The sequence below is a fragment of the Vreelandella sp. H-I2 genome (assembly GCF_052959335.1).
On the sequence record NZ_JBRAMC010000002.1, the window covers coordinates 456322 to 569868 of the forward strand.

Sequence of the window (113547 nt, forward strand, 5' to 3'; positions counted from 1 at the left end):
CTCATTAGAACCTTCTTGCGATGGGTGTATGCTTTCAACATTGATGTCACTTTACGTTTGGCTAGGAGTGCAGTGCCAGGATGATGGCATGGCGTAAAGGCTAATGCAAAGCATTACCAAATGAGAGCCGCGACCTCTACCGCCCCAAACACGGCGACTCCCGCAGCGACTGGCCAGCCTAGTGAGCGTAAACGCCACCATACCAACAACGTAATGGATAATCCGATAGCTGTTGCGACCCAGGAAACGGCATTTGGGTTAACAGGCACAATGGACACCCCCAGCACAGCGGCAATCATCAGTGGGCCGAGAATGCCTAGCCACTGAGGCATATTGTTGATGCCGGTCGTACTGTTTAAACGGCTCTGCATCCATAAGAATGGCAAGACCCGCAGCAATAGCGTGCCCAATGCTGACGCCACCACGGCTAGCCACAGTGCACTGCTCATGGGAGACACCTCCGGCTTTGAAATTTGACTGTATAGAAACAGAGCGCGCCGCAGGCGGCGGCGAGTGGAATGGCCACATTGCCCCAGCCGTACAGGGTAAACAGCAGTGCGGCGCAAATGGTGCAACTCAGCGCCAGCGCCCAGCGTTTGTCGGTAAAGCGCGGCGCCACCATGGTTAGAAACAGCGCGGGTAGGGCGAAGGGCATCACTTCACCGAGCAGCGGCCAGCGGTTGGTTAATGTTTCACCCGCCGTTGCACCCACCATCGTACCGATAATCCATACCCCCCAGGCTAGCAGTGACGCGCCGACAAACCAGCCAAATCGCTCGGGTGCAGCGAGCTGTGGAAGCCGTGTCAGTGCTAAAGCAAACACTTGGTCGGTTAAGCCATGCATCAGCCAGGGCCAGTGACGACTGCTTGGTAATAAGGACGCCAGGTTAGGGCCGTACACCACATGGCGCACATTAATCAGCAACGTCATTGCGACCACTAGCCAAAGTGGAGAGCCAGCCGCCACCATGCCTACGAAAAGAAACTGCGAGGCACCGGCGTAAATCAGCGCTGAGATGGCGGCGGCTTCCCACATGCTGAAACCTGCCTGAGTGGCCACCAAGCCAAACGAAAGTGAGACCGGAATATAACCACCCAGCAGAGGAATGGCTTCTCTCACGCCCTTTAGTGCGTTGCGGAATGGGGAGTGGCTAGCAAGTTGGCTCATGGCGTTTCGCCTTTGGCACCATAGGTGATGGTCATCATCAAGGTGGCCACTGCTGCTTGGGTACGGTAAAGGTGTGGCTGATCGGCCGGAAAAGTGATTGTATCCCCAGGCTCAAGCTGTGTAGTGGCGCCTTCTGGCCCCGCTTCAAGCCACCCGCTAATCAGCGTTAGCGATTCGCGGGTGCCGGAAGTATGCGCTTCGGCATGGCGAAAGGTGTGAGGCGCGCAGCGCATCCAATAGGCATCCACTTGGGGGGAGCCTTTGCCTTGATCGATTAAGCGTACCTGCACGCCATCTTCGCCCAACGGCACGCTAATGGGAGCCACCAGCGTGCCGAAGGGCACATTGAGGCGCACCGCTAGTCGCCAGATGGTGTCCAGCGTTGGGTTGCCGTTGCCTTGTTCAAGGCGGCATAAATTAGATTTGGCGATGCCCGCTTCATTAGCTAATTGTGACAACGACAAGCCTCTCTCAACCCGGAGTGCTTGTAGATGCTGGCCCAGCGTGTTGAGTGAGAGTTTATCCATGGGGGCATTCCGCTATTACGACGACTGTTCTTTATATGGAACGTTCTATATAAAGAACGTTAGCGTGTCAACGGAAATCTTAATAGCTTCCTCTGACGCCCCTAGTTTTTATGAGGAACAAGAGCGTGAGCGGCAGCGAAGTGTTTTAACGTCATCAAAAGGTTGAAGAAATTTTATTTATTTACCCAAAATATTATAATGAGCGAATCGTGACCAATGCTCTAGCAATTCATTCGGTGGCGTTTGAGGCGCCATATCTGCGTGGTGGCGTCATTACACTAATGGAAAAGCTCTTTTCCAAAATAAAAAAGAAAAAGGAAACTGCCAATGCGTATTAGGACGCTTTTGGTTGCACTTGTGGCGTTAATCGCTTCATCGATGGTGGTAGCAGCAGACTACTATGTCGATATTACTAACCGTACTGGTTACACCATTTACTACATGTACGTGAGTCCAGGGAGTTCAAAAAGCTGGGAGGAGGATGTATTAGGCAGCGATATACTCATGAACGGCGATACCCAACGGGTTACCCTAACGGGATATACCAATCCTTATTTTGATATTCGCCTTGTTGATGAAGATGATGATAGCTACACCTTTTGGAACATAGATGTCTCAACACAAGATATTGTCGTCACGCTGGATCACCTAGATTGAGCCCTCGGTTTAGACATCAAAAATGCCCCGGCCGCATAAGCGGGCAGGGGCATTGATAGAGGGTACGTTTAAGTGCTGACGTTTTAGCCGAGCTTAATTAGCCGAACTTAATTAACTCGTGAGGATTAGCTGATCAGGCCGCAACGACTTTGAGTGTCGCTGGTGCCGCTTTTTGCGGCTTGCGTACTGCTTCCCCGTTATCGGAGGGTAGGTCATTACCCTTCACCATCTCCGCATACCCACGCTGCGTTAAGGCAAGTACTTCCGGAGAAGTGCCCCATTTAAGCAGCATCTCATCCAGCAGTTGCTCGGCTTTTTCAGACTGGCCCCAGCGGTGAAGCAGCTGAGCAATGGTGTAGTCGCAATCGGGAGTATCAAACAGTTCATCCCTGATGTCTTGAATGGCAATTTGAAGACCTGCCTGGGTAAGGTTGGTTAGCTTTTCGCTGTGCATATCACGGCTCCTTGTGAATGCGATTCTTAATGGTGGTGTGTTGTGTCCACCAACCTATTAATTGTACGAGTAGGGTACGAAATTGAGCTTAATATAGCCGCCAGTGAGAAGCAATGCGCAAACAGCCATAGTGGGAACATTGATTTCATGTGGTGCATTAACAAGGTTCCTCCTCGAAGACACGGGCCCGATCAAAGCAAATAACAGCAAAATAGCTGCGAGGACGGTCACTTAGGCATGCCCAGGCTTCCTCCACCCCGTCGCAAAGCTTTCGAGCAATCGGCCCTCCTTCTATTTACAGGACAATTTTATTTAGCAATTGCTAATTATTAAACTAAAGTCGTTATACTTTAGTGGTAATTGCGGACAAGTCGCTGGACTAATTGTCTATAGCAGTGAATAAAGGGCGCCAAAATAGGTCTAGTATTGATTTTAGTACGGCGCATTTATCGAAAAGCTGACCTGGACCTTTTCTTTTACCTCTGACCGCAATTGGCGTTAACGTTATGCATAAAATAGCCCTGATGACGGTATGGGATCAGCTATGGCACTCCCATTACCAAGCCAAAAATTTATTGATGTGTGCGCTACCAACGGGTGGCGCCGCAAAAGCGGCGGCTTCCAACGCCAAGCGCGAGCCTTCTCATCAACCTAAGCCACCCGCTTATACCACCCCGCAGAAAGTTGGGTTGTTGCTTGGCCCGCTATTGTTCGCTTTTATAGTGATGTTTTTTCACCCTGAAGATTTAAGTTTTGAAGGGCGTATGGTACTGGCCACTACGCTATGGGTGGCTGTGTGGTGGATCACCGAAGCTATCCCCATTCCCGCCACTTCGCTATTGCCGATTGTGCTACTGCCCATTACCGGCGCGCTGGATGGCAATACGGTGACGGCTGCCTACGGTAACCCGATTATTTTCCTGTTTCTGGGCGGTTTTATGATCGCATTAGCAATGGAAAAATGGGATTTGCACAAGCGTATCGCCTTATCGATTATTGCCGTGCTAGGTACCAGTATTAATAGCATCGTCTTTGGCTTTATGGCTGCAACCGGCTTCTTATCGATGTGGGTATCCAACACCGCGTCGGTCATGATGATGCTGCCCATTGGTACTGCTATTGTTTACCAAGTTAGCCAGGAGCTAGAAAAGGGTGACGGTGACCACAGTAGCGAAATCGAGAAATTCAGTAAGGCATTGATTTTTGGTATTGGCTATGGCGGTACCATTGGTGGTTTGGGTACGCTGATCGGCACGCCACCGAACATTATCCTCGCAGCCATTGTGAATGAGCTATTTGGTATTGAAATCTCTTTTGCCGGCTGGCTTATGTTTGCTTTTCCTGTCGTGGTCGCACTGCTGTTTATCGCTTGGCTGCTACTGACGCGGGTGTTTTTCAGAATCGAGTTTAGCCACTTGCCGGGTGGGCGAGCGCTTATTAACAAAGAAAAAGACGCGTTAGGTAAAACCAGCTTTGAAGAGAAGGCTGTGCTGGTGGTTTTTCTGTTTGCGGCCTTTATGTGGATTACCCGCTCGTTTTTGTGGCAGGGCCAGATCATCAATATCCCCGGTATCAATGACACCATGATCGCGATTGTCGCGGCATTGCTGCTGTTTCTGATTCCTTCAAAAAATAAGGGTGGCTGTCTGCTGGGCTGGGACGTAGCGAAAGATGTCCCTTGGGGGATTCTGCTGCTATTCGGAGGCGGTTTAGCAATTGCTGCAGGCTTTGGCTCTTCTGGCTTGGCCGAGTGGATTGGTGGGCAAATGAGCGTGCTGGAAGGCGTGAACTTCTTGCTGGTTATCCTCATAGCGACCGGTATGGTACTTTTCTTAACCGAAATTACCTCGAATACCGCCACGGCCACGATGATTTTGCCAGTTCTTGCGTCGTTGGCACTCGCGCTGGATATTCATCCCTTTGTACTGATGGTGCCTGCCGCCATGGCCGCCAACTGCGCCTTTATGCTCCCGGTGGGTACCCCACCCAACGCAATTATCTTTGCTACCGGCAAAATCAAAATTATTGAGATGGTGCGCACGGGCTTCTGGATCAATATTATTGCCATGCTGTTGATAGTAGCAGCGGTGTATTTCTTGCTGCCTGTGTTATGGAAAGTAGATTTAACCAACTACCCCGACGCCTTTCGCAACTAGTTATAAGGCTAACTCGAAGGCCCCTATTCTCAGGTAGGGGCTTTTTTTAGCCGTATTATTTAGGGGCCCCCTGATGAGTTAAATGGCGTAACTTAAGTTAATAGCCGTCAAGGATTTTAGACAAATCATAGCGCTTAGCTATAGTGCCTAAAGGAGTAATAACAGAATACGGTGTGATAGCGTCATTAGGAGAAAAGCAATGGAACTGCTTGAAAAAATTAGTGAGTATCTTAAAAAGCACGAACTGAAGATGGCCACGGCTGAGTCTTGTACTGCAGGTTTAATCGTATCCGAACTCGCCAGTATACCGGGCAGTGGCCAGTCAATAGATTGTGGCTTGGCGGTTTACTCACCAGAAGCCAAGAATCGCTACTTAGCCGTTAGCTTTGACACCATCGAGTCCTGCGGGCTTACCAGTGAAGCGACCTCCCGTGAAATGGCGCTAGGCGCGCTAGATAACAACGATGCCAATGTGGCCGTCGCCAATACCGGCATCGCTGGTCCTGAGCCACACGATGGCATCCCCGTGGGCACGGTGTGTTTTGCTTGGGCCTTTCGCCACAATCAAAAAACCTACCTGATGACTGAGACGCAGCGTTTTTCAGGTGACCGCAACCAGGTGCGGTTGGCCGCAGCACATTACGCCTTGGAGTTGATTCCTAAACACCATGGCGAGATGCTGGCAGGCACCGTACCTAGCGTCGACGAAGCATGATGTCGGCTACCAATAGTTCGCAAGGAGGCAGGTAAATCAATGAATAACCAAGCAACCCAACAGCAGCTTATTCAAGCAGACTTGCATGCCCAAGCTTCGATTGAGCCTCAACACGAAATCGATAAACGCGTCGATTTTCTATGTAACCAAATGCTTGAAACAGGCCAACATGCCCTTGTGTTAGGGATTAGTGGCGGCGTGGACTCGACCGTCGCTGGGCGCTTAGCACAGTTGGCCGTAGAAAAGGCCCGCAATAAAGGGAGTGACGCGCGCTTTTATGCCATGCGGCTGCCTTACGGCGAGCAAAAAGATGAGGATGATGCGCAACAGGCACTGACCTTTATTTCCCCCGATGAAGTGCTCAATGTGAATGTAAAGCCACCCAGCGATGCTCTGTTGGCTTCCTTGGAAGAGGGCGGTTTGACATTTCAAGACGCCGCTCAGCGCGACTTTGTATTGGGCAATATTAAGGCGCGCCAACGCATGGTGGCTCAGTATGCGGTCGCTGGTGCCAAGTCAGGTTTAGTGGTGGGGACTGATCAAGCCGCAGAGGCATTGATGGGCTTTTTCACCAAATATGGCGATGGCGCCTGCGACCTGGCACCGCTGACTGGGCTCACTAAAGGGCAGGTAAGAGAAATCGGGGCCGCTTTGAATGCACCTGCTTCATTAGTAGAAAAATTACCCACGGCCGACCTGGAGTCGCTTAAACCCCAGTTGGCGGACGAAGTGGCGCTGGGTGTCACCTACGCCGAAATTGATGCCTTCCTTACCGGCCAGCAGGTCAGCGAACAGGCCTATACAACCATTACCCGCACCTATCAACGCACCGATCACAAGCGTCAGCTACCCAGAACACCGTAGCGACACTTTTAGCAAGCTCAACGCAAGCGCTAAACGCAGCCCCATTAGGTTGTTATGATGGCGCTACACTATTGGCTGTTGAGCTTGTTATGCGTCTACTTCACACCGCTGATTGGCACCTAGGTCGGCTATTCCATAACCTTTCGTTATTGGAAGATCAGCGCCATGCACTCAACCAACTGATAGACATCGTTGACCGTGAAAAGGTCGATGCGGTGTTGATTGCGGGCGATATCTACGACCGCTCGGTGCCTCCTTCGGCGGCGGTAACGCTCTTGGATGACGTACTGCACGCGCTATGCGAGGTGCGCAAGCTGCCGGTCATTATGATCTCCGGCAACCACGATGGTGCCGAACGCCTGCGCTTTGGTGCGCGCCACCTGCGCCAAGCCGGGCTGCATATCCTCTCTGATTTGGCGGATTTCGCCACGCCCGTCACCCTGTCTGTGGGCGGCGTGGAAGTGGATGTATTCGGCATCCCTTACGCCGACCCGGAGCAGGTGCGCAGCCAGTTTAACGTTGAGGCGCGCGATTTCGATGCTGCCCATCGCTATCTGGTGGAGCAGATCAGCGAACAGCGGCATGCAACCCGCCCCTGCATACTGATGAGCCACTGCTTTGTGGATGGCGGTAGCGCCTCAGACTCGGAGCGCCCGCTAACGCTAGGGGGCGCCGAAAACGTCGCCTGGGAGCCCATGCAGCACTTCGATTACGTGGCGCTGGGTCATCTGCACGGCCCGCAGTATCGCGGTGGTGAGCATATTCGCTACAGCGGGTCGCTGCTCAAATACAGCTTTTCCGAAGCCAGCCAGCGTAAAGGCGTCACGCTGGTCGAGTTAGGCGTGAACGGCGTCACGAAAATTGACCAGATGACACTGATGCCCAGCCGTGAAGTGCGTGTCTTGGAAGGCGAGCTGGATGTGTTGATCGCCCAGGGCCGAACCGATAAGAACGCCGACGATTACCTGTTGGTGCGATTGACCGATCGGCACGCGATTCTTGATCCCATGGGCAAGCTGCGTGGGGTGTATCCGAATGTGCTGCATCTTGAGAAGCCCGGCATGCTAGAGGCGCGAGGCACCCAGCAGCTCGACCGGGAGCGGCTGCGCTTTGATGCGCTGGATATGTTTAGCGACTTCTTCAACCAGACCAGCGGCGAGGCCATGAGCGAGGGACAGGCCAGCGCAATGGCTGAATTGATTACCCAACTGCAGCGCGATGAGGCCCAGCAATGACGCCGTTAATGCTGACCATGCAGGCCTTTGGCCCGTTCGCGGGCACTGAAAGCATTGATTTCACCGCGCTGGGCAAAAGCCCCCTGTTTTTGATTAACGGGCCCACCGGGGCGGGTAAGAGCTCGATTCTCGATGCGCTGTGTTTTGCTCTTTACGGCCAGACGACGGGTAATGAACGCGACCCGACCCAGATGCGCTGCGATCAGGCAGATGCTGCGCTGTTAACGGAAGTTAGCCTCGATTTTCATCTTCGCGGCGCTGATTACCGGGTTCGGCGTGTTCCCCAGCAAGAGCGCCCTAAAGCGCGCGGCGAAGGTACCACTACGCATAATGCGGAAGCCCAGCTTTGGCGATTAAAGGCGGGTGGTGAGGTAGAAACCTGCTTGGTGGCGCGCAAAGTCAACGATGCCACCGCCGAATTGCAAACTCTGATTGGCCTGGATGCCAACCAGTTTCGCCAGGTCATGGTGTTGCCCCAGGGTAAGTTCCGCGAGCTGTTGATCGCCGATTCAAAAGAGCGCGAAAAAATCTTTTCGCAACTGTTTCAAACACAAATCTTTCAGCGTATCGAAGAGCAATTGCGCAACCAGGCCAATCAAATCGAGCGGGATGTGAAGGAGCATCGCCAACATATCAGCGGCATTCTAGCCGGGGGCGAGCTGGAGAATGAGGCCGCGTTAGATCAAGAGCTGGAGTCGCTAAAGCCACAGGTGGAAGGCGCACGACACCAGTTCGAGACCGCGCAGCAGCAGCGCCGCAAGGCCGAAATACAGCGCGATGAAGCGCTGGCGCTGCAGCGCCAATTTGAAGCCCGCGATACGCTAGCGGCGGACAAAGCTGGTCACCTTGGGCAGCACGATGAGATCGAAAGCAGCAAGGAGCGTCTAGCACAAAGCGCCCATGCACAGGCGCTGCAGGCGCCAAAGAGAGTCTTAGACCAAGCGCAGCAAGCAGTAACGACCGCTCAAGCCGAACAGCAAACGGCTGAAGCTGCGTTAACCGCCCAGCGTTCTAACGCCCAACAGGCGAAGCAGGCATTCGAAACGACACGCCAGCGACAGTCGGAACTGCCTGCGCTGCGCGAGCGTCATCGTCAGTTGGGCGAGTTTATTCAAAAAGGCCAACAGCTCAGCGAGCTGCAAACGCATTTTCAAACCGCGCAGGCCGCGTGGCAGCAAGCGGACAGTGCACTTAAACGCGACGAGGCCCAGTTAGACGCTATTCGCCAACAGGGTGAAGCGATAGGCGTCAATCTCGAACGTTTACAGGCCGAGCTTCAACAACTGGCCAGCGCCCCTGCTGAACTAAACCGCCACAATAACCTGCTAACCCAGCGCCAAGAGCTGGATGAACTCGGCCGCCAAGGGCGTGAGTTAACGGCTCAACAGCAGCAGGCAGCAGACGCACTCGAACGTCGAAAAAATGACGCAGCACAGGCGGATCGCAACGCCACGGAGCAGGAGATGCGCTGGCACCAGGGCCAAGCCGCGCTACTCGCACTGACGCTCGAGCAGGATGCCCCCTGCCCGGTGTGCGGCAGCTTGGCGCATCCCACCCCGGCGGTTAACAACGCCGAGGTCGTCACTCAGGCGCAGGTGGAAGCGGCCAGGTCGGCTCAAGACCAGGCCCGCCACGCTCTTCACGTCGCTGAGCGCCATTATCAGCAGCTTACCCAGCAAGTTAGCTATAACACACAGCAAGTGCAGCGACTCAATCAGCAGTTAGGCGAGTGGGCTAGCCAAGCGCTGAAGGCACTACAAAACACCTGTGATGAGTTAAATCGCCAGGTCGCTCGGCAGACAAGCGTTGAGCGAGAGGTTCAGCAACAAATCGCCGCCCGTGATGCGCTACGACGCGAGTGGGGCGTGTTGGATAAACAGCTGAAAGCCCAGCGGCCCGCGGTTGAAAGAGCCAAAGAAGACGCGTTGAGGCTAGAAAGCCAGCGCGATCAATTGAGTCAGTCGCTGCCTGAAAATGCCCGCAACCCTGTCGCTATGCGCCAGACGCTCACTGAGCTTGACCGCCAAATAACGCAAATTGAACAAGATTGGGAAAGCGCTCAGCAAGCGCTTTCAAACAGTCAAACCCAATTGGTGCGAGCAGAAGAGCAGCGACGCGGAGCGAACGCACGCATTGAACGCAGCGAGCAGTCGTTACAGCAGGCGCGAACAGAGTGGCAAGCCGCGCTACAGGCCAGCCCCTTTAGCGGTGAGGCGGCGTTTCAGGCGGCGCAGTTGGATGCTGCTCAGCGGCAAGCATTGACTCACCAAGTCGAGGCGTACCAGCGCCGCTTAGCCGAATTTGAAGGTGCGCTGCAGAATTATCAAACCCAGCTTGCCGACAAAACGCCGCCGGCTCTTACCGCGCTCACTACCTTGGCCGAGACTGCCCAAACGGCAGAGCACACCCAGTTAGAGGCATGGCGAAAGCTTGATGGCCGTTTAGCGACGCTACACGGTATTCGCCAAAAGCTGGCAACTGCGCATACGGCCCAAGCGGAGCTTGAAGCCCAATATCAACTGTGGGGCACGCTAAGCGAAGTCGCTAATGGCCGTACCGGGCATAGAATCAGCCTGCAACGCTTCGTGCTCGGCGTGCTGCTGGATGACGTTCTGATACAGGCTTCTGAGCGGCTGGTCCGTATGAGTCGGGGGCGCTACCAGTTAGTTCGTCGAGAAGACCCCTCTAAAGGCAACAAGGCGTCGGGGCTGGAGCTTGATGTCGCCGATACCTACACCGGCAAGAACCGTTCGGTAGCGACGCTTTCTGGCGGGGAGTCTTTCATGGCAGCGCTGTCGTTAGCGCTGGGGCTTTCGGATGTCGTGCAGGCGTACGCGGGCGGTATTCAGTTGGATACACTCTTTATCGACGAAGGCTTTGGCAGCCTCGACCAGGATGCGTTGGATCAAGCCATCGCCATGCTGAGCGAACTGCAAATGGGCGGGCGTATGATTGGGGTCATTTCCCACGTCAGCGAGCTCAAGGAGCAAATGCCCATCCGGATAGAAGTACGCGCTAGCCGGCACGGTAGCTCGGTAGCAGTGAAGGGCGCATAGCGGTAATGTGGAATTCGGTAGCGTTAATTCATGCTGCGTTCATACAACATGTTTTATAAAGAGCGTTAAATGTTAACGGCGCCGAAAAGACCACCCATGAGGAGTGCAAGGATGAACGCAAGCAAGATTTTACAGCAGCTGATGCAGCAAGCGGACAGTAGCCAGAAGGGCAGCGGCAGCGGAAGCAGCGGTGTCGATGTTCAAGGCATACTGAGCGGCCTTTCCCAGCAGTTGGGTGGCGGTAGCAACCAAGGAAGCAGTTCCACTGGTGGTTTTGATGTTAAAAGCCTGCTTGGTGGCGGTGCTATGGGCATGTTAGTAGGTTCAAAGCGTGGCCGCCGCATGGGGGGCAAGGCGCTTAAATATGGCGCGATTGCGGGTGTCGGTATGCTGGCGTGGAAAGCGTGGCAGAGTTCACAAGCCGCTAAGAACAGCAACGGCCAGCCTGGCAATGCGCAAGCCGCTGCCGCGGAAGGCGAGCGTGTCGAAGTGCTTAGCGGTGACGTTCAAGAACGGCGTAGCCTGGAGCTGCTACAAGCGATGATCATGGCGGCGCGCGCCGATGGGCATATTGACGAGCAAGAACAGGCATTGATCACTGAGCAAATCGACGCCCTAGGGGCTGATCAGGAAATGCATCACTGGGTAGAGCAGCAGCTAAAGGCACCATTGGATGCCCAGGCGCTTGCCCGTGAGGCAGACTCCCCGCAGGCCGCACGCGAGATGTATCTCATCAGCGTCGCGGTAACCGACGATCAAAATCCCATGGAGCGTGCATGGCTGGACCAGTTAGCCAGCGCACTGAACTTACCCAAAGAGATGACCATCGAACTTGAGCGCCAAGCTCAGCAGGCGGGTTAATGCTGGATACGGTTAACTTTTGGCTAGCCACCGGTTTTGGATTGGGCCTATCGCCGATTGCAGCGGGCGCTTTGGGTTCACTGATAGGCATTCCGTTGGCGTGGTGGCTACTGGGCCGCCCGATAGGTCAGCAAGGTATCGTTATCGCTTGTTTACTGGTGCTTGCGGTGCCCGTTTGTCACGTCGCCGCGAGACATTATGCCGGGTTGGATCATGGCAGTATCGTTGCCGATGAATATGTGGCGTTCCCGCTGACGGTAATAGGGTTAGCTGCCGCACGCCATCCTGCGGCAATAGCGCTAGCGTTTGGTGTATATCGCTTTTTTGACTCGGTAAAACCGCCACCCATTCAGCTAGCTGAGTATGTGCAGGGTGGTTTTGGAATTGTTTTAGATGATGTTATTGCCGCTTTGGTAACGTGGTTAATCATGGCAGTAGGGTTAACGCTTTGGCAGCGCAGAGCCGCCCGCCAACGCCTGGAGTGACTCATAAAAGCCCAGAGTGGCCCATAAAAACGCCGCAAGCCTACATAAGAGAAGGAGTTGCGGCGTATTTTAGTTAACGGCTAAATCCAACAAGATTTAACGCATTACTCTTGAACGACAATCACCGATTTTGCATTGACGAATTCATGCATGCCAAAGCCACCGTGCTCACGGCCATAGCCGGAATTTTTAACGCCGCCGAAGGGCATTTCCGGTGTGGCGACACCAAACCCGTTGATAAATACCATGCCGGTATCAAAGTACTTGCTGGCAAGTTCTGTCGCGCGCTTAACGTCTTTGGAGATAATGCCGCCGCCCAAGCCATAGCGGCTATCGTTGGCAATACGCATGGCATCTTCGTCATCTTTGGCACGAATCAGCGCGGCGACCGGGCCAAACAGCTCATCATCATAAGCGGGCTGACCGGGGGTTACATTATCGAGCACAGTGACCGGGTAAAACGCACCTTTGCCTGATGGCTTTTCGCCACCACAAAGAATTTTCGCGCCTTTACGAACGCTCTCTTCAACCTGCTCGTGGAGATCGTCACGCAGATCAACACGCGCCATGGGGCCAAGGTCGCTATCTTCCTGGGTGGGGTCACCCGCTTTAAGCGACTGCATACGAGCGACATAGCGCTCTTTGAACGCGTCATAGTTTTTCTCGGTCACTATAAAGCGCTTGGCAGCCACACAGGTTTGACCGCCGTTAAAGACACGTCCCGTTACGCAAGTGTCTACCGCTACGTCTAGGTCAGCGTCATCAAGTACTAAGAACGCATCGTTAGAACCCAGCTCAAGTACGGTCTTTTTCAGGTATTCAGCAGCCTTGGCGGCAACTTTGCGGCCTGCACCGTCGCTGCCTGTTAGGGTAACGCCACGCACAGCAGGATGTGCAATCACTTCGTCAGACACATCGTGAGATATCAGCAGCGTACGGAAAACATTTTCAGGCAGACCCGCTTCGCGATAAATTTTTTCCAGCAACAAACCGCTGCCGGTAACGTTTTCAGCATGTTTAAGCAGCACACCGTTACCTGCCATAAGATTGGCGATAGAGTAACGTACGACCTGATAGGCCGGGAAATTCCATGGCTGGATGCCGTAGATAACACCCATCGGAGAATAGCTAACAATGCCGCGTTCACCGTTGCTAGGTTGACGCTCTTCGTCAGCTAGTTTTTTCGGACCGTGTTCGGCGGTGTAGTCGCAGATGCCGGTACACAGATCAACTTCCTGACGGGCTTCGGAAGGCAGTTTGCCCATCTCCTTCACCATCAGGTCGACAAGCTCGTCTTTATGTTCCTGCAGCGCTTGGCCAATTGCTTTAACCGTTTTAGCACGGTTCTCCAGCGATTCTAGGCGCCAATCGAGAAATGCCTCGTAACAGGCATCGACTACCTGCTTCGCTTCATCGCTATTCATCAGCGTGTAGGTATCGAGTGTTTCGCCGTTAGTTGGATTAATCGTCGTAATGCTGTTGCTCATAAGATCTCCTATCTATAGATCAACGTTTGGGTCAAAACGCCCAGCTCCTGAGCGTTTAGCCGACCGGTCTATTTTATATGCAGCCACTCTAGTACACATTGAGCGTCTATGCATAATTAAGCGTTCACCGTCGGGCAGCGAATTAATCGATGAGTTCCTCCTTTGAGATGATTGGCCTAGTCCAGCCGATGCGGCCATACCTCATCCAACGTACTGAGGGCTGCGTTCACGGTCGGTTCGGCTGCGCTATCATGGCGCCAAATAAAGCTTAAAGCACAGGGCAGGCGGATGTTGTCGGCTACGGCCAGGCCGCTCTCCTGACGTTCAGCCATGGCCAGGGCATCGCGGGCCAAGCTTAAACCGACGCCTGCGCGCACCAGGTCGAGCATGCAGGCCTCCTGGTCAACCTGGGCCACACGATTAGGAATCGCGCCGCTCTTGGCAAGCGCCTGCTTTAGCAGCCGGTGGTGGGCTGAATCCTGTGGCGTAACAATCCAGGGCAGCGTGGCCAAGTGCTCCCATCGTGTATCCATAAGCCGCTTTTCCCAGCCCGCCGGGGCAATCACATGATAATCAAAATGCGTTAGCTCGCGCCAAGCCAACGTCTCATGCCCTTGTTCGCGTTCGAGCCCAGGTCCTTGGCCGGGTGACGACAAGTAAAAACCGACATCTAAATCGCCCTGTTCAATACGATTCAGCACACTGCCGCTCATCCCGTGGTGCAGTTCGGTTTCTAACTGCGGGGCGCGTGCCATCAGGCGACTTAAAAAGGCGCCTAGGCGGAGAAATTCGGGGTCGACGATGGTGCCAATGGCGAGCTTGCCGCGAAGTGTGCTGTGCAGCGCACCGGCGGTTTGTTCAAAGGCGTGAGCGCTGGCCAGGGCCTTTTCGGCGGCGGGCAACAGCGCATGGCCGTCGGCTGTCAGCGCGAGTCCCTGGGGGCGGCGACTAAACAGGCTCAGTCCCAGATTCGCTTGTAGCTGCTTCAACTTTAGGCTAATGGCAGGCTGTGTCAGATGTAACTGCTCTGCTGCGCGTGACACGCTCCCCGTCTTGGCAACGGCCACGAAAGCGCGCAGTGTGGCGTAGTCTTGCATGATGGGTCTCATAGCGTGGCTAAGATATTAGCAAAGCTTATAACTGGCTTTTAAATAACTCAATTGATCCGTTTGTAGAGCCCAGTAGGCTAGGTTAAACGTAGATACTCCTTAAAGGCCCTCACGCGCGTCCTCTACAAAAGGTAAACCCATGACAACAAAAGCGATTCAGCACTTTATCAATGGCCAGATCACCGCTGGTGAGTCTTCTCAATCTCAAGATGTCTACAATCCCGCCACTGGCCGCGTTACTGGCCGTGTCTCGCTCGCTTCTGCGATTGATGTGAATACCGCCGTTGAGGCGGCCCAGGCTGCCTTTCCCGCCTGGTCGGATACACCGCCGATCCGTCGTGCCCGGGTCATGTTTAAGTTTTTAGAGCTGTTAAACGCCCATAAAGACGAACTGGCCGAAGCGATTACCAAAGAGCACGGCAAGGTGTTTACCGATGCCCAGGGGGAAGTCGCGCGAGGTATTGATATTGTTGAATTCGCCTGTGGTATCCCGCAATTATTAAAAGGTGACTATACCGAGCAGGTCAGCACTGGGATCGATAACTGGACGGTGCGCCAGCCGCTAGGCGTCGTTGCTGGTATAACGCCATTTAATTTCCCGGCCATGGTGCCAATGTGGATGTTCCCGCTGGCAATTGCGGCGGGCAATACGTTTATTCTTAAACCTAGCCCGCTTGATCCCAGCGCATCGTTATTGATGGCCGACCTGCTTAAACAGGCGGGCCTGCCCGATGGCGTGTTCAATGTCGTGCAGGGGGATAAAGACTCGGTAGAAGCGTTGATTGACCATCCTCATGTTAGAGCGCTGTCGTTTGTCGGCTCTACACCGATTGCCAATCTGATCTACGAGCGCGGTGCACGTAACGGCAAACGTATCCAAGCACTGGGTGGGGCTAAAAACCATATGGTGGTGATGCCGGATGCCCACCTTGATAAAACCGTTGATGCGTTGATTGGTGCTGCCTACGGTTCCGCCGGGGAGCGCTGCATGGCGATTAGTGTGGCGGTATTAGTTGGCGATGTGGCCGATGACGTTGTCCCGGCGCTGGCTGAGCGTGCCAACGCGCTGAAAGTAAAAAATGGTATGCAACTGGATGCAGAAATGGGACCCATTGTGACCCGGCAGGCCCACCAACGGATTACCGGGTATATCGAAAAAGGTGTGGCTGAAGGCGCTGAATTAGTGGTTGATGGCCGCGATTTTGATGTCTCAGCGGCGGGGGATGACTGCACTGACGGGTTCTGGATGGGTGGCACGCTGTTCGACCATGTCACGCCTGACATGACGGTCTACAAAGAGGAAATTTTTGGCCCGGTGCTGGTTTGTGTGCGGGTGCCGGATATTGCCACGGCGATACAGCTGATTAACGACCATGAGTTCGGCAACGGTGTCAGCTGCTTTACCGAGAGCGGTACCGTGGCGCGTGAGTTTGGGCGGCGTATTCAGGTTGGTATGGTAGGGATTAACGTGCCCATACCCGTGCCGATGGCATGGCATGGCTTTGGCGGTTGGAAGCGTTCGCTATTTGGCGACACGCATGCTTACGGCGAAGAGGGTGTGCGTTTCTACACCAAACAGAAATCCATCATGCAGCGCTGGTCGGACTCGATTGATGACGGTGCTGAGTTTGTGATGCCCACGGCGAAGTAACGCCAATACGTTACGGGAACCAGCGCATGCAAGAACCAACGAACAACAATTTCGACTATATCGTTGTAGGAGCAGGCACCGCAGGGTGCCTAATGGCCAACCGACTAAGCGCCAATCCAAACAATAAGGTGCTATTGATAGAGGCGGGGCCGCGCGATAACTACCACTGGATACACATCCCAGTGGGGTATCTCTACTGCATTAATAATCCGCGTACCGACTGGCTGTTTCGTACTGAGCCCGACAAAGGGCTCAATGGCCGTTCATTGATCTATCCGCGGGGCAAAACACTGGGTGGTTGCTCCAGCATCAATGGCATGATTTATATGCGCGGCCAAGCGCGAGACTACGATCACTGGGCTGAGGTGACGGGCGACGATGCTTGGAAATGGGAAAACTGCTTGCCTGATTTTATCAAGCACGAAGATCATTACCGTCTGGATGAGGGGGGCGATGCCGACGCGAAGCACCGAGATTTCCACGGTCACGGGGGCGAATGGCGGATCGAAAAGCAGCGCCTCAAATGGCAGGTGTTGGATGACTTTGCCGAGGCGGCCGTTCAGGCGGGCATTCCGCGGACAGAGGACTTTAATCGCGGCTCTAATGAAGGCGTGGCCTACTTTGAAGTTAATCAGCGCTCCGGGTGGCGGTGGAACACCGCTAAGGCGTTTCTCCGACCTGCGCTCAAGCGCAACAACTTAACGTTATGGCACTCCACACAGGTCAATCGCCTGGTTTTTGCGGGGCAAGCAGGCGCACTGCGCTGCGCGGGGATAGAGGTAGAGCGCGATGGCGAAGTGCAGCGCGTTACCGTTAGCGGGGAAGTGGTGCTTTGCGCGGGTGCTATCGGCACACCGCATTTATTGCAACTTTCCGGGGTAGGGCCCGCTGAACTGCTGCGTGAACATGGTATTGAGTTAGTACATGACTTGCCCGGCGTGGGTGAAAATCTGCAAGATCACTTGCAGATCCGCTCGGTATACAAGATCACCAACGGCAAAACGTTAAATGCCATTGCCAGTACCTTATGGGGTAAAGCGGGTATTGGTTGGGAGTATCTAGTGAAACGCTCGGGGCCCATGAGTATGGCGCCTTCGCAATTGGGAGCTTTTACCCGCAGTACGGAAGAGCAAGTACACCCTAATATTCAATACCACGTGCAGCCGCTCAGTTTGGAAGCCTTTGGTCAGCCTTTACACCCGTACCCAGCAATTACTGCCAGCGTATGTAATTTGAACCCCACTAGCCGGGGTACCGTACGGCTTAAAAGCAGCAACCCGCGCCAGGCGCCAGCCATTTCGCCCAACTACCTGAGTTCACCTGAAGACCGAAAAGTGGCGGCAGATTCCCTTCGCGTCACCCGACGAATAGCCGAGCAGCCTGCATTTGCTAAGTATGCCCCTGAAGAAGTGAAACCGGGCGTTGAGTACCAAACGGACGACGAGCTCGCCCGGTTGGCGGGCGATATAGGGACAACTATTTTTCATCCCGTTGGGACTGCGAAAATGGGCCGCGAGGAGGATGCCATGGCGGTAGTCGATGGGCGGCTGCGAGTGCGTGGCATTGGCGGGCTAAGAGTGGCCGATGCGAGCATCATGCCGACAATAACCAGTGGTAATACTAACTCGCCCACGCTGATGATTGCGGAGAAGGCCGCCAGTTGGATACTCTCGGATCACTGAAAACGCTGGCTTTTTTATTGACATTAATAGTGGGTATTGACGAGAGGAGGGGGAATGCGCAAAATAGTCGCAGTTGGTTAGCAAGTCGAACGTTATCAGCAGGATAGAAGCGCCTCAAGCGTTAAATCTGGTGAAAGTTTCTTGTTCTACCCACTGCAATTCGGGTATTTCCCGGTTTTAATGAGCTACATTGAGGATTTCGATCATGGCAACTGGTACCGTTAAATGGTTTAACGACACTAAAGGCTTCGGCTTCATTTCTCCTGATGACAATGGCGACGACCTGTTCGCGCATTTCTCAGAAATTCAAGCGGAAGGCTTCAAAACTCTGCAAGACGGCCAGAAGGTTTCCTTCGACGTCACCCAGGGTAAGAAAGGCCTTCAGGCTTCTAACATCAAAGTAGAAGGCTAAGCTTTCTTCGGAAGCTTTGCTGCTGAGATGTTAGCCATCATCGCGTAGCGCTGATTGGCCAGAAAACCCCGCCACGTGCGGGGTTTTTTGTGCGCCTATGAATTGATAAGAAGGCCCGACAGCGAATTCTATATTCTATTTTGATCTTTAAGTGTTTCTAAAAATAACTTTTTAGAATATGAGATTGGCTTCACAATACCGTCATGCTTATTTATTAAGGATGTCGTGTTTATGTCGCTGGATGCTTGGATAGCGGTAGGGGTGGTGCTTACTGTCTTTCCGTTAATGGCCTTTTCACGGCTGGGGCCGGATATTATCCTGCTGGGCGCGGTTATTTTACTGATGACGCTGGGCGTGATTGACCCACAGCAGGCGCTAGGTGGATTTTCCAATAGCGGTCTCTTCACCGTTGCCTTTATGTATGTACTGGTAGCCGGTATCCGCGAAACCGGCGGTATCGATCTAATTATTCGCTATGTGCTGGGCCGCCCTAACAGCGAAAGAGGTGCGCTGGCGCGTCTGCTATTACCCGTGGCGTTGCTGAGTGGCTTCGTTAATAATACGCCGGTAGTCGCTACTTATATTCCTGCGGTAATGAGCTGGAGTCGGCGGCTGCGCTTGTCTCCCCAGCGGTTGCTGATGCCGCTTAGTTTTGCCTCTATTCTAGGTGGCACCATCACCCTGTTTGGTACCAGCACCAACTTGGTGGTTCATGGCTTACTGCTTGAGCGCTACCCTGCGCTGGGTATGGGCCTGCTGGATTTGGCCTGGGTAGGTATTCCCGTGGCGCTAGCTGGGCTCGGCTACCTTCTATTGCTAGGGCCGCGTCTACTGCCTGCCAGGAAAGGGGTGGCCAGTGCGTTTGCCAATCCCCGCGAGTTCACTATCGAAATGGAAGTCGATCCGACGGGTGTACTGGTAGACCGCACCGTAGAAGAAGCGGGCCTGCGTCACTTGCAGGAACTGTTTCTCGTTGAAATAGAGCGGGCGGGTAACGTGGTCAGTGTGGTGGGGCCTGGCGAGCAACTCAAAGGGGGCGACCGGTTGGTGTTCACGGGCACCAGCGATGCTGCCGTGGAGTTGCAGCAAATTCGCGGTTTGATTCCCTCTCGAGATGACACTTCCAGTTTAGAAAAAGAGTTTAAAGAGCGCCGCTTGGTCGAAGCGGTGGTGTCTAACCAATGCCAATTTATTGGCCAGCGAATACGGGACGGCCACTTCAGAACCTTGTATGGTGCAGCGGTGCTGGCGATCTGCCGTGGCGGCGAACGCGTCAAAGGAAATCTAGGCCAGGTGCGGCTACAACCCGCCGATGTACTTCTGCTCGAAGCTCGGCCACCGTTTATTGAGCGGCACCGCCAGTCGCGTGACTTCTTGTTGATTAGTGAGCTCAATGGCGCAGCCCGTCCGATCCATGAAAAAGCCCCGCTAGCATGGGGCCTGCTGTTTGGCGCCGTGTTACTCGCCGCCTTAGGCGTGCTGAGCATGCTTAACGCCGCTATGTTAGGGGCGGCGCTAGCGCTTTTAACGGGGTGTTGTTCGGTAGGTGCTGCTAAGCGTGGGCTGGATACCCAAGTGTTATTAACGATTGCGGCATCGTTTGGTGTGGGGGCTGCGCTGCAAAGCTCTGGCGCCGCTGAAGTGATGGGCAGCGGGGCGCTAACCTTCGTGGCGGGCAATCCGCTGCTGTTATTGATAGGCACCTACGGCGTGGTCGCGCTGCTCACAGAGTTAGTGACTAATAATGCCGCAGCCGTGATTATTTTTCCGATTGTAATGAGTGCTGCAGAAAGCTTGGGGGTAAGCCCGATGCCCTATGTCGTGGCGATAATGTTTGCTGCCTCAGCAAGCTTTTTAACCCCCATCGGCTATCAAACCAACTTAATGGTTTACGGCCCAGGAGGTTATCGCATGGGCGATTTTCTGCGCCTTGGCAGTGGCTTAAATATATTGACCGGTGCGATAGCGCTATTCTTGATTCCCCTGATCTGGCCTTTTTAAACGTACTATGGCCCTTTTAACCAGGTTATGGCCCTTTTAAATCGTGCTGCCCCTCGCTGTTAACACGTGTTTGCGCTAGGGTGACGCTTTTTGAATAAGGAATACGATGTCATGACTGCTCCTGGCGAACTGGTTATTGAGCCGAAAGATGGTCAACCCGCCGATGCGTGTGTGTTTATCATTCATGGCTTAGGTGCGGACGGACACGATTTTGAACCGCTGGTACCCGCGTTAGCGTTACCCAAAGAAGCGCATGTGCGCTTTATCATGCCCCATGCGCCACGCCTGCCAGTAACGATAAATGGCGGTATGGTCATGCCCGCTTGGTACGATATTTTAGCTATGGATTTAGGGCGTCGCGTTGATGAGAATCAACTTAAGAAATCTGCTGAGCGCATCCAAGCGCTGATTCAGGAACAGATTGATCAGGGCATTGATAGCCAGCGCATTATTGTGGCGGGCTTTTCGCAAGGTGGTGCTGTCGCCTATCAAGCAGCGCTCACGTTCCCTGCACCGTTGGGGGGCTTGTTGGCCATGTCGACGTACTTCGCCACGGCAGACAATATTGATCTCGCGGAAGCCAATCGCCAGATCCCGGTGGAAGTCCAGCACGGTAACTTTGACCCCATCGTGCCTGAGAGCCTGGGTCGCAGCGGCGCCGATCGTTTAAAAGCAATGGGCTACGCAGTCAATTATCGCCAATACCCAATGGCACATGCCCTTTGCCCGCAGCAGATTAACGATATTGGTAAGTGGCTAAGTACTCGCTTAAGCTAACGTGTGACCTTTGTACCACCTACAATGCAGGCTCCGTAAGCGCCTATTCGTGCCCGATGCAAGGATGTAGCGAAACGAATGATAGCTTCCTTTAATGCGATAGAAGTGCTGTTGGCGCTGTTCCTAACGGGGTCGGCGTTGGTTTGCCTGTTTGACCGTCACCTAGTCCGCGCCTGCTGCTTCTTCGTCGCGTTTGCTATTGCCATGTCGTTGGCATGGTGGCAACTGGGCGCGCCTTGGCTGGCAGCTGTTGAGCTGGTTCTAGGTGTCGGGCTGACAGGGCCCTGCTTTTTTTATGCCCTGGGGCATGTTTCGCCTGATACGTCAGCCCCGTTAAAACACGATAAATTTAGCGAGCATAGGTCGCGCGTGGCCATGCGTGTGTTATTGGCGATGGCTTGGTTTGTCATGGTCGGCGCGGCGATTCGCTATGTAATAGCCGACATGGTGTATTCACCTTCAGAGCATCCGCTGCTGCTTTCAGGCGTGGTGATTGCCGCGACTGCCTTGGCAGCGTTTGCGCTACACCGCCATCTGCTAAGACGCTTGTTAGCGTTTAATTTGCTTGGTTCAGCGGTGTTTATGCTATTGGCTGGCGTGGCGGGCACTTCGGCGTCTGCTCAAGCATTGATTAGCGTAGGGCTGCTCGTTGCCTGGTTAGGATCGCTATTGGGCGCTTTATTGATAAGGCAGCTTTTGCGTTTGGAGGGGGTAGAGGCGCTTGGGCGTGACGGCGAGCCCAAGGAGAAAGCAACATGACCTGGCGCTTTGGTCTCTTCGATAGCACCTTTGCGCCACTGGTCACTACCCACTGGGCGCTCGTGGCCGCACTTGTTTTACCTCTGTTACTGGGGTTGCTGGCGGCCCTGTTTCCACCGAAGCGTGCCTGGCCCGTCGTGCTCGCCAGCGTACCGATATTGGGCTCTGGTTGGCTGCTGCTATCGGCCTTTGGTGAGGCGGGCTTACTGCGTTGGCAGTGGGAGATAGCTGGGGTTCTCCTATCGCTACGCTTAAATGGGCTGAGTGTGCTGTTACTGCTGACGACGCAAGGGATCGGTGTTGCAGCAGCTCTTTACACACCTGGGCATTTGCGCTTAACCGACCCTGCACCACTAGCACGCTGGCTGTGGCCACTGATGGGTGTCGTGATCAGTGCGCTTTCACTAATTTGGCTAGCCACTGATCTGCTCACTCTTTACGCTGCGTTAGAGCTGATGGGGCTGGCAGCGGTAGGCATGCTAATGCTGTCGGGGAAAGTGCCTGCGCTAGTGGCGGGTATGCGTTACTTACTGTTGGCATTGGTGGGGTCGCTAACGTATTTACTGGGAGTCGCCCTGATTTTAGGCCATTGGGGCCGGTTGGATTTACAGGGCTTAGCGGAGGTAATAGAACCAGGGCCGGTGGCATGGTTTGCCGCCGCGATGATAGGCGCTGGTCTGGCTTTGAAAGCCGCGTTATTCCCCTTACATGCGTGGCTCACGCCGGTGCACGAGAACGCCTGGACGCCGGTAAGTGCACTGCATGCGGCGCTGGTCATCAAAGCGTCGCTGTTTATGCTGTTGCAGCTCTGGAGCATCCTACTGCCTGATACGTTCTATGCGCCACGCATCATTGCCTGGTTAGGGCTACTGGCGATTGTATGGGGTGGTCTATTGGCGTGGCGTACCGACTCGCTTAAAACCTTGGTCGCTTCGTCTACCGTGGCTCAGCTGGGTTATCTGATGGTGGCTTTCCCGCTGCTGCTGGGTCCAGATATCGCGCCGCTACCTCGCGCCTTAGCCTGGGAAGGATTTTGGCTACAGTTAATAGGCCACGCCTTTGCTAAAGCAGCGATGTTTATGGCGGCCGGTAACCTAATACTAGCAACGGGGGAGCACACCCTTAAGGGGTTGGCAGGGACCAGCCGACGCTTGCCCCTTTCGCTATTAGTCTTCGGCATTGCGTCCATTACCTTAATGGGTCTACCCCCAAGCTCTGGTTTTACTGCTAAGTGGCTGTTGCTTGAGGCGATGATTATCACTCAGCAGTGGTGGGCAGTGGCGGCGTTATTAATCGGCACGCTGTTAACAGCGGCCTATGTGTTTCGTATGTTTCGTTACTCCTTCGATGAAACGGCACCGCGCCATCGCCATCAACCCTTGATGCCAGGTATGGATTTCATCGCACTGGTTCTCGCCTTGACGGCCTTTGGGTTAGGTCTTTTAGCGCATTTCCCATTGGGGTTGATGCATGGAGGTGGCCCATGAATGCCGCGTGGTTACCGCTGACTGCCTTGGCCACCTCGGTAGTGGTCGCCGTGATTATTTTTGCGCTACCGGAAGAGTTCAGGCGGCTGCGCACGACTCTTAACATTGGGGCGGCGGTAGTTAAAGTTCTATTGGTCACCCTGATGGTCAGGCGAGTCGCTGCGGGTCATGAAGATATCTTTAGCTTCCAAGTCATTGGGGGGCTTGATTTTGTACTGCGCGTCGATGCACTCGGTGTGATGTTCGCCATGCTATCGTCACTGCTTTGGCTATGTACCACGATTTATGCCATTGGCTACTTGGAAGGCTCTGCCAACCGGAAGCGGTTTTTTGGTTTTTTTAGCCTGTGTGTAGCGAGCACCATCGGCATTGCGCTCGCAGATAACCTGTTCACTTTCCTGATTTTCTATGAAATGTTGACGCTCTCCACGTACCCGTTAGTGGTCCACCGAGGTACGGAGCAAGCTCTTAATGCAGGGCGTGTTTATTTACGCTACACGTTAAGTGCGGGAGTAGTACTGCTGCTGGGCGCGGTGCTGTTGTATAGCCTGACCGGTGATCAATCATTCTCGTCGGAAGAAGGCTTGGGCGACTATTTGAATGATCATCGTGGTCTGCTAACGCTGATTTTCGCCTTATTAGTGGGTGGGCTTGCGGTTAAGGCCGCCATGGTTCCGCTGCATGGCTGGTTGCCAAGAGCGATGGTGGCGCCTGCCCCGGTAAGCGCGTTACTGCATGCAGTGGCGGTGGTTAAAGCAGGGGCCTTTGGAATTCTGCGGGTCGTTTATGACCTTTATGGTATTGAGCTCAGTGTTGAACTGGGCGTTATTACTGGGCTAGCGGTGGCAGCCTCTATTACGATTATTTATGGTTCGCTAAGGGCCATTGCTCAGCAGGAATTGAAACCACTCCTGGCGTTTTCTACGGTCAGCCAAGTCGCCTACGTTATTCTTGGTATAGGTATCTTTGGCCCTTTTGGTACGGTCGGGGCGCTCGCGCATTTGCTGCATCAGGGCTTGATGAAAGTCACGTTGTTCTTCTGTGCAGGCAACTATGCTGAAGAGCTGGGCATTCATCGCATCGATGAAATGGATGGCGCCGGTAAACGCATGCCGTTGACCAGCATCGCGTTTACCATTGGTGCGTTAGGCATGATTGGCCTCCCTCCCGTGGCTGGATTTATTACCAAGTGGTATCTGGGGGTTGGCGCGATACAAGCTGAGATGTATTGGGTTGTCGTGGTATTGGTCGCGAGCAGTACGCTCAATGCTCTCTATTTTTTACCGATCCTACATCGATTGTGGTTCCGCTTAGGTCCCTCTCATGGCAAAGGGAAGTGGCCTGAAGAGCAGCGTCTTGGTCGTTTCGAAACGCATGCATGGCTGCTTTTGCCTATGGTATTTACCGCCTTGATAAGCTTGGGGGCAGGGCTCTTTGCCGGGCTGCCCTTTAGCCCCTTGGACTGGGCTGCCCGTGTAGCCAACGGGGAGTACCTGCCATGATGACACTGTTGCTTACACTGGCCCTGTTATGGCCGTTAGGTGTCATTGGCCATGCCGTTTGGTTCACCTGCCGGGCGCCCTCTAAACAGCGCGACTACTTTTCAGTGTGGTGGCTAAGCGCTGCTTGGCCAGCACTGTTGTTGGCCTACGGCGGTGAAGCGCAGTGGACAATCGATGCTTGGATGCTGGGCGGTGAATGGGCGTTAAATTCGCTCAGCCGCCCATGGCTTGCATTTACTGCATTGCTCTGGAGTTTAGCGGCGGTACATGCGAGAGGCTATTTTGCGGCGGAGCAGGCGCAAGCCCAGACGGGAGATCAAGATGCACAACGGCGCCTGCTGCGCTTATCTCTGCTGTGGCCGTTAACGCTGCTGGGCAATGTGCTGCTCATTATTGCCCAGGACATCGCCAGCTTCTATTTGGGTTTTGCGCTGATGACCTTCGCCGCTTATGCCTTGGTGGTGCACAGCGGGACACAAGAAGCTCGGCTAGGGGCCAAGGCCTATTTGGTGTTAGCCGTGGTGGGAGAAGGGCTCATTTTAGGCGGCTTTTTATGGTCTGCTGGTGAGGCCGACACGCTTACGTTGCAAGGTATACGTGAGGGGATTCTAAACGCTGAGCAGGGTGCGTGGATGGCTGCCTTGTTATTCATTGGATTTGGCGTAAAAGCAGGCGTTATCGGCGTACACGTATGGCTGCCGTTAGCGCACCCGGTGGCGCCTGCGCCTGCCAGCGCCGTGCTTAGCGGGGTGATGATCAAGGCGGGACTACTGGGCTGGATTAGTGTGCTGCCCTTAGGCCACGAAGATATTTCAGATACTTTAGTGCAATTTGGTAATTTCATGTTAGTGGCCGGGCTGGTGGCCGCTTTTGCCGCAGCGCTGTATGGCGTTTTTCAGCGCCATCCCAAAGCTGTTTTAGCTTACTCAAGTATCAGTCAGATGGGCATGATGACAGCGCTAGTGGCGATGGGATTAGTCGCACCGGACGTTTGGCCATTGCTCTGGCCGGGAATAGTATTGTTTGCGGCTCATCATGCACTGGCTAAAGGTTCCTTATTTATGGGCACCAGCATTAGTGAGCATCTGCCCCGTTGGCCGTTGCCAGTAATTTGGACACTACTGGCCCTGCCCGGTATATCGCTGGCGGGTGCCATCGGTGCAGGCATGGTCAGCAAGTGGGGTTTTAAAAGTCCGCTTTATGAGATGCATCATGAATCCCTGATCAAGTGGCTCAGTTGGGCGGCCATAGGGACGGCGGCATTGGTAAGCGTTGCTCTTTGGCGTCAGTGGCAGCAGCGACAACGAGGGGGGAGTAATCGTTGCCAGTCGGGTGCTTGGTTGGTTGGCATCTTGGCTGCCTTGTTGACACCACTTTGGCTTCCGCTTCCTGAGGGCAGTATTGCAATGCCACCTATCAAGGAGTGGGTGGGGCTTATTTGGCCGTTTCCCGCGGGTGTTGCTTTAGCCACATTCGGCTGGTTGTTACTTCGTCCCTTCGATACAAAAGCACCGCCTGCTGGTGAATTATGGTGGCTGTATGCAGGTTTAGTGGGCGCTACGTTGGTGCCTATTCGCATTTTTAGCCAGTATTGTGTCAAGCTGAAAGCGGCGAGCGTGGCCTCCGCGCGTAAGGCTGAAGGTGGTGTTATGGGCCATTTAACTCGGTTATTGTCCACTGAATTCTGGTTGCGCCACCATGCCAGTGGTTTGATGATGGTGCTTGCCATTTTGCTTGCAGCGCTACTTATGTGGGAAGGCTAGTGATGATACGACTACTTGCGAAGCAGTGGCCAGGCACGTACTTACCCGGCACGTACTTACCAGGACGGTATTATGCGTAAACCTACTCGAGGCCGCCATGCAGAGGCACCCGGCGAAATACCCAAGTGCGGCTGGAAGGATATTTCCTGGCGTGTGATACGTGCCGCCCGTCGTGACCGTATTACCATGCTGGCTGCTGGGGTAGCCTTCTATGCCTTGTTGGCACTGTTTCCTACCATAGCGGCGGTAATTTCACTCTGGGGGCTGCTGTTTGATCCCTATGAGGCGGGTCAGCAACTCTATGAAATCAGTCGCTTTATGCCCCCGGATGCCGCCCAATTGATTGATCAACAAGCTCAGCAAGTGGTTGAAAGCGCTAAGTCAGGTAGCTTTCTTGGTGCCCTGGCCGGGCTATTAATAGCCATGTATATTGCCTCAAAAGGCGTGGGGGTGTTGGTTATCGGCCTCAACGTGGTCTATGGCGAAAGCGAACAACGTAAGCTCCTTTACCGCACGATATTATTAACGGCACTGACCTTTGGCTTGATTTTTATGACCCTGGTCTCGTTAGGGTTCATTGCCATTGTGCCGGTATTGGTCGACATTTTGGCGATTACCTCACCGTTGGATCAAGTCCTTAAGTGGATGAGATGGCCTGCGCTGTTATTGTTGATGAGTGTTCTGATCGCGCTGCTTTACCGCTACGCGCCTTATCGGCGTTCGGCTCAGTGGAGTTGGTTAAGCTATGGCACGCTACTGGCAACGGTAATGTGGTTGTTAAGCTCCGGTGGGCTTTCGCTTTATGTGCGTTATTTCTCTAGTTTTAGCGAGCTCTACGGCTCATTGGGCGCCGTGGTTGCGCTCATGATCTGGTTTTGGCTTTCCGCCTTTGTGGTTCTGCTGGGAGCGGAAGTGAACTGCGAGATGGAGCGTCAAACCTACAACGATACCACCATTGGGGAAACGCGCCCATTAGGTGAGCGCGAAGCCTTTGCGGCAGATACCATAGGTGCTCCCCGCAATTGGAAAGGCGGAGCGGAAGACGCCGATAAAGAGTAATCCAACATCAGCTTTATACTTAATGGCGTTAGATTATCTCCCACCCTAAACCAGCGGTGAGAGATGATGGGGTTAAAGTAGTTCTTCCGCCGCTAACGCTAAGCGTGAGCGCTCTACGCTCTTCAGAGTGATATGCCCCGCGTGGGGCCAGTCACGAAAACGCTCGACCACTGCTGCCATGCCGCAGGTGTTTGCGGTTAGGTACGGCGTATCGATCTGACCAACGTTACCCAGACAGACAATTTTGGTATTGCGGCCCGCCCGGGTGACCAGCGATTTGAGCTGTTTGGGGGTGAAGTTTTGCGCCTCATCAATGATTAAGAAAGTGTCGTTTAGGGTGCGGCCACGCATAAAGCTCGGCGAGCGTATTTGTACCCGCGAACCAATCAATTGCCGCGTGGCGCCGTTATCCCAGCTTGATTCTCCCTCCTCGTTGCGCAGCAGGTTATCCATATTGTCGTGGAAGGCGCCCATCCACGGTGACATTTTCTCCTCCTCGGTGCCGGGTAAAAAGCCAATGTCTTCGCCCATGGGGATCGGCGCGCGGGTAAACACAATGCGCTCAAACAGCTTGGCGTCCAGCGTTTGCAGGAAGGCGGCGGCCAGTGTCATGAAGGTTTTACCCGTCCCTGCATTACCCGCAATGGTCACCAGATCAATATCAGGGTCCATGAGTAGATTTAAGGTAAAGTTTTGCCGGCTGTCGTGGGCGTGGACGCCCCAAACACCTGCATGATGACGATAGTTGGTTAGTAGTTGAAGGCGGGCCGAGGAAGGACCCAGCTCACGAACGATTGCCTCGAACTCGGCACCGTTTTCGCTATCCGAAACCAGCATGCCAACGTGCCATTGGCGGGGCATATTGCCTGTGAGTTGATAGAACGTGTGATGGCCAACGCGTTCAACTGTAACGTCAACATTCAGAGCCTCCCATAGCGACTTACCATCCTGGCCTGCAGTGGCGTAGACCTGGGCACCTTCAATCATTGCATCACTATCAGAGAAGGCGCGGTCGTTGAGGTAATCCTCGACCGGTACTTTAAGTGCGGCTGCTTTAACGCGAAGGTTAATATCTTTGGTGATTAGGATGACGGAGGCGTCGGGACGCTCTTCGCGAAGGCGGCAGGTCTCCGCCAGTATGCGGTTGTCAGGGCTGTCATCGAGGGCATCGAAAAGTTTTAAGTCGTTATAGCATAAGAAGTGCAGGCGTCCTGTTTCGCCACTGATACGGGGAATGGGAATACCGCGTTGGATTTCATCAAAGGTGACTTGGCTAGTAAGGTCAGAGAGTGTACGGCTTATTTGGCGGGCCGTGCGAGCGATTTCACGAACACCATTTTTGTGCTTATCAAGCTCCTCCAGCACCGTCATGGGGATAACAACATCGTGCTCATCAAAGTGATAAAGCGCGGCGGGGTCATGAATGAGGACGTTGGTGTCCAATACATACAGCCGAGTGGCTTTCTTATCGAGTCGTACCATCGTTGGAATCACTCCTTGGTTGACGGCAACTTCGACACTGGCAGGTGCATATGACGCCCAGATGACACTTGCCTGTGTTCCTTACGTGGCGTGTCCTGGCACCTCCTTATTTAGCACTTTTTAATAGCGTGGAAGGCTTTAGCGTTTTTTTCCAATAAAATGATTTCAACGTTATGACAGTTGCTCTGGGCCATTTAATGCAACACTGCCAAAAAGTGCGCTACCTTGTTCAACAGGGCAGTGGCCACCACGCCGCGGTTATCGCTCTCTACATATCGGTAATAGTGGCTGTCTAGCGCGAGGTCGTGATTTAGCGTGCATAAGGTGCCTGCTTCCAGAGCGCCTTTAACCAGCGGGTAAGGCAATAGCGCCCAGCCGGTTGCGTTAATCACGGCATCTCGAATCACTTCGAACATTGTCAGCCCCAGATAATTGCCTGAAAACAGCGCTTCACTAATCAGCTTGTCATCCTGCACATGGGTTAAACACACTTGGGTGTATTGGGCTAAGTCGTCACGGGTAACGCTGGGAAGTCGGCTAAGCGGGTGACGGGGCGCCGCTACTAAACGCATACTGACAGCGGCAAGATTAGCAGCGTTGGCGTCGATGCCTTCAGCAGTATAAAGACCAAAGGCAATATCCACCGTTTGACGCTGGACAAACTGACTGTGTTCCTGTGGTGGCACGAGGTAGACGGAAATAGCCGTTAACGGGAACTGCTGCTTTAAATCATGCATCACCTGTCGCCAAAACACTTCGGGCAAGGCGTCATCGCGGGCAACTCCAAGCTGGCTTTCAACACCTTGGAGGTGCTGGTGACAGTGCTTTTTGATACGGCTAACGCTAGTCAGCAGGCGATAGCAGTCCGGTAGTACGCTATCGCCTACGGCGGTGAGTGTCAGACTGTTGCCGGAGCGCTCAAATAATGCCACGCCCAGGCTATCTTCCAGTGCATTAACGGCGGCACTCAGAGTGCTCCGCTTAAGGCCGGTATGTCGTGCAGCGGCGGCAAAGGAGCCATGCTCGGTAACATCAATAAAGGCCTGAACCTGTTCGGCACGCATAGTCGTCTCAGTTTATTTTTTGAGCGCCAACTTATTCAGCGCTGAGCGATTCGAGGTTGTCATAACTCTCCACTATTATGGCGCATAATCAGTCTAATGTGATGGAGTTATCCGCGTGACCCCCTTTGTAGCCGAGCGCCGTGCGCTAAGATTTTCAGCCATTTCAGCCAGCCTGTTTGCGTTTACCGGGTTAGCGCTAGGGCTGACCAGCGGTTCCATAACGATTCTTTTTGACAGTGGTTATTCGCTGTTGAGCTTGGTACTGGCATCGTTATCCTTGTTTGCGCTTCAGCAGGCACGTAAACCTGCAGATGATCACTACCCCTTTGGGCGGCTGACAGTGGAACCGCTCGCGGTGCTGCTCAAAGGCGTAGTGATCGCTATGGTATGTGTTGTATCGCTGGTATCAGCGCTGTGGAGCCTGCTTGATGGTGGCCGTCTAGTGACGCTGGATTTGGCGCTAATGTTTGGTGTGGTGAATGTAACAGGCTGCCTGTTGACTTGGTGGTGGCTGGCTCGCTATGCCCGCGTAGCACGTTCCTCCCTATTGGCAGCCGAATTGCGTCAGTGGCAGATGGATACCTGGCTGAGTGCCGCTGTTATGTTGGGGTTTGGCTTGACCTGGTTGCTAACCCAGTCTCCCTGGGCAAGCTATGCGCGGTTTGCCGACCCGATAATGGTGCTAATAATCGCTGGCTATTTCCTGCCTATGCCTATTCGTATGGTGAAGGGCGCGCTGCGCGAGCTTATGTTTGGTGGGTCTTGCACTAGCGTGAGGCAAGATGTCGTTGAAGATGTTGCCGATTTTGATGTTACCGCTGACGATGTTCGCCTGGCCCAGGTGGGCAGTTTCCTGATGGTCGATATTCAGCTCGACAAGCAACAATTTAATGATGCGCAAGAAATTGTGGATAGTGTGGAGCAACGCTGTAAGCGGCTTAACCTTCGTCCTGTCACCAGCCTGACGCTCGTCGCTGGATGAAGCTTAAGAAAAAAGATTGGCGAGCTGTTCATTCCAGGCGTAATGCGTATTGACGGCAAGTGTCCAACCAATCGTAATGCAACGGTTGAAAGTACCGGCTTGTTCTGCCTCGAAGCCGCCGAGCGATAGAAAACCGCCAGCATATTGGAAGCTAGCGGTTTTGTTATCATAAAGGATAGTTAATCCTGTTTTTTTTCCGGCTTGCTTTTGCGCTTGGTACTCGCAAAGTCTTCTAACTCCTCCTCGCTCATCGAGTCATACATTTCTTTAGACGAACCATAAAGTTCACTGGGCTTGGTTTCGCCGCGCTTAGCGGAAAGTGCCGCACCCGCCGCTTTCTGTTGCGCTTTAGATTTTGCTGGCATCGCTGGACTCCTTTCGGTTAGCTTCCATTTATCGACTGCGCTATTGAGCATTGCGCTATTGAACATTGTACTGTTAAACATCGTACTATTTAGCGTAGTCGCTGGCGCACAGCTTTCCAGAAGCATCAATCAAACCTTCTACTCGTTGCAATCGGTTGACTTTCTTTTGCCTATCGCGCTATTAACCTAAAGGGCGCCGTGCGCCTCACAGGATAATCTTTAGTTACTATCTATAGTCACAATGCCATCAACCAAGAGAGCGACATGACACCGGCTATTAATAGCGCCAAACATGCAGGGATTGCCTTTCAGCTACATGAGTATGAACACGAAGCCGCCGCCCATTCCTATGGACTGGAAGCGGCGGAGAAACTGGGCGTAGCCGCCCCTCAGGTATTTAAAACCTTAGTGGTAAAGTTGGATGACAAGCAGTTGGTAGTAGGCATTGTACCGGTGAGCTGCCAGCTGGGTTTAAAGCAGATCGCCAAGGCTGCCGGCGCCAAGAAAGCAACGATGGCGGAACCATCGGAAGTAGAGCGCACCACCGGTTATGTGCTGGGCGGCGTTAGCCCGCTGGGGCAAAAGAGGCGTCTGGCGACCTTTATCGATAACTCAGCAGCAAGCTTTGCCAATATTTATGTCAGTGCCGGGCGGCGCGGGTTAGAGATCGAGCTCTCGCCTAGGGATCTAGCTACCCTGAGCCAAGCCACTTTTGTGCCGCTGGCAATGTGATCTTGCTGTGATGGCGGCGCAGGCAGAGGCACTTTCTGGTATGGTGCCGTAACGTTTGTGCGTCTCTTGCCCTCCAGGGGGCGCACGCTGTGTTTCCGATGGCCGTCCATCTGCGGCCCAAGCAAGGTAATATCGTGTCTGACTCCTCTTTCTCCTCGTTAGCGTTGCCGAACGTTCTGCTGAGCAACCTTGCGTCCCTTGGCTATCATGAAATGTCGCCAGTACAGGCGGAAAGCTTACCGCCCATGCTAGCCGGGCGCGATGTGCTGGCGCAGGCGAAAACTGGCTCAGGCAAAACGGCGGCGTTTGGTTTGGCGCTGTTGGCTAAATTGAAAGTAGAGAGCTTTGCGGTGCAAGGCTTGGTGCTTTGTCCCACCCGGGAGCTCGCTGACCAAGTGGCGGAAGAGCTGCGCCGTTTAGCCCGTGGCATGGCCAATGTCAAAATACTCACCCTTTGCGGCGGTGCTCCCTTTGGGCCGCAGCTTGGTTCTTTAGAGCACGGCGCGCACATTGTGGTAGGCACGCCAGGGCGTATTGATGAGCATTTGCGCAAAGGGTCGCTGACTCTGGAATCGCTTACGATGCTGGTGTTGGATGAAGCTGACCGCATGCTGGATATGGGCTTCCAGGCAACCATCGATGACATCATTGCCGAGACGCCGGCTAACCGCCAAACGCTGCTGTTCAGTGCGACTTTTCCCGATGAGCAAACGTCGGGCGGGCTAACCGAAATGACGCGGGGCGTGATGCGTGAGCCGGTGATGGTGAAAATTGCCGAGGTGCACGACGCTACTACGATTCAACAGCACTTTTATAACGTTGCCAATGAAGAGGCGCGTTTTGATGCATTGCGCCAGCTACTGCTGTTCTATCGACCCGCTACCAGCGTGGTGTTCTGTAACACCAAGCGCGAAACCCAGGCCGTGGCTGAGCAACTAACGGATGCTGGGTTTAGCGCCGTGGCACTCAATGGCGATTTAGAGCAGAAAGATCGCGATCGCATTCTGATTCTGTTTTCGAACCAGAGTGCTTCTATTCTGGTGGCCACAGACGTTGCCGCGCGCGGCTTGGATATCGCCCAGTTGGACGCGGTATTCAATTACCAAATTGCCCGCGAGCTTGATGTTCACGTACACCGGGTGGGGCGCACTGGGCGCGCCGGGGCCAGTGGTATAGCCTGCACGCTAGTGACCCCCAAGGAAAGTTATCGCCTGGAGCGGCTAGAAGGGTTGCTGGAGCAACCGATTGCCACTGAGCCTTTGCCTAAACCCAAGCAGTCAGCGCCGTTTGAGCCGCCGATGGCGACGCTGCAGTTAGCCGGTGGCAAGAAAGATAAACTGCGCCCCGGCGATATTCTTGGCGCGCTAACCAGCGAAGGTGGGTTGCGCGGTGAGCAAGTAGGTAAAATTAAAGTGCTGGCACGCAGTGCCTATGTGGCCATTGAGCGTGATGTGATTCAGCAGGCTCAGGCCAAGCTTGAGCGTGATAAATTAAAAGGACGAGCTTTCCGTGTTCGCCGTATCCGTTATTGAACGCGTACCAAAGAGGAGCCGACGCAGCTAACCATGAAAATCCCTAAACGATTACAGCCTCTTGTTGATGATGGAATGATCGACGAGGTGCTAGTGCAGCTAATGAGTGGTAAAGAGGCGCAGGTTTACGTGGTGCGCTGCGGGGAAGAAGTACGCTGTGCCAAGGTATTTAAAGAGGCCAAGCAGCGAAGCTTTAAACAGGCCGTTCAGTATCAAGAGGGTCGAAAAGAGCGCAATAGCCGTCGCGCCCGGGCGATGGCCAAGAAAACCCGCTACGGCCAAAAAGAGCAAGAGCAGGCGTGGCTCAATGCCGAAGTCGATGCGCTCTATCGTCTTGCTTCGGCCGGCGTGCGCGTGCCCGAGCCTCACGGCTTTGTCGATGGCGTACTGCTGATGGAAATGATCAGTGATGCTGAGGGCAATGTAGCGCCGCGTCTGGACGAAGTGACGTTAACGCCCGAACAAGCCGAGACTTACTACGCCAAAGTCATTCAAGATGTGGTACGCATGTTGTGCGCAGGGTTAATTCACGGCGATTTGTCGGAATTTAACGTGCTGGTAGATGCCTCCGGTCCAGTGATTATCGATTTACCCCAGGCCGTTGATGCCGCAGGCAACAACAGTGCTGCAGCGATGCTGTATCGAGATGTGGATAACATGCGCAACTACTTCGGACAGTTCGCGCCCAAGCTACTGAATACCGAATATGGCAGAGAGATGTGGGCGCTGTATGAAACTGGCGAACTGCATCCGGATAGCAAGCTTACCGGCCACTTCGATGCCGACACTCATATTGCTAACGTCGATGAACTGATGGAAGTCATCGACGATGCCAAAGAGGAAGAAGCCGAACGCCAGGCGCGACTGCGTGACGATGATGACGACGGCGAGATTCCGCAGCCTTACTGAGTAGGCCATACGATAGCCTTGCGCTGCGCAAATCGATATCCTTAGCAGGTTAATGGTCATGGGCAGCCGCCTATGGTCACGACTAAGGCGAGGAGCAAGCGTGAAGGGATGCCGTTCAGAAAGCATGGCTGGGAACACAAAAGCGTTGGCAACATCGCTGGGTGTTGGTGCGTTGGGCGGGGCGCTGTTCCAACTGACCGGTTTGCCGCTTGCCTGGATGCTTGGGCCCTTAATCGCCAACCTGTTGGTCTCGTCCCAAGGCGTGAAGGTCGCGATACCAGAGCCGCTGCGTAATGTGTTTTTAGCGGTAATGGGCATGGTGCTGGGTAGCCAAGTGACGCCGCAGTTGGCCCATCGCGTATTGGATTGGCCGGTTTCTGCAGCCCTGTTACTGGTAGGGGTAGCCGCCTCTACGGCTGCGGCAGCCGCTTGGTATCGCCGTTGCGGGTTTGACCCCGTTAGCGCTTGGTTTGGTGCTTCCCCCGGCGCAATGACGGCGATGATTCTGCTGGGCGAGAAATGCGGCGGTGACCCACAGCGAATCGCGGTGGCGCAATCGCTGCGCGTTATTTTGGTTATTCTCTTTCTTCCGCCACTATTTTGGGCCTATGAAGGCGGTGGCGGGGGTGCTGACCCTGTTCCTAGCGGCTTGGAACATGGCTGGATGCTATTGCTGATTCCGCTGATATTGCCATTAGGTCGCTGGCTACGGATTCCTAGTCCAGCTCTGCTGGCGCCACTGCTGATAGCTGCCCTATTATCTGGTTTTGATATGGCTAGTCTCGCTCTTCCTGGGTGGGGAATGAACGTGATGCTGTGGGTGTTGGGCAGTGCCATTGGTTCGCGCTTTCAAGGCATGACTCGCAGGCTGCTGGGTCGTTATTTGTGGCAGTCGGGGGTTGCGACGCTGTTAGCGCTGCTGGTATTGGCGCTGTTTGCCGAGCTCATTCATCACCTGTTGGGTGTCGGACGTGATGTGGCGCTACTGGCGTTGGCCCCCGGTGGTATTGGCGAGATGGCGATTCTGGCAGTGGCGCTCAACATTGATCCGGTATTTGTTGCCTTTCATCACCTGCTGCGTATGGTCACGCTGATGATTATTGCCCCGTTCTGGGCGCGTTGGCTGCTGCGCCACTCCACTTCTTAGTACATAAACAATTTAGTACATATAAATTAAGTACATAAAAATTTAGTAAGCAAATAAGTCAAAGACCGTTAACACCATCGCCAGTAACGCAAGGAAATCTCATGCTATCGCGTGTTTTACAGCCACTATTTCGTTACTTCGAAACGCGGGTTAATCCCTACCCTGAAGGCGATGTCAAAACACCGCCGAAAGGCTTAATGCCGTTTATTGTGCATTTCTCCCGCCCGATGTTGCCGCTACTGTTGCTGATGACGCTATTCACGGCACTGGTATCAGCAGCCGAAGTGCTATTTTTCAGCTACATGGGCCAGCTAGTTGATTGGTTGGGCAACGTTGAAAGGGCTGGCTTTTGGGCAGAAAACGGGTGGTGGCTTTCAGGCTTGGGGCTGTTGCTACTGATCGGTTTGCCGCTCTTGGTACTCCTGCAGTCATTGGTCACCCATCAAAGTATTTTCGGTAACTACCCCATGATCGGCCGCTGGTTATCGCATCGCCATATGCTGAGCCAAAGCCTGGCGTTTTATCAGGACGAGTTTGCCGGACGAGTGTCGCAGAAAGTGATGCAGACGGCGCTGGCGATTCGTGAAACCGTTACCAAGGTGATGGGGCTGCTGGTCTACGCCATTGTCTATTTTACGGGTGCGGCCTTTTTGTTGGGTCGGGCGGACCTATTGTTGCTTATTCCGTTGGGGCTGTGGTTAGTGGGGTATCTTGCGATTATGCGCTTCTTTGTGCCGCGCCTGCGGGATGTCTCCATGGCCCAGGCAGACGCCCGAGCACAAATGACGGGTCGCGTGGTCGATAGTTACAGCAATATCCAAACCATCAAGCTATTTGCCGACACCGAGCGTGAGCAGCGCTATGCCCGCGATGCGATGGAGGGCTTTATGGTCACTGTTCATCGCCAAATGCGGTTAGTGACCATCATGAGCGTGGGGCTGACACTATTGAACACAGCGCTATTGGTGGGTACAGCGGCCATGGCGATTAGCGCCTGGTACATGGAAGCTATTTCGTTGGGTGTTTTGGCGATCGCCATTGCGCTGGTCATGCGGATCCGCTTTATGTCCGATTGGATCTTATGGGAAGTGGCGGGCCTGTTTGAGAATATTGGTACCGTTCAGGATGGTATGAACACGATTGCCCAGGAGCCAACGGTGCGTGACGCCCCAGACGCACAACCGCTGCAAGTGCCCAAAGGGGAAATTCGTTTTGACGCCATGCGCTTTGGTTATGAACAGGCCAAAGGCGAAAGCAAAACCGTGTTTGATGGTTTAAACCTGACCATCGCACCCGGCGAGAAAATTGGTTTGATCGGGCGTTCCGGTGCAGGTAAATCGACCCTGGCCAATCTGTTGCTGCGTTTTTACGACGTACAAGGTGGGCGGATTTTGATTGATGGGCAGAACATTGCTGAGGTAACCCAGACCTCCTTGCGCCACCAAATCGGCATGGTGACCCAGGACACGTCGCTCCTCCATCGCTCGCTGCGTGACAATATTCGTTATGGTAGCCCCCACGCCAGCGACGAAGACGTTTGGAACGCGGTGTGCCGTGCGCATGCGGATACTTTTATCAATGAGTTAGTCGATCCGAAAGGACGCAGAGGGCTGGAGGCTCACGTGGGGGAGCGGGGCGTTAAGCTGTCTGGGGGGCAGCGTCAGCGGATCGCGATTGCCAGAGTCTTGCTCAAAAATGCCCCTATTTTGGTATTGGACGAGGCCACCTCGGCGTTGGATTCAGAGGTGGAGGCTGCCATTCAAGAGCAGTTAGATACACTGATGGAAGGCAAAACGGTCATTGCCATTGCGCATCGTCTATCCACCATTGCCATGCTTGACCGACTTATCGTGGTGGATGAAGGCCGCATTGTTGAAACCGGCACGCACCAGGAGCTCCTGGCAAAAGGGGGTATCTATGCGAGCCTATGGCAGCGGCAATCTGGTGGTTTCCTGGGGCTGGACGTGTCAGAAGAAGCCTCGTCTGCTAACGTGACGTTCACATCTATTCAGTAGCATTGACTGCTTAAAGGGAGGTATCCAATGCAAGTGATTACATTGCAGCAGCCGGGCGGGCTAGATAATCTCAAGGTGCAGCAGGCAGAGGGACCTGGTGAGCCAGGGGCGGGTGAGATTCGTGTACGCCTGCATGCCAGCTCGCTAAATTTCCACGACTACGCCGTGGTCGCTGGCATGATTCCCACTGAAGACCAGCGCATTCCCATGTCTGATGGTGCGGGTGTGGTTGAAGCGGTGGGTGAAGGCGTAAGCGAGTTCGCAGTGGGCGATCACGTCGTCTCAACCTTCTTTCCTCATTGGCTGGAAGGCCCTGCAAGGGTCGGTGATTTTCGTACTACCCCCGGTGACGGCGTGGATGGCTATGCGCGTGAGCAGGTCGTGCGTCCCGTCGAATGGTTTACCCATCAGCCTAAGGGGTACAGCCATGCTGAATCCGCAACGCTTACTACCGCGGGTTTAACCGCTTGGCGGGCTCTGGTCGTTGATGGTGGTATTAAAGCAGGCGATAGCGTGCTGGTGCTGGGCACTGGCGGGGTATCTATTTTTGCCCTACAGTTTGCCCGCCTAATGGGCGCGCGTGTGATTGCAACCTCTTCGTCGAATGAAAAGCTGGCGCGGCTGCGTGAAATGGGCGCCGAGCACACCATCAACTATAAAGAGACGCCTAATTGGGGTAAGCGAGTGAAAGAGCTTACCAATGGTGAAGGCGTTGATCATATCGTCGAAGTGGGCGGGCCAGGTACGCTGCCGCAATCCTTTGATGCGATAAAAATTGGTGGGCATATCGCGCTAATAGGCATCCTCACTGGTCGTGAGGGTGAAATACCGACGGCTAAGTTAATGGCCAAGCAGGCGAGTTTGAAAGGCTTGATCGTGGGCAGTCGCCGCCACCAGATCGAAATGATCCGTGCGCTGGAAACCCTCGATATGCACCCGGTGATTGACCGAGAGTTCCCGCTTGCCGACATCGCCGATGCTTTCCGCCATCAGGAGTCCGGCCAGCACTTTGGCAAGATATGCCTAACGTTCTAAGCCAACTGGCATAAAGGTTTCCAACTGAATCAGCGATAGTCAACTTGCACGCCTTGGTCTGCTCGCGGGGCGTGCAAGCGCAGAACGAGTCTCAGAACTATTCCGGCAATCGGCTATAGACCACACCTTTCACTTCAAGCTCCAGTATCTCCTTATAGGGGACTGTAACCCCTTCGACTTCACCCGGCGTGCGGTGGCTGTTTTTAATGTCTGTTTCTGGAATGACTTTCACACCAAACAAACCGACATGCTGAATTCGAGCGCTGAATCGATTACCCTCGTGCTCAATTAACAACCGCTCGCCAGCAATGCATTTTTCTAATTTGGCGTGCAGCTCTTCTTCACTGACATGAACAACACTCATCGCTTTCTCCTTTAGCTTTTGCCTGCTACAACCGTCCATTGAGTGCGTTAAATACTGCTTTTAATATTTTATTTTAGCTTATTAACAACTTTATTTTAGACCATAAGTTCGGTTGTGAGGTAAGCCGTTGGGAATGCCGTGCTAAAGTGTTTTTATTTCTAGACACAGGGATAGGTATATGGGGGAGCAGTCATCATCAGCCGACACGCCGTTGTGGTCGGTCGTCGAGCTTGATCAATTTCATACCCCCGAGCAGACCCAGGCAAGCCAGTGGCGGCGTTCGTTACGCTCTATTTCATCGTGGCTGGGGGGTAAAAATGACACTGAACAGCAGGTAAAAGATGAGAGCGAGCTGCGCAAGTTACCTGAAGTAAGGTTGGCGCATCTGGTGCCTCCTATCGATTGGGCGCCCGCGGCGAGCGCATTAACGCAACAGCTTGAAAGCCTGCAAGCACCAGTAACTTTCTTTATTACTACGCCTTACAGCGGTCATGATGCTGTGGTGTTCCATTGGGCTGAGAAGCAGAGTGTCGCCTGCTTACCGCCACCCACTCTAAGCGAACTGGCTGAGGGCGGGACTCAATGGGTAGAGCGTAGTGCCCATCATCGACAATGGGCAGTCCCTGCTTTGCAGCGCTACTTTTTACGCCATACGCAGGGTATCCAGGGCATTCGAGAGTTTCTTGAACGCGCGTTAAGCGGTCGCTTGGGTCAGGGTGTGATTGGTTGTGACAGCTGGACCTACGCCTACCTACAGCAGGTAATAGGTATCGACGGCGCGCCAGTGTTTACGCTGCAATCGATGGAGGGAGAGCAGCTGGCCCGCTATTTCGCAGAAATCGCGGCTCATGGAGGGCAGCCTCCGCCTATCTATAGCACTCGCACTGGCAAACAGGTGCTTGCTGACTCAACAGCCAAACGCGACAAGAACGAGAAACACCCTAATCAAGAATTGCAGCGCTTAGCCGCCCATTGCCGTGGTCATATCGGCATTGCTTGGCATTATTGGCGCGAGAGGCTTCGTGAGCCGACCGCTGGCGATAAAGAGGCATTATGGATGTTCGATGCCCATGCTGAAGCCGAGCTTTCCACCAATACTGGTGATAAAGCAACGTTGGTGCTGCATGCGTTATTGATTCATGGCGGGCTGGATGACCACTCGCTGGGGAAGGTGCTGCCGTTCTCACACCATGAAGCGCTTAATGCCAGGTTAGCTTTGCAGCGTAAAGGGATTATCTCAAGCTACGAAGGGCGGTGGCAGGTTGCGCCACTAAGCCACGCTAGCGTTCGCCAATTACTACAATCGCGCAATTATCTGGTAGATCCTCTTTAACTAGCCCGCTTTACGTGATTGGCCCACGGAGGCAACCATGGAAGAACAATCCAAATACGCCCGACTGTTTAACGAAATCGATAGCCAAGCGCTGATTACCTTAGGGATAGTGCTGGTCGGGACTATTGTGCTGATTATTGTCAGCCAGCGTGGGCTTAACTGGCTCGCTACTCGCTTGCACGGCCAACTACGCTTTCGCATATTTGCGTTGGTGCCACTGACGCGCTTACTGATTTTAATAACGGCGCTGGCCATCATTGTGCCGATTATTATCGAGCCGTCGCTGAGCAATATGGTCACCTTGCTGGGGGCGCTGGGCTTAGCCATTGGCTTTGCCATGAAAGATTACGTTAGCAGCCTGATTGCCGGCGTTGTCTCGGCGACAGAGCTGCCTTATCGCCCCGGCGATTGGGTTCAAATTGAAGAGACTTACGGTGAGGTCAAACACGTTGGCTTACGTACCGTCGATATTCAGACGCCTGATGATGATATGGTTTACGTGCCGCATTTAAAACTTTGGGATCACGCGGTCTACAACGCCAATAATGGCGGCACCAGCCTGCAGTGCGTAGCAAGTTTTTATCTACATCCTGAACATGAAGCAGGCTGGGTACGCAAAGCGCTGCGCGACGTTGCGCTGACCAGTGCCTATCTCAAGTTCGATCAACCGGTCATTGTCGTGGCCGAAGAGAAACCCTGGGGGACTCATTACCGAATACGCGCCTATCCGGTGGACCCCCGCCAGCAGTTTCTGTTTATTACCGACCTCACCGTGCGCGGTAAGGCCTTGCTGAGTGCGGCAGGGGTGCCGTCAGCCATGCTGCCACCGGATGCGGCGTTGGATGCCAACAAGGAGGCGGGAGCCTCATACTCCAGAAACAATGATTACTAGTGATCGCTGGTTTCCGGAAGTTCACCGCTGTGATAAACGTTTTGTACGTCGTCCAGCTCGTTAAGCATGGCGAGGAATTTTTCAAACATGGCTACGTCGTCGCCTTCCACCGGCGTGGTGGTTTGTGGCAAAAACTGAATCTCGTCAGCTTCAAAGTCTATCTCGCCGAATGCATCTAACAGCGCCTGTTTGGCTTTTGCGTAATCGGTATGCGGCGCAAAAACAGTGATGCGATCACCTTCCTGCTCAATGTCCGTGACATCGACATCGGCTTCCATTAACGCCTCGAGCACGGCATCTTCATCGCTCCCAGCGAAGGAGAAAATGGCGCAGTGGTCAAACATATGACTAACGCTGCCAGGGGTGCCGATTTTGCTCTTGGTTTTGGTAAAGCAGCCGCGAACGTCGCCAAAGGTACGGTTAGGGTTGTCGGTAAGACAATCGACAATCACCATGACATTGCCGGGGCCGAAGCCCTCGTAGCGCGCCGCTGAGAAATCTTCACCACCGGCGCCGCTGGCTTTGTCGAGTGCTTTATCAATAACGTGAGAAGGCACTTGGTCCTTCTTGGCCCGCTCCATTAAACCGCGTAGCGCCAGATTGCCATTAGGATCGGTGCCACCGGCCTTGGCGCAAACGTAAATTTCGCGTCCATATTTGCTGTAGACCTTGGTCTTTGCATCGGCCGTTTTGGCCATGGATTCCTTGCGGTTCTGAAAAGCCCTACCCATGTTGCCGTCCTGTAGTATCCAAACGCCCCTCGCAGTGAGTGGAGGTGGCGGAGATTTTGAAGAAGGTGAAAAGAGCATATTTTACCCAACAGCGTCCCATGCTAACAGCGTTATATAGACACTTGCCGACGTGTTGCCTGGCTTAACGTATACTCGCTGCCAGCCCCACATGTGATATTGACTCTTTAGGGAGAAACAGACATGCCGTTGACACTATGGCTATCACTCGCCGCAATCTGTGCCATGGGCGCTATGTCGCCGGGACCAAGCTTGGCACTGGTGCTGCGCCATACGCTAGGCGGTGGTCGCTTTAACGGTGTAACCGCAGCGATATTTCATACGCTGGGCGTAGGCTTTTACGCGCTACTGACCGTGTGGGGGCTGGGGGCGCTGATCACTGGTTTTCCGCTCCTGTTTCAACTGATCACCTGGAGCGGTGCCGCCTATTTGGCATGGCTGGGTGTAAAAGCACTGCGGGCCGGTAGAGCGGGTGCTTTTCAGCCTGATGCGATTGTTACTAACCGGGGGCAGGCTGCTAGAGAGGGAGTGCTGGTTGCGCTTGGTAATCCTAAGCTGATCCTGTTTTTTGTCGCGTTACTGAGCCAGTTTGTGACGCCGGATATGAGTGCGTTGGCCAAAGCTATTATTGTGTTAACAGCGATGATTATTGATGGTGGGTGGTACGTGCTGGTGGCCGTTGTGCTTTCCCACTCCCGTATTTTGCCCTGGCTGCAACAGCGTGCTCACTGGATCAACCGCATCACCGGTGTATTACTCATCGCGCTGGCGCTAAGGGTGGTCGCCGGGCCGCTGGTGTAAAAAGCTAAGGCGTGGCATGGTGATAGCTATGCCGTTTGGGTTTTTGTGGGGCCGAGTGATGCAAATTTACGACCAAGATTGTTATACCCACCAAGGACTGCCGTTTAACCTGCGCGTACTGCGTGGCCAAGTGCTGCTGGTGGTGAATGTTGCCAGCCAGTGCGGTTTTACCCCTCAGCTAAGCGAGTTAGAAGCGCTTTATCAGCGCTACAGGGATCGTGGTTTCACTGTGCTCGGTTTTCCGTGTAATCAGTTTGGCCGCCAATCTCCAGAAAGTGCTAAAGACTTCTGTCAATTTGGCGAGCAGCAATTTGGGGTGAGTTTTCCGCTGTTGGAGAAAGTTAACGTCAATGGCAGAGATGCCCATTCATTGTTTGTGTTACTCAAGCGTGAAGCACCTGGCCTGCTGGGCACACAACTCATTAAGTGGAATTTCACCAAGTTTTTAGTGGGCCGTGATGGCAAGGTCATTGCCCGTTTTGGGCCTCGTGACCATGGTCGACCACTGCGCATGGCGTTGGAAAAAGCCTTAGATCAAGCCTATCCATAACGTTAGTCTGTAGAACGCCCTAAACCTGTTCCCCACGTGTGACGGCAACACGGCTCATTAGCGCATTCCAGCGGTGGCGAACCATCATCGTGGTTAAGCCAGAAAACAGTGCCCAGGTTTTCCGTCGCCAGCCTTTTAAACGCAGGTTGTGATTGACCAACTGCTGCATCAGCTTCCGATCGTTAAATTGCCGCCACTCGCTGGCAATCGAAAGTTGATAGCGCGACATCACCGGAGCCATTTCAAGGCGAAACATCCACTCTAGCTCATGGAGGGTCATATCGTAGCGCTGCACGACCTCGACCATACGTGTGTAATCCCGCTCGCTGGGTTCACGATCGAGCCACAGCGGTGCTAGCGCTAGCCACAGATCGCCGCGTTCATCTACTAGCTGCTGTGCATTCATGGACGCCTCAAATGTGAAGTCGGTGCTTAAATCGCTATCGTGACGCGAAAGCCCCTGAAGCTCAAGGTCAGGTAATCGCTCATGGATGGACAAAAGCGAAGAGCGGGCGTGGCGCAAGAGCGGACAGGGCGCACCGAGACAGCTAGAATAGCCCCACTGAATACGACGCTGCTATGGCAAGACGATATCACTGGTTATGATGTCAAAAGCAAAATCAATCTGATAACGAGGTTCGATGTGATTATTAAACCCAAAGTGCGCGGCTTTATTTGTACCACCACTCATCCTGTCGGCTGCGAACAAAACGTGCGTGAGCAGATTGAAGCGACCCGCGCTCGCGGTTTGGATAAACAAGCTGGCCCAAAAAAAGTGCTCGTGATTGGGGCGTCGAGTGGTTATGGCTTGGCTGCGCGAATTACCGCGGCATTTGGCTACGGTGCCGACACTCTGGGTGTGTTCTTTGAAAAGCCTGCCACCGATAAAAAGCCCGGCACTGCCGGTTGGTATAACAGTGCTGCCTTCGATAAGTTTGCTAAGCAAGAGGGGCTTTATAGCAAGTCGATTAACGGCGATGCGTTCTCCCATGAAGCGCGTGAAAAAGCCATTGAGCTCATTAAGCAAGACATGGGCGAAATCGATCTAGTGGTCTACTCGCTAGCATCACCAGTGCGTAAACTGCCTGACAGCGGCGAACTAAAACGCTCCAGCCTGAAGCCAATTGGCGAAACCTACCGCGCCACCGCTATCGATACCAATAAAGACGCGATTATTGAAGCGGAAGTTGAGCCTGCCACCCAGCAAGAGATCGATGACACCATTACCGTCATGGGTGGCGAGGATTGGGAGCTGTGGATGGACGCGCTCGACCAAGCGGGCGTGCTGGCAAAAGGTGCGCGCAGCGTTGCATTTAGCTATATCGGTACCGAAATCACATGGCCAATCTATTGGCACGGCGCACTGGGCAAAGCCAAGGAAGACCTGGACCGTGCGGCGGCGGCTATCGACAGCAAATTAAAAGCCAGCGGCGGCGGTGCCAACGTGGCAGTACTGAAATCAGTCGTTACCCAGGCAAGTGCGGCAATCCCAGTGATGCCACTGTATATCGCCATGGTTTATCGCATCATGAAAGAGCAGGGCCTACATGAAGGCACCATTGATCAGTTGAATCGGCTGTTTGGTGAGCAGCTCTACTCAGCCCAAGGAAAACGGGGCGAATTAGCGACTGATGAAGCCGGGCGCCTGCGTTTAGATGACTGGGAACTGCGCGACGACGTTCAACAGGCGTGCCAGGATCTATGGCCAGAAGTGACAACCGATAACTTATTCGAAATTACCGACTATGCTGGTTATAAGCATGAATTCTTGAAACTGTTTGGGTTTGAGCGTGACGATGTTGATTACGATGCCGACGTCAATCCAGAGGTTAAGTTTGATGTCGTGAATCTTTAATTTACTCACAAGGCGGTTAGCACCGCCTTTATTCGACCGGAAAGCGGGAGGTGTTTATGGATACTAAGGAGAGCAAAACTCCGGAAGAACAGAAAGAGCACATCATCGGTGAGCGGGTGCCTGAGGATTTTGAAACGTCCAAGCCGCATCTTCAGCCCGAAGCCAAAAAATCACCCAGCAAGATGTATAAACTGCTCCCACTGGTCATCTTGATTCTCGGCGTGATTTTGGTGAGCTTTATCGTGTTGGGCATTATTAATCGAGGCAACTAACGATCATTATGCGTTATTTACTAATTGCCGGGCCTTAAGCCCGGCAATTTTTTTATAGGCAATTCTATGTAGACAAATACGCTTGCTTATAAATGTGAGCACGATGCCTGCAAATATCAATCGTTGTTAAATTGAACGTATGAACTCGTAAGAATACAAGGGTTCTGCTATTTGTTAGTGTTATATAAAGGGTATACGCTTTCATAGCAGGAGATAGAAGGAGGAAGTATGACACGGGTCGCACGCGTTGAGCCTATAAGTAAAAAGCAAGAAAATAAGCTTATTATTTCGGGATGGCGAGTTATCGATGTCACTGTTCCTGATGCGCCTCAGGAAATATCTCAACATGAAAGCGAACCTCAAGCAATTGAAGCTGCCCGACGCTTTGAAGCCCAAACATCCCAGGAACGTGGCTCAGACCCTGATGATACCCAGGATTATGATGCGTCGGACCCACAAGCGGGTAAGCGTTTCCTTTGATAAACGCATGGCAATTTGGCTAAGCCGCCTCAGTAATACGAAAGAAGCCTTGGTATCATGCTTAGCCGAATAGGCTTTAGTATTTTCCTTATACCTCGCCATCTAAATAGTAAACACGGTTATTATAGAGGCTGAGTAGTTGCTTTGATTCCATTAACACTAGCTGAGATTGGTAAGTGTTGATATTTTAATATTTATTAATCTTTTTCTAGGTCTCTGTTTTGACTTTGCTTTAGGGCGCCTAGGTGTACTAGCTTTTATGCGTAAGCCAAAAAAAGGAGAGATTGTATGAAACGGACAGCATTAGCGATTGCCATCGGTGCAATATGTGCAGGTTTGTCAGGCGGCGTTCTGGCGCAAGAAGAGAACCAGAGTGACACTGATCGCAATAATCAAATGACCCAGCAGCAAGGGGCACAATCTCAAGAGCAACAAAGTGGTAGCGACGAAACTAGGGATATAAACGTTGAACAAGAGCCTGCTGAAGTTGAGGTAGAGCAGGATAAGCCCGACATCACGGTGGAACAGTCCCAGCCTGAAGTAACCATTGAACAGCCCGAGCCAAACGTCACCGTTGAGGAAGCCGAGCCCAATGTGACCGTCAAGCAAACAGGCGAACCTGAGGTGACCGTTGAGCAGGCGGAAGATGCTCAGGTAGAAGTAAACCAAGATGACCAGGAGCAGGAACGCCAGCAGCGCGATCAAACTGAGCAAAATAACCAAGCCAATCAAAATAACCAGACTGATCAAAACGACCAGGAAAACTCACTGATGTCACGCCAAGTCAGCGACCTGGAAGGGATGACAGTGCTAAACCAGGAAGACGAAGAGATCGGTGATGTTCAGCATATCGCTAAGCATGATGAATCTGGTGATTTGTTTGCTATCGTTTCGGTAGGCGGCATTTGGGGATTTGGCGCAACGGACATTGCCTTACCCTTGAATAACATGCAACTTGAAAACGATCAGCTCGTTGTCAACACAAGCTATGGCGAAGATGAGATAGAAGATTCGTCTAATGATTATCAGGAAAATGAGTACAGCGAAGTGGATGGCAACATGACGCTCTCTGAAGCGCAGCAACAGTAACAGAACTGCGTTTGATTGAGCCGTTCTTTAGTGTTTGATGTGAAGGGCAAGGCGGATGCGCCTTGCCCTTTTTGGTGTTTGTTCGCTAACGCTATTAACGCTGCGACGTCTTTTTTTATGTATGGGTAACAAGCGCTGCCTTCATTCGCGCAATTCGGTAAGATGGGCGTTTACCTAAGCCGATGGCGGTTTTTCATGCAGTTCTTTCAGTAATTATGCAGCCCAACCACTTAACACCAAAAACAGCGAAACCCCGTCGGCGGGTAGCGTTTATGCTGTTGCCTGGGTTTTCCTTGCTGACGCACGCCAGCGCGTTAGAACCGCTGCAAATGGCTAACCAGCTGAGCGGGCAAATGCTTTACCACACCGTTACATTAAGCCTCAGCGATGAGCCTGTGCGCAGTGGCGCGCAGCTTTCATTGATTGCTCAGCATGCGCTAAGTACTGCGCTAGGCCCGCTTGATCTGTTATTAATATGCGCCCCTACGCCACTGCCTTACACGCTTCCAGCGAAGTTAAACGAATGGCTGCGAGGGCATCAGGGGCGTGGCGTGGCGTTGGGTGGTTTGGCAGGGGGCACGGAAGTATTGGCGCGCTGTGGCTTGCTGGAAGGCTATCGTGCCACGCTGCCGTGGCAGCGATTTGAGGCCTTTATCCAGGCCTATCCGCAAGTAACGCTTTCTCAGCAGCTATTTGAAATCGATCGTGACAGGCTGACCTGTGCAGGCGGTACCGCTGCGATGGATCTAATGCTCACATTAATCGGGCAGCATCATGGTGCACGCTTGGCGGAGCAGGTGTCTGAGCAGTTTGTGTGTGATCGCATTCGCCTAGCGGACGAACGTCAGCATGTGCCGCTGCGTACCCGCTTAGGCCATGCCCCGCAAAGCTTGGTGGATGCTGTCACATTAATGGAGGCGAATATTGAGGAGCCCCTCTCGACGCTGGAGTTGGCCGAGCACTTGGGAATTTCCCGGCGTCAGTTAGAGCGACTATTCAAAAAATACCTACAGGCAGTGCCAAGCCGCTACTATCTTGATTTACGCTTACAGGAAGCCCGCAAGCAGTTGCGCGATAGTGATCGACCGGTAGGCGATATTGCCTTTGCCACTGGCTTTTCGTCGGGCGCTCACTTTTCTACCGCCTACCGTAATCACTTTGGCATGACGCCAAGAGAAGAGCGCCTAAATTAGAAAGGTATGATTAGAAAGATAAGATTAGAGGGCTCAGGTTAAGGTATCGACAATACCGCCTTCTACACGCAATGCTGCGCCCGTTGTCGCGCTGGCTTGGGGAGAGGCAGCATACACACTCATGCTGGCCACTTCTTCAGGTGTGGCTAAACGCTGGATGATAGAGGAAGGGCGGTTCTCTTTGACGAAACGTGCTTCCATCTCCTGCTGTGAAATACCTTCTTTTTCAGCCATTTCACCAATCATACTCAGCACCCCTTCAGAGCGCGTCGGCCCTGGCAAAATAGCGTTAACGGTCACCTGGGTGCCGCTAAGTGCTTTAGCCAATCCCCGTGAAACAGACAGCAGCGCCGATTTGGTCATGCCGTAATGCACCATTTCAGTGGGGATGTTAATACCCGATTCGCTGGAGATAAACTGAATACGGCCCCAGTCGCGCTCGCGCATTCCCTGGGCATAATGGCGCGAAAGGCGCACTGCACTCATGATGTTAATATCAAAAAACTGCTGCCAAGTGGCGTCATCGACCTCGAAAAAGTCTTGAGGGCCAAAAATGCCGACGTTATTGATCAAGATATCCGCATTAGGTTGCTGTTCAATCAGTGTTTGACAACCCTCAGCGGTGCCGAGATCAACTGCCACGCCTTCTACGTTGACGTTGGGGGCCTCTTGCTTAATCGTGGCAATGGCCTTGTCAACTCGCGCCTGGGTGCGTCCGGTCACGACCACATCGCCGCCAGCATTGGCGAGTCCTTGTGCAATTGCAAAACCGATGCCGGCGGTTGAACCGGTAATAATGGCGTGTTTGCCGCTTAGATCAATCTGCATACGTTGTACTCCTCTCTTCCTAAGTGTCAGTACCTCGCGATTCTCTATGCAAGCATGACGTTATCGCTTGCTAATAACTATGGGGTGCTTATAGCGTTCTTCAAGGCATTAGCGCGGCGGCACAAGCGCCGCTATTCATAATTTGCCGTCTCATTGCTGAAAGCAGTTGACCACGTTGGCGTCTTATACTGTTTTCATTCCCTTCCTCCACTGGAGATAGCGTCCCATGAGCCATACCCCAAGCCGTCAAGATTACGACCACTACATGACGCCTAACTATTCCCCGCAGCAGGTTATTCCCGTGCGCGGCGAAGGTAGCCGCTTGTGGGATCAACAGGGCCGTGAATATATCGATTTTGCCGGGGGTATTGCCGTTAACTCCCTGGGTCACTGTCATCCGGTGCTGGTGAATGCACTAAAAGAGCAGGGCGAAAAGCTGTGGCACCTGTCTAACGTATTTACCAACGAGCCAGCGCTTAATCTGGCCAAGACGCTGGTTGAACGTACCTTTGCTGATAAGGTGTTTTTGTGCTCCTCCGGCGGTGAAGCCAACGAAGCCGCGCTAAAGCTGGCACGTCGTTGGGCGGTGGATAATCATGGCGAACAGAAAGATAAGATCATCTCGTTTTACCAATCCTTTCACGGCCGCACCTTTTTCACCGTGAGCGTCGGTGGTCAGCCGAAGTACTCTCAGGGCTTTGGTCCGGTGCCGGGCGGTATTCAGCACGCCAACTACAACGACCTGGAAAGTGTGCGCGCGCTAATAGGCGACGACACCTGCGCAATCATGGTCGAGCCCATGCAGGGCGAAGGCGGCATCGTGCCCGCGACACAAGAATTTCTCCAGGGCCTGCGCGATCTGTGTGACGAACATAACGCGCTGTTGATTTTTGACGAGGTGCAGACCGGCGTTGGTCGTAGCGGTGAACTCTACGCTTACAAGAACTACGGCATTACGCCGGATATCCTGACCAGCGCCAAGTCGCTGGGCGGTGGTTTCCCTATTGGCGCCATGTTGGCCACCGATACGGTTGCTAAGTCGTTGGTCGTCGGCACTCATGGTTCTACCTATGGTGGCAATGCGTTGGCTTCTGCCGTGGCGCTGGCGGCCGTCGAGTTTATCGATACCCCTAACGTGCTGGATGGCGTTAAAAAGCGTCACGACCTGTTCCGTGAACATTTAGAAACCATCAATCGCAAGCACAGCGTGTTTAAAGAAATCCGCGGTATGGGACTGCTGATAGGCGCTCAGATGTCCGATGCGTACGAGGGCCGCGCCAAAGATATTCTGCCGCTTGCTATTGAAGAAGGCTTGATGGCGCTAATTGCCGGGCCGAACGTGCTGCGCATGGTGCCTTCGCTGGTGATCCCCGAAGCGGATATCGCCGAGGGCATGGCCCGTCTAGAGCGCGCGATCGAGCGGTTAGTTACTCAAGCATGAATGAGCAACGTGCTGCATTAATAGAGGGGGCGCCGCCGATGTTGGTAGTTCGACCCGTTAGAGCGACTGATCTCAACGCACTAGAGCAATTAGCTGAGCATGCAGTGCCTAAGCTTACCAATTTGCCGGCAAATCGCGAACGGCTTCAGGAGCGCATCGCGCGCTCCCAAGAGGCTTTTAATGGCGAGGTTGAGTTTCCTGAAAACGAGCACTACACCTTTGTGTTAGCCGACGATAGCCGCGATGAAGTGCTGGGAACGGCCACTATCCGCGCCCAGGCCGGTGCCAATGAGGCTTATTACACTTATCGTCAGGAAACGCTGATTCACGCTTCACAGCAGTTGAATGTGCGTCGTGAGGTCCAGACATTGGCGCTTTCCCACGAAGTGTCGGACGCCACACTGCTGTGCGCTTTTTCGCTCAACCCCCGCTATAAGGGTACCAGTGCCGAAAACCTGCTGCGCCGTGCGCGATTGATGTTTATTGCCCAGTATCCGGAGCGCTTTTCGCGCATTCTAGCGGTAGCGTTTCCGGGCTATTTGGATACCCGTGGCGAATCGCCGTTCTGGGAGAGCGTCGGCAGACACTTTTTCGCCCGCAGCTTCCAGGACATCAACCACATTGCAGGCGTGCGCTCGAAAAGCTTTATCGCCGAAGTAATGCCCCAATTCCCACTCTACCTGCCGCTGTTAACGCCCCAAGCGAGGGCCGCGATTGGCCGTGAGCACCCCGCCCATGAAGAGGCGCTGGAAGAGATGTTGGCGGAAGGCTTTGTGCGTTCGCGCCATGTGGATATTTTTGACGCCGGGCCGATTGTTAAAGCTGAGCGCGACCGGCTGGAAACCTTTCGCCGGGCGGCTTGGCACCCGGTGCGCATTCGCCCCGAACACGCCTTGCCCGATGCCGAACCGGCGATGATTGCCAACCAGAAGCTGGGGGGTTTCCGCTGTATCGTCGCGCGTTATGCGTTGTCGCCGACGGGCCAGTTGATGCTCTCGGCGGAGCACGCCGAGCGGCTGGGCGTTTCGGAAGGGCGAGCGGTGCTGGCTGCGCCGTTAACGTTACCGACCGCGGTGGACGCGCTCGATGAAGGAGAAATGTAATGCGCATTCGACCCATTGCCCGCGATGATTTGGATGGGCTTCAGGCGCTTGCGCAGCAGGCCGGGGTAGGGTTTACCTCGCTGCCGGATAACCGCGAGTTTCTGGCCGGTAAGATAGAAGCCGCCGCCAGTGCCTTTGAAGAGCGCACTCCGGTGGATGACCGGCTCTACTTCTTTGTACTGGAAGATGAAGTCAGCGGTGAACTTGCCGGTTGCTGTGCCATTGAAGGCCAGGTGGGGCGAGAAGTGCCGTTTTACAATTATCGGCTGGGCACTTTGGCACACTCCTCCATCCAACTGGATTTACACCGCACCATCGATACGCTGTTTTTAAGTTCAGACCACACCGGCGACGCCGAAGTGTGCTCGCTATTTTTGCGCCCAGAGTATCGTGGTGAGGCCAATCGCCATTTGCGCAACGGCGCACTGCTCTCCAAAGCGCGCTGGCTGTTTATCGCCCAGTTTCGCGACCGTTTCCCCGACAAAGTGTTGGCGGAAATGCGCGGTGTGTTCGATGAAAGTAATACGAGCCCTTTCTGGGAGAGCCTGGGCAAGCACTTCTTCCCCATGGATTTCAATGAAGCCGACCGGTTAACCGGGCTGGGGCAGAAGAGCTTTATCGGCGAGTTAATGCCCAAGTTCCCCATCTACACTACGTTTATGGCTGAAGAGGCGCGCGCCTGCATTGGACAGGTGCATCGCCATACTCGTCCGGCCTTGGAAATGCTTAAGAAAGAAGGGCTGCGCTGGGAAGGCTATATCGATATTTTCGACGGCGGACCCACGGTGGAAGCCTACATTGACGATGTGCGCGCTATCCGTAATTCACGGCTCTGCCAGGTTGAAGTATCCGCCGCTGCCAGCGAGGAGAGCGTTAGCCGTTGGTTGGCCGCCACCACTGATATGCTCAGCTTTACCGCCAGTTGGATAGGCCGTGCCCCCACTGATGACAATACCATTGTGCTTAGCAACGCCGAAGCGCAGCGCTTGAATGTCACTACCGGCGATTATCTGCGGCTACTCGACACCTAGGCGACGTTTACAGGAGAGTTTTATGCACGCCCAACAGCAACAACTTATCAATGGCGCCTGGGTAGCAGGCGACGCAGCGTCGTTGAGCAAGCATGATCCCGTTTCCGGCCAGCCGTTATGGCAAGCAGCGACGGCCAGCGCGGAACAGGTAGGTGCGGCGGTAAAGGCCGCCCGGGGAGCCTTCCCAGGTTGGGCGCGTAAGCCCTTATCCGCGCGCCAAGCGCTCGTTGAGCGCTTTGTCGAGGTATTAAAAGAGCGCGGTGAAGAGCTAGCCGTGGCCATTGCCTCAGAAACTGGAAAACCGCTCTGGGAAGCGCGCACCGAAGCAGGCGCGATGGTAGGTAAAGTAGCGCTCTCACTCAAAGCTTATAACGAACGCACCGGGGAGCGGGAAAAAGCGGTGGGCAATGCAAAAGCCGTACTGCGCCACCGCCCCCATGGCGTGATGGCGGTCTTCGGCCCCTATAACTTTCCTGGCCACCTACCCAACGGTCATATGGTGCCCGCGTTATTGGCGGGTAACACCGTCGTTTTCAAGCCCAGCGATCAAACCCCACTGACCGCCGACTTAACCTTGCAGTGCTGGCTGGAGGCCGGGCTACCTGCTGGCGTAATCAATCTGGTGCAGGGTGGCGTGGAGGTCGGCCAAGCTCTGGCGGGTAACCCTGATATTGATGGACTGCTATTTACCGGCAGTGCCAAAGTGGGCGGAATGTTGCATCAGCAATTTGCTGGACAAATGAATAAAGTGCTAGCGCTTGAGTTGGGCGGTAATAATCCGCTGGTAGTGAAGGATGTTGACGATCAGCGCGCCGCCGTTCTGACTATTCTGCAGTCGGCGTTTCTATCCGGCGGCCAGCGCTGCACTTGCGCTCGCCGTTTGATGGTGCCGGAAGGCGCCGTGGGCGATCGATTGATTGATGCGCTTTCCGAAGCGATCACCAAACTGCACGTGGCGGGCCAGTTCGAAGAGAACCCAACGCCATTCTATGGTGGTTTGGTCAGCGTCGCGGCGGCGGATGGCTTGCTCAATGCACAAGAGGCGCTGGAGTCCATGGGGGGTACGGTGATCAATCGCATGCAGCGCCTGCAAGATAACACCAGCCTATTAAGCCCCGCGCTGATTGATGTGACGGGCCTGGACGTTCCCGACGAGGAGCACTTCGGACCGCTGCTGAAAATCCATCGCTATCGCGATTGGGATGAGGCACTAGCGCTTGCCAACAACACCCGCTACGGGCTCTCTGCCGGGTTGATTGGCGGCGAGCAAGCCGATTGGGACGACTTCCTGCTGCGCATTCGCGCAGGCATCGTCAACTGGAACCGCCAGACCACTGGCGCTTCCGGCGATGCACCCTTCGGTGGCGTGGGTGATAGCGGCAACCATCGCCCTAGCGCCTATTACGCGGCAGACTACTGCGCTTATCCGGTTGCTTCCATGGAAGCCGACACCTTGGAGATGCCTGAAACCCTGCCACCAGGAGTGAGTCTATGAACGGCAGTGCCTTCAGCCATATCAGGGAAGTCAACTTCGACGGTTTGGTTGGCCCTACCCATAATTACTCGGGGCTGGCAGTCGGTAACGTCGCTTCGATGAGCCACGGTGGCCTGCTCTCCAATCCCAAGGAGGGCGCGCTACAGGGGCTGGTCAAGATGAAGTCGCTGATGGACGCAGGCTACGCCCAGGGTGTGCTGCCACCCCAACAGCGCCCCGATATTGGCGCACTGCGCGATTTGGGCTTTAGCGGTAGCAACAGCGAAGTGCTGGCCCGCGCCGCCAAAGATGCCCCGCAGCTCCTGCGGGCGGTCTGCTCCGCGTCCAGTATGTGGACGGCGAATGCAGGCACCATCACGCCAAGCCTCGATGTACCTGATCGACGGGTACACTTCACGCCAGCGAATCTACAATCCAGCTTTCACCGCTATTTGGAACCGCAAACCACGGGGCGTGTGCTGCAAGCGATCTTCCGCGACGACCAGCACTTCGCCCACCACCCGGTGCTGCCCGCCACCCCAGCCTTTGCCGATGAGGGTGCGGCCAATCACACCCGCCTGTGCGGCGAATACGGTGAGCCGGGCGTGCACCTGTTCGTGTACGGCCGTCAGGCGTTTGGCGACGTGCGTAGTGGTGAGCGCGAACCCCAGCGCTACCCCGCCCGGCAAACGCTGGAAGCCAGCCAGGCGGTGGCCCGCCAGCACGGGTTAACAGAGGCGCAAACGGTGTTTGCCCAGCAACACCCGGATGCCATCGATGCTGGCGTGTTCCATAACGATGTCATCGCGGTGGGCAACGGCCCCGTGCTGCTCTACCACGCAATGGCTTTTCTGGATGAAGAGGGCACGCTCGATGAATTGCGTGCCAAAATGAACGCACCGCTGATTCCTGTGCGCGTGCCGGTCGAGGCTGTGAGCATGGAAGACGCGGTGGCCTCGTATCTCTTCAACTCCCAACTGCTCTCTAATCCGGACGGCACCATGACGCTGGTGGTGCCCGGCGAGTGCCAGGAGCGGGAAGCAGTCTGGCGGACGATTCAGGATCTCATCCTGGCGGGCAATAACCCCATCGGCGAGGTGATCGTTAAAGACGTCAAGCAGAGCATGCGCAACGGCGGCGGCCCTGCTTGTCTGCGTCTTCGTGTCGTTTTGTCTGAAGCAGAACGTGCTGCGCTCTCTGGCCGCGTGCTGCTCAACGATGGGCTTTATGATGACCTTACTGCCTGGGTGAATCGCCACTACCGCGACCGCCTAACCCCTGACGATCTCGCCGACCCACAGCTGGCGGAAGAGTCACTTGCCGCACTGGATGAGCTCACCCAGTTGCTCAAGATCGGGCCTGTTTACCCGTTTCAGTTGGGGTAGGGGATAAGTTAAGCAGTAAAATAAAATGCCAAGGCAATGCCTTGGCGTTTTGCATTAATTGGAGCGGTGATTTGAGAAAAGTATTAATGAGCGCCTGTCTCTTGGGTAAAAAGGTTCGCTATGATGGTGGCGCCCTTTCCGTGGATGATCAGATCGTTGAGCAATGGCGCTCTGAAGGCCGAATCGTTTCTGTTTGCCCCGAAGTTGAGGCGGGGATGAGTATTCCCAGGCCGCCCGCGGAGATTTTCAAGGGCAGTGGTAAGGGCGTTTTAAACGGTGAGGTCGATGTTATCGAAAACGATGGAGGCAAGGTGACCAATGAATTTTTAGCAGGTGCCTCTATCGCTTTGAACCTGTGCCGTAAATTCGATATTGATATCGCAGTGCTTGCTGAGTTCAGCCCCTCATGCGGAAGCACCGCTATTTATGACGGCAGTTTCTCTGGTAAACAAATACCGGGTATGGGAGTAACTGCCGCACTGCTCCGGGAACATGGTGTGCACGTGTTTAGTCAGTATGAAATAGCCCAAGCTAACACTGCACTTCTTGCTGCAAGCCCGTGAAAGCAGCACAAGGATTCGAGATATGACACCTATTATTCGGGCTACTAACGACAAGGCGTTCGCGGAACAATTAATTCGCCAAAATATGTCCGGCTACTATAAACAGTTAGATATGCGCTGGGATACAGCCCTGTTTGATAAACAATGGGATGAGTTAGACAGTTACGAATTAGTTATTAACGCTAGCCCAGTAGGGTTGTTATGCATAAATCACGATGAAGCCGCTTATTATATTCGAGAGTTACAAATTGATCAGAAGTGGCAGCGTCAAGGCTTAGGTACAGCGGCAATCCGCTACACGGAGGAAATCGTCCAACAGTCGGGCATCCGCTTACTTCGGCTGCGTGTGTTTTGTATCAACCCAGCCATCGCTTTATACCAGCGCATGGGGTTTAGGATATTGAAAACCGCAAAGGGAATGCACGCCATGGAACGTCGCATTCTGTAGCCGTACAAGCAGGTTCATATAAAGGCTCTTGTGATCTCCTCTCCGTGGCGTCCTGCCATGATCATCACCCACTCGCTTAGCTCCCCTCGATTAGGCTGCTTTATCAGGCGCCTGCTTCGCTTTACCAATATTGAGCAGGGTAATTCCTGCTCCAATTAATAGGGTGCCAAGCAGTAAGCCTTCGGGAGCAGTTTCTCCTTGCAACAATATGGCGACCGGAACGCCCACCACGGCACCGACGGAACCCAATAGGCTCAGAAACACCGGGCCGCCGCTTTTCTGTAGCAGGAAGAGCAGTAAGAACTGGCCTGCGAAGACCATCGCCTGGAGTGCAATCAGCAAGAACGGCAGGGAACGTTCTGCCGGAACGCTCAGTGAGAAGCCCGGCAGAAACCCCACGCTGAGTAGAATGATGGCCGCTGCGATAAGCATCCCCGGCGCCAACGCATCGCTGGATACGCCTTCTGGCCAGCGTAAGGTTCGGTAGAGGTTGCCGATAGCCAGCAGAACGGGACCAATTAAAGCGAGGAGAATCCAGAGGTAATTGGCATCAGGCGCAGACAGCTTATGGAAAGCCAGGGTGACGGCCCCCGCGAGGGCTGATATAACCCCCGTCGCACGCAACACCTGAAACCGCTCCATTTTTAATGCTAATGCGCCGATGTAGGTGAGTAGCGGTGGCAGAGTGATGATTAATGCCACGAACCCCGCACCCACATGGGGAATAGCTGAGAAAAAAAGCAGGTTGGCACCCGCTACGCCCAGCAGACCTGAAATAGCGTAATACTCAACGGTGCGAACGTTTACCGGCGGCAGATTGCCGCGGAAGGCCGCGAGTGCTAACAGAATAAGCGCCGCCCCTGAAATTGACCAAAATAGAAAGGCGAGCGCCGGTAACTGAATGTCACCAGCAAGTTTTGCCAAATTAGTCGATAGACCCAGCAAGGCACCACCGGATAACAGATACACCAGTGGGGCAAGCCAAGCTCTTTTGCGTGAGTGCGTGCAGGTAGTGCTTGATGATGTCATTAGCGATGTTCTCATTCATACCGTTTTTGAAAGTATCTTGATATCAAGTTATGTGTGATTAATCTTGACGTCAAGGTAATTAAGCGCAAAATACGCTTATGGATCATGTAGACAACATTCTCAAACAGTGGCGGCAGGAGCGGCCTGACCTCGATGTAGCACCGATGGGTACCATCGGGCGGGTCAAACGGCTTAATCACGCATTAATGCGCGCAATGGAGAAGACCTGGGCGAAATATGGTCTGACGGATGCGAGCTTTGATGTGCTAGCAACGTTACGCCGAGAGGGAGCGCCCTATGCGCTATCACCGAGCGATCTGATGGCATCCACCATGGTGACTTCAGGCACCATGACTCACCGCATCAACCTACTGGAAAAGGCAGGATTGATCGAACGAGTCAAAAACCCAGAAGACGGGCGTGGTTTTCTGATCTCTCTATCACAACGCGGCTTTGATTTGATCGATGAAGCGGTGGCTGCCCATGTAGAGACACAGGCGCAACTGGTAAGTGGGATAACTGAAGAACAACGTCAGCAACTGGATGAGTTGCTGAAGCAGTTTCTGTCGGGGTTTGAGCAAGAGTGGTAGCGCTTGCCACCGAACCGTGCTGTCACTAGATCCGCCGATCAGGCACTAGGCCTGGCGATTATTGTCCACGCAGACCCTCCGTGATCGCCTCCATAAACGCGCGCACTCTAGCTACATGACGCAAATCTGGATGGGTGATCAGCCAGAGCTGAATCATCAGCGCGTCGATAGGCTCGCTGAGCCTGAGTAGCGCTTCATCGGTATCGCCGAGATAGTAGAGTAGTACCGCAATGCCCGTCCCATGACGTGCCGCCAATTGAATCCCCAGCATGCTGTCCAGCCGGTAGGCCGCTTTTCTTGACGCCTTGATAAAGGCTCAGCACTCCAATCTTCTGTACACTTGGCGCTTAAAAAATAACGCCTTAAGTGGGAGTTAACCAGTATGACCTTACATTTTCGCTGGTCGCGGTTCGATGAGCTCAGCACGCGCGATTTTTATGAGGCTGTCAAAGCGCGAGAGTCTGTGTTTGTGGTGGAACAGCAGTGTGCTTATCAGGAAGTGGACGAGCTGGACACGCTCGCCTGGCACCTCCTGGCCACCGAAGACGGGCAATTGGCCGCTTATGTCCGTCTGGTGGGACCTGGCGACAAGTTTGCCGAGCCCTCGATTGGCCGGGTGATGACCCTCAAAGCCTTTCGTGAACGCCAGTATGGGCGTGCGTTAATGAATGAAGCGATTCGTTTCACTGAACAGACTTATCCTGGCCTGGGCATCAAGATTGGTGCGCAGGTTTATCTAACCGCCTTTTATGCGTCTTTCGGATTTGAAGCCGTCAGTGATACCTATGATGAAGATGGCATACCGCATATCGATATGTTGAAACCCGCTTTAGCGTCATGGCGTCAGTTGCAGGGCCGATCATGAAGGCACTTCTCGCTGTTCGGAGGGAAGTGCAGAATTGCCTAGTAGTGCTGGTAGATGAACTTGATAAGCGCCGTGCCTACCCACGAGGGAAGCTAAAGACCGTTTTTGTGATTGAGTTTTATCAATCATGCCGCTCTAGGGTATGTTGAAGTGCTTTGCCCGCCTGCCGGAAGCGACCCTGGCGGGCGTATCGATGCCCTCATAACAAGGCTTGGCTCATATATGAGTACCTGTAATAACGCTTTTACCGAGACGGAACGACGCGGCGTTTACCGCGCCATACACGAGCGGCGCGATGTGCGTTCGCAGTTTTTGCCCGACCGGATCCCCTCTGATGTGCTGGCCCGTCTTTTGGAGGCAGCACATCACGCGCCTTCTGTGGGATTTATGCAGCCCTGGGATTTCATCGTGATTGAAAGTCGTAGCGTCAGGGAGACGGTGTTGGCGATGTTCAAGCAGGAGAACCAGAAGGCCGCCGAGCGCTTTGAAGGCGAACGTAAAGAGCATTACCGCAGCCTTAAACTGCAAGGCATTCTGGAAAGCCCGCTCAATCTCTGCATTACCTGTGACCGAACCCGGGGCGGCCCCCATGTGCTGGGGCGCAATAGCATTGTCGATACCGACCTGTTTAGTACCTGCTTAGCAGTACAAAATCTTTGGCTGGCGGCGCGGGCGGAGGGTATTGGCGTTGGCTGGGTGAGTATTCTCGACCAAGAGCAGCTAAGCGCGGCGTTGAAATTGCCTGAACATGTGTATCCGCTGGCGTATCTTTGCCTTGGCTATGTGAATGAGTTTTTAGATCAGCCGGAGCTTGAAGCCAAAGGCTGGCGTTCCCGGCTGCCGTTGAAGGAGCTGGTGCATGGCGATAAATGGGGGCAACCGCTTGCCTGTGACTTGTAAGGAAACTGTTATAAGGGGGTCCAGCTTGCTGTACCTAGTTCATCTACCGCTGGCTTGCGGCGCCGGCTCTTGTCTTCGTACATGCGCTCGTCTGCCAAAGCAAATACCTGTAGGGCAGGCACTTCGCTGGAGCTGGCGCACCCTAAGCTCAAATGAAGCGCCAGTTCTTCACGTTCACCGGTAGCGGTATCAATGGTACAGCGCTGTTCAGGCAAATTTTCTCTGATCAAGTTGGCCATACGCTTGGCTGCCGTCAGGTCGGCAGAGGGAAACAGAATGACGAATTCATCGCCACCACAGCGTGCCAGTATGTCGCTGTCTCTGCAGTGAAGTTGCAGGTACTTGGCAACGCTAGAAATTAGTTGGTCGCCTGCGACGTGACCATAATGGTCATTCACTTCTTTGAGTCTGTCGACGTCCATCATCAGTACAGCAAAATCCAGGCTCGGCGTCTGTGCCTTGCCCTGAATGCTCATTTGCAACGCGGATTCCAAGAAGCCTCGGTTATAAAGCCCGGTGAGTCCGTCACGCTCAGCCGTTTTTTTTAATTCCCAATGTAGCAATTTGTTTTCGGTAGCGGCCGCCAGTTGGTCGGCAAAGAGAGAGAGTATTTGCTCCAAGCCGTCGTCTCGGTTGGTAGATTTCATGATCAGCCAGCCTTCGTACAAGCTTAGACGGCCCTCCATGGACACGATATATAGATTCTCGCCTTCATCTGCTTGTGGCAGTGTGTCCGGCTGTACTCTTTGTTCATGAACGCTGGCCAATAGACGATTTAGGCGCTGTTCATCCTTTGGGCTTAGCCCCGCAACCGCCGCGTAGCGTGTCACTTCAGAACGCTGCCGTTCTTGTAGAAAAACAGCAAAGCCGTAGTCGGGGAAATGAGTATGTAGATGGTTTAAGGAGTCATCCAGCAGAGTATGGATATTGGTTGCGTGACTTGCGACTGTCCCTAGATCAAGTAGGGCGTGAAAGACTCGGTTCTGAAACTTAATCTCACCGATGCTGCGGCCGATCTGACGATTCTGACTATACGTTACGCGTCCTATGGTTAGAAAATAAACCACTGCCCCGGCCCATTGGTAGATGTCTAAATTGTTGCTCACATAAGGGCGAAAATTGAATCCCGTTAAGGCGCTTCCAATCAAAGCCGCGACCATGAAAAGTCCGGCTGAAACAAGCATTTTCCGCAGCCCGCCGATCACTAAGTTGTTCATCAAACAGGCAAGCCCAATGGTGATGGTAGCTAAAACGTAGAAATCCAGCATGCTGCACCAAAAACCAAATATCAGGCTGTCGTAGAGGAGATTCCTGAACTCCGCACGCTTAGAATTCTGGGCGCTTGCCGCAAGAGCATAGGCGACCCCGGGCCATAGCAATAGTAAAACCCCGGGTACAATCAGCGTCCAGCCGCTGCCTTCTACTACAGATATCCATACAGTTAGCCCAAAGGTATGGAAAAAGGCAAAAACGCGCGGGGCAATTGTCGCCAATGCGAGACGGTGTGTGTGTCTCAAAGAAAGTTGCATTTGTGAGTCTTTATTCAACGATATTTGACTAACAGACTAGCACCTAAGAGGTTAAGAAGTCCTATCCTGGCGCCACGCGAATAGCGCCTTCCTTTTTCCTAGGTTTAGAGAGTGTCAAGGCACATCTATTGGATATGATGAAGCGCACTCGCAACTTGCGAGTAAACGGTTTGCGTGTTCGCGAAGTGCCCTTTTGAGAGCATCTGGCTTGAGGATGGTAAATCGAAATGGGAGCTGTGCCAACCAATAGGCAAACCACTCGAAGCTGTCGGTTCGGGTATTGAGCAGTATTCCACCTTTAACCTGTTCGAAGTGCCCTTTACAGAAAAATTGGTTTTCAAAATAAGCGGCCGTGCCATGCTCAATGTGCAGCACCATTGATACTTCATGAGTTGGCCCCCAGGACATAAGGCTTTTGCTCAAGAACTCGGCTGCATCGAAGCGGGTGGGGCGTATAAAGGTGTCGGCCAGTAGGTGAACACCGCTGATACGATCCAGCCGAAATGAGCGCATGGCCCTCCTTAGATGGCAAAAACCAACGGCGTACCACCGACCTTGTTGGAAAACTAGCCCGTAGGGATCGATCCGACGTTCAATCGGATCGTGCTGTGGGGCGTGGTAGGTAAGCCCCACGGTTCGCATGGCTTCTGTGGCTTTAGTCAGCGTCTCAAGTGCACGGTCATCAAGGCTGGGTTCACGCCGGGGTAAGATCACCTGAGTAGTCTCACTGATACCGCGCACGCGTCTTTTTAAATTCGCTGGCATTACTCGTTCGAGCTTCGCTTGTACACTAGCAATGGCGGGCGCTGCGTTCGTCAGACCCAGTTGGCTGACGGCCAATAAGCCCAGAGAAATGGCAAAAGTCTCTTCGTCCGTAAACATCATTGGTGGCAGCTTGAAGCCTGCCACCAATCGATAACCACCGTAGCGGCCCTGCTCGGTCACTATCGGTACCCCCATATCTTCCAGCGCCGTAATGTAACGGCGTATTGTGCGCCGTTCCACGCCCATTCGTTCGGCCAGCTCTGCACCGCCCATCTGCCCATTCGCCTGCAACAACTCAAGTACCGCAAGCATGCGTGTTGTGGGACCTGACATTGCTATTTCCCCAGATGCCGTTTTTAAAGTCTTGCAAAAAAAAGCGCATTGTTGCGTTTATTTAGGACGGAATCTCACCTATTAACAAACTAATCTGGTCTGGCAGTACCTTATTTCACCTGAAAGTTGACTGAAAAAGGAGCCTAATATGTCAGAACTTACGTTTTACACTCACCCTATGTCCCGCGGGCGCGTTGTGCGCTGGATGTTGGAAGAAGTAGGCATCCCCTACTCGGTGAAGGCGATAGAGTTCGGTTCAGAGATGAAAACCGAGGACTACTTGGCCATAAACCCCATGGGGAAGGTGCCTGCCATCAAACATGGCAACACGGTTGTGACGGAAGTAGCGGCTATCTGCGCGTACCTGGCGGATCAGGTTCCGGATAAAAAGCTTTCACCACCCCCGCAATCTCCCGAACGCGGAGCCTACTATCGCTGGCTGTTTTTTATGGCGGGCCCATTCGAAATGGCCACCAGCGCAATGGCCTACGATTGGAAAATCGACAGCAGCAACGCACAGGCCGTTGGCTGTGGCCAAGTGGAGGACAGTATCAATACGCTTGAGAAAGTACTCAGTGAAAACACTTATATCTGCGGCAATCAATTTACTGCCGCAGATATATTGGTTAGCAGTTATCTCTGGTGGGAAACTATGCAGCGGAATATCCCGTCAAACGAGGTGTTCAAGCATTACATAGAGCGCATGGAAAGTAGGCCAGCGGCCAAGCGGGCCAATGAGTGGGATGATGAACTGGCTAAGCAAATGAAGCCTGTGTCCACCTAATGATCTAATTGTGTTGCCGCCCTGGTCTGAAATGGGCTGGGGCGTTCAAGGTCAAGTGATTGATATCTTGGTGGAGATTTTTTGACAAAAAATGACGGCAAATCGCTGGCTAGCGCCGTGTTCGGAAGGTGTCGGCGCTGGCCAGACTACCCATATATCGCTACTGTATTCGCCTGTGCTAAATAAGATAAGGCGCCATGCATGCAAAGCGATATCATCCTCCAGCGGCTCAGCACTGACGATTCCAATGTTCCGTTAGTTGCGGGCTGGACATTTGCAGCCTGGGGCCATTTGCGCCCAGGGTTAACACTAGAACAAGCCACTGAACGTACTAAGGCCAATTGTGGACGGGCTGGCGTACCTTCCATCTTTGTAGCGATGCAAGGTGAAACCCCTGTTGGCACCGCCAGCCTCATTGCCGATGATATGAGTATTCGCCGCGAGCTTAGCCCCTGGCTTGCCTCAGTATTTGTCGTGCCCGAGTATCGGGGGCAGGGGATTGCCTCTACGTTGGTACGCCGGGTGGAAGCCGAAGCAACTGCGAGTGGTTTTGAGCGCTTCTATCTCTATACCCCTGATCAGCAGGCACTTTATCGACGGTTGGGTTGGCAGAATGAGGAAAACGTTGAGTATCGGAGAGAGCACGTTACGGTGATGGCGCGGCAGTTGGGCCAGTGATGAACAGAAAACCCGTGTGTAAAGTGAGAGGCTAGCGTTTAAAAGCACTCATCAAATTACTAAGGGGAACACCCATGCGACGTTTGATCGTTCTGCCCACTTCTCGTGCGGGGTGGGGATTGTTAATCGCTTTTGTGGCGCTGGTAATGGCTGGAACGTGGCCGATAATCGGCTTGGTTAATAGGGCGACGCTGGTGTTAGGGCTCCCGTTAATGGTGGTCTGGAGTTATCTGGTGATTTTTTCCTGCGTAGTGGTGATGCTGATTGGTAATCGTATTGTAGAGCGCGACGACCATGAATAGCCCTTGGCCATTACTGATAACGCTGATGTATGTGGCCATAGTGATGGTGATTGGATTACGCGCCAGGGCAGGGCGTTCCATGAACAGCCTGGAAGAGTGGGGGGTGGCAGGGCGCAGTATGGGACCGGTGACGCTTTACCTGCTGATCGCCGCCGGTAGTGTGAGCGCTTACACCTTTATGGGTGCGCCCGGTTGGGCTTATTCCAAAGGCGTCGCGGTATTTTATGTAGCGATCTACCTCGCCTATCTGGCGTTGGTCGCCTGGTACTTCGGCCCGAAAGTGTGGCAGTTCGGCGAGCAGTTTGGCCATGTGACCCAAGCAAGTGCCATCGCTGACCGGTACCAAAGCCCCGCGCTGGGGGCGCTGGCCGCGCTCGTGATGGCGATTGGCTCCATTGCTTATGCTGTACTGCAAACGATTGGTTCGGCCTATATTCTGTTTGTGATGAGCGGTGGTCTAATACCGATTTGGCTGGGTGTGCTGCTGGTGCTGGCCTGTATTGCGGTGTATCTCTATGCCAGCGGGCAGCGGGCGATTGGCCGCACCAATGCCTTTCAAGGCGTTCTGATGCTAATCGTTGCCTGGGCGGTAGGACTGTGGGCCGTACATAGCGCCACCGGTGGATTAAGTTTTGCGGGGGTGTTCGAACGCATCCAGACCAAACATAGCGAGTTTCTCACCCTGCCAGGCGCCGGTGGTGATATGAGCTTTAGCTTTTGGACAACCTCAATCATCGTTTCTATGTTCTCGTTTATGCCGCCAGTATGGACGCAGTGGATGAGCGCTTCTTCCGCGCGCACCATTCGTCGCAGCGCAACGTGGCTGCCCACCTATTACGTAGTAATTCTGCCTATGGTGGTGGTTGGCTTCATCGGTATTTTTTCGCTGCCTGAACTCGCCCGCGCCGATACCGTAGTGCTGGAATACGCCATGCAGCACTTGCCTGTCGTGCTGGTCGGGCTTCTGGGCGCAGGCACGCTGGCAGCCTCTATGTCCTCGAGTGAACCCTTTATTCACTCTGTGTCACTGTCGTTTAGCAAAGACGTGCTTCAGCCAGTGTTCAAACTCTCGGATGCAGCCACCGGCAAGCTGGCGCGGCTGTTAATCCTGCCCATCATGTTCCTTATAGTGGCGCCGCTGGCGATCGCGGAGCCCGGTAGCCTGGTGATGATTCTGCTAGTGGGGTTGGGCTTTGCCTCCCAGGTGCTGCCCGCATTTATGGGTATGTTCTTCTGGCCGCGGGCTTCTCGTTTGGGTGTAATGGCCGGTATCGTGGTGGGGTTTTTGATTACCACGGCATTTACTCTCCTTTGGCCGCACCCAATGGGTATTCATGCAGGCTTCTGGGGATTGATGATCAATTTGCCAGTATTTATTACAGTGTCACTGCTGACGCCTGCTACCAGCGCAGAAGTGGTTGAACGCTTCTTTCGTATCGCCGCTCCTCGCGGGGTCACACGGCTGAAAAGTAACGCTGAATAGTTAACGCTGACTTAATCTGTTCATGTTGTTCGCTTACCCTTGCAGATAACCGTTTTTATAGACGTACTACTAAGTCGAACCAATGTACTAACAAAGGCAACGCGATGAGTCATGCACTGACTGGACATAACCGCCCTCAGCAGGTGATCGAGGCAACCCATCAGGCGAATAAGACGTTGCCAACGGCAACCCGCCAAGCCAAGTACGCCAAAATGGCCGCGTCACCTTATCGATTTTACCGGGGCAGTAACCACCTGTACTGGCATGACGTATGGCACGATTGGCGCTTTGCCCTATTTGGAGGATGGCCGGAAACGCAGACGTGGCTGCAAGGCGATGCTCACGCCTATAACTTTGGCGCTTATGGGCATCATGATGACCAAGTGCGCTATGGCATGGACGACTTTGATGATGCATTGATTGGGGATTATCAATACGACGTGTGGCGACTGGCGATCAGCGTGGTACTGGATGGTCGCGAGAACGCTGAACTGGACACCAAAGCGATCGGTAAAGCGCTTAAAAAGCTAATAGAAGGTTATTATCAAACGCTAGCAGATCACATCGATGGTAAACCCATTCATGCCGTGACGCTCGACACCGCCAAAGGCCCGCTGAAGCCGTTCATGAATAAGGTGGCGGATAAGCAGAGCCGTGCGCGGATGCTCGAAAAGTGGACGACGCTTGATGATCAGAAAGGCCGTCAATTCGCTGAGCGGCCCGGCAAACTTGCTAATTTACCTGCTGATGTCGCCAGCCAGCTACGCCGCCTGATTGAGCAGGAGTATCAGCAGACCCTGCAACATGCTATCAAGGAGAGTGACCCTCACCATTTTCATGTGAAAGATACGGCCCGCCGGCTGGATGCTGGTACCGGTTCGCTGGGCGTGGAGCGCTACTATGTCTTGATCGAAGGAGGTGTTGAACACGAACACGACGATATCATCCTGGATGTTAAAGAGCAGGTGCCGCCAGAGGCGTTCCGGCTAATGGATAAGACGCAGCAACAGGCGTGGCGGAAGCTGTTTCCCAATGAAGGTATCCGCCATGCCGCGGCATTCCATGCCATCGCCGAGCATCCGGATGCCTATCTTGGTTGGTTGACGATGAATGGAAAGGTATTTTCGGTGCGCGAGCGTTCGCCGTTTAAGAAAGATATGCCGACCCATAAGCTTTCTGGAGGTAAGTCGTATAGAAAGCTGGTCCAGCAGTGGGGAGAGATTCTTGCTCGTGAACACTTGCGTGGTGCCCAAGCCCTTAACCAGGGTGACTCAACACGCTTTGCCAAGGCCGTTTGTCAACGACTAAAAGGGCGGGAAACTCAGTTCATCGACGTCGTTTCAACGCTCGCGGTGGCTTATGCCGACTGTACCGAACAAGATTACGCTGTGTTTATTGATCACTTCCTGGCAGCCGATTCAACCTAGTCGTTAGTCCGATCGAAACACCTGCTGGGGCCAGCGTGAACTGCTGAGCGTGATGCGTTTCAGCCCATACGACACAGCGGTTGCGGCCGCTGTGCTTCGCCTGGTAAAGCGCTTCGTCGGCGAGCCTGAGCAGTTTATGTGGTTCTTCGGTGTGGCTTGGAAAGGCGGCGACGCCGCAGGAGAGAGTGATACGCCCCAGCGGTTCCTCATGATAGATCAATGGCTGTTGAGAAACTGTGTTCAGAAGGGCATTGGCGTGTTCTGCCGATTGGTCGGCGGTTGTTGCTGGCAACAGCGCCACAAATTCTTCACCGCCGAACCGGCAGACAACGCCGACCCCCTGAAAGTGTTGCCGGAGTCGTGCGGCGATTTCCACCAGTACGCTGTCACCTGCGTCATGACCAAACTGATCGTTAACCAATTTAAAGTGATCCACGTCCAGCATCAGTAGCGATAGGTGGCTGTTATCCTGCTGCGCTCGGCGACATTCATGGTCGAACACGGTATTGAAGTGACGACGATTATGCAGGCCAGTAAGCGGATCCTCAAAAGAGAGGCCCTTCAATTCATCAACCAGGCGGTCCAGTTCTGCGGTACGTGAAGCTACCTGTAGCTCAAGCGTTTCATTTGTCATTGCCAGCGTCTGCTGGGTGCGCCGATAGTGCCATAGAAAAATCGCGGCGTTAGCTATTGAGAACGCGAGTGTCCCATAACTTAGGGGAATAGGGCGCCAAGAGATAAAACCGTGCGCTACCAGCATATCGGTCATTAGCAGCGAGGCGAAAAAGGTGAAACTCACCACGAGTAGGCGTTGTTCAAGACTGAGCTTGGGAAAACGGAGCAGCGCGAGCATCAGCATAGCCGGTAATGTCACGGCTAGCAGCGCATCAAATATAGGGAAGGTCATGGATAGACTAACAGTGCCGATCTGAACCAAGCCAATGGCGACGATCACATACGCAAGGTGTAGACGCCAAATTTGTGATAGCCAGCGTTTAGCAGAACCTTCGAGCCAGTGGCTCAGTAACAGCCCCAGCGCAACAGGCAGCATGTAGTAGCTGCCAGCTCTTAGCGTGTCCCACATCAAGGCATCGCTGGCGATTAACTGTCTAGCCGGTGCTTCGGCAATCAACATAAGGCCTGATGCATACGCAAACAGAGCAATGGACCCGAAACCACGTCGTTCAGGGCCGAAGAGGGTAAATATAGTCGCTAAAATCGCCAGTAATAGAACGATTGCACTGATGGCGAGATCCTGAGCCGAGTCACGGATAATTTGTTTGAGTACATCAATACGTTCCATTACCTTAACTTCGCCCCAGAGGCCGATATCGGTGTAATAAGAGAAAATACGCAGGTACATAGGCTTGCCAGAAAAGCTTTCAGGTAAGTCGACCATATGCCAGGGCCAGCCAGCAAAGTTGCCGCGACCCTGATCATCGAACTCGCCATGTCGGTATATCAGTTCGTCATCCAGATAGATTTGACCGATTAGATCGATACTGGTGATGTAAAGTACCGGGTCGCTCCAGTTACCCTCGGGCAGTACAGTGCGTAACCAAAGGTGTTGGTGCCCAGCACGTCCTGGCGGATTGGAAGGGGAAGCCGTTGATTGCCATTCAAGCGCATCGCTATAGAGCCATGCCGGTGTGCCATCCACATTGGGCGGGGAGTCGCCCCAGCGATATTCCCACTGATTAAGTGGTTGGGGCGACGTGCTAGCTTGAAGCGTCCAAGAGGTCACCATCAGGATGGTAAAGGCCATCATGAGCAGAGTGTCACGGCATTGAGAGCAACCACGAAGCAACATGGTAAATGTCCTGATTTACGGCAAGATCGACGACTACGATGTTTGCATTAACCGATGACACACTGATGGCTTATGCCGCATGGTGCACAACTTTCTGAGCGGTGGTAGCCAGTTTAGCGAAAAAATTAGCCTAGGCGATGCTGTTTCCTTCAACGCTTGAGTACCGGTTATTTAGCCAACTTGAACACAAAAAAAACCGGATCATTCAGAATCCGGTTCACTCCTTATCTGTATGCTGTCATTGGGCTGTTAGTGACCGCTGACGGCACCGCCTTGAAATAAGCGAAGCATTGCATAAGGATCGCCTTGTTCGGCGGCCTTTAAGTACCAATCCATGGCCTCGGTAGTCAGCCCTCGACTTAACAACCGCGTGGCTTCACCAAGGTAGTACATTGATTTCACATCACCGGCTGCAGCGGATTGCTCCAAATAGGTCTGCATTTCTATCCATTCTGAAATACCCCATAAGCGCATGCCTTCATCTTTGGCGGCCTGGATATCGGCGGGTAGCGCCCAGCTATTGATTGACCAAAGCAGCAGAAATAATAGCGTGGGTGCTAAGAGGTTCGTTTTTGCCATCGTTCAATCAGAAACCAATGCGGCTTGGAAAGTTAGAAAGCGGTGGCTCTTTATTCAACCATTCTTCTGCAAGCTCCTCCCCTAAGCGCCGTTCTTCTTCTGACAGTAAATCGCGCCTCAAACTTAGGCTTCTTTCAGAAGTGCTGCTGTTTGCCTCTTGGTTAATAGCATAATAAATTGCCCAACCTTTTACACGATCCTGCTCAATGTCTTCACAAGTGGGATCTTGATCTTGTTCTATGTAGCAGCTAGCTAAACGCATTCTTCCATTTAAATGACCTTGTTCAGAAGCGGCTATAAACCATCGCATTGCTTCTGAATATGCTTCTTGCTCTCTCAGCAATCCACCTAGGCCATTCATTGCAGGCGCGTAATCTTGCTCCGCTGCTTGACGAAGCCATCTTTCAGCAGCTGCCAGCCTTCGACTCTTGGTAAAATACCAGCCTCGTCCGTTCATAATATGGCGCCCCCATCTGGTTTGGGCTTCTGGAAGCCCGGCTTCAGCAGCCCGCTTTAGCCACTTGCCTGCACGGGTGGGAATGCCCAGGAAATTGTAAACAGTGTTCAATCGTGAGGCATCGAGATTGGCGTAGATGTAGTACATGGCCAACATCGCTTCGGGGTCGCCTGCTTCGGCTTTGGGCAGGGTGATGTCCAATGCGGCTTCGCGCCAACCTTTTTCTTGCCAATCATCGCTTCCCTCGGGACATCGATCTCCCACAATACAGGCGCCGCCGCTAAATAGGCGTAGCATGGAGTAGGGGTCGCCATGCTCAGCAGCTTGTAAATACCATTCCATGGCTTCTGTGGTTAAGCCCATCATATTCTGTCGCCGTTCGGACTCACCCATGTAATACATGGCTTCTACATCCCCAGCGTCAGCCGCTTGACGCAAGTAAGGCATGGCAGCAGTTGAGTGCCCTATATTGTAAAGACGCATTCCTTCGTCTTTGGCAGCCTGAATATCCGCGGGTAGCGCCCAGCTATTAAGTGACCACATTAACGATAGCCAGAATACGAATAGCAGACGCGTTGCTTTTGCCATATCTCTACTCAGAAACCAAAGCGGCGTGGAAATTTAGATATAGGTGGCTGCCGACCTATCCATTCGGATTCAGCTAACGCCTCTGCCTCCTGACGTTCAGCTTCATCCAGCTTATCTTCGTTACGGCTCAAAACGCTACTAGCTGTATTACCATCTCCTAACTCATGATCTAAGGCATACAATATGGCCCAACCTCTTACTGTATCTTCATCATTTACGCATCGTTGGTCGGGAGGATAAGACGGATCAAGATAACACCAGCCAATTCGTAAACGTCCTTCATAACTACCATGCAGGGATGCTTGTTCCATCCATTTCCAGCTTGATTCAAAGTCTTGTTGCTCTCTATTGACACGATCCATCTGCTCCATGGCAGGTACATAACCCTGCTCAGCCGCACGACTAAACCAGCTTTCGGCGGCGTCCAAGCGGCGGCTTTTCGTAAAATACCAGCCCCTGCCGCCCATGATATGGCGCCCCCATCTGGTTTGGGCTTCGGGAAGTCCTGCTTCGGCGGCACGTTTCAGCCATTTGCCTGCACGGGTGGGAATGCCCAGGAAATTGTAAACAAAGGTCAATCGTGAGGCATCGAGATTGGCGTAGATGTAGTACATCGCCAGCATGGCCTCCGGGTCGCCCGCTTCGGCCTTGGGCAGGGTGATGTCTAATGCGGCTTCGCGCCAGTCGTCACTGTCTTCAGGGCATTCGCCCCCAATACATGCACCGCCTTGAAATAGTCGCAACATAGCGTAAGGGTCGCCTTGTTCGGCGGCCTTTAAGTACCACTCCATGGCTTCAGTGGTTAGCCCTCGACTTAACAACCGCGTGGCTTCACCGAGGTAATACATTGATTCCACATCACCCGCTTCGGCGGATTGCTCTAGATAAGGCTGCATTTCTATCCATTCCGAAAGGCCCCATAAGCGCATGCCTTCATCTTTGGCGGCCTGGATATCGGCTGGCAGTGCCCAGCTATTTAGTGACCACATTAATAGCGCAGCAAGCACACTTTTTTTAGATAACATAACGTAAAGTACCTTTTTAATTTTCACGATAACGAACCCGGCTACCACGCGCAGAGGAGTAATATTTACGATAGTCATCAATATCCGTCCCTAATCGACGAGCAATTTGGTGATACTGTGACTTCGCATCCACTGCATCATCGCTACCATCCCCGTTTCGCTTCATAAAATCCTCTAAGGCTTCGCGTTTATGGCAGTAGGCCTCCACCCAGGAAGAATAACTATCAAACTGTCCCGTTTGGGACATTCTTGCCACTGCCCGTTCAAACAGATGCTCAGCGGCCTCTCGGCTGTAGCGATTGTCCAAATACCCTTCTTCCAGCCACTCCACACACTTGGCAATCGCGATTTGCTGTAGATCGATTGCCCGCCCTCTATCAATTTTATCTCCTTCGATGTCGACGGTAGGGAAAAACCAACCGGGAGAGGTGATCAGTGTATTCAGTAGCGGCCCCAGCGCTTCCGGCGGAAGATGCTGCACCCAGGAACACATTTCTTTTTGCCGAGGATCGTTTACAAATGCATAAGCCACCATCACCGCTCGGTCGCTCTGGGTCATTAACTCGTAAAGGCGCTTAATACCGTCGATGCCTCGGGCGGCCAGCAGGCTAACATCCAGCAGGGTGGTGGTGGCCAGATAGGAGAGGTGGCTAAAGCCTTCAAAGGCGTCAGCATCTACCCAATCGACAAATCCGTAGTCATTGTCGCGCAGAGCCTGGCTCAGCATCATCATCCAGAGATTAAGCTGCCGCGGGTCTAGTTCAATCGCGAGTTGTCCGCCAACGCCTACCCCGGCAACCAGTTTGGCGCGAACATACGCAATAAACTTGCCTTGATGAAGGCCCAACCGCATACCCAATTCGGCACCAATGCCGCCGTTGGCCTCCAGCCCCAATATCGCTTTGCCCAGTGAACGCCACGCCTCCAGGTCGTTTCGCTGAGTGCTTAGGGTTAGCCAATCCTGGTCGGCCAGCTGAGGTAGCTGGCGGGTAATATCCATTGGTGGCTTCCAGCGTAACGAGCAGGCGGTCTGTACCCCCAGCGTAGCGCCGGCAAATGCCTTAAGTGCGCCGCCTTCAGCTTCCCGCTTGGCCCACTCTGTCCCGGTTATTTTGACGCCTTTATGGTCAAAGCTAAGCCCCGTTTGAGCGGTAAGCGCGAGTGAGGCACCCGCGAAGCCTTTAGCGACAGCGGTTACCTGTAATGAATAACGACCTAAGTTGCGTCGTTCGCCGTCGTTTTCTTGCAAGACGGCATAATAGGGCTGGGCGTTGGCTGCTTCGGGTAAGTTAAACGTCCCCAAGCTGATTTCACCCCGTGCCAGGTTGTACGTGCCTTTGATGGAGAGCTGATGATTCACGCCTCCACTGACCTTCGTTCCTCTAGCATTAGGATCACGGGTGCTTTGCCAGCGCTGATCGTGAGGGCCACCCATATTTCGCTGAGTGCCCACTTCACTGTTTTGCTTCGCGCCGATAGAGGCATTAACCCCTGAGGCTGTCTTCGTTTCCTCTAGCTCAAACACTTCCAGCGTGGCATTGCGTTCAATGAGCGTGACGGGCTCTTCAAAGTGAACCCCCAATGCCTCGTTTAACTCCGTATGTGGCATACCCACCAAGCGAAGCATTTGCGCCTGGGCGCTGGCATCAAACAGGCGTAGTTTTTCTCGGCTGGGGCCAGTGAAAATGATTTTTTCTAGGGAGTCTTTCCAGCTGGCTTTGGCCCCACTATCTTGCAGCGACTCGACGTTATGGCCTTCGGCTTCAATGGCTGTGTAAAGTTGGTCAGGCAAGAAGAAGCCTAGTCGGTCTTCAAACCATTCAGGCTGTCGTTGAAGACGTTGGCAGCCCCGCTGCTCGAGCCAACTGGATAGGGCCGTTTCGTGGGCTTCCCATAGGGTGGCAGGCAATATGCCATCTTGCTCAAGCTGCCTGTCTAGTGTGTTGCGTTCGCCACCAGGCATGTCGCGCATTAAGTGCCGCAAGCTGACATGGCTGAGAGAGCGCTGCCCCATTGGGGAGCTAAACTCCCTTAGCGGGAAGTCATTGCGCACCAATACATCAATGGATTGTCGTTCGTAGCCAAGCGCATGCCGCTGGTCTTCTATATCTGCCTGCCAGTAAAGCACCCGCTGGGGAACCATGCGTGCTACCTGCTGCTCGGCGGCCTCGTAAAGCGCATCTAGTTGGTTGGTTAGACGTTGAAACTCTGTTCGCTCTTCCTCGAATAAATGCACCGGAAGCTGAGCTCTACGGGCCGTGGCCGTGGCCCATTCGGATAGTTCATCCTCAACATCTTTGAAAATATCAACCGCTTGTTTAAGCGTACGGTTGTAGTAATCGAAACCGTTGACACCCGGTTCGAGCCGCCCCTGCATACTGGTCGTCGTCACATCGGCCAATGCCCACTCAGGCGTTGCGACGCCTAGGGTTGCCAGGGTGAGTATGCTCATTTGGTACGCAGAGACATCGGCGTCTAATTGCTCCGCTGACTGCTGGAAGTACTCCCCAATAACCTCGCAACGGGAAGAGTCTTTGGGCGTCATGGATTCGCAGTCTTTCAAGAAGGCTTGATATTCCGTTAGCGCCTCACTCACGGAAAGGAACTCTCCAGGGTTTTCTACGGAGACCTTCTCGCGGATGAATTTCTCCCGGCATTGACGATAAGTCTCCAGTGCTTTCTCTATTTCTTCTTCCCAGGCGCCGTAATAGCGACCGCCATCCAGTACGTAGCCAGCCTCTTTAGCTTTATCGGTGCCTGTTTGATAAAGACTATGCAGTTCCGAGATCAAGCGTGTTTCTTCAGGACGAGTGAGCCGATCCCAGGCATAGGAGCCGGATACAATAAGCGGAGAAATCCACATCCAGCCATTTTCCATGAGCGGGCGGTGTTCACTGACCCGCTGGCCGGCATCGATTTCTTCCTCCTCTTCGGTTTTGTCCGCATTCAACAGCTCGGCTAAACGTTCCAGCTTTTCCTTGGCGCTTTGTCGTTCACTGTCATTGAAGAAGTTTTCCGGGCGGGCAGGTAAAAAACACTCGATGAGGCCTGCATCTTCTGCCAAATGACGTATGCGCTGTTCTGGATCTTCGGTTAGTACCCAGTCGGCCAATTCGTCAGAGGCTTCGTGTAGGGCATCAGCAACGTCTTGTGTCAGTAGCCAGAAATCGCCTGTGCCTGTGATATAGATGATGTCAGCCCAACACTTATCTTCACAGACCGAACCAGCGGTTTGCTCAACGCTGCCCTCAAACGGTTCAGGTTCATAGGAACGCAATAAAAGAGGTGGAGGTAGGCTCCCAGATCTATCGGTTGTCATACATTTTCTCCACTTCTGTCACCCGCTGTTTGGCTGTTAGGCGAGGGACACTCAAGGTGTCTTCAATGCGCTGCCAGCTGTCCTCGTCGGCTTGTTGAATAGCAGGAAGCAATCTTGCTAAATGTCTACCTTTGGTAATGCCATATTGGGTGCATTTGCTTATGCGTTTTATCCATTGATCGGGCAAGGTAGAGAGCATTTCTTTTGTATGTTCACTCAACCACCATGCCTGTTGACTCTCCTTCAACGCGGCTTCCATATCTGCAGTAAGCTGCCAGCGACCAGGGGCAGGGGACGTTGGCGTATCGGCCTTCCAAATAGACCACAGGCCCTGGGGTGTGGTGATGGCGACTCGGTTTAGCGGGCTTAACCAGTGTGAGTAAACACTGGCTGGAGCGCTGGCGAGTAGTGCTGTCCATGCGGCAGGCTGTTGCAGGTTGATCAGTGATTTTCCGCCGTGCGGGTCATCCAGTACAAAAAGGGCCCGCAAGTGGTCTGCAATGCTATGCAGGGCTTGATCTGCCTGTGGCTGGCAGACCCATCCTAAGCGCTGTTGGCAGAGTTTTTCGGCGCAATGCCATGCTTCACTGCCTACTTCAATATCAAGTAGCCAGGGGCTGGCATCCAGTAGAGGGGAAAGCGGCGTGCCCGCAAATAGCGTGACAAAATCACGTTTGCCGGTAAGTGATAGCAGTGGTCTGCACTGCTCAGGCGACCGACGCTTGTCAAGTACCACAAATCCTCGTTGCCCCGTTACTATCACAGATAGGTTATCCGCCGCACAGCCCCGTTCTGCAAGTTGGTTTAACCAGCTAGGCATGGGCAATCCTCGCGCGAGCATTGGGTGTTACTGATCTTGCCGCAGAGCGGCATGATAGCCGCTTCGCTGAGCTGATAATCCTTTAGCTTGGGCAATGAGGTAGGCGGTATGGCCTCGTGCATCTCCGCCACCGCATGCCCTGGCATCAGTGGGCTTTCCACCGCTTGGCCGGAGCCGTGGCCAGGACTGCCGCCTGCGTTGATACGCACTTTGGGGCCAACCATCGTCACGCCGCTGCCATCCAATTTGAGAAAGCTGCCCCCGGCGTTCAGGGTGAGTTCGTCACCGGCTTCGAGCACCACCTTGTGGCCTGCTTTGATATGCAGTTCGCGGCCGCTTTCGCTGAGCCATGCTTGGCCTGCTTTAATATGCAGCGTGCCTTGCACCGTAAGGTGCTGCTGGCCTTCGGTGTGCTCGAAACGGTTGCCATGCACTGTGTGGTGATCATCGTTGTCGATCTCGCTGATGCGGTCGTTATTGACCTTCAAGAAACTATCGTTGCGGATCTCTTAGATGCGGTCATTGAGGGTGAGCAGTTCCAGGTCTTTCTGGGCGTGGAGCCAGATTTGCTCTTCGCCCGCTTCGTCTTCGAAGCGCAGTTCGTTGAAGCCCTCGGCCTTGTGGCTTTGGGTGCGAATAACGGTGCGGGTTTTATGTTCCGGCAGCCGGTAAGGTGCGGTGTTGATGGCGTGGTAGGTACGTCCGGTGACCAGCGGTTGATCGGGGTCACCTTCTAAGAACGAAACGATCACTTCGTGGCCAATGCGGGGGATGGCGATACTGCCGTAGCTACCGCCTGCCCAGCCTTGGGCCACCCGGACCCAGCAGCTTGCGGTGTCGTTGGGTTCGGCGTAGCGATCCCAAGGGAACTGGACTTTGACCCGGCCATGTTCGTCGCAGTGAATCTCTTCGCCTTCCGGGCCTACTACGAAGGCGGTTTGAGGGCCATCGACGCGGGGTTTGGGGTTGGGTGTGGCGCGCCACGGGGTATCGCCAGGGGTCAGCGTGACCTGGTTGTGGTAGCGGGTCATGCCAGCTGCATCGCCTTGAGGCTCTTTACCAACAACCATGCCGTCCTCTTCTAGCGCCTGGGGCTGCTCGCCGTGGTGAATGACGCTAATGACCTGCCAGTCGCGGTTGAGACTGTCGGTATCGTGGTCGGTGAGGGTAAAGCGCACACCGGGGGCTAGTTCGGGCAGGTCGCTTTCGGCTTGGGCGGTGATGACCTCGCGGCGCAGCTGCTCTAATCGAATTCTGGTAAAAGGCTCGCCGGAGGCATCCTGCTTATAACGGCCGGGGTAGTCGAAGTGTTCGTAGTCCGTGTTTTGACCATGTGTTTCTACGTCCCGGCCCAGGTGTTCGTGTAGCTGTGCATAGGCCGGATTTTTAAAGCTGTAATCTTTGAGCGTGGCGGAAGCGGCAGCGACCCTAGCTTTGTGACTAAGCTTGAGTACATGGCGGGTGGGGGCGGTGCCACCGGCGCGGCTGTTATAAGGCCGTTCGCCAACGCTGGCAAGTACCTGAGGGTCATCTGCGAAGACCAACTGGTGGCTGTGCTCTTCAAATTCATGGAAGTAGAACAGGCCCTCTTCGGCGGCCAGACGCTCGATAAAGGCGAGGTCAGTCTCGCGGTGCTGTACACAGTACTCACGCTGCTCCGGCTCGCGGGTAACGGCAAAGCTTACATCGGTAATGCCCCGTTCGTCGCACAAGGTATTAATGATGGTGAGCGGGTCGATTTTTTGGAAAATCCGTGAGTTCTGGCGCAGGGAGAGCCGCCACAGGGCGGGTCGCAGCACTAGGGAATAGAAGGTACGGCGGTGACCTCGGTCGCCCCGGCCAAACTCACTGATAATGCCATGCATCCGTCGCAGGGGCTGTCCATCCTGCCAAATAGTGAGGTTCGCTTCGCGATCTAAAAGCGCGGCGGCATCGAGGTTGCCATCTCGGCTGGCGAGGTTAAGTACCAGCTCAAAGGGTCGGGAGAGGGCTTCACGGTGGGTGAAGTCGATCACGGCAATCTCGTCAACGCCGGGTAGCGTCACAGTAAAGTGCAGTCCGGTGCTGAGTGCCATGCCCCCTCCAGAAGTAGTCGCTAAACGTAGCCAAGTTAAATGAGAAATGATCAGGATAACGACCTAACCAGGGACAACAACCCCAGATGGGTATCTAGCGGCAATGTCTTACAAAGCGTGTCGTCAATGTCTTACAAATTAAGAGAATGGTGATTAAAAAGTGAACAATTTTGCACCCGTGCATGGTGGGAGAGGTGCTATCCTGCCAGCCTTTATCGATAGTGAGCATCAAGGAGAAGCGAGTGTCGGGCGTGGTTTACTGGCTGGATATGACAGGTGTCATCGTGTTCGCACTGTCGGGTGTGATTTTGGCGTGCCGTTCGCGCATGGATCCGATCGGCATGCTGGTGCTGGCATCAGTGACCGGAATTGGCGGGGGCACACTGCGCGATTTAGTGTTGGGCGTTCGGCCGGTGTTTTGGGTGACCGATCCGACTTATCTCTGGGTCATCTTAGCCACCGTGAGTGTCTCGTTGATGGGGTTTCACTATATCCATCGCCTGTCGCGTGGGTTTTTGCCCATCGCTGATGCGTTTGGGCTTGCGCTGTTCACCGTTATTGGTGCCCATAAGGCGCTGTTGCTGGGCACGTCAGGCATGGTGGCTGTGTTGATGGGTATGATGACCGGTGTGGCCGGTGGCATGATCCGGGATGTATTAGCCCAGCGAGTGCCGATGGTGCTGCGCGAGGAGGTTTACGCCACGGCGGCGATGGCTGGGGGCGTCGTTTATGTCGCGCTGCATGCGCTGGAGGCGCCTTTGACAATAGCGATTGCCGCCTCGCTAATTGTCACACTCGGGCTGCGGTTGGCGGCTATTCATTGGCACTTGGCGTTGCCGGTATTTGCCTGGGTCACGGTTCCTCCTAAAAACCATGAAGAAGCGGCGGCACCGCTCTCTACGCCGCAAAAGGCCAAAGAGCGGGTACGAATGATTCGCCGACAGCGAAAAAAACGCTAACGACAAAGCTCTAGGCTCGACGCCTAGGGGCTAAGTAATCGATTTGCTTCCCGCCATTGTTCAAACCATCGGCGTGGCTGGAAAACACGTAAGATTGGTTCGCTATCCTCAAGTTCTACTCCTAACCCGACTACGCCGAGACGTGCATAAAGTGCACCGTTTGCGCTGCGTTCTGCTAGCGTGACGTCTGAGAGTAACAGCAGCGGGCCGCCGGTGAGTCTCAAGTCTTGCAGGCTAATTTGCTCACCGCTGATCTGCAGTTGAGCTGTGCCTGCAATGTCGGGAACATTGAGTAGTCGCCCGAGCCAGTCGTTAGCCCGGGCCCGTGCTAGAAAAAGCCTGGCAAGCAATCCCGTATCGCGCATCTCCAAACGTAGCTGGCTGGCCAGACGAATAGGGTCTTCCCACGCCAATGTCGACTCGTCCATAGATAGCTGTACCCACCAGCCTGCATCCAGGGTGCCGTCCTCGCTTTGTCGGAAGACATTTTCAAGGCGTAAAAATGAGTTGTCGGCAGTAAAGCGGCGTGTTGCCAAGTCTCCGTCGGTGAGGTGTAAGTCGAGATGAACATCGCCGCGAAGCTGTTGATCCAGCAACGCCAGCTCGGCACCAAAGGCGCGCAGCGTTATTTCTCCTTGGGCGTTTAAACCCTCCAATAGCCACTCGCTGGCTAGGCTTGCTTCCCCTTCTAATAGCGTGATGCCTGCACCTTCAGGCAGGTAGCGGTTATAGCGAGTAAAGTCGGGTACTTCAGTAATGGGCAAAGCAATGCGAGTGGTGAAGTGCTCAGGCTGGGGTGATGTAAGCACGTCGCTAAAACGTTCCGTTTGGGTAGTGAGAGCAAAATGGCGTCCCTGCAAATGTGGGTTGTCATCGTCTTGGTGCTTTAAGTCAAAGCGAGGAATGCCAAGAGAGAGCTGGGCTTGCTCGGCGCTATCCAGTTGGGCGGTGAGCTCCCCCCGCCCGGTAGCGAGATAGTCTAAGAATGTAACTTCAAGCTGGTCTGCATTGATACGCAGCCGGGTAGGGGCCAGCAAGCGGTCTTCACGAAAGCTACCCTGGGCAAAGAGCTGGCCTTCGCCAGCGATGGCCAGCCCATGGGCATCAGGCAAAAACGCATTTAAAAAGCCTAGCCGATGCACACTACCTTCAAGTGCAAACTGACCGCTAGGCACCCCATTATGACGCTGAAAACGCCCGTCGGTTAGCACCAATACGCTCTCTAGACGCTCGTTAGGTTGATCAACATCCGCTGCTTGCCAGCTCAACCGGGTACCGCTGATAGTCAGCGCTGAGCCATCCATCGCCGCTTGTTGGATAGGCAGAAAAAGCTGCATATCACTGGTTAGCGTGCCGTCTTGTTTGCCATGCTGCCAGCGAGTAGTAAGCTCTTCTCCGGTTAAATGGACCTCCCCGCTGAGCTGCTCGGGCGTCATGATGAGCTGACCGTGGCTCGCTGCTTGTCCGCTAAGCAACTGCAATGGCGCGGGTGCAGGTAAAAGCGCTGCCAAGTAGGTTTGTAGCACGCTGATATCAGGTAGGCGTGCTGCTTGCCAACTAAGCGTTGCGGAGGCTTCTTTGTGCGCTTTTTCTGGCGCTATGGGACTTAGTGCGACGACGTTGATATCGGCATCATCAAGTAGCAGACGATCCTGGTGATGCAGCGTGGCCTCGGTAAAACTGAGTGTTGCTTCAATGATCTCCTCGGGTGTCAAAAGAGCGTTAAGTGAACCACTGCCCTGCGCGATAAAGCCGAGCGTATCGGCTGCCAGTTCCGGTGCCTGAATATTTAGTTGAGCATCATACGGGCGTGATTCGCGAATGCGGGCCGAGGCCTCAATTTGGCCATGGCCGGTCAGATGAATGCTGTTTTTAACGCCATCAGGCGCCTCACTGTTAGTATCGCTACGTTCAAACGTCAGGTAACGATTAAGCATATCCAGCCGGGTGAGCTCGCCCTGTAATGCGAGGGTGGCCGCCGAGGGAGGATCAAGCCGATCCAAGCGCTGATTAGGAATCTGAGTGGACAGGCGTAGCTCGGCATGCGCTGCATAAGGGTGTGTATCGACCCGTGTTGTTTCTGCCAATGCGACATCGGTAAGCTGCGTCGAAAAATGTAATTGGTCATTCTTAACCGCCAAGCGAACCTTGCCTTTGCCGGTAGCGGTGTGAAGCGGCGGTGGCGCATCAGCAATTAGCCAGCGGGGCGAGTCACTTTGGCCCCCTAGTCGCTGCTCATTCACCGTTAAGCGAAGTTCTGGGGCATCCAGGATAAGACGACTCGCAGAATGTAAAACGCCGGCATCTAGCTTAAGCGCCCCCGTTAGGGCGCCGCGCCCCTCCAGGGTTAGCCAGGGCAGGGCGTTTAAATAGGGCATAAAGACATCCCAAGCATCTGCATGGGCATCCAGCTGAAGTTGTGCAGAAAGCGCTGCCAGAAGATTGGGATTAAGCTTGCCGCTGGCGGTGTCGGTTGGGGTTATCTTGTCGAGCGTCGCAACCGCGTTAAGATTAACATCTCGAATTAACGTCGCTTGATCACTTAGACGAACTAAACGACCATTAGTGATGGCAATTGAAACATTTGGGATTGCGAGGGTAGCGCGACTCAATGTGGTATTCGCTACTTGCAGCTGACCTTCCGCTTCAAGGGCGATGTCACCAACGGTCAGGCGACGAATGCCGTGAGCATCTAGCGCATCGATATGCAGCTCGCCACGCAACAGGGCGAGCAGCGAGAGCGAAAGAGTGGCACGTTCAGCCTCAATCGCGATAGGGAATATGTCATCTTCACGGGCTAGATAGAGCCCCTCTACTTCCCAGCGCCCAGGGTGCTGGCTGGCGCCTTGTTCCCAGCGAATATCAATGCCTTCAAATTGGGAGATGCGCTCGGGTAGCCATTGGCTATTAAGCAGCCAATAGCTGCCAACTACCCAGATAAGGAGGATAAACAGCAAGCCAACCAACAACCTCAATAGCAGGCGGGGGAGGCGTTTTTTACGAGTGTCCGCGTCTGGCATAGTGGCTTCCCTAGCAGATGACTCCTGTTGGGGCGTGTTTTATGGCATTATGCGCGGCGTTGGGCAGTGACGGGTTTTCGATTTCAACGCTAGGCAGGCTACAAACGCCATGTTCAAGGATTTTTACACGCAGCGCGGAGAGTATGTAGTGATCTCCGCAGAGCAGGCCAGCCACTTCGCCAAAGGCGTGGCTGGTGACTACAACCCTATTCATAATCCGGATGCACGTCGTTTTTGTGTTCCCGGTGACTTACTGTTTGTTCTGGTACTTACGAAGTTCGGGTTGTCGCGGCAAATGGAATTTCGCTTCACCAACATGGTGGGGGCTGACACGCCGCTTAAGTTTAGCGAAGCAGATGATGGAACAATACATGTCTGCGATGAGAGCGGTAAATGCTACTTACAGGTTGTGCGTAGTGGGGACATTACCCACGATCCGGCTGTGGTGGAAGCGTTTGCTCGCTGTTATGTCGCGTTTTCGGGCAAGAATTTTCCACACTATCTTAAACCGCTAATGGAACAACATGGGGTCATGTTTAACCCTAAACGGCCACTGGTGATCTACGATAGCATGGGATTCTCACTTGAGCGGTTGGATGGCTTTTCCCCAGGTTTGACGTTGAATCAATCTTCATTAGAGGTTAGCGGCAAGCGAGCCGATGCGCGGCTGGAGTTCTCTATTGAGTCCGCCGGTGAAAACGTCGGGGTTGGCTCTAAGAAGTTAGTGGTAAGCGGCCTGTGTGATTACGACGCGGATGAAATGGCCGCTATTGTAGAAGAGTTTTATCGTCTTAAGGCTGCCTACGAAACAGTCTAAACGGTAGCTCCGCTAGTTAGCCCACCAAAAGGCATCACTTCGACTCAACTGCTAGCCGATGTTTCGGCCATTGCTCATCATCGTTCTGAATAGAGCAACGTTTTGAATGGAACGACGTTTTGAACGGAGCAACGTCGGCGTGGTTGCGCGTCGGCGAGTCGAATAAACGACCTGTTAGTCAGTATCCACTTGCCGACGCATAAGTCCTGCGCCACATCTCTATAAAAAGGCTAATTGACGTCTTGCGCCAGATTCTGTTTACTCAATCATACCTAGTTGACGTTTACGTCAACTTGCTGCTATACCCTGTGCACTTGGTTTGCAACTACAATCTTTTTAACAGCCGGCTTTTAATCGCCGTTTTTAGCCATGGCTTTTCAATAATAATCACAAATGTAACAGGAGCAACGCTATGTCCGTCCGTGAAATTCCTATGTATATCGATGGCCAGCCAGTGCAGTCGCAAAGCCAGGAGTGGCGCGACGTGGTCAATCCGGCTACCCAAGAGGTAGTGGCTCGCGTGCCGTTTTGCAGCGCTGACGAAGTAGAGCGTGCTATCCACAGCGCCAAAGAGGCGTTCAAAGAGTGGCGTAAGGTTCCCTTGGGCAAGCGCATGCGCATTATGCTCAAGCTGCAGGCGCTGATTCGCGACAATACTGCAGAACTTGCGGCGCTGATTACCGAAGAACACGGTAAAACACTGCCGGATGCGGAAGGTGAAGTCGGTCGTGGCTTGGAAGTGGTTGAGCACGCCTGTTCGATTACCTCGCTGCAGTTGGGTGAGCTGGCTGAAAATGCTGCCAGCGAGGTGGATGTTTACACCATGCACCAGCCGCTGGGGGTAGGCGCAGGCATCACCGCTTTTAATTTTCCCATTATGCTGCCGTGTTTTATGTTCCCGTTGGCGATTGCCACAGGCAATACCTTCGTTCTGAAGCCATCAGAGCAAGATCCTAGCTCAACGATGCGCTTAGTTGAGTTGGCCCATGAAGCAGGTATCCCACCGGGCGTGCTCAACGTGGTGCATGGTGGCCCGGATGTGGCCAATCAAATTGCTGATCACCAAGATATCAAAGCGCTTTCGTTCATTGGCTCCACCCACGTGGGTTCGCTGCTTTATAACCGTGCGGCAGCAGCAGGTAAGCGGATGCAGGCGATGATGGGGGCTAAAAACCACTGTGTGGTTATGCCCGATGCTAACCGAAGTCAAGCAATCAACAATTTGTTGGGATCAGCATTCGGTGCCGCTGGTCAGCGGTGTATGGCGAACTCGGTGGTCGTGCTCGTGGGTGACGCTCGAGCGTGGTTGAACGACATCGTTGAAGCGGCCCAAAAAATGAAAGTAGGGCCTGGTACTCAGCTTGATGCAGACTTGGGCCCGTTGGTTTCACCAGCAGCCCGTGATCGGGTGCTGCGGTTAATCGATGCTGGCGAAAAAGAGGGCGCCAAATTGATGGTCGATGGCCGCAACATTCACGTGGACGGCTACCCTAACGGTAACTTCGTAGGGCCAACCCTGTTTGCTGATGTGACCGCGGATATGGCCATTTATCGCGAAGAGATTTTTGGGCCTGTTCTGTGTGTGGTCAGTGTTGAAACACTCGATGAAGCGATCGCTTTTATCAACGCCAACCCCAACGGTAACGGCACCTCCATCTTTACTAACTCAGGCTGGGTTGCTCGTCGTTTTGAAACTGACATCGATGTGGGCCAAATTGGTATTAACGTGCCGATTCCAGTACCGGTCGCTTACTTTAGTTTCACCGGCTCGCGGGCTTCTAAGCTTGGCGATTTAGGGCCTAATGGTAAACAAGCGATCGCTTTCTGGACACAAACGAAAACCGTGACGGCGCGATGGTTTGAACCGGAAAATGTTTCTAGTGGTATTAATAGCACTATTTCGCTGTGATAAATCAAACCAAATGAAGTGATACACCTTGGCCCCGCTTTAAGCGGGGCCAATTGACCTTAGAGGCCGTCGAAAGCAGGGCTGTTATTACTAACTTGTAAATTAGTAGGTTAGAAATTATCAAACAGTGGCAGGCTCTCTTCAAGCAACTGCTCAATGGGGGCGAGCTGGCTTTCATGCAGAACCAGCAAGGAAAGCTCGCTCATGAAGTGCGGGGCTGGGGGTGCTAGGAGCGCAAATTCACCCTCTTCAAGATGGAATTCGTGTATTTCGCGCAAACCAAGCGGTGTCATGCATTGCGAGCAGCGGTAGGTGTCATCTTCGCCATAAACCAGTCGGTGGTACATTTTGAACAGCGTGTATAGGGCTAATCCCCCCTCAAATGCTGGCCAGTGTGCTGGGGTTTCGCGAATGTCGGTAGCGAGTGATTGGCCTTCTGCTTCTGCGTCAGCAATCGCATCGGCGAGCGGTGCGGCGAGAAGAGCATCATTATCGGCCGGTAGCGGGGTATTGTGCTTAGAGGCGTGGGTAAAGTCTTGTACTGCGCGTTTGAAGTCAGAGACGCCATTTAGGGTATAGTCTATGTGCTGTAAGTCGGTTGGCTCGCAACTGCCATTTTCCCAGCCATGAATAACCCTTAGTGTCATTTGCCCACGTGCCATAGGGCGGGCAAGTAACATATGCAGCATGATACGAATATGCAGTTGACGCTCGTCTGTATCATTTTCAAACGCCCGGTAAGGGTCAGCAAACAGTTCGTTTAGACGACCGGGAGTATGTTCCTTGGCTTCGTTATGACTCATGACAGTGTCCCTTTGAACGAACTGTTTATTAAAGAGTAGAGCGTGGTTTTTATGACAGAACGTTAATTCAGTATGGCGAGCAGAGCTGCTAAAAAAAAGACGCTAAGCTAGCTTTTTGTTACGCACCGGCTAAGCCATTTTAGTGAGATAAGTAAATTTAACAATAAAGAGGTGGTTATGTCTGCAACAATAAGTCGTTTTAATATGCCTGAAACGCTGGATGATTTGCCGGAAGACATTCGTTCTGCCATTTTGGCCGTTCAGGAGAAAGCGGGGTTTGTGCCTAATGTATTCCTAATGTTGGCCCATCGTCCTGCTGAGTTTCGCGCTTTCTTTGCCTATCATGACGCATTAATGGAGCGGGAGTCAGACTCGCTCAGCAAAGCTGAGAAAGAGATGATCGTGGTCGCCACCAGCGCGCGTAATCATTGCTTGTATTGTGTGGTAGCTCATGGTGCGTTGGTGCGCATATACAGTAAAAACCCGCTACTTGCTGACCAAGTGGCTGTTAACCATCACGTTGCGCCAATCAGTGAGCGCCACCGATTGATGCTTGATTTTGCTATTCACTGCGCCATCGATGTAGGTGAAATGACGGATGAGTGGTTCTCCCGTTTGCTGGAAGTAGGCTTTAGCCAAGAGGACTGCTGGGACATAGGTGCTATCGCGGCGTTTTTCAGCTTATCGAATCGACTAGTCACTTTAGCGGGCACTCCACCCAATGAAGAGTTCTATCTAATGGGGCGTGTGCCACGTTAGGTTGCTGCCAACTCATCTTAAACTTTACTAAGGTGCGATTTTGATTGAGGATAGTTTCGACACATTCCTTAAAATAGCATTTGAAAAATAGTCGCTATAATAAGTACCTACATTCACTGTCGCCAGGGGAGCCCTGTTAGCAAGGGCTGAGAATGCGTATTGCGCAGACCCTGGAACCTGATCCGGTTCGTACCGGCGGAGGAAGCGCGACATGCTTTACTTAACATCAGCTGTGCTTGGCGCGGCACTATGCTGCTTTGCTTTTTTAGGCCTGCGGGCTCGCTGGGTGGATGGCCCGCTTGATGACTATGTCACCGCGCGCAATTCGCAAACAGCTTCTACCCTTGGTTTATCCTTTCTTGCCTCCGGCATGGGGGCATGGATACTCTTTGCTCCCCCTGAAATTGGTGCTTTTGTTGGCCCGCTCGCATTGTCAGGTTATGCGTTAGGTTCCGCACTCCCATTCCTTGTCTTAGGGCTTTATGGGCCTAAAATCCGCCGTGCCCTGCCTGAGGGACGCAGCATCGCAGAGTTTGCTGAAGCTTGCTATGGCTCGGGCGTTCGGCGCTGGGTTACGCTGGTATCGGTCGGTTATATGGCCTGTTTTTTGGCGGCTGAGCTAACCGCTATCGGTGCAATCACCGCATTGCTTTCCGATGTGCCGCCCGCGTTGGTAATTATGGGTGTGGCCCTCACCACGCTGGTTTATACAGCGGTTGGAGGGCTACGCGCCAGCCTTGCCACTGACCGCTGGCAGGCCTGGTTATTGCTGGCACTACTCTTGGCGGTAGGCAGTATGGCTTTGTGGCGACTGCCTGCCCTTCCTAATGAGGCTGTTTTACCTTCTATTCCTGTTACTGATGCGCTTAGTGTGGCGTTAACGCTGGTGATTGCAGTCACCGCAGCGAACTTGTTTCACCAAGGCTATTGGCAACGCGTTTGGGCTGCACAAGACAATCAAAGCCTGGGGCGCGGGGCATGGTTAGGCGGCGCAATGACGGTGGTGGTCGTGATGGTAATTGGCGGTCTGGGTATGTTGGCCGCTATGCGCGATGTGCCACTAGGCGAACCGCCGATGCCGTTTTTTGCACTGCTTATCGATGCACCCGTCTGGTTGACGCTGCCCGCCTTAGTGCTCGCTGTTACGTTGGTGGCTTCTAGCGTTGATACGTTACAAAACGGTATTGCTTCCCTGATCGTGGCGCGCAGCGAGCAGCAGGGCGTTTCACTCGTTGCTGCCCGATGGGTGACGATTTTATTGATGATTCCCGTTGTGGTGATTGCTTTGCAAGGGTTATCGGTATTGCGGCTGTTCCTCATTGCTGACTTACTGTGTGCGGCCATTGTAGTGCCGGTGCTGCTGGGCTTGTGGCAACGAATGACGCCTATTGCGGCCATTGGAGGAGGCATTGCAGGGTTGCTGGGAGCCATCCTTCCAGGGTGGTTAAGCCAAGGAAGTTTTATCTCGGGAGTCGTTGCGGCGAGTTTTCCGGGCAGCATTCCCACGCTGGGGCCCTTCGTAGGCGCGTTAATTGCCTCGACGTTAATCAGCGTATTGCTTGCGAGTATGACTAAAAAACAGTGAATACTTGGCGTTTATGATGCAAAGCACACAGGATAAGCACAAGTACGTATAGCCAATCCTGCTGGTAGCGGTGCTTAAGGCCTGAAACATTCAAGGACGACCATGATTCGATCTATTTTAACCACCCCTGAAGGCGATAGTTACGAGGGCGATGAGCATCTTATGGCAATGTGGCAGACCACCTCAGGGAGCCATATTTGGATTGATATGCAGGGTGAAACGCAGCAGCGTGAGCGTACTATTTTAGAGGCGTTTGAGTTCCATCCAATGGCGATTCAAGATGCCCATAAAGAGCGTCACCCGCCTAAAATAGAAGAGTTTGAAAACCATACGCTAATTATTTATCGCGGGATCTCCTCATTCGATGCCGAGCTGAACTACCTGCCTCAACAGGTCTGTTTTTTTGTGGGTGAAAGGTTTCTGGTCACACTTCATCCTGGCCAAGCACTCTCTATTGAGCGGTTGTTTAACGAGCATGGTAAAGCTCTACTGGCCCACTCGCCGGAACATGTAGCGCTACGGGTGATGTATATTTCAGCGGGCTTTTATATTGATAGCCTGCTCGAGTTTGAAACGGCGTTAAGCGACCTTGAGGATGAATTGTTAGAAGCAGGTAATGATGTGCTAATGCGCAAGATTATTACCTATCGTTCCCGGCTGGTTAAAATGCGTCGTATCTTTAGTTACCACCAGGGTATTACGCAAGAACTGACGGCTTATGATTATGAGCATTTGCCTCGCGAGCAAAGCGAAACCCTGCACGCGATTAACGATGTGGCCGAGCGTTTCGAGCGTCTCTATACGTTGACCCAGATGTATTACGACATTTGTGGTGACTTACTCGATGGCTATATCTCTATTTCTTCCCACCAGTTAAATATCACCATGCGTGTTCTCACAGTGATTACCGCTATCTTTGTACCGCTATCTTTGTACCGCTGACATTTATCGCTGGCGTTTACGGCATGAACTTCGAAAATATGCCCGAGTTGCGCTACGAATACGGTTACTTTTTTGTATTGGGTGGCATGTTGGGAATCGGTGGTGTATTGATTTGGCTGTTTAAACGTAAACATTGGTTTTAACCCAAAACAGCAAAACTATCTCAGTTATCTGCTCGTCAGTAAGCAAAAAGTTGGCGCATACATAGGTGGTCAGCGGTTGTCTGTGGCATCCTCTGCATCGACCAAGACTATAAGGCATTATGCCGTCGACTAGCGTTTTCACTGGGAGCATTTTTTCATGACCATTATGATCATTGGGCTGCTGATTTTTCTGGGCAGCCACTCTGTGCGTATCTTTGCTGAAAATTGGCGTCAGCAGCAGATTGCCAAGCGAGGCGAGGCTAACTGGAAATTAGTCTATTCAGCGGTCTCTTTCATTGGGTTGGTGATTGCTATTTACGGGTTTGGACAGATGCGCCTTGATCCGATTTATGTCTGGCATCCTCCCATGGGAATGCGTCATGCAGTGGCACTGCTGATGCTGCCCGCCTTTATTATGCTAGCGGCGACGTATGTTCCTCATAATGCCATTAAGGCCAAACTTGGCCATCCGATGGTATTGTCCGTGAAAATTTGGGCGTTTGCTCACCTACTGGCAAATGGGCGTTTGGGCGATATTATCTTTTTTGCTGCTTTCCTTATCTGGGCTATCCTGTCGTTTAAAACTGCCAAAAAACGCGACCGCCTTACGCCGCCTGCGGCTGTTAGCACTACAAAAACGGCAACCATTGCGAGCGTGATAATTGGGCTAGTGGCGTATGTATTATTTGCCTTTTATTTGCACGCAATGCTGATTGGGGTCCCTGTATTTAGCTAGTAACGCGGCTTAGATAATTAAACTGCTTCGTTCTTCTGGCGGCCTCGCAGTCAAGCGTTGCCGTCATTGCCGTTTATACGGCTTTTAACGCTCGGCATGAGTTTGTTATTGTCATTGGAGCGTTAATACACCCAATTAAGGAGCCAGCTCATGGTCGCAACGGAGCAAACGGTGCCGGCTACAATGGCCGCCATGCTATTGACAGGACATGGTGATATCGAAAAGTTGGAATATCATCAGGATGTCGCTACACCCCAGCCCAAGACGGGCGAAGTGCTGGTGCAAGTGACGGCCACGGCAAAAAACAATACTGACCGAAAAGCCCGTGAAGGCCTTTATCCTACTAAGGATAAGGGCGAGGTTACTTCCTTTGCCATGGGGGGCACGCCGACATTAACCTTTCCGCGTATTCAAGGGGCCGATGTAGCGGGTCGCATCGTGGCAGTGGGAGAGGGCGTTGACGCCGAGCGCATAGGTCAGCGGGGTTTGCTCGATTTTAATATCTACGCCGATGAGCGTCGCGATATCAACCTTACCCCGGATTACTATGGTCATGGCGCTGATGGCGGTTTTGCAGAGTATATCGCTGTTCCTGCTGAACAGTTCTACCATATCCCCAATCCTGAATTACATGATGCAGAGCTTGCCTCGATGGGCATGTGCTCTTATCAAACGGCTTACCACATGATGACTGCGGCTCAGGTAAGTGCTGGCGAGCGTGTGCTGGTCAGTGGCGCTAGTGGCGGCGTGGGCACCGCGCTCATTCAGCTCTGTCGCATTGTGGGGGCTATTCCCTACGCGGTAAGCCAGCTAGACAAAGCCGATGCGCTAACAGCATTGGGCGCTGAAGCCGTCATTGACCGTGGCGATTTGCCTACTTTCGTTGAGCGGGTTTTGGAGACGACTGGCGGTAAACCGATTGATGCGGTGATGGACTTGGTCGGCGGAGAAATGACCAACCTGTTTATCGATACCATGATTGTCGATATGCAGGGACGTAAAAGTTACCCGCGCCTTTCCATTGCTGGCGCTAGCGGTGGCAATCTCAGCGAAATTATGTGGACGCGTATTTATCTGTATCAAGTGCAGATATTTGGCGTTTCCCATGGTACGCGGGAAGAGGCCGAACAACTTGTGGCTTGGATCCGCAGCGGCGAATTAAAACCCGTGCTTCATGCGGCGTTTAAACTCTCCGACTTACATGCTGCTGAGCGCTATTTTGTTAACCGGGACAGCAATTACCTGGGAAAAATCGTGCTTGTTCCCGATGCCCAGTGGGTATCTCACGGTGCTCCGTTCGCCCTCGAAAATTCCTCTGCCGCTCAGGAGCGCCGCTAGTGCATAATGTTCATACTATCCAATTAATGGACACGCACGCTGGTGGCGATGTTAGCCGTATTGTGACGGGCGGCATTGATATTCTGCCGGGTGCCACCGTGCGCGAACAGATGGAGTACTTGCGCGATGATGCCGACGGTTTGCGTCGCTTGCTGCTGGAAGAGCCCTATGGCATTCCGGAAATGTCGGTGGATTTATTGGTACCTCCCAGCCACCCGGAAGCGGTCGCGGGCTATATCATTATGGAAGTGATGGGGTACCCCATCTACTCAGGCTCCAACACGCTATGTACCGCAACGGCGGTACTGGAAAGCGGTATTGTGCCCAAGCAAGAAGGCATTCAGCGCTTTAAGCTGGAAGCGCCCGCAGGCTTAGTACAGATCGAAGCCAAGGTACACAACGGCGTGGTGGAGTCAGTCACCTGTGGCGGCTTGCCCAGTTATATCGATACCTACCGCGATACGATTCAAGTACCGGGGATTGGTGAGGTCACTTATTCCATCGCCTACAGCGGCGGTTTTTATGCGTTAGTCGATGCCACTGAACTAGGCTTTAAACTGACGCGTGATGAGGAGCGCGCACTATCAGAATGTGCCTATAAAATAGTCGAAGCGATTAAAGCGCAGCGAGGCTTCTCTCACTACACCCTGGGCGACGTAGGGCCACTGCCGTTTCTGCATTTTATGGGGCCTGAAGAGCAGGTGACGGAAGGTTATATACGCTCACGCTCAACCACGTATGTTCACCCTGGCGTCATTTGCCGCAGCACTACGGGTACTGGTACTTCGGCACGCCTAGCATTAATGAACTATGAAGGGCGGTTGAAGTTAGGAGATAAGCTGGAGACAGTTTCACTACGTGAGACGGGGTTTATCGGCACTTTTATCGGAACCCATCAAGAGGGCGCTTATCAAGTAGTGGAAAACACCATTACCGGCCGCAGTTACGTGCTGGCGCACTCGGATATTGTGATCAACTGCGATGATCCGATGGTGGCTTGCGGTGAGCTACATCATATCTTGAGTGACCGTCATCAGCCTGCGCCATTGCCATCAGCGCCCTAGTCGTTGGAGGCATAGCCTTCGCTTTCCAGGCGTTCCCATACCGGGGCCTTTTCGGCCTCGGTCATACTTCCCCAGCCGGCGATTTCATCCAGCGTTCGGCCACAGCCATGGCAGACAGAGGTGGAGGGCTCAATTTGGCATATTTGCACGCAGGGCGAGAGAGGGCGCTTAGTGAGCGGTTCAGAACGTGTAGTCATCAAGAGGCCGACACCTTGCCGCGAAGTGATTTAATTTTGCCTTTACGTGTTTTGTGATCGACGCGACGACGCTGTGAGCCTTTGGTAGGCTTGGTGGGGCGGCGTACTTTTTGCTGTCTGGTGGCACTTTGAATCAACTCTTTTAAACGCTCTAGTGCATCCTCTTTATTGAGTTCAAGCTTGCGATGGCTTTGGGCTTTGATAATCACAACGCCCTCTTTACTGATGCGCTGATCAGAGAGCGCCATTAAGCGCTCTTTATAATGCGGTGGCAGCGTAGAGCTCAGAATATCGAAGCGCAGGTGGACTGCTGAGGCGACTTTGTTGACGTTCTGGCCGCCCGCACCTTGGGCGCGAATCTGGCTGATATCGATCTCCCAGTCAGCCAACGTAACGTTGCTAGAAATGGTGAGCATTCATGGCCCCTGTGTGACTCGTGAACCTACAAGGCTAGCACAATTGGCGCAGAGGCGGTGGTCGTTAAGTCCTTAACCCAAGCAGTAACGCCTGTTTTTAACGAGCTAGATTGGTCACCGGCTGACCATCGATATAGGCCAGCAGATTGCTAAACGCATCGCCAAAGTAGAGCTCGTAGCTATCTTTTTCCACATAGCCTAAGTGCGGTGTGGCGAGTAGATTGGGCAGTGCCAGCAGTGAGTTTTCTAACACAGGTTCTGCATCAAAAACATCAGCCGCCGCTTGGCCAGGCCTACCGGCCTTGAGTGCTTGTTCAAGCGCCCCAGGTGCCACTAACTGAGAACGGCTGGTGTTTACCAGCAGAGATGTTGGCTTCATCTGGGCGAGGGATTCAGCGCTGACGATACCGCGGGTATCGTCGTTTAAACGAAGGTGCAGGCTGAGCACATCCGCCCGCTGGAAAAAGTCTGTTGGGCTTTTGGCCACTTCGATTCCGGCCTCGGCAGCGCGCTGGCGGGTACCTTCCCGCCCCCACACCAGAACGTTCATTTCAAATGCCTGACCATAGCGTGCCACTAGGCTGCCAATTTTTCCGTAGCCGAAAATGCCTAAGGTGCGGCCTTTGAGCCCCGTACCCAAGGTGCGCTGCCAGCGGCCCGCTTTCAGATTCTCAACCTCTGACGGTATATGGCGCATGGCGGCCAGGACCAACCCCCAGGTTAATTCTGCCGCCGCGTAGGGCGAGCCAGTGCCCGCCATCACGGTAACGCCGTGGCGGCGACAAGCCTTCATATCCACATGCGCTGCGCCGCCTCCCGTTTGGCTAATGACTTTCAGGTTGGGCAAGCGCTCCAGCAACGCGGCGGTGATCGGGGTGCGTTCACGAATCAGCACTAACGCCTCGGCATCATGAAACCGTGCACTCAGCCCGTCCAGCCCGGTTAAGGTGTCGTGATAAATCGTTACGTCGTGCCCTTCTAGCAGCTTGAAGGCGTCTAAACTGCGCACACAGTCTTGATAATCATCGGGAATGACAATCTTCATTGCATCTGTTCCTTGCTGGGCAGCGCTTATGTTTGTAAAACACATGAACGCTGGTAATGCTGCTATAAAGTGGCAGTACTCTGGTAACAGTACTCTGAAACTCATTATTTAGGAGCCAAAATGAGCGACTACCTATTAGATGAATCCCCCTTAAGCCCAGGTGTGATTTATCGGCTATTATCCGGCAGCATTTGCCCCAGACCCATTGCCTGGGTATCTACCCAGGATAAACGCGGCAATGCCAATCTAGCGCCGTTCTCCTTCTTCAATGTTGCCAGTGTGCATCCACCCGTGCTGGCGTTTTCACCGCTGCTCAATGGCAGCGGTGAGCTTAAAGATACGGTGCGTAATTTAAATGAAGTTGCTGAATGTGTCGTGCATGTAGGTAGCGAAGCGTTAATTGAAGCGCTCAACACCACCAGTGCCAGCCTTCCGCCGGAGCAAGACGAGTTTACCCTGGCCGGGCTGGAAAAGGCGGCGATGCCAGGCGTTAGCGTACCGCGAATTGCCAATGCGCCGGTGGCGTTTGGTTGCAAACTGTTCGATATGATCCGTTTCGGTGATCAACCCCTGGCAGGTACCTTAGTGCTGGCGCAGGTGGTTTCCATTCATATTGATGATGCTGTTTGGGACGGCCGTCGTGTAGATATGGATCTTCTCAAGCCGGTTGGTCGTCTAGCGGGCAGCGATTACATACGCATTAGCGATCGGTTTGCCATTGAGCGGCCTGATTAGTATTGGCTTAATTTAGGTAATGATCTGATTTTTAAATAAAATGTTGTGTTTCCGTCGAGGTGGTTCTAGGCGGTTACACAACAGGCAACAATAATTACTTAGTCGTTAACGATAATTAATCTTTAGTCGTATATTCTCCTGCCGATAGTAGTGAGTAACAGATCGGTAATGTTGGCGTTCAGGCGATGGTATTCATCACTTGACGCTAACTCGCCATTTATTGGTTGGGGAAGTGATCTAGCGAGTGAGGAGCAGATCAATGCGACGAGTGGGAACGCTATTATTAAGTAAAAGACCGTTAAAAAAGCGGCTAGTCAATATAACGCTCTTCGCCGGGCTATTGATTTCACCATTGACCCAGGCAGCACTGACCTTTGGTATTGTCGCCCCTTCCAGCGGAGGCGCTGCGCCTTTAGGGCTGGGTATGCAAAAGGGGATCGAAACCTATTTTGCCGAGGTGAATGCCGCTGGCGGCGTAAACGGTGAAACATTAGCCTTGATCCCCCGGGATGATGAGTACAAACCGCTGCAAGCTGCCAGCAATACCCGGCAAATTATCCAAGAAGATGAAGTGCTAGCCGCGATCGGCAACGTAGGTACACCAACCGCTACCGTCACCATACCCATCTATAACGAATATGAAACACTGCTCTATGGCGCGTTTACCGGTGCGGGTGTGTTACGCAAAACACCGCCAGATCGTTATGTGATCAATTACCGGGCCAGCTATGTGCAAGAAACGGCAGCCATGGTCAATGGGCTCTTGGAAGCGGGCGTGTTGCCTGAGGAAATAGCCTTTTTCACCCAAAACGATAGCTTTGGTGATGCCGGCTATAATGGGGCCATTCAGGCGTTAACCTCCCATGGTGTTGGAAACACCGCTGCGCTGGCTCATGGGCGATTTACCCGCGGTACACGCAATATTCACCAAGGCTTGGCGACCATTCTACAAGCGCCGGTGACACCTCGGGCGGTCATTATTGTGGGCACTTACGGGCCCGCGGCAGACTTCATTCGTGAAGCACGCAACGACCTACCGGATGCCGTATTTTTGAACGTCTCTTTCGTTGGCAGCCAAGCGTTAATGGATGAACTTGGGGAGTTGGCAGAAGGCGTCATTATTACCCAAGTCGTGCCGCCTCTGGATGCCGACCTACCCGCTGTAGAAGCATACCGACAGGCGCTAGCCACGCATTCACGCGGTAGTGAACCTGACTTTATATCTCTCGAAGGCTACCTTGCTGCGAAGCTTTTTGTTGAAGGTGTAAAAGCAGCCGGAGCAAACCCAGATCGTGACGCTATTGTGGATGGCTTACTTGGCCTAGGGTCGGTCGATATTGGCCTAGAAGAGCCGCTCAGCCTGGGGCGTAATGACCATCAAGCCAGCGATGCAGTTTGGCCAACCATTATCACAAACGGCCGTTTCGAGTCGGTGGAGTGGGCGAGCCTGTTGCCTTAACGGTGACATATTAAGGCTTACGTTAACGGTATGTCCCTGACACAAGTGAAAAGTGATAATGAAAGAAACGTTAAGTATTAGAGCCATGTTAATAAGCCTGTTCCTGGCAGCCGTGCTGGGGGCTGTGGTGCTGGCGGTAACGGGTTGGACAACCAACCAACGGTTAATCGACTCGCAGCGCTATATTACCGGTGAGGTATTACCGCTTCAGGATGCCAGCCGGGGAATGGTGCTAACGATGGGCGCGTTTGGTCAGCGTCATGCGGATCTGCTTGCCGCAGAGAATGCGACAGGCCTTGATGCAGTCACCACTCAAGCCGCATTAGATGAACGTTTTCAAACCGCCCGTCAGGGGCTGAGCAGGGTTGATCACGCAGAAGGCCTCAGCGAGCTGGATAGCCATTACCAAGCGTTGCTTGAGGGCGATACGTCGCTTGAGGCGGTACGCCGTGAAGAGTTGAGCCTGCAAACACAAATGGCCGAGCGTATTAGTGCGATGCAAACACTGATTTCTCAAGTGATGCTTAGCGCCGAAGATATTGCCGGACGTGCAGCGCTGGCCCAGGTGCGCGGTGACAGTGACCAGCGTGAGCTGATGGAAGCCTGGCGCGAAGACGGCATGACGACCCTGCCTACTACGCTTCTGGATAATATGTTTGCCCCGCAAGCGGATATCGGGCGCTTAAGTGGTAACGCTCGCATGGCCTTAGCGCAGTTATCAGACCTTGGCCGCCAAATGATGCAAATGGAGAGCTCTGATGCGCTGGTCAACTTGCGTCACAATGAAATTGCCCAACAGGTTGGGCTTGCTCGTCAATCATTGGCGGCAATTGCCGATGCGCCGAGTACCGAGGTAGAGCAGCGTGCGCTGATTAATAATCTTAGCGAGGTCATCGTAGAGCTGGAAGGACTGATGATATCCGATGATAACGCCGTCTATGAACTTCGTTTCCAGCAACTTGCGCTCCATGAACAGGTGCAGGCGGCGCTTACTAATGTTGCTCAAGCCATGGCTCAGATGCGCACGGCCCTGAGCAACGTTGAAGCGTATACCGTTGAACAGGCTGATAACGCCGCCACCCAGGCCGAGTCATTAGCCAATGCCGGGCGTTCGTTACTGATTATGGTTACACTGATTGTTATTGCGCTACTGGCAATCTTTGGCTGGCGTACGATGGTGCGCGTACTGGGTCCGTTAGTGGCGATGCGCCACCAAATGGAAAGCATTAGTGGTGCCGCAGGCGAAAACGCTGATCTTTCCAAGCGTCTTGAGCTCAAGCGAAACGATGAAGTGGGCCAAACGGCCCAAGCGTTTAATAACATGATGGATACCTTTGAAGGTATGGTGGCGCAAATTCGCGAAAGCGCCGAATCTATTGCGGCCAGCAGCCGCCAAATCGCTGCGGGTAATGAAAACCTTTCCCAGCGTACTGACCAACAGGCAGCTTCGTTGGCTGAAACAGCTTCAAGCCTTGAACAAATTACAGCCACTGTGAAGCAAACGGCTGAATACGCTGACCAGGCGAAAGACGCAAGTGGCAACGTTGACCAGCGAGCACGTGCCGCTGGGGATGTGTCAACCCGTACGACGGCAGCCATGGGCGATATCCGAGAGGCGAGCGAAAAAATCACCTCCATTATTAAGGCCATCGACGATATCGCCTTTCAAACCAACCTACTCGCACTGAATGCCTCTGTTGAAGCCGCGCGAGCAGGCGAGCAGGGGCGTGGATTTGCAGTGGTGGCTCAAGAGGTGCGCAAATTAGCCGGACGCAGCGCTGAAGAGGCGGCCCAAATTCGTCATCTGGTAGACGACAGTGTCGCTAAGGTGAGCGAAGGCGAGCAGCTTGTTAACGCTTCCAGCAAGCATCTACAAGAGATCATAGAGAGCCTCGGCGAAGTAACGCGCTATGTCACTGAGATTGCAGGCGCGACTCACGAACAGTCGGCGGGTATCGACCAGATCAACCAGGCAATTTCGCAGCTGGATCAAGTCACACACCAAAACGCACGGTTGGTACAAGAGGCCACGACCGCTAGCCATACGCTGGATGATCGCGCAGGCGATATGCACTCACTGGTAGGGCGCTTTCGTGTAAGCGATACGGCAGGGCAACGTCATCTGTCACTCCCCCAGAAGGAAGAAACTATCGAGTAGTAGAAGAAACTATCGAGTAGTAAGCAATTACTACCTGTTGCCGTTAAGCGCTTGCTAATCTCATTTCACACGCTGTGCGTGTTCTCAAATACTCGATCATTAACCATAAGATCAATAAGAGGAGCACTGAGATGAGTAGCAAGCGCATTTTAATGATCACCGGCGATTTCACTGAAGACTATGAAACCATGGTGCCATTTCAGGCATTGATGGCAGTCGGCCACCGTGTCGATGCAGTTTGTCCTGGCAAAGCCTCGGGCGATACCGTGGCGACCGCGATTCATGATTTCGAAGGTGATCAAACCTATTCCGAAAAGCCCGGCCACCGCTTTGCACTGAATGCCGATTTCGCCGGAACTAACCCCGCTGATTACGATGCTTTGGTAGTGCCGGGTGGGCGCGCACCTGAATATCTCCGCTTAGACAAAGACGTGCTCGCGATGGTGCGACATTTCTTTGAGACCAATAAGCCCGTGGCTGCGATCTGTCATGGTGCGCAGTTATTAGCCGCTGCAAAAGTGCTTGAAGGAAAGCAGTGCTCTGCTTACCCAGCCTGCCAGCCGGAGGTAGAACTTGCCGGTGGTCACTTCGCTAACTTGGAAGTGACTGATGCGGTGACTGATGGCAACTTGGTGACCGCACCCGCGTGGCCTGCCCACCCGGCATGGCTGGCGCAGTTTATGGCGCTGTTAAATAAGTGACTCTAGCCGCGATAATAAAACCACCTTTGCGCCCGGCCCCCGCCGGGCGCTCTGTGCCAATGTCCGCTATATTGGTAGCTTGAACAGCAATTTGAGCAAAATACGCTGAAAGGTAACACGCATGTGCAAACTCTTTATCCAAGCCGATCCTGAACTGTGGCGAAGTGCGACACACTCGCTGCGTATTGATGGCATGGTCACTAGTGTGCGGATGGAGAATTATTTCTGGCACATTCTTGAAGAGATCGCCCAACGAGATGGGATGAACACGGCACAGATGATTACTCGGCTATATCACGAATCCATCGACGCCGGGCACGATTTGGGAAACTTCACCTCGTTTTTACGCGTTTGTGCCCTACGCTATCAAGCGCTTCAATTGAGCGGCGATATTCCTGTTCAGCATCAAGTCCCCATCGCCACCCTGGATGCCGAGCAAATTTTGGCGCGTGAAGCTGGCAACAGGCCAGATTCCTTACATTAAAAACGGCGAGAAGAGAGCGTTATTTGAGCCGTGCTTCCAGTGCCTTTAAATAGGCTTCAATTCGCGCTGCGTTAGTTCCCACATCGCTGGCCCCAAGTCGCGAAGCAGAACGCATGTCGACCTGCACCCCGTTGTCCAGCTCGGTTAAGCGAATTACCACATCATCTTCAAAGCCAAACCAACGCGTGGTCGCGGTGGCTTCTATTTGATGGTCGGTAATTCTGGCGATACGCCAGCCAGTCTCTTCCGCCTCGGCTTGTGCGGCCGCCAGAACAACCTGCAGGGATTTATTCACCACTAACGGCTTGATGTGAGGATAGGCTGCTCGTTGCTGCTGAGCAGTTGCATCGCCAGGGTAGGCAACGGCATTAGGCGCGGCTTGCCGTGCCTCAGCGAGGGCTTCAAAAGCAGGCGGGTTCTGCGTATCGGTGGTGATGTCGTGAATAGCAGGTACTTGTTGAGCGCGCTGCCAGTATTGCCACGGCATATAAAACAGCGCAGCAGCGGCGACGATAACCAGTGTGGCTATTAAGGCGGGCCTAGATCGACGAGTCAGCATGCTCAACAGCAGCGTGACAATGCTGACCGCGACTGCAGCTACAGCGACATAAACGCCATTACGCAGTAAGTTAAACGCCTCGCCTAGGCTGATAAGTTCGCCACGATAAGCCGGCCCAGCGCCTGCCATCATTAGTGCCGCCCCTGCTACCAGCAGAATGGCTAAGCCAGCCAGTACGCCTAGCCAATGCCCTCGACGAAGGCGTGCCGTTGTTAGTCGCGTTACCATGTTCTCTCCTTACCACAGCGTATTTCACTATTCTTAGCATAACTACTTCTTCGCACAAATACTGTGTCGATTGGCAGGGTGATCCTTTTAAACCATGACAATAGGATATATATGACCGATAACGTAGCCGCTCTTCGCCAGCTACTGCTCAGCGCACCGCTTGATGCATTGCCGATGACGTATCAGCAGGTGGCTAACACACTAGCACTTACGCCGCCGCGCACCATTGCTCAAGTTACCCAGGCGTTAGAGCAGTTAATGCGCGAAGACGCTGCACAGCAGAAGCCTTTCATCGCGGCACTGGTGGTCAGCCGCCGGGGTGATGGTTTACCCGCGGCGGGTTTTTTTGAACTCGCGGTCGCCTTAGGCCGCTTTCCCGCTGACCCTGTGCACCATGAAGCGGCTTACCGGGCCGAGTTTCAGCGCGCTTTAGAAGCGCGTAACAACAGTCAGCGTTAACTTTCGCCACGCTGGCTAGGCGTTGTTCGCAGCGGATCAAGCAATGGGCCAAGCCCATTGTGATCGATTTCGTGCATCAGATGCAGCAGTTGGCCAATTTCCCCTGAGGGAAACCCCTCCCGGGCAAACCAGTTTAAATAGGGACCGGGGAGGTCGGCGATAAGGCGACCCTCATACTTGCCAAAGGGCATGGTGCGAGTCACTAACTTTTCCAGATCCTCTGGCTTCATGCACTAACTCCTCTGGTCTCACGTCAAACACGTTAACCATCATTATCGGACCGCGTGGCGATTTCGCCAATCAATTGGGCAAGCGTTCGTGCGGGGGCACTCAAATGACCGCTAGTGGGATGAATCAACCCGACATCGCGATGAAAGGTACGCTCGCCTAAATCAATCGCACGGACCTCCGCTGGCCAGTGTTGCTGCGCTATCGCTTCGGGCACCAGAGCAACGCCTACCCCCTTGGCGACCAGCTTAACAATCGCTTCCAGTTCGTCGACTTCACATACTTCACGCACGTTACAGTGGTTGTTGCGTAAGAAGCGGTCCACCTGACGCCCGCCAAAGGAAGCGCGGTCATAACGGATAAACGGCTGGCTTGTCATCAGCTCTCGCCACTGGTCGCCGTTAATATGCTGCGGCACGATTAATCTAAAGGGTTCGCGGGCAAGGGGCGTCCAGCGCAAATCGCTGTGTAGCGAAAAGGGCGGACGTATAATGACCGCCATATCCAATTCGCCAGCGTCGACTTGATTCACCAGTTCCATGGAAAGCCCCGGCACCACGCGGGTGCAGCAATCACTGTAAGTATGATGAAAGCGTGCCAACGCATCGGGAAGTAGCGAGCGCTGGATCGAGGCGATGGCGCCGATACTGACCCGATGTGTTGCCGGTTGGCCTGATAGGGAAGCGCCTAGTGTACTGTAGAGGGTTAGCAGGACATGGGCTTGCTTCAGTGTCTCTTGCCCTCGCTGGGTCAATGTCGCGGCACGCCCTTTGCGCTCAAACAACGCAATCCCCAATTCTTCCTCAAGGCGTTTCATTTGGGCACTGACCGCCGCTTGCGTTAGGCCAATTTTATTGCCCGCTGCGGCAAAGGTGCCTTCCTGTGCCACCGCCATCAGCGTCTTTAGTTCACGGATCATTGATAAATCCTTTTTGTGAATCAGCCAAATAGTTATTGATATTATTTTCCCATGAGCCGCCCTAGGATGAATACACCGTGGCGGCGTTAAGTGCCAACCACTCTTCAGAACGTTAATAAGTAGGAGACTAACATGAGCCTTTCACCCTTCCATTTAGCCATTCCCGTTTACGATGTTGCGTTGGCGCGGGCTTTTTATAATGACGTGTTTGGCCTGGAAGAGGGTCGTTCCAGCGAGCAGTGGGTCGACTTTAATTTCTTTGGCCATCAGTTGGTGATTCATGAACAGCCCAAAACACCAGGCCAGGAGAGCGCTCATACAAACCCTGTGGATGGGCATAACGTACCGGTGCCGCACTTTGGTGTGATTTTAGAATGGGACGAGTGGGAAGCCCTGGCCGAACGTTTGAAAGCACGCGATACACAGTTTGTGATTGAGCCGTATATTCGCTTTAAAGGCGAAGTAGGCGAGCAGGCCACTATGTTCTTGCTTGATCCATGCGGTAATGCGCTAGAGTTCAAAGCGTTCAAGGATATGAGTCAGGTGTTCGCTAAATAAGCGGTGTTCGCGAAATCGGCTTTCTATTCATTAAACGCGCAACGACTGCTCCTGTCGGCGATGCTGGTCAAAGCGTTGGGCGCTGAGGTAACGGTGTGCACCCGACCCGATATTGGTATCCAAAAGATTAATGAAGGCTTTGTGCGGATGGAAAAAGGCGATGTACGCTACCGTTTCGTGATTGTTATGGCGACGCTGAAAAATAGCGCCGCCTAAATGCCCCATTGGCTAGTTGGCTAGCGTGAGTCAAATAAAGCGGCCCGAACCCTGCAAAGGAGTCGGGCCGTTTTTTGGTAAAGGCTTAACGCTTAGCGCTGCATGTCAGTTACGCCCCTGGCGAGTGGTTCTTGCTGCCACCATCCCCGGTAAAAGCATCAAACCTGCCAAAAGCCAGGCGGGCCAACTGCCGGTACGGGTAAACGGTGTCAGGCCTTCCATGGCGTAAAACTCACCGGTAAGCAGGGTGGTTTCGAACTGCGGTGCGCGCTTAACAATGCGGCCATTGTCGTCAATAATTGCCGTAATGCCGTTGCTGGTGGCACGAATTACATAACGACCATTCTCTAGCGCTCGCAGCCGTGCCATCTGAAGGTGCTGATGCGGGCCGATAGAAGCACCAAACCAGGTGTCGTTAGATACCGTCATGATTACATCGCTGTCTTGGGCGCGGCGGGCGACCAACTGAGGGTAAATGATTTCATAGCAGATCGCATTGCCGATAGAAATACCCGCGGCCTGCATCGGCGTCTGCTCATGCTCACCTTTGGTAAAGGCCGACATGGGCAGGTCAAAGAAATCTATCGCTCCGCGTAGCACGCTTTCCAGCGGCAAGTACTCACCAAAAGGCACTAAGTGCTCTTTCTGGTAGCTCCCCTCGACATTGCCGACGCCGATCACGCTATTGAAGTAGCGTTCTTGTTCATCGCGCTGAACGATACCGGTGAGCAGAGCGACATCAGGCGGTAGGTTCGCTTGCACCCGCTCCAAGACCGGGCGGGCCTGCTCTTCTATCATCGGCAGGGCCGTTTCTGGCCATACGATCAGATCCACTTCATCGGCAACTTCGCGGGTAAGTTCGCTATAGGTGTTCGCCGCCGTGCGTTGCCCTTCAGGTGTCCACTTCAATAGCTGTGGCAGATTGCCTTGCAGTAGGGCCACGCGGGTGGGGTCACTGGCTTGGGTCGTCCATTGCTGGGGAAGGGCCATTGGGATTAACCAAATAGCCGCAAGCGGCGCAATTGCCCACCACTGACGGCGAAACAGTAGTTCTGCAGCGAAAGTGCCGCTAAGGGCTACCAATAATGATAGCAGGTACACCCCACCAACCGGCGCCCAGGCGGCTAGCGGTGAGTCGACGTAGCCAGAGCCCAGTAGCAACCATGGAAAGCCGGTAAACAGGTAGGTACGCAGCACCTCGCCCAGCACCCAGGCGCCTGCAAAGCTTATAAAAGCGAGACGAGCGGATATAAAGCGTCGGTATAGCCAGAAGGTACCGGCAAAAAAAAGCGCCAATATCGTTACGAACAGAGTCGTTAGAAATACCGCTAGGGGCACACTGGTGTAGCCATAGTCATGAATGGAGACATACACCCAGGACGTGCCGCTGGCGAATAGCGCAACACCGTATAACCAGCCTTTAAGCGCCGCTTGCGCAGGCGTTAAGGCGTGCAGCCCTGTGTAAAGTAAACCGATCGCCACAGGCCCTAACCACCAAAGCTCGAAAGGGGAAGCCGTTAGGGTGGTGAAGCCGCCAGCGACCAGGGCGGCAAGCAGCTGTAACAATAACGCGGGGGGAAAACCCATAGCGATAACCTATCTACGGTAAGATTTGAAAGAGTGGACACAGAGAGTAACGAATGATGCAGCCTAAGATTTTTACTCTTCTTGGGCGTCATCCTCTTCGTCATCGCGGCGGGTATCTCGGTAGGCTTCGAGCAGGCGAATGCGCCGTGTATCGGCATTGAGAATCACAAATCGCCAGCCGCCGAGAGTGGTATGCTCACCGCGCCGTGGCAAATGGCCAAACTGTTGCATCACCAGGCCGCCAACGGTATCAAATTCGTCGTCGGAGAACTCGGTATTAAAGCGTTCGTTGAAGTCTTCGATGGGGGTCAGTGCGCGGATAGCAAAGTGGCCATTCTCTAATTCGCGGATATCCTCTTCTTCATCGATATCATGCTCATCTTCGATGTCGCCGACGATCTGCTCAAGGATATCTTCGATGGTGATAATGCCCGCCGTGCCGCCGTATTCGTCAACGACAATGGCCATATGGTTATGCGTGTCACGAAACTCTTTCAGCAAGCTGTTAAGGCGTTTTGATTCAGGAATAAACATTGCTGGGCGCAAAATATCATCGAGCTTGAAGGCATCACGCTGGGCCTGAGTTTGCGAAAGCAGCGGGAGCAGATCTTTTACCAGTAGAATGCCTTTCACGTCATCCAGGTTTTCACCAATCACCGGGTAGCGGGAGTGGCCAGTTTCCTGAATCAGCGGCAAATAGCCATCGCTAGTTTGATCCAGCGCGATAGCCGACACCTGGGAGCGAGGTATCAGCACTTCACGTACCTGCTGATCGCTGATCTCAAGCGCACCTTCGATAATCATGATGGCGTCTTGATCCAGCTTTAACTTCCCTGCGGTATGGCGTAAAAACGTCATCAACTCATCGCGTGAGCTGGGTTCGTCATTGTCTCCGGAAAGGGCGCCAAAGAGTTTCTCGAGCCAGGATTTTTGATTGAGGTTGCTCGATCGGTCTTCGCTCATGCGTCAATTCTCTCGTTTGCGGGCAGTCGGTGGCTATCTCATTTACTACGTTGTCAGCTAGCTTTTTACCACTGACGCGGGGGATAGTACCAGATTGACAGTAACAGATTCGCTGTTACATGATTTAACGCAACTACTGTCAAACAGCATATGCTTAAGGCGTTTCAAAGATTTAAAACGTTTCGCCATCATTATCGATTGCGTGGGTGTTGTCAGCATAAGGGTCGGGGATATTCAGCTCAGCTAACAGTTCGCGCTCAAACTGCTCCATTTCCTCAGCTTCCTGATCATCAATATGATCGTAGCCCATTAAATGCAAGATGCCATGCACGACCATATGCGCGTAGTGATGCTCAAGAGGCTTATCCTGCTCGCTAGCTTCTTGAGCTACGACAGCATGACAAATCACCAAGTCGCCGAGTAGGGGTAAATCAATGCCCGGCGGGCTTTCAAACGGAAACGACAACACGTTAGTGGTTTTGTCTTTGCTTCGGTAATCACGGTTAAGCGTCTGGCTTTCACGCTCATCCACAAACCGGATGGTCACTTCGCGGCGCTGGTCATCCGGGTGGTGCGCAAAAACACAGCCCACCCATTGGGTGAGCTGTGTAAGGGAGGGAAGCAACGGTTCGTTAATCGCCGCCTGCCGATCAATCGCAATCTCGTTCGTCGCGAGCTTATTCATCGTGAACTATCCCAAGAGCTTTCACGCGACTGCATGCGGGCGTCACGCTCTTGCTGGCGCACTTCGCGGCGGGCACGTTCTTCTACTTCTTGTTGGGATTCAAACATATCGTAGGCTTCGATAATGCGCTGAACCAACGGGTGGCGCACGACGTCCTTGGCGGCAAAGTGCGTGACGCCAATCCCAGGCGTGTCTTTTAACACGTCGAGCACTTGAATCAGCCCCGAGCGCTGGCCTTTAGGCAGGTCAACCTGGGTGACGTCGCCGGTAATCACGGCGGTGGAGCCAAAGCCAATCCGGGTCAGAAACATTTTCATCTGCTCGGGGGTGGTGTTTTGGCTCTCATCAAGAATGATGTAGGAGTTGTTGAGCGTGCGACCGCGCATATAAGCCAGCGGGGCAATCTCTATGACCTGGCGTTCAATCAGCTTCGCCACCTGCTCAAAACCGATCATTTCATATAAGGCATCATAAAGTGGGCGCAGGTAGGGATCGATTTTCTGGGCGAGATCGCCAGGAAGAAAACCAAGCTTTTCACCCGCTTCAACCGCCGGACGCACCAGCAAAATACGGCGCACTTCCTGCTGATTGAGTGCTTCGACTGCGGCGGCGACGGCTAGATAGGTTTTACCTGTACCCGCAGGTCCAATACCGAAATTGATATCGTGCTCACGGATGCTTGAAACATAGCGCTGCTGATTAAGCCCGCGTGGTTTGATCATGGTGCGTGGGGTGCGCATGATCACTTCATCGCTGCTGCCGGTGCCATCCTCTTCGTCTTCCAGTGCTTCGAGCCCGGATTCTTGCAGGAAAAGGTGCACGGTATCGGCATCAAGTTCGCTCGCCGCTGTTTCGCGATAAAGATGTTCCAACACGTTCGCCGCTGCCTTAATACGGTTGGCTGGGCCTGCCAGTTGAAACACATTGCCCCGGTTGCGCAGCGTCACGTCCAGGCGGCTTTCAATCAGCTTCAGATGCTCGTCCTGCTGGCCGCAAAGGCTAGCAAGGCGCTGCGGATCATTGGGTTCAAGGCTTAAGGTGATGATGCGATTGGCCTGAGGTGTGGGCTGGCTCAAGAGTGGGGAACCCCTCGTTAGTGTGTGTATTCTTTAGCTTACTGCTCCGACCAGGGCCGGAGCAATCACCTTTGTTAATAGCAATGTTAAGGGAATGTTTAATAGCGCTCGGGTGAGGCAAGTTCGCCGCGTAGCGAATTGGGAAAGGCCTCGGTAATCTCAACATCCACAAAATAGCCAATCAGCTCGGTCGGGTTGGCGGCACGGAAGTTAACCACGCGGTTATTCTCAGTCCGCCCGGAAAGCTGACCGGGGTCGCGCGGCGAAAAGCCGTTAACCAGTACGCGCTGAGTGCTGCCTACCATGCGGCGGCTAATTTGGGCCGTTTGTTGAATAATGCGCTCTTGTAAAATCGCTAAGCGCTGCTTTTTAACACTCTCTGGTGTTTCATCAGGCAGGCCAGAGGCAGGAGTGCCAGGGCGTGCCGAGTAAACGAAGCTAAACGAATGATCGAAGCCAATTTGGTGAATTAAGTTCATCGTGGCTTCAAAATCTTCTTCCGTTTCGCCAGGGAAGCCGATGATGAAGTCCGAAGAGAAGCTGATATCCGGGCGGTTAGCGCGGATTCTTTCCATCTTTTCGATGTACTCAGCGGCTGTGTGGCCACGCTTCATAGCGTTAAGAATACGGTCAGAGCCCGACTGCACCGGTAGGTGTAAGTGGCTTACCAGCTCAGGAATATCGGCGAAGGCGTCCACGAGGCTATCGGTAAACTCTACCGGATGCGACGTGGTAAAGCGGACGCGGTCAATACCGTCTACTGCTGCTACACAGGCAATCAGTTCGGCCAGGTCGATCTCGTCGCCAAGCTGGTTTTCGCCGCGGTAAGCATTAACGTTCTGGCCTAGCAGATTGATCTCACGCACACCCTGATCGGAAAGGTGGATGACTTCGTCCATGACCGCTTCGAACGGGCGCGAAACCTCTTCACCGCGAGTGTAAGGCACCACGCAGAAGGTGCAGTACTTTGAGCAGCCTTCCATGATCGACACAAACGCCGTTGCACCATCCGAGGAGGGCTTGGGCAGGTGATCGAATTTCTCGATCTCTGGAAAGGTGACATCTACGGCGGCAATTTGGTTATTACCGCGAGCGTCCAGCATCGAAGGCACGCGGTGTAGGGTTTGCGGCCCGAACACCATGTCGACATGGGGGGCACGCTTGCGGATGGCTTCGCCTTCCTGGCTAGCCACGCAGCCGCCTACGCCAATCACCAGGTTGGGGTTGGCATCTTTCAGTTTTTTCCAGCGTCCGAGCTGATGAAAAACTTTCTCCTGCGCTTTTTCGCGAATCGAGCAGGTGTTTAACAGAATGACATCGGCTTCACGCTCATTATCAGTGAGTTCGAGCTGGTGAGATTCGCCGAGTAGATCCGCCATACGGGAGGAGTCGTACTCGTTCATTTGGCAGCCGTGCGTTTTGATGAAGAGCTTCTTCGCCATCGGTACCTGTCATCTATGAGTCGTCGGGGGACGAGGATGAATGGAGTGTTATCGTGCGGCCTGATTTTTGATGACCACGCCGCTGTCAGTAATGGGCGCATTATACGGATACAGGAAACCAGCGGCTAGCGTTCCTCAATAATCGATACTTGACCGGCCCATTTCTATGGGTATACTACGCACCGTGTTTGAGCAGTTCCTCGATAGCTCAGTTGGTAGAGCAAATGACTGTTAATCATTGGGTCGCAGGTTCGAGTCCTGCTCGAGGAGCCAACCGCTAAGTACGTTAACTATTGCGTTAATTAGCGGCTCCCACTCATACACATCAGCAAGTTAAATGTTCCTCGATAGCTCAGTTGGTAGAGCAAATGACTGTTAATCATTGGGTCGCAGGTTCGAGTCCTGCTCGAGGAGCCAAATTGCTGTTCTGCTTTATTTTACCCTTACGGTAAACGTTCCCCGATAGCTCAGTTGGTAGAGCAAATGACTGTTAATCATTGGGTCGCAGGTTCGAGTCCTGCTCGGGGAGCCAATGGCAGATTCCTCACGTTTTCCCTTCCTTACTTTCGTTTTAGCTTCCTCTTGCGATTAATGCTTCTCTTTTTTTGCCGTTAGTGCATCCATCGATAGCCTTCGCTGTTACGCATCTACTCTGTTGTCGTAAACTGCGCTGATGATCCTATGTTCTGTTAATCCTATGTTCTGTTAATCCTATGTTCTGTTAATCCTATGGTTTAGGAAGGTTATGGTGGATAACGTAAAAACGTCCCAGGCGCTCTCAATTTTTAAATGTTTAAGCGATGAAACGCGCTTGATGCTGGTGCTGCTGGTTGCTCAAGAGCAGGAGCTATGTGTGTGTGAGATGACCCATACATTGCAAGTGTCGCAGCCCAAGGTATCCCGACACTTGGCTCAATTGCGCCAGTGTGGGCTGCTCAGCGATCAGCGCGAAGGCCAGTGGGTCTATTACCGAATTGCGCCTCAGTTGCCTGCCTGGGCGCTTGATATTATACAGGCCGGTAGTGAGGGCAGTGCCGTTGTGTTGGCGGGACTGACCAAACGCTTAACCAAAATGGGTGATCGACCAACGAGGCGGGCAGCGCTTTGTTGAAGAAAGGGTGACGTTAGGATGAAGCCAACGTTGTTGCCTCAAAAAAATGCCGACCTCTGAGAGGTCGGCATTTTTGTATCCAGATCAATTAGCGCTTAGCTGCAAACCGCTGGGTTTCTTGCAGGTGGGCATAGTCGAGTAGGATTTCAGCTGCTTCGAGCACGTAGGCGCGATCGACAGCCAATGCCTCGTCCTCTTCACTCTCAGCATCGCTCTCTGGCGATGAGGCGGTGTCGTCTGCCTCGTTTGCTACTCCGGCCGTTGTTTCTGTCCGAGCATCCATCCATTCGTCGAGTTCTTCAAGCCCCAGTGCGCGGCGGCGTTGGTTCTCCAGAGAGAGCTGTTCGGCTTCCTGGGCTTCCATCTCGCGCTCACGCTGTTCGCGATTCAGGCTCACGCTGGTGTGCTGCTCGCGCAACTGGCGGGCAAGCGTAGATTGGCGTTCCAGGTAGCGGAAGTTAGGGTTATCCTCAGCGCGCACATCGTGCTGCGCAATAAGATTGTCCAGCATATTTTCAGGTTCGCCATAACGACGATACTGAACGTTTTGGACGGTATCCCAGGCCAGCGCGTTATCCAGGCTGCTTTCACCGATACGTTCAGGATCAATCAGACTGGGGAAGTTGATATCCGGCTCTACGCCGCGGTTTTGTGTGCTATCGCCAGAAATACGATAGAACTTGGCGCGGGTTAGCTTAATCTGCCCATGACTCAGCTCATTAAGCGTCTGTACAGTGCCTTTGCCGAACGTCGGCGTACCCAGTACTAGGCCGCGTCCGTAATCCTGAATCGCACCGGCAAAAATCTCGGAGGCGGAGGCGGAGAGGCGGTTCACCAAGACGCCTAGCGGGCCGTCATAAAGCGTGCCTGCTTCGCTATCGCCATAGAGCTGGATACGACCTTGGGCGTCGCGTACCTGAACCGTTGGGCCGCGATCGATAAACAACCCAATCAGAGAGTTCGCTTCCTGTAAGGCGCCGCCACCGTTATTACGCAGGTCAAGCACAATGCCTTCTATGCCTTCTGCTTTAAGGTGTTCGACTTCTTTGGCAACGTCACGGGTCGTGCTGCGATACTCTTCCTCGCCGGCTTGCCACGCGTCGAAATCAACGTAGAACGTCGGTACGTTGATGACCCCAAGGCGGTGAGGTTCGCCGTCACGCTCTACTTCAATGATTTCACTGCTGGCGGCTTGGTCTTCAAGACTAACGGTATCGCGGGTAATCTCAACGACTTGCGAGCGGGTCATATCGACCGCTTGGGCAGGCACTACATCTAAGCGAACGGTGGAGCCTTTAGGGCCGCGAATCAGATCCACTACGTTATCCAGGCGCATGCCGACCACATTAACCATTTCGCCATCTTCCTGGCCCACGGCGGTAATCCGGTCTGCGGGTTCTAAAACCCCGGCACGTTCTGCTGGGCCGCCGGGCACGAGGCTTGCGACTTTAACGTATTCGCCGTCCGATTGAAGCAGTGCGCCAATACCTTCAAGCGAGAGACTCATTTGAATATCAAACGATTCTCCTTGGCGTGGCGAAAGGTAGCCTGTATGCGGGTCAATGCTGCCAGCAACCGCTGCCATCAATACGCCAAAAACATCTTCTGATTCAGTTTGTTCCAATCGGGTCAGTTGGCCTTCGTAGCGCTGGCGCAGATTGGTTTCAATCTGTTCATTATCCTGCTCGGTTAAGGCAAGCGTTAGGGCATCGTTTTTAAGCCGCTTGCGCCATAACTCGTCGAGTTCGCTTTCGCGGGATGCCCAGGGCGCTTCTTCACGATCAATCTCTAAACGCTCGTTACTATCAAAATCAAAATCAAGGCCTTCATCGAGCCGGGCAAGCAGTGATTCAAGGCGAGCACGCTGCCGCTCGCTGAAGGTATTGTAAAGATCAAAAGCATCCTCCAGATCACCATTAAAAATAGCGTCTGCCATGCCTGTCTCTAAATGCCGGTAGGGCTCGATATCACTTTGCAACAGATAGGCACGCTGGCCATCCAGAATATCCAAATAGCGTTGGAAAGTGTCCTGCGACCACGCTTCGTCAAAATTTATATCAGCATAATGGCCGTAGCGGAGCGAGTCCGCAATTTCCACTGCCGCCTGGCGTTGTTCGTTGGTCGGCTCAAGTTGCGCAAAGGCGGCTGGGCTGGTAACAACCAGCATGACAGCCAGGGCGACCGAACGCGAAAGCGTTGCAAACAAGCTCATCAGTCAAGCTCTCCCGGATTTGTGTACACTCATCGTTCCCTAGACACGCAAATGACCCATGAGTTGCGTAGGACGAGGGAGTATTGTAGCAGGTCGCCTGCGCTATGAGACTCAATCATTACTGTTATGAGGATTTACATGTCCGACACTTTCAACGCTGATCGTTTAACACGTCTATGCGATTTTTTGCGCCAATCACCAACCTCGTGGCACGCTGCAGGCAATATGGCCACGCGATTGGAGCAAGCCGGTTTTCAGCGGCTGGAAGAGAAGGCGAATTGGCAACTAACATCGGGTAAGCGCTACTACGTTACCCGTAATGACTCAGCCATTATCGCGTTTCAGTTGCCTGAGTCTGACTTGGCATCCCTGCGAATGATCGGCGCGCATACTGATAGTCCTGGGCTGCACTTAAAGCCTAACGCTACGCAGCGCTCCGCTGGCTGGTTACAGTTGGGTGTACAGGTATACGGCGGTGTGCTGTTGGCGCCCTGGTTTGACCGTGATCTGGGATTGGCGGGGCGGGTGCATTTACGCCACGCTGATGGGCGCTTGGAAAGTGTGTTGCTCAATGTCGACCGTGCTATAGCGACTATACCGAGTTTGGCTATTCATCTTGATCGAGACGTGAACAGTGGCCGTCCGATAAACCCGCAGACGCAAATGGCGCCAGTGTTGTTGCAAAGCGAGACGGCCACGTTAGTCGAGTTAGTGGCGCAATGGCTAGAAGAGCAGCATGGTTTACGTGCCGTGGAGGTTGTTGATTTCGAGCTGGGCTTTTACGATGTGCAGCCGCCATCGCTGGTCGGCGTCAAGCAAGAGCTAGTAGCAAGTGCCCGGTTAGATAATCTGCTTTCCTGTTTTATGGGGTTGGAAGCGCTGTTAGCTTGCGATGGTAGTCAGGGCGCCCTGTTGGTAGCGAATGACCACGAGGAAGTGGGCAGTGCCAGCGCTTGCGGTGCTCAAGGTCCTTTTCTGGCGGACGTACTAACGCGTATTAACAGCCAGTTAGGCGGCAAGGACGGCGAAAAGGGCAATGACGAGTCACTGATTCAGCTGATTCAGTCGTCGTTGATGATCTCTTGCGATAATGCCCACGCGCTGCACCCTAATTTTCGCGATAAGCACGACGAGCGCCACGGCCCAGCGATTAACGGCGGCCCAGTGATCAAGGTCAATGCAAGTCAGCGCTACGCCACCAATAGCGTCACCGGCGCGCTGTTTCGTGATGTCTGCCGCGAGGCGGACGTGCCGGTACAGTCGTTTGTGACTCGGGCGGATATGGGCTGTGGAAGCACTATCGGCCCGATTACTGCTACCGAATTAGGTGTCCCCACCATTGATGTCGGCGTACCTCAGTGGGCGATGCACTCGATTCGCGAGACGGCGGGCACTAAAGATGTTGAGTACCTGACCCGCGCGCTAACGCTCTTTTTAAACCGGCCGACATTAAGTTGATAATGCTTAGCCCATACGAACGGCACTAAAACAAAAAGCCCGCTGACAAGGTCAGCGGGCTTTTTTTATAAGCTTTGGTGGCTACGCCCTGATTTGAACAGGGGACCCCATCATTATGAGTGATGTGCTCTAACCAGCTGAGCTACGTAGCCTTTCAACGGGGGCGAATGATACTGGAAGCGTCGTTGCTCGTCAATGTGTTATTGCCGACAGCCGCTATACGTTGAACCGGAAGTG

General features: G+C 53.5%; 107 protein-coding genes, 4 tRNA genes, 2 pseudogenes and 1 riboswitch (2 of these 114 cut by a window edge). Of the genes and pseudogenes, 72 read left to right on the forward strand and 41 right to left on the reverse strand.

Translation table 11 applies throughout. The features are described from left to right. The 4 genes from ACUVOF_RS06640 to ACUVOF_RS06655 form a co-directional block, all read right to left on the reverse strand. Positions 1–5 carry the beginning of an ABC transporter substrate-binding protein gene (locus tag ACUVOF_RS06640; RefSeq protein WP_447043587.1) on the reverse strand. The gene continues 940 nt to the left of window position 1, outside the view, so 5 of the gene's 945 nt are visible here — the first part of the coding sequence; its start codon is at positions 3–5; its stop codon lies off the left edge, out of view. Positions 6–113: 108 nt separating this feature from the next. Beyond that, positions 114–449: an AzlD domain-containing protein gene (locus tag ACUVOF_RS06645; RefSeq protein WP_447043588.1), complete on the reverse strand. Its 336-nt coding sequence runs from the start codon at positions 447–449 to the stop codon at positions 114–116. After that, positions 446–1168: an AzlC family ABC transporter permease gene (locus ACUVOF_RS06650; RefSeq protein WP_447043589.1), complete on the reverse strand. Its 723-nt coding sequence runs from the start codon at positions 1166–1168 to the stop codon at positions 446–448. Before ACUVOF_RS06650 ends, ACUVOF_RS06645 begins: the two co-directional genes overlap by 4 nt. Continuing rightward, positions 1165–1695, reverse strand: a complete 531-nt coding sequence (locus tag ACUVOF_RS06655; protein WP_447043590.1) for a helix-turn-helix domain-containing protein — start codon at positions 1693–1695, stop codon at positions 1165–1167. Before ACUVOF_RS06655 ends, ACUVOF_RS06650 begins: the two co-directional genes overlap by 4 nt. 209 nt (positions 1696–1904) lie before the next feature. Between ACUVOF_RS06655 and ACUVOF_RS06660 the strand changes: the two genes are divergently transcribed. Both ACUVOF_RS06660 and ACUVOF_RS06665 read left to right on the forward strand, forming a co-directional pair. Beyond that, positions 1905–2033 carry a hypothetical protein gene (locus ACUVOF_RS06660; protein WP_447043591.1) on the forward strand — a complete coding sequence of 43 codons (129 nt, stop codon included), beginning with the start codon at positions 1905–1907 and terminating at the stop codon, positions 2031–2033. Beyond that, positions 2023–2352, forward strand: a complete 330-nt coding sequence (locus tag ACUVOF_RS06665) for a hypothetical protein (protein ID WP_447043592.1) — start codon at positions 2023–2025, stop codon at positions 2350–2352. Before ACUVOF_RS06660 ends, ACUVOF_RS06665 begins: the two co-directional genes overlap by 11 nt. A 133-nt stretch (positions 2353–2485) precedes the next feature. On the opposite strand, the gene ACUVOF_RS06670 is transcribed toward ACUVOF_RS06665, so the two are convergent. Next, positions 2486–2806, reverse strand: coding sequence for a hypothetical protein (locus ACUVOF_RS06670; protein WP_447043593.1), 321 nt, complete (start codon positions 2804–2806; stop codon positions 2486–2488). 506 nt (positions 2807–3312) lie between these two features. Between ACUVOF_RS06670 and ACUVOF_RS06675 the strand changes: the two genes are divergently transcribed. The 7 genes from ACUVOF_RS06675 (at position 3313) to ACUVOF_RS06705 (ending at position 12178) form a co-directional block, all read left to right on the forward strand. Further along, positions 3313–4962: a DASS family sodium-coupled anion symporter gene (locus ACUVOF_RS06675; protein WP_447043594.1), complete on the forward strand. Its 1650-nt coding sequence runs from the start codon at positions 3313–3315 to the stop codon at positions 4960–4962. Positions 4963–5161: 199 nt separating this feature from the next. After that, entirely contained in the window at positions 5162–5677 is a 516-nt protein-coding gene (locus tag ACUVOF_RS06680; RefSeq protein ID WP_447043595.1) for a CinA family protein, read from the forward strand. A gap of 39 nt (positions 5678–5716) precedes the next feature. Continuing rightward, positions 5717–6541, forward strand: a complete 825-nt coding sequence (gene nadE, locus ACUVOF_RS06685) for an ammonia-dependent NAD(+) synthetase (protein ID WP_447043596.1) — start codon at positions 5717–5719, stop codon at positions 6539–6541. An 89-nt stretch (positions 6542–6630) separates the two neighbouring features. Next, entirely contained in the window at positions 6631–7776 is a 1146-nt protein-coding gene (locus tag ACUVOF_RS06690; RefSeq protein ID WP_447043597.1) for an exonuclease SbcCD subunit D, read from the forward strand. Further along, on the forward strand, positions 7773–10832 hold the full coding sequence (locus ACUVOF_RS06695) for an AAA family ATPase (protein ID WP_447043598.1): 3060 nt from the start codon (positions 7773–7775) through the stop codon (positions 10830–10832). The genes ACUVOF_RS06690 and ACUVOF_RS06695 overlap by 4 nt, the downstream gene beginning before the upstream one ends. Positions 10833–10943: 111 nt before the next feature. Beyond that, the gene (locus tag ACUVOF_RS06700; RefSeq protein ID WP_447043599.1) at positions 10944–11693 is read left to right on the forward strand and encodes a tellurite resistance TerB family protein; all 750 of its coding nucleotides are present in this window, start codon (positions 10944–10946) and stop codon (positions 11691–11693) included. Further along, the gene (locus tag ACUVOF_RS06705) at positions 11693–12178 is read left to right on the forward strand and encodes a phosphatidylglycerophosphatase A family protein (RefSeq protein ID WP_447043600.1); all 486 of its coding nucleotides are present in this window, start codon (positions 11693–11695) and stop codon (positions 12176–12178) included. The genes ACUVOF_RS06700 and ACUVOF_RS06705 overlap by 1 nt, the downstream gene beginning before the upstream one ends. A gap of 104 nt (positions 12179–12282) precedes the next feature. Here the strand turns inward: ACUVOF_RS06705 and ACUVOF_RS06710 are convergent, their stop codons facing one another. Both ACUVOF_RS06710 and ACUVOF_RS06715 read right to left on the reverse strand, forming a co-directional pair. Continuing rightward, on the reverse strand, positions 12283–13665 hold the full coding sequence (locus ACUVOF_RS06710; RefSeq protein WP_447043601.1) for an NAD-dependent succinate-semialdehyde dehydrogenase: 1383 nt from the start codon (positions 13663–13665) through the stop codon (positions 12283–12285). 176 nt (positions 13666–13841) lie between these two features. Then, positions 13842–14762: a LysR family transcriptional regulator gene (locus tag ACUVOF_RS06715; RefSeq protein ID WP_447043602.1), complete on the reverse strand. Its 921-nt coding sequence runs from the start codon at positions 14760–14762 to the stop codon at positions 13842–13844. 151 nt (positions 14763–14913) lie between these two features. Here ACUVOF_RS06715 and ACUVOF_RS06720 point away from each other — a divergent pair, with 151 nt between their 5' ends. The 10 genes from ACUVOF_RS06720 (at position 14914) to ACUVOF_RS06765 (ending at position 27867) form a co-directional block, all read left to right on the forward strand. Beyond that, the gene (locus ACUVOF_RS06720; protein ID WP_447043603.1) at positions 14914–16425 is read left to right on the forward strand and encodes a CoA-acylating methylmalonate-semialdehyde dehydrogenase; all 1512 of its coding nucleotides are present in this window, start codon (positions 14914–14916) and stop codon (positions 16423–16425) included. A 26-nt stretch (positions 16426–16451) separates the two neighbouring features. Continuing rightward, positions 16452–18107 carry a GMC family oxidoreductase gene (locus ACUVOF_RS06725; protein WP_447043604.1) on the forward strand — a complete coding sequence of 552 codons (1656 nt, stop codon included), beginning with the start codon at positions 16452–16454 and terminating at the stop codon, positions 18105–18107. 205 nt (positions 18108–18312) lie between these two features. Then, complete coding sequence (locus ACUVOF_RS06730) at positions 18313–18519, forward strand: cold-shock protein (RefSeq protein ID WP_113271102.1); 207 nt, start codon at positions 18313–18315, stop codon at positions 18517–18519. Positions 18520–18750: 231 nt separating this feature from the next. Next, on the forward strand, positions 18751–20520 hold the full coding sequence (locus ACUVOF_RS06735) for an SLC13 family permease (protein WP_447043605.1): 1770 nt from the start codon (positions 18751–18753) through the stop codon (positions 20518–20520). Between the two features lie 111 nt (positions 20521–20631). Beyond that, on the forward strand, positions 20632–21297 hold the full coding sequence (locus ACUVOF_RS06740; RefSeq protein ID WP_113271104.1) for an alpha/beta hydrolase: 666 nt from the start codon (positions 20632–20634) through the stop codon (positions 21295–21297). 78 nt (positions 21298–21375) lie between these two features. Continuing rightward, positions 21376–22056, forward strand: a complete 681-nt coding sequence (locus ACUVOF_RS06745) for a hydrogenase subunit MbhD domain-containing protein (protein ID WP_447043606.1) — start codon at positions 21376–21378, stop codon at positions 22054–22056. Further along, positions 22053–23543 carry a complex I subunit 5 family protein gene (locus ACUVOF_RS06750; protein ID WP_447043607.1) on the forward strand — a complete coding sequence of 497 codons (1491 nt, stop codon included), beginning with the start codon at positions 22053–22055 and terminating at the stop codon, positions 23541–23543. Before ACUVOF_RS06745 ends, ACUVOF_RS06750 begins: the two co-directional genes overlap by 4 nt. After that, complete coding sequence (locus tag ACUVOF_RS06755; protein ID WP_447043608.1) at positions 23540–25045, forward strand: complex I subunit 5 family protein; 1506 nt, start codon at positions 23540–23542, stop codon at positions 25043–25045. Before ACUVOF_RS06750 ends, ACUVOF_RS06755 begins: the two co-directional genes overlap by 4 nt. Continuing rightward, positions 25042–26808, forward strand: a complete 1767-nt coding sequence (locus tag ACUVOF_RS06760) for a proton-conducting transporter transmembrane domain-containing protein (protein ID WP_447043609.1) — start codon at positions 25042–25044, stop codon at positions 26806–26808. Before ACUVOF_RS06755 ends, ACUVOF_RS06760 begins: the two co-directional genes overlap by 4 nt. A 72-nt stretch (positions 26809–26880) precedes the next feature. Next, positions 26881–27867: a YihY/virulence factor BrkB family protein gene (locus ACUVOF_RS06765; RefSeq protein WP_113271109.1), complete on the forward strand. Its 987-nt coding sequence runs from the start codon at positions 26881–26883 to the stop codon at positions 27865–27867. 72 nt (positions 27868–27939) lie between these two features. Here the strand turns inward: ACUVOF_RS06765 and ACUVOF_RS06770 are convergent, their stop codons facing one another. Next, positions 27940–29349, reverse strand: a complete 1410-nt coding sequence (locus ACUVOF_RS06770; protein WP_447043610.1) for a PhoH family protein — start codon at positions 29347–29349, stop codon at positions 27940–27942. 194 nt (positions 29350–29543) lie between these two features. After that, positions 29544–30413 (reverse strand): LysR family transcriptional regulator, encoded by an 870-nt coding sequence (locus ACUVOF_RS06775; protein ID WP_447043611.1) that lies wholly within the window; start codon positions 30411–30413, stop codon positions 29544–29546. 115 nt (positions 30414–30528) lie between these two features. Here ACUVOF_RS06775 and ACUVOF_RS06780 point away from each other — a divergent pair, with 115 nt between their 5' ends. Next, positions 30529–31395 (forward strand): cation diffusion facilitator family transporter, encoded by an 867-nt coding sequence (locus ACUVOF_RS06780; protein WP_447043612.1) that lies wholly within the window; start codon positions 30529–30531, stop codon positions 31393–31395. Between the two features lie 179 nt (positions 31396–31574). On the opposite strand, the gene ACUVOF_RS06785 is transcribed toward ACUVOF_RS06780, so the two are convergent. Further along, a complete protein-coding gene (locus ACUVOF_RS06785; protein WP_447043613.1) occupies positions 31575–31760 on the reverse strand; it encodes a DUF3008 family protein in 186 nt (61 codons plus the stop codon). A gap of 264 nt (positions 31761–32024) precedes the next feature. On the opposite strand from ACUVOF_RS06785, the gene ybaK reads away from it, so the two are divergent. The 6 genes from ybaK (at position 32025) to ACUVOF_RS06815 (ending at position 39130) form a co-directional block, all read left to right on the forward strand. Then, complete coding sequence (gene ybaK, locus ACUVOF_RS06790) at positions 32025–32492, forward strand: Cys-tRNA(Pro) deacylase (RefSeq protein ID WP_447043614.1); 468 nt, start codon at positions 32025–32027, stop codon at positions 32490–32492. A 98-nt stretch (positions 32493–32590) separates the two neighbouring features. Continuing rightward, positions 32591–34024: an ATP-dependent RNA helicase DbpA gene (gene dbpA, locus ACUVOF_RS06795; protein ID WP_447043794.1), complete on the forward strand. Its 1434-nt coding sequence runs from the start codon at positions 32591–32593 to the stop codon at positions 34022–34024. 33 nt (positions 34025–34057) lie between these two features. Next, complete coding sequence (locus ACUVOF_RS06800) at positions 34058–34933, forward strand: PA4780 family RIO1-like protein kinase (RefSeq protein WP_447043615.1); 876 nt, start codon at positions 34058–34060, stop codon at positions 34931–34933. A gap of 124 nt (positions 34934–35057) precedes the next feature. Continuing rightward, entirely contained in the window at positions 35058–36080 is a 1023-nt protein-coding gene (locus ACUVOF_RS06805; RefSeq protein WP_447043616.1) for an AbrB family transcriptional regulator, read from the forward strand. Between the two features lie 101 nt (positions 36081–36181). Beyond that, on the forward strand, positions 36182–38095 hold the full coding sequence (locus ACUVOF_RS06810) for an ABC transporter ATP-binding protein (protein ID WP_447043617.1): 1914 nt from the start codon (positions 36182–36184) through the stop codon (positions 38093–38095). A 27-nt stretch (positions 38096–38122) separates the two neighbouring features. Beyond that, a complete protein-coding gene (locus tag ACUVOF_RS06815) occupies positions 38123–39130 on the forward strand; it encodes a zinc-dependent alcohol dehydrogenase family protein (RefSeq protein WP_447043618.1) in 1008 nt (335 codons plus the stop codon). 97 nt (positions 39131–39227) lie between these two features. Here the strand turns inward: ACUVOF_RS06815 and ACUVOF_RS06820 are convergent, their stop codons facing one another. Next, the gene (locus ACUVOF_RS06820) at positions 39228–39494 is read right to left on the reverse strand and encodes a hypothetical protein (protein ID WP_447043619.1); all 267 of its coding nucleotides are present in this window, start codon (positions 39492–39494) and stop codon (positions 39228–39230) included. Positions 39495–39672: 178 nt separating this feature from the next. Here ACUVOF_RS06820 and ACUVOF_RS06825 point away from each other — a divergent pair, with 178 nt between their 5' ends. Together ACUVOF_RS06825 and ACUVOF_RS06830 are read left to right on the forward strand one after the other, a co-directional pair. Continuing rightward, positions 39673–40827, forward strand: a complete 1155-nt coding sequence (locus ACUVOF_RS06825; protein WP_447043620.1) for a hypothetical protein — start codon at positions 39673–39675, stop codon at positions 40825–40827. 37 nt (positions 40828–40864) lie between these two features. Continuing rightward, on the forward strand, positions 40865–41719 hold the full coding sequence (locus ACUVOF_RS06830; protein WP_447043621.1) for a mechanosensitive ion channel family protein: 855 nt from the start codon (positions 40865–40867) through the stop codon (positions 41717–41719). Here the strand turns inward: ACUVOF_RS06830 and ACUVOF_RS06835 are convergent. Further along, positions 41716–42450 (reverse strand): YebC/PmpR family DNA-binding transcriptional regulator, encoded by a 735-nt coding sequence (locus tag ACUVOF_RS06835; RefSeq protein WP_113269891.1) that lies wholly within the window; start codon positions 42448–42450, stop codon positions 41716–41718. The genes ACUVOF_RS06830 and ACUVOF_RS06835 overlap by 4 nt on opposite strands. A gap of 201 nt (positions 42451–42651) precedes the next feature. On the opposite strand from ACUVOF_RS06835, the gene ACUVOF_RS06840 reads away from it, so the two are divergent. Beyond that, positions 42652–43269, forward strand: a complete 618-nt coding sequence (locus ACUVOF_RS06840) for a LysE family translocator (protein ID WP_447043622.1) — start codon at positions 42652–42654, stop codon at positions 43267–43269. A gap of 58 nt (positions 43270–43327) precedes the next feature. Continuing rightward, positions 43328–43819: a glutathione peroxidase gene (locus ACUVOF_RS06845; protein WP_113270068.1), complete on the forward strand. Its 492-nt coding sequence runs from the start codon at positions 43328–43330 to the stop codon at positions 43817–43819. A 19-nt stretch (positions 43820–43838) separates the two neighbouring features. On the opposite strand, the gene ACUVOF_RS06850 is transcribed toward ACUVOF_RS06845, so the two are convergent. Then, positions 43839–44225, reverse strand: coding sequence for a DUF7079 family protein (locus ACUVOF_RS06850; protein WP_113269893.1), 387 nt, complete (start codon positions 44223–44225; stop codon positions 43839–43841). Positions 44226–44462: 237 nt separating this feature from the next. On the opposite strand from ACUVOF_RS06850, the gene fabV reads away from it, so the two are divergent. The 5 genes from fabV to ACUVOF_RS06875 all read left to right on the forward strand — a co-directional run bounded on the left by fabV (position 44463) and on the right by ACUVOF_RS06875 (position 48708). Then, positions 44463–45674 carry an enoyl-ACP reductase FabV gene (gene fabV / locus ACUVOF_RS06855; RefSeq protein ID WP_447043795.1) on the forward strand — a complete coding sequence of 404 codons (1212 nt, stop codon included), beginning with the start codon at positions 44463–44465 and terminating at the stop codon, positions 45672–45674. A gap of 56 nt (positions 45675–45730) precedes the next feature. After that, positions 45731–45946 (forward strand): hypothetical protein, encoded by a 216-nt coding sequence (locus ACUVOF_RS06860; RefSeq protein ID WP_113269894.1) that lies wholly within the window; start codon positions 45731–45733, stop codon positions 45944–45946. 228 nt (positions 45947–46174) lie between these two features. Continuing rightward, positions 46175–46426: a hypothetical protein gene (locus ACUVOF_RS06865; RefSeq protein ID WP_447043623.1), complete on the forward strand. Its 252-nt coding sequence runs from the start codon at positions 46175–46177 to the stop codon at positions 46424–46426. Positions 46427–46714: 288 nt separating this feature from the next. Beyond that, positions 46715–47515 carry a PRC-barrel domain-containing protein gene (locus ACUVOF_RS06870; RefSeq protein WP_447043624.1) on the forward strand — a complete coding sequence of 267 codons (801 nt, stop codon included), beginning with the start codon at positions 46715–46717 and terminating at the stop codon, positions 47513–47515. Positions 47516–47787: 272 nt separating this feature from the next. Next, positions 47788–48708 carry a GlxA family transcriptional regulator gene (locus ACUVOF_RS06875; protein WP_447043625.1) on the forward strand — a complete coding sequence of 307 codons (921 nt, stop codon included), beginning with the start codon at positions 47788–47790 and terminating at the stop codon, positions 48706–48708. Positions 48709–48741: 33 nt separating this feature from the next. On the opposite strand, the gene ACUVOF_RS06880 is transcribed toward ACUVOF_RS06875, so the two are convergent. Beyond that, complete coding sequence (locus tag ACUVOF_RS06880; protein WP_447043626.1) at positions 48742–49536, reverse strand: SDR family NAD(P)-dependent oxidoreductase; 795 nt, start codon at positions 49534–49536, stop codon at positions 48742–48744. 226 nt (positions 49537–49762) lie between these two features. Between ACUVOF_RS06880 and ACUVOF_RS06885 the strand changes: the two genes are divergently transcribed. The 7 genes from ACUVOF_RS06885 (at position 49763) to ACUVOF_RS06915 (ending at position 56981) form a co-directional block, all read left to right on the forward strand. Continuing rightward, entirely contained in the window at positions 49763–50977 is a 1215-nt protein-coding gene (locus tag ACUVOF_RS06885) for an aspartate aminotransferase family protein (protein ID WP_447043627.1), read from the forward strand. Between the two features lie 38 nt (positions 50978–51015). Next, positions 51016–52080 (forward strand): arginine N-succinyltransferase, encoded by a 1065-nt coding sequence (locus tag ACUVOF_RS06890; RefSeq protein WP_447043796.1) that lies wholly within the window; start codon positions 51016–51018, stop codon positions 52078–52080. Then, entirely contained in the window at positions 52080–53111 is a 1032-nt protein-coding gene (gene astA, locus ACUVOF_RS06895) for an arginine N-succinyltransferase (protein WP_113269899.1), read from the forward strand. The genes ACUVOF_RS06890 and astA overlap by 1 nt, the downstream gene beginning before the upstream one ends. 22 nt (positions 53112–53133) lie before the next feature. After that, positions 53134–54606 (forward strand): succinylglutamate-semialdehyde dehydrogenase, encoded by a 1473-nt coding sequence (gene astD / locus ACUVOF_RS06900; protein WP_447043628.1) that lies wholly within the window; start codon positions 53134–53136, stop codon positions 54604–54606. Continuing rightward, the gene (gene astB, locus ACUVOF_RS06905) at positions 54603–55970 is read left to right on the forward strand and encodes an N-succinylarginine dihydrolase (protein ID WP_447043629.1); all 1368 of its coding nucleotides are present in this window, start codon (positions 54603–54605) and stop codon (positions 55968–55970) included. The genes astD and astB overlap by 4 nt, the downstream gene beginning before the upstream one ends. Before the next feature lie 86 nt (positions 55971–56056). Then, complete coding sequence (locus tag ACUVOF_RS06910) at positions 56057–56533, forward strand: DUF523 domain-containing protein (RefSeq protein WP_447043797.1); 477 nt, start codon at positions 56057–56059, stop codon at positions 56531–56533. Between the two features lie 22 nt (positions 56534–56555). Beyond that, entirely contained in the window at positions 56556–56981 is a 426-nt protein-coding gene (locus ACUVOF_RS06915; protein WP_447043630.1) for a GNAT family N-acetyltransferase, read from the forward strand. Positions 56982–57071: 90 nt separating this feature from the next. Here the strand turns inward: ACUVOF_RS06915 and ACUVOF_RS06920 are convergent, their stop codons facing one another. Further along, positions 57072–58010: an EamA family transporter gene (locus ACUVOF_RS06920; protein WP_447043631.1), complete on the reverse strand. Its 939-nt coding sequence runs from the start codon at positions 58008–58010 to the stop codon at positions 57072–57074. Between the two features lie 98 nt (positions 58011–58108). Between ACUVOF_RS06920 and ACUVOF_RS06925 the strand changes: the two genes are divergently transcribed. After that, positions 58109–58600: a MarR family winged helix-turn-helix transcriptional regulator gene (locus ACUVOF_RS06925; RefSeq protein WP_447043632.1), complete on the forward strand. Its 492-nt coding sequence runs from the start codon at positions 58109–58111 to the stop codon at positions 58598–58600. Positions 58601–58658: 58 nt separating this feature from the next. Here the strand turns inward: ACUVOF_RS06925 and ACUVOF_RS06930 are convergent, their stop codons facing one another. Next, positions 58659–58910: a LysR substrate-binding domain-containing protein gene (locus tag ACUVOF_RS06930; RefSeq protein WP_447043798.1), complete on the reverse strand. Its 252-nt coding sequence runs from the start codon at positions 58908–58910 to the stop codon at positions 58659–58661. Positions 58911–58982: 72 nt separating this feature from the next. Between ACUVOF_RS06930 and ACUVOF_RS06935 the strand changes: the two genes are divergently transcribed. Together ACUVOF_RS06935 and bluB are read left to right on the forward strand one after the other, a co-directional pair. Continuing rightward, entirely contained in the window at positions 58983–59465 is a 483-nt protein-coding gene (locus ACUVOF_RS06935) for a GNAT family N-acetyltransferase (RefSeq protein ID WP_447043633.1), read from the forward strand. A 222-nt stretch (positions 59466–59687) separates the two neighbouring features. Next, entirely contained in the window at positions 59688–60365 is a 678-nt protein-coding gene (gene bluB, locus ACUVOF_RS06940; RefSeq protein WP_447043634.1) for a 5,6-dimethylbenzimidazole synthase, read from the forward strand. Positions 60366–60373: 8 nt separating this feature from the next. Here the strand turns inward: bluB and ACUVOF_RS06945 are convergent, their stop codons facing one another. Together ACUVOF_RS06945 and ACUVOF_RS06950 are read right to left on the reverse strand one after the other, a co-directional pair. Further along, positions 60374–61894: a diguanylate cyclase domain-containing protein gene (locus tag ACUVOF_RS06945; protein ID WP_447043635.1), complete on the reverse strand. Its 1521-nt coding sequence runs from the start codon at positions 61892–61894 to the stop codon at positions 60374–60376. Positions 61895–62008: 114 nt separating this feature from the next. Further along, entirely contained in the window at positions 62009–62992 is a 984-nt protein-coding gene (locus ACUVOF_RS06950) for a helix-turn-helix transcriptional regulator (protein WP_447043636.1), read from the reverse strand. A gap of 148 nt (positions 62993–63140) precedes the next feature. Between ACUVOF_RS06950 and ACUVOF_RS06955 the strand changes: the two genes are divergently transcribed. From ACUVOF_RS06955 to ACUVOF_RS06975, 5 genes are all read left to right on the forward strand, one after another. After that, on the forward strand, positions 63141–63776 hold the full coding sequence (locus tag ACUVOF_RS06955) for a glutathione S-transferase family protein (RefSeq protein ID WP_447043637.1): 636 nt from the start codon (positions 63141–63143) through the stop codon (positions 63774–63776). Between the two features lie 201 nt (positions 63777–63977). Continuing rightward, positions 63978–64454, forward strand: a complete 477-nt coding sequence (locus ACUVOF_RS06960; protein ID WP_447043638.1) for a GNAT family N-acetyltransferase — start codon at positions 63978–63980, stop codon at positions 64452–64454. Positions 64455–64528: 74 nt separating this feature from the next. After that, positions 64529–64756: a hypothetical protein gene (locus ACUVOF_RS06965; protein ID WP_447043639.1), complete on the forward strand. Its 228-nt coding sequence runs from the start codon at positions 64529–64531 to the stop codon at positions 64754–64756. Next, positions 64749–66239, forward strand: a complete 1491-nt coding sequence (locus ACUVOF_RS06970) for a sodium:solute symporter family protein (protein WP_447043640.1) — start codon at positions 64749–64751, stop codon at positions 66237–66239. Before ACUVOF_RS06965 ends, ACUVOF_RS06970 begins: the two co-directional genes overlap by 8 nt. Before the next feature lie 104 nt (positions 66240–66343). Then, positions 66344–67666, forward strand: a complete 1323-nt coding sequence (locus tag ACUVOF_RS06975; RefSeq protein ID WP_447043641.1) for a DUF2252 domain-containing protein — start codon at positions 66344–66346, stop codon at positions 67664–67666. Here the strand turns inward: ACUVOF_RS06975 and ACUVOF_RS06980 are convergent. The 7 genes and pseudogenes from ACUVOF_RS06980 to ACUVOF_RS07010 form a co-directional block, all read right to left on the reverse strand. Then, positions 67632–69476, reverse strand: a complete 1845-nt coding sequence (locus ACUVOF_RS06980) for a GGDEF domain-containing protein (protein WP_447043642.1) — start codon at positions 69474–69476, stop codon at positions 67632–67634. The genes ACUVOF_RS06975 and ACUVOF_RS06980 overlap by 35 nt on opposite strands. A 249-nt stretch (positions 69477–69725) precedes the next feature. Next, the gene (locus ACUVOF_RS06985; RefSeq protein ID WP_447043643.1) at positions 69726–70055 is read right to left on the reverse strand and encodes a hypothetical protein; all 330 of its coding nucleotides are present in this window, start codon (positions 70053–70055) and stop codon (positions 69726–69728) included. Positions 70056–70062: 7 nt separating this feature from the next. Continuing rightward, positions 70063–71100 (reverse strand): tetratricopeptide repeat protein, encoded by a 1038-nt coding sequence (locus ACUVOF_RS06990; RefSeq protein ID WP_447043644.1) that lies wholly within the window; start codon positions 71098–71100, stop codon positions 70063–70065. Between the two features lie 8 nt (positions 71101–71108). Then, positions 71109–72125, reverse strand: a complete 1017-nt coding sequence (locus ACUVOF_RS06995) for a tetratricopeptide repeat protein (RefSeq protein WP_447043645.1) — start codon at positions 72123–72125, stop codon at positions 71109–71111. Positions 72126–72141: 16 nt separating this feature from the next. Then, the gene (locus ACUVOF_RS07000) at positions 72142–75444 is read right to left on the reverse strand and encodes a hypothetical protein (RefSeq protein ID WP_447043646.1); all 3303 of its coding nucleotides are present in this window, start codon (positions 75442–75444) and stop codon (positions 72142–72144) included. After that, a complete protein-coding gene (locus ACUVOF_RS07005; RefSeq protein ID WP_447043647.1) occupies positions 75431–76264 on the reverse strand; it encodes a DUF4123 domain-containing protein in 834 nt (277 codons plus the stop codon). The genes ACUVOF_RS07000 and ACUVOF_RS07005 overlap by 14 nt, the downstream gene beginning before the upstream one ends. Next, positions 76249–78339: pseudogene (locus ACUVOF_RS07010) on the reverse strand (type VI secretion system Vgr family protein). The gene ACUVOF_RS07005 and the pseudogene ACUVOF_RS07010 overlap by 16 nt, the downstream one beginning before the upstream one ends. Before the next feature lie 242 nt (positions 78340–78581). On the opposite strand from ACUVOF_RS07010, the gene ACUVOF_RS07015 reads away from it, so the two are divergent. Beyond that, the gene (locus ACUVOF_RS07015) at positions 78582–79298 is read left to right on the forward strand and encodes a trimeric intracellular cation channel family protein (RefSeq protein WP_447043648.1); all 717 of its coding nucleotides are present in this window, start codon (positions 78582–78584) and stop codon (positions 79296–79298) included. 23 nt (positions 79299–79321) lie between these two features. Here ACUVOF_RS07015 and ACUVOF_RS07020 read toward each other — a convergent pair whose 3' ends face one another. Then, complete coding sequence (locus tag ACUVOF_RS07020; RefSeq protein WP_447043649.1) at positions 79322–82318, reverse strand: hypothetical protein; 2997 nt, start codon at positions 82316–82318, stop codon at positions 79322–79324. A 109-nt stretch (positions 82319–82427) separates the two neighbouring features. Here ACUVOF_RS07020 and ACUVOF_RS07025 point away from each other — a divergent pair, with 109 nt between their 5' ends. Both ACUVOF_RS07025 and ACUVOF_RS07030 read left to right on the forward strand, forming a co-directional pair. Next, on the forward strand, positions 82428–83135 hold the full coding sequence (locus tag ACUVOF_RS07025; protein WP_447043650.1) for a DUF3581 family protein: 708 nt from the start codon (positions 82428–82430) through the stop codon (positions 83133–83135). Positions 83136–83547: 412 nt separating this feature from the next. Continuing rightward, on the forward strand, positions 83548–85044 hold the full coding sequence (locus ACUVOF_RS07030) for a CoA-acylating methylmalonate-semialdehyde dehydrogenase (protein ID WP_447043651.1): 1497 nt from the start codon (positions 83548–83550) through the stop codon (positions 85042–85044). Between the two features lie 110 nt (positions 85045–85154). On the opposite strand, the gene ACUVOF_RS07035 is transcribed toward ACUVOF_RS07030, so the two are convergent. Next, entirely contained in the window at positions 85155–85847 is a 693-nt protein-coding gene (locus tag ACUVOF_RS07035) for a hypothetical protein (RefSeq protein WP_447043652.1), read from the reverse strand. A gap of 177 nt (positions 85848–86024) precedes the next feature. On the opposite strand from ACUVOF_RS07035, the gene ACUVOF_RS07040 reads away from it, so the two are divergent. The 6 genes and pseudogenes from ACUVOF_RS07040 (at position 86025) to ACUVOF_RS07065 (ending at position 92414) form a co-directional block, all read left to right on the forward strand. Further along, positions 86025–86606 (forward strand): peroxidase-related enzyme, encoded by a 582-nt coding sequence (locus ACUVOF_RS07040; RefSeq protein ID WP_447043653.1) that lies wholly within the window; start codon positions 86025–86027, stop codon positions 86604–86606. Positions 86607–86720: 114 nt separating this feature from the next. Next, a riboswitch (TPP riboswitch) is annotated at positions 86721–86828 on the forward strand. Further along, complete coding sequence (locus ACUVOF_RS07045) at positions 86818–88191, forward strand: sodium:solute symporter (protein ID WP_447043654.1); 1374 nt, start codon at positions 86818–86820, stop codon at positions 88189–88191. Its footprint overlaps the riboswitch before it by 11 nt. Positions 88192–88293: 102 nt before the next feature. After that, positions 88294–89276: pseudogene (locus tag ACUVOF_RS07050) on the forward strand (magnesium transporter CorA family protein). Positions 89277–89433: 157 nt separating this feature from the next. After that, positions 89434–90012 (forward strand): NnrU family protein, encoded by a 579-nt coding sequence (locus ACUVOF_RS07055; RefSeq protein WP_447043655.1) that lies wholly within the window; start codon positions 89434–89436, stop codon positions 90010–90012. 150 nt (positions 90013–90162) lie between these two features. After that, on the forward strand, positions 90163–91350 hold the full coding sequence (locus tag ACUVOF_RS07060; RefSeq protein ID WP_447043656.1) for an alcohol dehydrogenase catalytic domain-containing protein: 1188 nt from the start codon (positions 90163–90165) through the stop codon (positions 91348–91350). Next, positions 91350–92414, forward strand: coding sequence for a proline racemase family protein (locus tag ACUVOF_RS07065; RefSeq protein WP_447043657.1), 1065 nt, complete (start codon positions 91350–91352; stop codon positions 92412–92414). The genes ACUVOF_RS07060 and ACUVOF_RS07065 overlap by 1 nt, the downstream gene beginning before the upstream one ends. Here ACUVOF_RS07065 and ACUVOF_RS07070 read toward each other — a convergent pair. From ACUVOF_RS07070 to ACUVOF_RS07080, 3 genes are all read right to left on the reverse strand, one after another. Beyond that, a complete protein-coding gene (locus ACUVOF_RS07070; RefSeq protein WP_447043658.1) occupies positions 92411–92611 on the reverse strand; it encodes a DUF1289 domain-containing protein in 201 nt (66 codons plus the stop codon). The two genes, ACUVOF_RS07065 and ACUVOF_RS07070, sit on opposite strands and share 4 nt — an antisense overlap. After that, the gene (gene arfB, locus ACUVOF_RS07075; RefSeq protein WP_447043659.1) at positions 92611–93027 is read right to left on the reverse strand and encodes an alternative ribosome rescue aminoacyl-tRNA hydrolase ArfB; all 417 of its coding nucleotides are present in this window, start codon (positions 93025–93027) and stop codon (positions 92611–92613) included. Before arfB ends, ACUVOF_RS07070 begins: the two co-directional genes overlap by 1 nt. A 97-nt stretch (positions 93028–93124) precedes the next feature. Further along, the gene (locus ACUVOF_RS07080; RefSeq protein ID WP_447043660.1) at positions 93125–94072 is read right to left on the reverse strand and encodes a D-2-hydroxyacid dehydrogenase family protein; all 948 of its coding nucleotides are present in this window, start codon (positions 94070–94072) and stop codon (positions 93125–93127) included. 120 nt (positions 94073–94192) lie between these two features. On the opposite strand from ACUVOF_RS07080, the gene ACUVOF_RS07085 reads away from it, so the two are divergent. The 5 genes from ACUVOF_RS07085 to ACUVOF_RS07105 all read left to right on the forward strand — a co-directional run bounded on the left by ACUVOF_RS07085 (position 94193) and on the right by ACUVOF_RS07105 (position 99609). Continuing rightward, positions 94193–94807: a flavin reductase family protein gene (locus ACUVOF_RS07085; RefSeq protein WP_447043661.1), complete on the forward strand. Its 615-nt coding sequence runs from the start codon at positions 94193–94195 to the stop codon at positions 94805–94807. 259 nt (positions 94808–95066) lie between these two features. After that, the gene (locus tag ACUVOF_RS07090) at positions 95067–96266 is read left to right on the forward strand and encodes an ABC transporter substrate-binding protein (protein WP_447043662.1); all 1200 of its coding nucleotides are present in this window, start codon (positions 95067–95069) and stop codon (positions 96264–96266) included. An 85-nt stretch (positions 96267–96351) separates the two neighbouring features. Then, entirely contained in the window at positions 96352–98424 is a 2073-nt protein-coding gene (locus tag ACUVOF_RS07095) for a methyl-accepting chemotaxis protein (RefSeq protein WP_447043663.1), read from the forward strand. A 131-nt stretch (positions 98425–98555) separates the two neighbouring features. Continuing rightward, complete coding sequence (locus tag ACUVOF_RS07100; protein ID WP_447043664.1) at positions 98556–99125, forward strand: DJ-1/PfpI family protein; 570 nt, start codon at positions 98556–98558, stop codon at positions 99123–99125. A 121-nt stretch (positions 99126–99246) separates the two neighbouring features. Further along, entirely contained in the window at positions 99247–99609 is a 363-nt protein-coding gene (locus tag ACUVOF_RS07105; RefSeq protein ID WP_447043665.1) for a ribbon-helix-helix domain-containing protein, read from the forward strand. A 19-nt stretch (positions 99610–99628) separates the two neighbouring features. Here the strand turns inward: ACUVOF_RS07105 and ACUVOF_RS07110 are convergent, their stop codons facing one another. Next, positions 99629–100396 (reverse strand): DUF1499 domain-containing protein, encoded by a 768-nt coding sequence (locus ACUVOF_RS07110; protein ID WP_447043666.1) that lies wholly within the window; start codon positions 100394–100396, stop codon positions 99629–99631. 111 nt (positions 100397–100507) lie between these two features. Between ACUVOF_RS07110 and ACUVOF_RS07115 the strand changes: the two genes are divergently transcribed. After that, on the forward strand, positions 100508–100855 hold the full coding sequence (locus ACUVOF_RS07115) for a hypothetical protein (RefSeq protein ID WP_447043667.1): 348 nt from the start codon (positions 100508–100510) through the stop codon (positions 100853–100855). Here ACUVOF_RS07115 and ACUVOF_RS07120 read toward each other — a convergent pair. Both ACUVOF_RS07120 and ACUVOF_RS07125 read right to left on the reverse strand, forming a co-directional pair. Beyond that, on the reverse strand, positions 100852–101085 hold the full coding sequence (locus ACUVOF_RS07120; RefSeq protein ID WP_447043668.1) for a DUF3820 family protein: 234 nt from the start codon (positions 101083–101085) through the stop codon (positions 100852–100854). The genes ACUVOF_RS07115 and ACUVOF_RS07120 overlap by 4 nt on opposite strands. Positions 101086–101117: 32 nt before the next feature. Next, a complete protein-coding gene (locus ACUVOF_RS07125) occupies positions 101118–102002 on the reverse strand; it encodes a LysR family transcriptional regulator (protein ID WP_447043669.1) in 885 nt (294 codons plus the stop codon). A gap of 132 nt (positions 102003–102134) precedes the next feature. Between ACUVOF_RS07125 and ACUVOF_RS07130 the strand changes: the two genes are divergently transcribed. Further along, positions 102135–102560 carry a VOC family protein gene (locus ACUVOF_RS07130; RefSeq protein ID WP_179916175.1) on the forward strand — a complete coding sequence of 142 codons (426 nt, stop codon included), beginning with the start codon at positions 102135–102137 and terminating at the stop codon, positions 102558–102560. Between the two features lie 60 nt (positions 102561–102620). Then, positions 102621–102776, forward strand: a complete 156-nt coding sequence (locus tag ACUVOF_RS07135; RefSeq protein ID WP_447043806.1) for a hypothetical protein — start codon at positions 102621–102623, stop codon at positions 102774–102776. A 105-nt stretch (positions 102777–102881) separates the two neighbouring features. Here ACUVOF_RS07135 and lnt read toward each other — a convergent pair whose 3' ends face one another. The 5 genes from lnt to miaB all read right to left on the reverse strand — a co-directional run bounded on the left by lnt (position 102882) and on the right by miaB (position 108529). Continuing rightward, a complete protein-coding gene (gene lnt, locus ACUVOF_RS07140) occupies positions 102882–104363 on the reverse strand; it encodes an apolipoprotein N-acyltransferase (protein ID WP_447043670.1) in 1482 nt (493 codons plus the stop codon). Positions 104364–104435: 72 nt separating this feature from the next. Further along, positions 104436–105326 (reverse strand): HlyC/CorC family transporter, encoded by an 891-nt coding sequence (locus ACUVOF_RS07145; RefSeq protein ID WP_113269939.1) that lies wholly within the window; start codon positions 105324–105326, stop codon positions 104436–104438. Positions 105327–105498: 172 nt separating this feature from the next. Next, entirely contained in the window at positions 105499–106011 is a 513-nt protein-coding gene (gene ybeY / locus ACUVOF_RS07150; protein ID WP_447043671.1) for an rRNA maturation RNase YbeY, read from the reverse strand. After that, positions 106008–107087 carry a PhoH family protein gene (locus ACUVOF_RS07155; protein WP_113269941.1) on the reverse strand — a complete coding sequence of 360 codons (1080 nt, stop codon included), beginning with the start codon at positions 107085–107087 and terminating at the stop codon, positions 106008–106010. The genes ybeY and ACUVOF_RS07155 overlap by 4 nt, the downstream gene beginning before the upstream one ends. 98 nt (positions 107088–107185) lie before the next feature. After that, the gene (gene miaB, locus ACUVOF_RS07160) at positions 107186–108529 is read right to left on the reverse strand and encodes a tRNA (N6-isopentenyl adenosine(37)-C2)-methylthiotransferase MiaB (RefSeq protein ID WP_447043672.1); all 1344 of its coding nucleotides are present in this window, start codon (positions 108527–108529) and stop codon (positions 107186–107188) included. A gap of 197 nt (positions 108530–108726) precedes the next feature. Between miaB and ACUVOF_RS07165 the strand changes: the two genes are divergently transcribed. From ACUVOF_RS07165 to ACUVOF_RS07180, 4 genes are all read left to right on the forward strand, one after another. Then, a tRNA-Asn gene (locus tag ACUVOF_RS07165) sits at positions 108727–108802 on the forward strand. Between the two features lie 68 nt (positions 108803–108870). Then, positions 108871–108946, forward strand: a tRNA-Asn gene (locus ACUVOF_RS07170). A gap of 39 nt (positions 108947–108985) precedes the next feature. Beyond that, positions 108986–109061: transfer RNA gene (locus ACUVOF_RS07175), tRNA-Asn, on the forward strand. Between the two features lie 213 nt (positions 109062–109274). Next, positions 109275–109640, forward strand: a complete 366-nt coding sequence (locus tag ACUVOF_RS07180) for a metalloregulator ArsR/SmtB family transcription factor (protein WP_447043673.1) — start codon at positions 109275–109277, stop codon at positions 109638–109640. Positions 109641–109728: 88 nt separating this feature from the next. On the opposite strand, the gene ACUVOF_RS07185 is transcribed toward ACUVOF_RS07180, so the two are convergent. After that, entirely contained in the window at positions 109729–111852 is a 2124-nt protein-coding gene (locus ACUVOF_RS07185; protein WP_447043674.1) for a carboxy terminal-processing peptidase, read from the reverse strand. A 138-nt stretch (positions 111853–111990) separates the two neighbouring features. Here ACUVOF_RS07185 and ACUVOF_RS07190 point away from each other — a divergent pair, with 138 nt between their 5' ends. Continuing rightward, positions 111991–113310 carry a M18 family aminopeptidase gene (locus tag ACUVOF_RS07190; protein ID WP_447043675.1) on the forward strand — a complete coding sequence of 440 codons (1320 nt, stop codon included), beginning with the start codon at positions 111991–111993 and terminating at the stop codon, positions 113308–113310. Between the two features lie 75 nt (positions 113311–113385). Here the strand turns inward: ACUVOF_RS07190 and ACUVOF_RS07195 are convergent. Continuing rightward, positions 113386–113462, reverse strand: a tRNA-Met gene (locus ACUVOF_RS07195). Positions 113463–113526: 64 nt separating this feature from the next. Further along, on the reverse strand, positions 113527–113547 hold the 3' portion of the coding sequence (gene ychF, locus ACUVOF_RS07200; RefSeq protein ID WP_447043676.1) for a redox-regulated ATPase YchF. It continues 1071 nt past the right edge of the window; only the last 21 of its 1092 coding nucleotides appear in the window; the start codon falls outside the window, past its right edge; it ends in the stop codon at positions 113527–113529.

Bases quoted from the DNA above. Each gene is read 5' to 3' on its own strand.
- ACUVOF_RS06645 (WP_447043588.1), bottom strand. From the start codon at position 449: ATGAGCAGTGCACTGTGGCTAGCCGTGGTGGCGTCAGCATTGGGCACG.
- ACUVOF_RS06710 (WP_447043601.1), bottom strand. From the start codon at position 13,665: ATGAGCAACAGCATTACGACGATTAATCCAACTAACGGCGAAACACTC.
- ACUVOF_RS06775 (WP_447043611.1), bottom strand. From the start codon at position 30,413: ATGCGTGCCGAACAGGTTCAGGCCTTTATTGATGTTACCGAGCATGGC.
- miaB (WP_447043672.1), bottom strand. From the start codon at position 108,529: ATGGCGAAGAAGCTCTTCATCAAAACGCACGGCTGCCAAATGAACGAG.
- ACUVOF_RS06650 (WP_447043589.1), bottom strand. From the start codon at position 1,168: ATGAGCCAACTTGCTAGCCACTCCCCATTCCGCAACGCACTAAAGGGC.
- ACUVOF_RS07100 (WP_447043664.1), top strand. From the start codon at position 98,556: ATGAGTAGCAAGCGCATTTTAATGATCACCGGCGATTTCACTGAAGAC.
- ACUVOF_RS06665 (WP_447043592.1), top strand. From the start codon at position 2,023: ATGCGTATTAGGACGCTTTTGGTTGCACTTGTGGCGTTAATCGCTTCA.
- ACUVOF_RS06700 (WP_447043599.1), top strand. From the start codon at position 10,944: ATGAACGCAAGCAAGATTTTACAGCAGCTGATGCAGCAAGCGGACAGT.
- ACUVOF_RS07000 (WP_447043646.1), bottom strand. From the start codon at position 75,444: ATGACAACCGATAGATCTGGGAGCCTACCTCCACCTCTTTTATTGCGT.
- ACUVOF_RS06695 (WP_447043598.1), top strand. From the start codon at position 7,773: ATGACGCCGTTAATGCTGACCATGCAGGCCTTTGGCCCGTTCGCGGGC.
- ACUVOF_RS07180 (WP_447043673.1), top strand. From the start codon at position 109,275: ATGGTGGATAACGTAAAAACGTCCCAGGCGCTCTCAATTTTTAAATGT.
- ACUVOF_RS06825 (WP_447043620.1), top strand. From the start codon at position 39,673: ATGGGGGAGCAGTCATCATCAGCCGACACGCCGTTGTGGTCGGTCGTC.
- ACUVOF_RS07105 (WP_447043665.1), top strand. From the start codon at position 99,247: ATGTGCAAACTCTTTATCCAAGCCGATCCTGAACTGTGGCGAAGTGCG.
- ACUVOF_RS06705 (WP_447043600.1), top strand. From the start codon at position 11,693: ATGCTGGATACGGTTAACTTTTGGCTAGCCACCGGTTTTGGATTGGGC.
- ACUVOF_RS06830 (WP_447043621.1), top strand. From the start codon at position 40,865: ATGGAAGAACAATCCAAATACGCCCGACTGTTTAACGAAATCGATAGC.
- ACUVOF_RS07025 (WP_447043650.1), top strand. From the start codon at position 82,428: ATGTTCAAGGATTTTTACACGCAGCGCGGAGAGTATGTAGTGATCTCC.
- ACUVOF_RS07060 (WP_447043656.1), top strand. From the start codon at position 90,163: ATGGTCGCAACGGAGCAAACGGTGCCGGCTACAATGGCCGCCATGCTA.
- ACUVOF_RS06785 (WP_447043613.1), bottom strand. From the start codon at position 31,760: ATGCCAGCAAAATCTAAAGCGCAACAGAAAGCGGCGGGTGCGGCACTT.
- ACUVOF_RS06955 (WP_447043637.1), top strand. From the start codon at position 63,141: ATGTCAGAACTTACGTTTTACACTCACCCTATGTCCCGCGGGCGCGTT.
- ACUVOF_RS06945 (WP_447043635.1), bottom strand. From the start codon at position 61,894: ATGCAACTTTCTTTGAGACACACACACCGTCTCGCATTGGCGACAATT.
- ACUVOF_RS06950 (WP_447043636.1), bottom strand. From the start codon at position 62,992: ATGTCAGGTCCCACAACACGCATGCTTGCGGTACTTGAGTTGTTGCAG.
- ybaK (WP_447043614.1), top strand. From the start codon at position 32,025: ATGACACCGGCTATTAATAGCGCCAAACATGCAGGGATTGCCTTTCAG.
- ACUVOF_RS06815 (WP_447043618.1), top strand. From the start codon at position 38,123: ATGCAAGTGATTACATTGCAGCAGCCGGGCGGGCTAGATAATCTCAAG.
- dbpA (WP_447043794.1), top strand. From the start codon at position 32,591: ATGGCCGTCCATCTGCGGCCCAAGCAAGGTAATATCGTGTCTGACTCC.
- ACUVOF_RS06975 (WP_447043641.1), top strand. From the start codon at position 66,344: ATGAGTCATGCACTGACTGGACATAACCGCCCTCAGCAGGTGATCGAG.
- ACUVOF_RS06890 (WP_447043796.1), top strand. From the start codon at position 51,016: ATGTTGGTAGTTCGACCCGTTAGAGCGACTGATCTCAACGCACTAGAG.
- ACUVOF_RS07030 (WP_447043651.1), top strand. From the start codon at position 83,548: ATGTCCGTCCGTGAAATTCCTATGTATATCGATGGCCAGCCAGTGCAG.
- ACUVOF_RS06880 (WP_447043626.1), bottom strand. From the start codon at position 49,536: ATGCAGATTGATCTAAGCGGCAAACACGCCATTATTACCGGTTCAACC.
- ACUVOF_RS07005 (WP_447043647.1), bottom strand. From the start codon at position 76,264: ATGCCTAGCTGGTTAAACCAACTTGCAGAACGGGGCTGTGCGGCGGAT.
- ACUVOF_RS06985 (WP_447043643.1), bottom strand. From the start codon at position 70,055: ATGGCAAAAACGAACCTCTTAGCACCCACGCTATTATTTCTGCTGCTT.
- ACUVOF_RS06670 (WP_447043593.1), bottom strand. From the start codon at position 2,806: ATGCACAGCGAAAAGCTAACCAACCTTACCCAGGCAGGTCTTCAAATT.
- ACUVOF_RS06970 (WP_447043640.1), top strand. From the start codon at position 64,749: ATGAATAGCCCTTGGCCATTACTGATAACGCTGATGTATGTGGCCATA.
- ACUVOF_RS06995 (WP_447043645.1), bottom strand. From the start codon at position 72,125: ATGTTATCTAAAAAAAGTGTGCTTGCTGCGCTATTAATGTGGTCACTA.
- ACUVOF_RS06875 (WP_447043625.1), top strand. From the start codon at position 47,788: ATGCTGTTGCCTGGGTTTTCCTTGCTGACGCACGCCAGCGCGTTAGAA.
- ACUVOF_RS07055 (WP_447043655.1), top strand. From the start codon at position 89,434: ATGACCATTATGATCATTGGGCTGCTGATTTTTCTGGGCAGCCACTCT.
- ACUVOF_RS07090 (WP_447043662.1), top strand. From the start codon at position 95,067: ATGCGACGAGTGGGAACGCTATTATTAAGTAAAAGACCGTTAAAAAAG.
- lnt (WP_447043670.1), bottom strand. From the start codon at position 104,363: ATGGGTTTTCCCCCCGCGTTATTGTTACAGCTGCTTGCCGCCCTGGTC.
- ACUVOF_RS06915 (WP_447043630.1), top strand. From the start codon at position 56,556: ATGACACCTATTATTCGGGCTACTAACGACAAGGCGTTCGCGGAACAA.
- astB (WP_447043629.1), top strand. From the start codon at position 54,603: ATGAACGGCAGTGCCTTCAGCCATATCAGGGAAGTCAACTTCGACGGT.
- bluB (WP_447043634.1), top strand. From the start codon at position 59,688: ATGAGTACCTGTAATAACGCTTTTACCGAGACGGAACGACGCGGCGTT.
- ACUVOF_RS07110 (WP_447043666.1), bottom strand. From the start codon at position 100,396: ATGGTAACGCGACTAACAACGGCACGCCTTCGTCGAGGGCATTGGCTA.
- ACUVOF_RS06750 (WP_447043607.1), top strand. From the start codon at position 22,053: ATGACCTGGCGCTTTGGTCTCTTCGATAGCACCTTTGCGCCACTGGTC.
- ACUVOF_RS06910 (WP_447043797.1), top strand. From the start codon at position 56,057: ATGAGCGCCTGTCTCTTGGGTAAAAAGGTTCGCTATGATGGTGGCGCC.
- ACUVOF_RS06840 (WP_447043622.1), top strand. From the start codon at position 42,652: ATGCCGTTGACACTATGGCTATCACTCGCCGCAATCTGTGCCATGGGC.
- ACUVOF_RS07190 (WP_447043675.1), top strand. From the start codon at position 111,991: ATGTCCGACACTTTCAACGCTGATCGTTTAACACGTCTATGCGATTTT.
- ACUVOF_RS06925 (WP_447043632.1), top strand. From the start codon at position 58,109: ATGGATCATGTAGACAACATTCTCAAACAGTGGCGGCAGGAGCGGCCT.
- ACUVOF_RS06860 (WP_113269894.1), top strand. From the start codon at position 45,731: ATGGATACTAAGGAGAGCAAAACTCCGGAAGAACAGAAAGAGCACATC.
- astD (WP_447043628.1), top strand. From the start codon at position 53,134: ATGCACGCCCAACAGCAACAACTTATCAATGGCGCCTGGGTAGCAGGC.
- ACUVOF_RS06730 (WP_113271102.1), top strand. From the start codon at position 18,313: ATGGCAACTGGTACCGTTAAATGGTTTAACGACACTAAAGGCTTCGGC.
- arfB (WP_447043659.1), bottom strand. From the start codon at position 93,027: ATGCTCACCATTTCTAGCAACGTTACGTTGGCTGACTGGGAGATCGAT.
- ACUVOF_RS07040 (WP_447043653.1), top strand. From the start codon at position 86,025: ATGTCTGCAACAATAAGTCGTTTTAATATGCCTGAAACGCTGGATGAT.
- ybeY (WP_447043671.1), bottom strand. From the start codon at position 106,011: ATGAATAAGCTCGCGACGAACGAGATTGCGATTGATCGGCAGGCGGCG.
- ACUVOF_RS07130 (WP_179916175.1), top strand. From the start codon at position 102,135: ATGAGCCTTTCACCCTTCCATTTAGCCATTCCCGTTTACGATGTTGCG.
- ACUVOF_RS06655 (WP_447043590.1), bottom strand. From the start codon at position 1,695: ATGGATAAACTCTCACTCAACACGCTGGGCCAGCATCTACAAGCACTC.
- ACUVOF_RS06735 (WP_447043605.1), top strand. From the start codon at position 18,751: ATGTCGCTGGATGCTTGGATAGCGGTAGGGGTGGTGCTTACTGTCTTT.
- ACUVOF_RS07020 (WP_447043649.1), bottom strand. From the start codon at position 82,318: ATGCCAGACGCGGACACTCGTAAAAAACGCCTCCCCCGCCTGCTATTG.
- ACUVOF_RS06990 (WP_447043644.1), bottom strand. From the start codon at position 71,100: ATGGCAAAAGCAACGCGTCTGCTATTCGTATTCTGGCTATCGTTAATG.
- ACUVOF_RS06845 (WP_113270068.1), top strand. From the start codon at position 43,328: ATGCAAATTTACGACCAAGATTGTTATACCCACCAAGGACTGCCGTTT.
- ACUVOF_RS06980 (WP_447043642.1), bottom strand. From the start codon at position 69,476: ATGTTGCTTCGTGGTTGCTCTCAATGCCGTGACACTCTGCTCATGATG.
- ACUVOF_RS06810 (WP_447043617.1), top strand. From the start codon at position 36,182: ATGCTATCGCGTGTTTTACAGCCACTATTTCGTTACTTCGAAACGCGG.
- ACUVOF_RS07035 (WP_447043652.1), bottom strand. From the start codon at position 85,847: ATGAGTCATAACGAAGCCAAGGAACATACTCCCGGTCGTCTAAACGAA.
- ACUVOF_RS07120 (WP_447043668.1), bottom strand. From the start codon at position 101,085: ATGAAGCCAGAGGATCTGGAAAAGTTAGTGACTCGCACCATGCCCTTT.
- ACUVOF_RS07085 (WP_447043661.1), top strand. From the start codon at position 94,193: ATGAGCGACTACCTATTAGATGAATCCCCCTTAAGCCCAGGTGTGATT.
- ACUVOF_RS06885 (WP_447043627.1), top strand. From the start codon at position 49,763: ATGAGCCATACCCCAAGCCGTCAAGATTACGACCACTACATGACGCCT.
- ACUVOF_RS07135 (WP_447043806.1), top strand. From the start codon at position 102,621: ATGCTGGTCAAAGCGTTGGGCGCTGAGGTAACGGTGTGCACCCGACCC.
- ACUVOF_RS06920 (WP_447043631.1), bottom strand. From the start codon at position 58,010: ATGACATCATCAAGCACTACCTGCACGCACTCACGCAAAAGAGCTTGG.
- ACUVOF_RS06725 (WP_447043604.1), top strand. From the start codon at position 16,452: ATGCAAGAACCAACGAACAACAATTTCGACTATATCGTTGTAGGAGCA.
- ACUVOF_RS06820 (WP_447043619.1), bottom strand. From the start codon at position 39,494: ATGAGTGTTGTTCATGTCAGTGAAGAAGAGCTGCACGCCAAATTAGAA.
- ACUVOF_RS06770 (WP_447043610.1), bottom strand. From the start codon at position 29,349: ATGGTACGACTCGATAAGAAAGCCACTCGGCTGTATGTATTGGACACC.
- ACUVOF_RS06690 (WP_447043597.1), top strand. From the start codon at position 6,631: ATGCGTCTACTTCACACCGCTGATTGGCACCTAGGTCGGCTATTCCAT.
- ACUVOF_RS06680 (WP_447043595.1), top strand. From the start codon at position 5,162: ATGGAACTGCTTGAAAAAATTAGTGAGTATCTTAAAAAGCACGAACTG.
- ACUVOF_RS06745 (WP_447043606.1), top strand. From the start codon at position 21,376: ATGATAGCTTCCTTTAATGCGATAGAAGTGCTGTTGGCGCTGTTCCTA.
- ACUVOF_RS06865 (WP_447043623.1), top strand. From the start codon at position 46,175: ATGACACGGGTCGCACGCGTTGAGCCTATAAGTAAAAAGCAAGAAAAT.
- ACUVOF_RS07045 (WP_447043654.1), top strand. From the start codon at position 86,818: ATGCTTTACTTAACATCAGCTGTGCTTGGCGCGGCACTATGCTGCTTT.
- ACUVOF_RS07080 (WP_447043660.1), bottom strand. From the start codon at position 94,072: ATGAAGATTGTCATTCCCGATGATTATCAAGACTGTGTGCGCAGTTTA.
- ACUVOF_RS07125 (WP_447043669.1), bottom strand. From the start codon at position 102,002: ATGATCCGTGAACTAAAGACGCTGATGGCGGTGGCACAGGAAGGCACC.
- ACUVOF_RS06835 (WP_113269891.1), bottom strand. From the start codon at position 42,450: ATGGGTAGGGCTTTTCAGAACCGCAAGGAATCCATGGCCAAAACGGCC.
- ACUVOF_RS06805 (WP_447043616.1), top strand. From the start codon at position 35,058: ATGGCTGGGAACACAAAAGCGTTGGCAACATCGCTGGGTGTTGGTGCG.
- astA (WP_113269899.1), top strand. From the start codon at position 52,080: ATGCGCATTCGACCCATTGCCCGCGATGATTTGGATGGGCTTCAGGCG.
- ACUVOF_RS07115 (WP_447043667.1), top strand. From the start codon at position 100,508: ATGACCGATAACGTAGCCGCTCTTCGCCAGCTACTGCTCAGCGCACCG.
- ACUVOF_RS07095 (WP_447043663.1), top strand. From the start codon at position 96,352: ATGTTAATAAGCCTGTTCCTGGCAGCCGTGCTGGGGGCTGTGGTGCTG.
- ACUVOF_RS06870 (WP_447043624.1), top strand. From the start codon at position 46,715: ATGAAACGGACAGCATTAGCGATTGCCATCGGTGCAATATGTGCAGGT.
- ACUVOF_RS06755 (WP_447043608.1), top strand. From the start codon at position 23,540: ATGAATGCCGCGTGGTTACCGCTGACTGCCTTGGCCACCTCGGTAGTG.
- ACUVOF_RS07185 (WP_447043674.1), bottom strand. From the start codon at position 111,852: ATGAGCTTGTTTGCAACGCTTTCGCGTTCGGTCGCCCTGGCTGTCATG.
- ACUVOF_RS06760 (WP_447043609.1), top strand. From the start codon at position 25,042: ATGATGACACTGTTGCTTACACTGGCCCTGTTATGGCCGTTAGGTGTC.
- ACUVOF_RS06675 (WP_447043594.1), top strand. From the start codon at position 3,313: ATGCATAAAATAGCCCTGATGACGGTATGGGATCAGCTATGGCACTCC.
- ACUVOF_RS07145 (WP_113269939.1), bottom strand. From the start codon at position 105,326: ATGAGCGAAGACCGATCGAGCAACCTCAATCAAAAATCCTGGCTCGAG.
- ACUVOF_RS06765 (WP_113271109.1), top strand. From the start codon at position 26,881: ATGCGTAAACCTACTCGAGGCCGCCATGCAGAGGCACCCGGCGAAATA.
- ACUVOF_RS06740 (WP_113271104.1), top strand. From the start codon at position 20,632: ATGACTGCTCCTGGCGAACTGGTTATTGAGCCGAAAGATGGTCAACCC.
- nadE (WP_447043596.1), top strand. From the start codon at position 5,717: ATGAATAACCAAGCAACCCAACAGCAGCTTATTCAAGCAGACTTGCAT.
- ACUVOF_RS06960 (WP_447043638.1), top strand. From the start codon at position 63,978: ATGCAAAGCGATATCATCCTCCAGCGGCTCAGCACTGACGATTCCAAT.
- ACUVOF_RS07070 (WP_447043658.1), bottom strand. From the start codon at position 92,611: ATGACTACACGTTCTGAACCGCTCACTAAGCGCCCTCTCTCGCCCTGC.
- ACUVOF_RS06800 (WP_447043615.1), top strand. From the start codon at position 34,058: ATGAAAATCCCTAAACGATTACAGCCTCTTGTTGATGATGGAATGATC.
- ACUVOF_RS06715 (WP_447043602.1), bottom strand. From the start codon at position 14,762: ATGCAAGACTACGCCACACTGCGCGCTTTCGTGGCCGTTGCCAAGACG.
- ACUVOF_RS06720 (WP_447043603.1), top strand. From the start codon at position 14,914: ATGACAACAAAAGCGATTCAGCACTTTATCAATGGCCAGATCACCGCT.
- ACUVOF_RS06850 (WP_113269893.1), bottom strand. From the start codon at position 44,225: ATGAATGCACAGCAGCTAGTAGATGAACGCGGCGATCTGTGGCTAGCG.
- ACUVOF_RS06935 (WP_447043633.1), top strand. From the start codon at position 58,983: ATGACCTTACATTTTCGCTGGTCGCGGTTCGATGAGCTCAGCACGCGC.
- ACUVOF_RS06965 (WP_447043639.1), top strand. From the start codon at position 64,529: ATGCGACGTTTGATCGTTCTGCCCACTTCTCGTGCGGGGTGGGGATTG.